Below are 113955 nucleotides of genomic sequence, written 5' to 3' on the forward strand. Positions count from 1 at the left end.
CCGGCTCCCAGCAGAGCAGTTGACACCTGCTACCGGCCTACGGCCAACCCGCACCGCCGTCAACCCAGACGACCACCGGATTTAACGAACTACCGGTAGGTCTGCCAGACTCGCCCACAGATGGCCACACTCTGTTCCGACGACAATCGAGATCGGCTCCCTCTCCACCCAGCCGCCACCCAATCGATCACCCACCGGCTAGTGGTGGGACGCGACCGGCACCTCCCTCACCACGCCGCAGCATGTGAATCATCCTCGCAGGTCAGCGCCTATTCCGTCGCGGCTTCAACGGCACATTCGGCAGTTCCGGCGCAGGCAACGGATCCCCGTCGTAACCCGCAACCTCGCCGAACCTCTGCCCTTCCATCCAGTCCCGACGCGCCTGCGCTATATCGTGGTGCGACCGTCCTATGAAGTTCCACCACATGACGATCTCCTCGCCGAACGGCGGTCCGCCCAGCACGATCAGGCGCGCCGTGGCGTCCGTCTCGTTGGTGAGGGTCAGCGTCGCGTCGCCCGGTGCGAGGTAGCCCAGTTCGGCGCGGGCCAGGGAGGTGCCGGAGAGCGTGACCGTGCCCTGGTCGACAAGGACGCCGTGCTCGAAGTCGCTGTCCACGTCGAGGGTGACGGTCGCGCGCGGGGCCAGGAGGAGTTCGGCGCCGAGGAGCGGGGTGAAGGTATGGACCGGGGAGACCACCCCGGCCAGGGAGCCGAGGAAGACCCGGGCCTCGGCGCCGTCGAGGTGGACGGGCTCGGGCGCGTAGTGCTGGAAGTCGCGCTCGGTGTGGCGGTGGCCGTCGGGCAGCGCCACCCACAGCTGGACGCCGTGCAGGACGGTCGTGTCCGGGGTGGAGACCTCGGAGTGGGCGATGCCGTGGCCGCCGGTCATGAGGTTCAGCTCGCCGGGGCGGACCATGGCGTGGTTGCCCATGCTGTCCCGGTGCTCGATCTCGCCGGTGAACAGCCAGCTCACCGTCTGCAGCCCGGTGTGGGGGTGCGGTGCGACGTCCATACCGCCGGTGCGCGCCACGTCGTCGGGGCCGTAGTGGTCGACGAAGCACCAGGCCCCGATCAGCGTGCGAGCCCGCTGCGGCAGCGTCCGCCGGACCGGCATGGCGCGCGGGCCGCCCAGCGGCACGTCCCGGGCGGTGAGCACCTCTACGGTGTCGCTCATCCCTGCCTCTCCTACCCCAAGTGTTCTCAAGTATTTTGAGTTTCAACAACTATGGATGATCATAAGGCCCAGCGCACCGCGAAGCGAGCCCGGCCGCGCAGAGGCCCCCTGACAGGAGACCGAGTTGAGCGACCGCAGCAGCAACAGTGACAGCGTCCGTGACGGACGTGTCTACGTCGACAAGCAGAGCCCCAAGGCGTATCACGCCCTCGTGCAGACCTCCGAGGCGGTCCGGGACACCGCCGCCGACGCCGGGCTCGACCGGGTTCTCGTCGAGCTGATCAATCTACGCGTCTCCCAGCTCAACGGCTGCGCCTACTGCCTCGACGTGCACACGCGGGCCGCGCTGCGGGCGGGCGCGACCACCCAGCGCCTCGGCACGCTCGCCGCGTGGCGCGACACCGAGCTGTTCACCGAGCGGGAGCGGGCCGCGCTCGCGCTCGCCGAGGCCACCACGCACCCCGCGGATGCGACCGCGCAGGAGGACGCCTACGCGGCGGCCCGCGCGTCCCTGACCGAGGACGAGATCTCCGCTGTCATATGGGTCGCCATCACCATCAACGCGTTCAACCGGGTCTCCGTCCTCAGCAGGCATCCCGTCCGCGCACCGAAGGCCTGACGCACCTCACGCCCACTCCGCCGCGCACCGCAGCAGCCGTCCGATCTCGGGGTGGAACACGCGGTGGTGCCCGCCCATGGGCACCTCGTCGCAGCGGATCACCTCGGAGACGTCCACGTTGAGGTAGGGCGCCTGCCGGCCGTCCCGCTCCGGCGCCTCCCGCACATCGACCGGCGCGGGCCCGTCGACCCCCTGGATGCCGTCGAAGCCGAGCGCGCCCCACTTGCGCGCGGTCGTGGCCAGTTCGCTGGAGTCGCCGATCATCTGGGCCGACAGCGGGTAGAGCACGCCGAGGTGGGAGTCGAGGTGCGAGAACGTGCAGAGCAGGGGGCCCTGGACGAGCCGGCGGCGGCTGAACAGCGCGCCGTGGCCCGACACCTGTTGCGGCAGGCTGTCGGCGAAGGAGAAGTGGGACATCTCGCCCTGGAGGAAGGTGAGCGAGGACAGAGCGACGGGGTCCGCGCCGCTCTCCTCCAGGCCGCGCAGCGCGAAACCGGCGAGGCGCGCGCCGAGCCCGTGCCCGACGAGGTGCAGACGCACGTCGGCGCCGCGCACCAGCATCGGCAGACAGGGGCCGAGGCCCGCCTGACCGATCAACCCGGCCCTGCGGCGCAGGACATGGCGGACGACCTGCCGGAAGAGTTCGCGGGCCCCCTTCCACAGTTCGGCGAAGTCCGCCGCGCGGGCCGTCTCCCCCACCGGGCCGCCCGCGGCTACCGTTCCGGCCCTGTTCACCCGGTCGCTGAGCGGGCGTGCCGGGCGCGGTCCCGCCACCCGGCTCTCCAGGAGCGTCCCCTCGTCGGACACCTCGGACGCGGTGGCGGCGCTCTCGTGGTGCGCGGGCTCGCCCGCCTCGAGCGCCAGGGCGCGGCTCAGGTCCCGCAGCGCGCCCGCGAACTCGGAGCACACCGTGCGGGTGTCCTCGAACAGCATGAGGGGGTCGGCCTGAGGCAGCACCTCGCCCTCCGTGTCGGAGGTGAACTCCGCGACCGGGTCCTGCAGCGGGACTTCCGCCAGGCGGCGCAGCGCGGAGCCGAAGTCGTCGAAGGCGGGCCCGCGTTCGGGCCGCTCGTTCAACAAGGTGATGAGTTCAATCAACGGGCCCTCGCTGGACGGAAGTTGGCGGTACAGGTCGTCCGCCGTGGCCTTGGAGACTCCGTCGTCGTCGCCCTCCGGCCGGGCGAGGCCGGGTGCGCCCTCATCCCGGAAACACAGCGACGGCCAGTGCACACCTAGGAACCCCACCTCATGTGCCCCGCCGCCCCACGCGTCGGCGAGCATGTGCCGGAACGCTCCGTCGGCCGCGGCACTCACCTCCTTGTCGTTGTGGGCCCCGTGGACCACCACGTACAAGTCACGCACTCCACTCCCCCGGACCTCCTCGCACACAGTTTCCACTTGAGCGGGCTCGAACTGCGCCCGGCTGCCGAAGGACATGGCTCCGAAGTCGTGCAACGCGGTGGGCTGCGACATGGCTCGCTCCCTGTGGGACCACCGCTTACGCGGCGGGTCGGGGCGGCGGGCCCTGCGCCCGTCGCACGAAGCACTCCACGTTCCCGCCGCGCCTGTGCACACGTGCCTCGCACCCCGATGTACGGCGTTTCTACGTCATGCAGTAGGCACTGTCCTAGACTCGGTCAATCATCAGGTCCTCAGCCTTGTCCGCTCATCACCGGACCAGTGAACCCAGGAGCTACTCGTGACGGATCCCAAGCCCGGTAACCCGAACGTCAAGGACCAGTACGCGGCCCAGGTCGCCGCCGACCTCGAGCGCAACGCGAAGGAACAGGAGGAGATCGGCACCGAACTGGAGACGCTGCAGAACAAGTTGCGGGCGCTCCAGGACGACCAGGCGATCCTGGTCAGCATGCAGCAGGCGCTCGGCACGAAGGAGGGCGCGGCGGTCACGCCGGACAAGGCCCAGCGCCGCAAGTCCGCTCCGGCCGCCGCGAGCGCGAAGAGCAGCGCGCCCAAGCAGGGCAAGCAGCCGCGCGCCGCGAAGACGACGTCCGGCAAGACGACGACCAGCAAGGCGACGTCCGGCAAGGCCGCGTCCGACAAGGCCACGTCCCCCTCGGCCCGCCCCGCCCGCAAGGCGTCGGCGAGTGCGCAGCCGACGCTGGTCACCCTCGTACAGGAGTACCTCAAGCAGCAGACGGAGCCGCGTTCGGCGGCCGAGCTGGCCGATGCGCTCACCGCGGCGCACCCGGACCGTACGTTCAAGAAGCCTGTCGTGCGGACCACGGTCGAGGGCCTGGTCGCCAGGGGTCTCGCCCAGCGCAGCAAGCAGGGTTCGTCGGTCTTCTACAGCACGCCGGAGCAGGCGAAGTCGCCGGAGCCCGCGGCCGAGTAGGGGCAGTTGTGCTCGGCGGCTGTCGGCAGTGCCCGCCCCACTACGCTGACAAGGTGCAGCCGGCGGCCGCCGGGCCGCTGAAGAAGCACCGAAGAAAGCGTGTGCGGGGACGGGTTTCACTGTGCGGGATCTTCTGGCCGGTCCGCACCGGGGCCGCCCAGGTCGGCACGATGACGGCCCACCGGCGCGGCCGGGGCCCGCTCACGGCACTGCGGTGCGCCCATGGTTCGACTGGTCGCCGAAGCCCTGGACCGGCTGCGCGCCGAGGGCCTCGCCCTCGCGCAGGCGCTCGCCGGCCCTCACCACCATCGGACTGCTTGGGGACCGTGTCATCCGCGAGCAGCACACGGTCGACGAGCAGTTGCACACTTGCCTGCGGACCCGTGCAACCAGGCTTTCGATGCACTGCGGCGGAACATCCACATCCAGGACCACCGGATCCTGCTCAACTACGTGGCCCGGGACCTCATCGAGAGCGGGCTGACGCCCGCCGTCGTCACATCGGAGTGAGCCAGACCGCCGCCAGCGGTGGAAGGCGCAGGGTGAGCGAGGCGGGGAAGCCGCCCAACGGCTCGGGCTCCGGGTCCAGCGGCTCGGCGTTGCGGACGTCGCTGCCGCCGTACCGTGTCGCGTCGGTGTTGAGGATCTCCCGCCACTGACCGGCGGCGGGCGGCACACCCAGGCGGTAGCCCTCGCGCACCACCGGGGAGAAGTTGACGACCGCGAGCAGCGGGCTGCCGTCGGCGGCGCGGCGGACGAACGCGAAGACGTTGTCCTCGGCGGCGTCGGCCGCACTCCACTGGAACCCCTCGGGGCGCGCGTCCTGTTCCCACAGCGCGGGGTGGGAGACGTACAGCCGGTTGAGGTCGCCCACGAGGCGCTGGACCCCGCGGTGGTCCCCGGCGGCGGGGTTGTTCTCGTCGAGGACCCACCACTGCGGCCCCTCGTCCGCGACCCATTCGGCGCCCTGCGCGAACTCCTGCCCCATGAAGAGGAGTTGTTTGCCGGGGTGGGCCCACATGTGGGCGAGGTAGGCGCGGTGGTTGGCGCGCCGCTGCCACCAGTCGCCCGGCATCTTCGACACCAGGGCCTGTTTGCCGTGCACGACCTCGTCGTGGGAGATCGGGAGCACGTAGTTCTCGCTGTAGGCGTACACCATCGAGAAGGTCATCTCGTTATGGTGGTACTTGCGGTGCACGGGTTCGTGCGCGACGTACTCGAGCGAGTCGTGCATCCAGCCCATGTTCCATTTGAGGCCGAAGCCGAGACCGCCGAAGCCGTCGGGGCCGATGTCGTGGGTGGCCCGGGTGACACCGTTCCAGGCGGTGGACTCCTCGGCGATGGTGACGACGCCGGGCACCCGCCGGTACAGGGTGGCGTTCATCTCCTGGAGGAAGGCGACCGCGTCGAGGTTCTCCCGGCCGCCGAACTCGTTCGGGGCCCACTGGCCGTCCTCGCGCGAGTAGTCGAGGTAGAGCATGGAGGCGACGGCGTCGACCCGCAGGCCGTCGATGTGGAACTCCTCGCACCAGTAGAGGGCGTTGGCCACGAGGAAGTTGCGGACCTCCTTGCGGCCGTAGTCGAAGACGAGGGTGCCCCAGTCGGGGTGGGCCGAGCGCCGCGGGTCCTCGTGCTCGTACAGGTGGCGGCCGTCGAACTCGGCGAGGGCCCACTCGTCGCGCGGGAAGTGCGCGGGTACCCAGTCGAGGATGACGCCGATACCGGCCTGGTGCAGGGTGTCGACGAGATACTTGAAGTCGTCGGGGCCGCCGAGGCGGGCGGTGGGCGCGTAGAACCCGGTGACCTGGTAGCCCCAGGAGCCGCCGAAGGGGTGCTCGGCGACCGGCATCAGCTCGACATGGGTGAAGCCGAGGGCCGACACGTACTCGGTGAGTTCGTGGGCGAGGCGGCGGTAGGTCGCCCCCGGCTTCCAGGAGGCGAGGTGCACCTCGTAGACGGACATGGGGGCGGTGTGGACCGGGCGGTCGGCGCGGTGGCGCAGCCAGGTGTCGTCGCCCCACTCGTAGTCGCTGCCGCACACGATGGACGCCGTCGCCGGGGGCACCTCCGTGCGCCGCGCCATCGGGTCGGCCCGCTCCAGGCGCTGCCCGTCGGGGCCGGTCAGTTCGTACTTGTACGTGGCGCCGGGGCCGATGCCGGGGACGAACAGCTCCCACACGCCCGAGGAGCCCAGGGAGCGCATGGGCAGCGCCGTGCCGTCCCAGTGGTTGAAGTCGCCACGGATACGGACGCCGCGCGCGTTCGGCGCCCAGACGGTGAAACGTGTGCCGAGCACGCCGCCGCGTTCGAGCACGTGTGAGCCGAGAGCCGTCCACAGCTCCTCGTGGCGCCCCTCGGAGATGAGGTGCAGGTCGAGGTCGCCGAGGGTCGGCGGGAAGCTGTACGGGTCCGCCGTCTCGACGGCGGAGTCGGGGTACGTGACGCGCAGCCGGTAGGGCGCGTGGCCCTGGCCGGGGATTCGGCCCGCGAAGAGGCCGTCGCCCTCGTCGTGCAGGTTCCACACACGTGTGCCGATGACGACGGACACCTGGGTCGCGTGCGGGCGCAGGCAGCGCACGGCGAGCCCGCCGCGCACCGGGTGGGCGCCGAGGACGGAGTGCGGGTCGTGGTGGGCGCCGGTCAGGAGCCGGGCGCGTACGTCGTCGTCCAGGGGGGCGAGCGGGGCGACGTCGGGCACGCGGTCCACCGGCTCGACGAGCGGTTCGACGAGCGGTTCGACAAGCGGCTCCGCTGTGGCCGGCGGCTGCGCGGTCTTCACCGGCTGTACCGGGTCCACCGGCTCTGGCGGGTCTGCAGGCTCCACCGCTACGGGGTCGGCGACGGACATGTCAGGCCTCCTGGGCGGGTAGCTGGTCGGACATGTGCGGGGCGCCGGTGCCCGCGGTGCCGCCCGCGCACAGGCGGGCCACCGCGTTCATCGGGACCGTGAGCAGTTCGGGGCGGTACACCGACTCGTAGACCACCTCGTAGACGGCGCGGTCCGCCTCGTGCGCGCGGAGCGCGGCGGGGACGGCGCGCGGGTCGAAGCCGCCGGACTCGCCGTATCCGGCGCAGAAGGCGTCCCGGCAGCGGTCGGCCCAGCGCGGGTGGAACTCCCCGCCGGAGCGGGCGGCGTAGTCGAAGGAGCGGAGCATGCCGGCGACGTCCGCGATCGGCGAGCGGTCGGCGCGGCGCTCGGGGACGGGTTTGGCCGGCTCCCCCTCGAAGTCGACGATGTGCCAGCGGCCGTGGGCGTGCATGACCTGGCCGAGGTGCAGGTCGCCGTGGGTGCGCTGGAGCGGGGCGTCGCCGCCCTCGGTGACGGCCGCGGCGTAGACGTCCTGGAGGTCCGGCACGAACGGGCGAAGCTCGGGGACGCTCGCGGCGGCGCGCAGCAGCCGGTGGGACATCGCGTCGGCGAGCCGCGCCGACTGGTCCGCGGGCCGCAGGCCGGTCGGGAACGCCTTGGCGAGGGCGACGTGCAACTCGCCTGTGGTGCGGCCGAGTTCGCGTGCCTCCTCGGTGAAGCCCGTGCGGCGGTGGCTGGACTCCAGGGCCAGCGTCCAGCCGTCCGTCGACTCGGTGAGGAACGGCTGCACCATGCCGAGCGTCGACCAGAACGGGGCCTCCGTCTGGAACCAGCCGATCGGCGCGGGGACCTGGGTGAATCCGTGCCGGGCGAGCGCTCCGGTGACCTCCAGGTCGGGGTTGATGCCGGGCTGGATGTGGCGGAACAGTTTCAGGATGAGTTCGTCGCCGTAGACGATCGAGGTGTTGGACTGCTCCACGTCCAGGACGCGCGGTGTGAGCCCGCACGGCACCGAGGTGCGCGGCAGCGACTCGAAGCGCAGGTGCCCGGCGGAGCCGCCCCTGCGCAGCCGTTCGAGGAGCACGATCGCGGCGCGGTGGTCGTGGACGGCGTCGTAGACCATGAGCCGTTCACCGGGCCGCGCCTCGACCTCGCCGATCATGTGGGGGCTCATCCGCGGCGGTACATGGGTGGCCACGCCGAGCAGGACCTGATAATGCGCGCCGTCCGACGAACCGCGCTGGTCGACGCGGACCAGGAGGTGGTAGCAGTCGGTCGTCAGCGCTGTCGCGGCGGCCACGGACACACCGGTGACGTCCCGGCCTTGCCCGGTGAACCATCGCTGGCGGGGGAGCCAGCGCGCCAGGAGCGCCGCGAGGGAGGAGGCGGGCACCTGAGCGGGACCGACGGCCGTATCGGACAGCAGAGGCGAAGTCATGGATTCAGGTCCAATCGTGGTGTGCCATGCGGGGCGTCATGCTGGTGCCCCGCAGCCGGAACCAGTAGAAGCCGTGTCCCGCCAGGGTCAGGAGATAGGGCAGCTCTCCGATCGCGGGAAAGCGGACGTTGCCGATGAGTTCGACCGGGTGGCGACCGTCGTAGGCCCGGAGGTCGAGCTCGGTGGGCTGCGCGAAGCGGGAGAAGTTGTGCACGCACAGCACCAGGTCGTCCTTGTACTCGCGCAGGAAGGCGAGTACGGCCGGGTTGGAGGAGGACAGTTCGGTGTAGGACCCCATGCCGAACGCCGGGTTCTGCCTGCGGATCTCGATCATGCGGCGGGTCCAGTGCAGGAGCGAGGACGGCGACGCCATCTGTGCCTCGACGTTGGTGACCTGGTATCCGTAGACCGGGTCCATGATCGTCGGCAGGGAGAGGCGGCCGGGGTCGCTGGAGGAGAAGCCCGCGTTGCGGTCGGGGGTCCACTGCATGGGTGTGCGTACGGAGTCGCGGTCGCCGAGCCAGATGTTGTCGCCCATGCCGATCTCGTCGCCGTAGTACAGGATCGGCGAGCCGGGCAGTGACATCAGCAGTGCGGTGAACAGCTCGATCTGGTTGCGGTCGTTGTCGAGGAGGGGCGCGAGGCGGCGGCGGATACCGATGTTGGCCCGCATCCGCGGCTCTTTCGCGTATTCCGCGTACATGTAGTCGCGCTCCTCGTCGCTGACCATCTCCAGGGTCAGCTCGTCGTGGTTGCGCAGGAAGATGCCCCACTGGCAGCCGGACGGGATGGCCGGGGTCTTCGCGAGGATCTCGGAGATCGGTTCGGCGGTCTCGCGGCGGACCGCCATGAAGATGCGCGGCATCACCGGGAAGTGGAACGCCATGTGGCATTCGTCGCCGCCCGAGGAGAAGTCACCGAAGTAGTCGACGACGTCCTCGGGCCACTGGTTGGCCTCCGCGAGGAGCACCACGTCGGGGTAGTTGGCGTCGATCTCCTTGCGGACCCGCTTGAGGAACGCGTGGGAGGCGGGCAGGTTCTCGCAGTTGGTGCCGTCCTCCGCGTAGAGGTAGGGCACGGCGTCGAGGCGGAAGCCGTCGATACCCAGGTCCAGCCAGAATCGGAGCGCGGCGATCATCTCGTCCTGGACCGCCGGGTTCTCGAAGTTGAGGTCCGGCTGGTGGGAGAAGAAGCGGTGCCAGAAGTACTGCTTGCGCACCGGGTCGAAGGTCCAGTTGGAGACCTCGGTGTCGACGAAGATGATGCGCGCGTCCTCGTACCTCGTGTCGTCGTCGGACCAGACGTAGTAGTCCCCGTACGGTCCCTGCGGGTCGGTGCGCGACTGCTGGAACCACTCGTGCTGATCGCTCGTGTGGTTCATGACGAAGTCGACGATGACGCGCATGCCCCGCTGGTGCGCCGCGTCCACGAACTCCACGAAGTCCGCGAGGTCGCCGAACTCGGGAAGCGTGACGATGTAGTTCGCCACGTCGTAGCCGCCGTCCCGCAGCGGGCTCGTGTAGAACGGCGGAAGCCACAGACAGTCCACGCCCAGCCATTGCAGATAGTCCAGCTTGGACGTGATGCCCTTCAGGTCACCGACGCCGTCGCCGTTGCTGTCGCAGAAGGAGCGGACGAGCACCTCGTAGAAGACGGCGCGCTTGAACCACTCGGGGTCGGGTGACTTGGTGGGCATGTACGAGGCCTGCGCAGCCTGCGCCATGTCGTCCGTGGTCATTCGAGTCTGCCTCCGAGGACGCGGATGAGGAGAGTGAGGGGGCGGTTCGGCCGGCGCGGTGTCAGCCGACGGTGAAGACGTGGGCCGGCGACTCCCCCGGCACGAGGCGCACGTAGTTGCTCGCTCCCCACGTGTAGGTGGCACCGGTCAGTTCGTCACGCACGGGGAACGACACGGGGAACGACACGGGGGCCGAGGCGTCGGAGCCGGCGTTCAGCTGCGCGAGGTCGAGACGGACCGTCGCCTCCTGAGCGTGGTGCGGATCGAGGTTGACCACCACCAGAACCGTGTTCGAGCCACTGCGTTTGGAGTACACGATCACGGCCTCGTTGTCGGCGTGATGGAAGTGCACTCCGCGCAGCCCGTGCAACGCCGGGTTACGGCGCCTGATGTCGTTCAGGGCGGTGATCAGAGGGGCGATGGTGCGCCCCTCGCGCTCGGCCGAAGCCCAGTCCCGCGGCCGCAGTTCGTACTTCTCGGAGTGCAGGTACTCCTCGCTGCCGGGGCGCAGCGGGGTGTTCTCGCACAGTTCGTATCCGCTGTAGACGCCCCAGGACGGGGAGAGGGTCGCGGCGAGGACGGCGCGGAGTTCGAAGGCGGGGCGGCCGCCGTGCTGGAGGAACTCGTGCAGGATGTCCGGGGTGTTGACGAAGAAGTTGGGCCGCATCGCCGCGGCCGACTCACCCGCCAGCTCCTGGACGTACCCCGTGAGCTCCGCTTTCGTGTTGCGCCAGGTGAAGTACGTGTACGACTGCTGGAAGCCCGCCTCGGCCAGCGAACGCATCATCGCCGGGCGGGTGAACGCCTCCGCCAGGAAGACGACGTCGGGGTCGGTGCGGCCGATCTCGGTGATGACCTGCTCCCAGAACGCGACCGGCTTCGTGTGCGGGTTGTCGACGCGGAAGATGCGGACGCCGTGCGCCATCCAGTGGCGCAGCACCCGTACCGTCTCCGCGATCAGGCCGGGCATGTCGCGGTCGAAGGCGATCGGGTAGATGTCCTGGTACTTCTTCGGCGGGTTCTCCGCGTAGGCGATCGTGCCGTCGGGGCGGTGGTGGAACCACTCCGGGTGCTTCTCCACCCAGGGGTGGTCCGGCGAGCACTGCAACGCGAAGTCGAGCGCGACCTCCAGGCCCTCGCCGCGGGCCCGCGCCACGAACGCGTCGAAGTCGTCCAGAGTGCCGAGGTCCGGGTGGATCGCGTCGTGCCCGCCCTCCGCGGAGCCGACCGCCCAGGGCACGCCGACATCGTGCGGGCCCGGCGTCAGGCTGTTGTCGGGCCCCTTGCGGTGGGTCGTGCCGATGGGGTGGACGGGCGGCAGGTAGACGACGTCGAAGCCCATCGCGGCGATCGCCGGCAGGCGGCGCGCGGCCGTGGTGAAGGTGCCGCTGACGGGCGCGGAACCCGGCTCGGCCACCGCGCCCTCAGAGCGCGGGAAGAACTCGTACCAGGCGCCGTACAGGGCTCGTTCCCGCTCGACGAGGAGGGGCAGCGGCGGGCTCTCGGTGAGCCGGTGAAGGAGCGGGTGGGCCGCGAGGACCTCGCACACCTCGGGCGCCGTGGCCGCCGCGAGCCGCTCCATGTCGTCCCGCGCGCCGTCCGTCAGGACGCGGATGGCCTCGAACAACGTACGCCTGGCCGCTTCGTCGGTGACCCGGCCGAGGGCGCGCTCCAGGTGCTCGGCGCCCTCTTCGAGGGTGATGTCGCTGTCCACGCCGGCCGGCACCTTTATGGCGGCGTCGCGCTGCCATGCGGCGACGGGGTCGACGTACGCCTGCACGCAGTAGCTCCACCGGCCGGTGGAGGTGGGGGTGGCCGCGGCGCTCCACCGGTCCTCGCCCGGGACCAGTTCGCGCATCGGGACGCAGTCGACGGTGCGTCCTTCCGGGTCACGCAGGACGGCGTGGGCCCGTACGACGGCCGACCCCTCGACGAACACCAGGGCCGTGACCGGGAACGCCTCACCGACGACGGCCTTCGCCATGCCGCGGCCGCCGTGCACCCGGGGACGCACGTCCTCGATCTGGACGGGAACCAGCTGTGCCCTACTCGTCATCGCTCTCACCTCCAGTGCTCTGGTCGACGGTCCGCCTGCTCGACGGTCGCCTGTTCGACGGTCGCCTGCTCGGCGGTCGGGCTCATACGGTCGGCCTCGTCGTCCGCCGTCCGTCCCCGCCCGCGGGGCCGACGGCGCGCACGTGGCGCTCGGCCGTGGACGCCGCCTCGCGGCCGCATCGCTCGCCGGTGGCGGCGCACAGCGCCGCGACGGCCAGCTCGAACCGCGCACGGACCCTCGCGTCTGTGGGAGCCGCCAGGAAACGCCGCTCCCACCACCGGTATCGCTTCAGCTGTCCCTCGATCTCCACGCCGACCTGTGATGCGTCCATGGCATCCGCCGACCTCCTGGAATCCGCGGAGTCATGGCTCCACGGGTTGCCGAACATGCACGCAGTGAGAGCGGACCGTCACACAGGGCCGCTCGTCACCATGGTGCGGGGTGATCGGCGATCCGTCCTGTTGAGCGCAGCGTCACGGGCCGGTCACTCTCGTGTTGCACCGATGGAGTATGCGGTCGACGCTGGTCATGACGCTCGAGCGAGCAGAGCTCACGCGACGTGCGCACGGCACTCCGTCGCGGCCAGGCGTGAGTCACGCGGTGAGGAGCACGAACCATGAACCGGACAGAGCCCCGCTACTACCACGTCGAGGTGGACTCCTCGTCGGAGCGCGTCACCCAGATGCAGCGCGTCGTCGCGGCCCATCTCCGCTACTGGGGGCTGCAGAAGCTGGTCACGTCGGCGACCCGCGGAGTCGGCCTGCTGCTGCACGCGGCCGCCGACGGGCCGGTCGAGCGCGTGGAGATCGAGACCTGGTGGACGGGCCAGCATCTGATCACCGCGGTGTCGCACCACGACGCCTCCGAGGCCGGGCGTCCTGACGACGAGCAGTCGCACCTGCTGGAGATAGCGACGCTGAGCGACGGCTGGGGCAGTTGCACCACGAACAGCCGGCGCATCATCTGGTTCTCCCTGCGCAAGTCCGACCACGACCGCGAGCCGCTCGCCGACAAGGATCCCGCGCCGTGGTCCAGCGAGGCGCTGACCCTGCCGCAGACCCCGGTGGCGCCCGGGAGCGCCGTGCACGAGATCGCGCGGGCCCTGGAGGGCGCGCCCGCCGGAACCGCCTCGTGACGGGCCTTTCGACGAACACCGGGGACGGGGGCGTCCAGGCCGGACGCCCCTACCCGCTCGGCGCCACCTTCGACGGTCACGGTACGAACTTCGCACTGTTCAGCGCTGTCGCCGACCAGGTCGACCTCATCCTCCTCGACCCGGACGGCAGCGAGCGCTCGGTGACGCTGCCTGAGGTCGACGGCTCCGTGTGGCACGGCTACCTGCCGGACGTCGGCCCGCGCCGGCGCTACGGCTACCGCGTCCACGGCCCCTGGGAGCCGAACTCCGGACACCGCTGCGACTCCTCGGCGTTCCTCCTCGACCCCTACGCCCTCGCGGTCCACGAGCGGCCGAAGCGCCAGGGCGAGTCGGGCCACGGACTGTGCGGGGTCGTCGTCGACCGCTCCTTCGACTGGGGCGCGGACAAGCCGCCGTCGTACTCGTACACCGACTCGGTCATCTACGAGGCACACGTACGGGGGCTCTCGCGCACCCATCCGGGTGTGCCGGAGGAACTGCGCGGCACCTACGCGGGGCTCGCGCACCCGGCCGTCGTCGAGCACCTGACGTCCCTGGGCGTGACCGCGGTCGAGCTGATGCCGGTGCACCAGTTCCTCCAGGACGGGTTCCTGCGCGACCAGGGCCTGTCCAACTACTGGGGCTACAACACGATCGGCTTCTTCGCGCCGCACCACGAGTACGCCGCCCGGGGCACGCTCGGCGAACAGGTCACCGAGTTCAAGCAGATGGTGAAGGACCTGCACGCCGCCGGGCTCGAGGTCATCCTCGACGTGGTCTACAACCACACGGCCGAGGGCAACGAGAACGGGCCGACGCTCTCCTTCCGCGGCATCGACAATGCCTCGTACTACCGCCTGTCCGACGAGGACTTCAGCCGCTACTACGACACCACGGGCACCGGCAACAGCCTCCTCGTGCGCCACCCCCACGTCCTCCAGCTGATCATGGACTCGCTGCGGTACTGGGTGACCGAGTGCCATGTCGACGGCTTCCGCTTCGACCTGGCGGCGACGCTGGCCCGCCAGTTCCACGAGGTGGACCGGCTCTCCGCGTTCTTCGACGTCATCCAGCAGGACCCGGTGATCAGCCGGGTGAAGCTGATCGCGGAGCCGTGGGACCTCGGCGACGGCGGCTACCAGGTCGGCAACTTCCCCCCGCTGTGGTCCGAGTGGAACGGCAAGTACCGCGACTGCGTACGCGACTTCTGGCGCGCCACCGACCACTCCCTGCCGGAGTTCGCCTCCCGCCTCACCGGCTCCGCCGACCTGTACGAGCACGAGGGGCGACGGCCGCGCGCGAGCGTCAACTTCGTCACCGCGCACGACGGGTTCACCCTGCGCGACCTGGTCTCGTACAACGACAAGCACAACGAGGCCAACGGCGAGGACAACAGGGACGGCGAGAGCCACAACCGGTCCTGGAACTGCGGCGCCGAAGGCCCCACGAAGGACCCGGCGGTACGGGAGCTGCGCGCACGCCAGCAGCGCAACTTCCTGACCACGCTGATGCTTTCGCAGGGCATCCCGATGCTGAGCCACGGCGACGAGCTGGGCCGTACCCAGGACGGCAACAACAACGCGTACTGCCAGGACAACGCGTTGAGCTGGATCGACTGGGACATCGGCGAGGAGCAGCGGGAGCTGCTCGACTTCACGCGTGAGCTGATCGCCCTGCGCATGGCCCATCCCGTCCTGCGCCGCCGCCACTTCTTCGAGGGCGTCCCGCGGGAGGACGGACAGTTGCCGGACCTGGTCTGGTTGCGGCCGGACGCCGCCGAGATGACCGCCAAGGACTGGGGCAGGCCGGACGCGCACGCGATCGGTGTCTTCCTGAACGGCGACGAGGTCCCGGCCCCTGCCTCCCGCAACCGTACGGCCAGGGACGACTCCTTCCTGATGCTGTTCAACTGCTTCTGGGAACCGATGGAGTTCGTGCTGCCGGGCCCCTGCTTCGGGACGCGCTGGACCACGCTCATCGACACGGCGGAGCCGAACGGCGCCGCCGACGAGCGTGAACACAAGGCGGGTGCCTCACTGCTCGTGGCGGAGCGGAGCCTGGTTGTGCTGGACCGCCCGCCGGGTGAGACCGAGGGCAGACGAAGACGCCGGTGACCCCACCTTCATCCGATGCCGTCACCTGGGCGCCCTCCCAGGTGACGGCATCGTTTTTGCAACGATGCATTGACGGAACGGCACCCGGGGAACAAAGATCGACAGGCACGTATGACAACGTTGTCGCACGAGAGGATCGCGATGCGAGCGTGGAAACGCCTGTCCACCGCCTTCTTGGTCATCGCCACCATGGCCACCGCCACCGCCACTACGACCGGCGTGGCGAACGCCCACGATCGGGGGCCGCAGTTCGCCAAGGACCCCACCACCCTGGTCGACACGTCGATCGGCAACAACGGTGACGGCACCACGTTCCCGGGCGCCACGACGCCGTTCGGCATGGTGCAGCTCAGCCCCGACACCCAGCTGAACAAGTACGCGTCCTACGACTACGCGCAGGACACCATCCTCGGCTTCAGCCACACGCACCTGTCGGGCGTCGGCTGCCAGACGATGGGCAACATCCGGTTCATGCCGACCACGGACGCGGTCACCTCGTCCGACCCGGCGCGGTACGGCGCCAGGTTCAGCCACGACAACGAGTCCCGGTCGCCCGGCTACTACGGCGTGACGTTCGACAACGGCATCGAGGCCGAGCTGAGCGCCACGCAGCGCACCGGCCAGCACCGCTACACGTTCCCGGGCGGATCGAGCACCCAGAACGTGCTCATCGAGGCCGGCGAGAGCAACGGCAGCACCTACGCCGGTGACATCAAGGTGGTCGGGAACGACACCGTCGAGGGCTGGGTCCAGGGCGGCAACTTCTGCGGGGAGACCGGCAAGGAGCGCTACCGGGTCTACTTCAGCGCCAAGTTCGACCGGAAGTTCAAGACGTTCGGTACGTGGACCGACTCCACGCTCACCCCGGGCCGGCGCGAGGCGGCACGCGGCAACGAGCGCGCCGGCGCCTGGCTGTCGTTCGACCCGGCCCAGGGCGACCGGGTCGGCTCCTCCGTGGGCGTCTCCTACACCTCGGTCGACGGAGCGAGGCTCAACCGCAAGGCGGAACAGCCCCGTTCGTTCGACAAGGCGCGGACAAGCGCGCACGACACGTGGCGGGACGAGCTGAACCGGATGCGGGTGGCCGGCGGCTCCACCGCCGACCGGCGCACGTACTACAGCGCGCTCTACCACTCGCTCCTGCACCCCTCGATAGGCTCCGACGTCGACAACCGCTACCGCGGCTTCGACGACAAGGTGCACAAGGCGGACGCGCCCTACTACCAGATGTTCTCCCTCTGGGACACCTACCGCTCGCAGAACCAGCTGGTGGCGCTGCTCGAACCGGACAAGGCCGCGGACATGGCCAAGTCGGTCCTGCGGATCTACGAGGACGGTGGCTGGCTGCCGCGCTGGGGGCTCGGCGGCGGCGAGACCAACGTGATGAGCGGCGACCCCGTCACCCCGTGGGTCGTCGACCTCTACAACCGCGGCCTGCTCGACAAGCGCACGTCGGCCAAGCTCTTCGACGCGCTCTGGAAGAACGCCAACGACGTCCCCGCCGACCAGTCGCTCTTCCGCGGCCGCGACGGCAACCCGACGTACGTGGAGAACGGCTTCGTCGGTTACCAGAACCTGCCGGGTTACAAGTACGGGGACAGCCGCCAGGCGGGCTCGGCGACTCTCGAGTACGCCCTGGCCGACTGCTCCCTGTCCACGATGGCGTCGGGCCTCGGCCACAAGGACAAGGCCGCGACGCTCGCCGCGCGCTGCGACAACTTCACCAAGCTGTGGGACACCTCCGTCACGTCGCAGGGCTACACCGGGTTCCCGGTCACGAAGAACGCCGACGGCACGGTCGCCGGTGACCCCGACCCGACCCGGTCCGGCGCCTTCCACGAGGGCACCGCGTGGCAGTACCAGTGGCTCGCGCAGCAGGACCCGGAGACGCTGTTCGGTCTGATGGGCGGCCAGAAGGGTGCCGAGCAGCGGCTCGACACCTTCTTCGACCTGCCGACCGTGCTCAGCGACCCGGCGAAGGCCGCCTCCGAGTCCTGGGTGACGGGCGCCTACGACTACCACAACAACTTCGCCTTCAACCCGAACAACGAGCCCGACTTCCACGCGCCGTGGATGTACGCGTGGACCGGATCGCCGTGGAAGACCTCGGCGGTGCTGCGCGCGCTGCGGACGCTCTACACGGACGACGCGTACGGCATGCCCGGCAATGACGACCTCGGCTCCACGTCGTCGCTGCTCGTCTTCGCCATGGCGGGCGTCTTCGAGGCGCAGCCCGGCTCGGCGAACTACATCTTCTCGGCGCCCATGTTCGACAAGGTCGAGATCCGGCCCGCGCACGGCCGCAGCATCACCGTCGAGGCGCCGGGCGCCGACGCCTCGAAGGCGCAGTACGTGTCCTCCGTGCGGACCGGGAAGGGGACGCTGAACCGGAGCTGGCTCTCCCACAAGGATCTGCTGCGCTCCGGCACCATCAAGGTCGAGCTCTCGGACAAGCCGACGAGCTGGGGCGCGGGCATGGCACCGCCCGCGCTGACCGCCGAGCACTGAGTGGAAGCGAGTGCGGCCCTCCCCTCGTGGGGCCGCACTCGCTGTCCGACGTCATGACGCCATGACGCCATGACGCCATGACACCATAACGGGGAGCACTCCCCGTTTCGGTGACGGACGATAGCATCCTCCGGGGAGCACTCCCCGGTTCCCTGTACCCGGCCTCACGGAGGACGACGATGACCCACGGCGCAGAGCGCGGAGCGGCCCCGCGCCGGCGCGACGCGCGCCGCAATCGCGAACTGCTGATCGAGGCGGCCCGCGAGGTCTTCCGTGAGCAGGGCCTGGAGGCTCCGCTCGATGTCATCGCGCGCCGGGCCGGGGTCGGCAACGCGACGCTCTACCGCCACTTCCCGGCCCGCGTCGCACTCGTCGACGCGGTCTTCCACGAGCCGCTGGCCGACACGATGACCGCGGGCGACGAGGCCCGGCGGGCCGACGACGCGTGGGCGGGCCTGACCGGATACCTCGACGCCGTCTTCACCGTCCTCGCCTCCGACCGCGGCACCAACGACCTCATGACCACACCGCTGCGGGGCATCGAGGCGCTGGAGGCCGTGCACGCGCACAACCGCCGCACCCTGGAACTCCTCCTCGAACGCGGCCGGGCACAAGGCACCGTGCGCGCCGATGTCGTACCCGAGGACGTCCTGTTCGCCCTGGCCGCGCTCGGCCGCGCCGTCCCGGCCCTGACGGCCGCGACCACCGCCGGCGCCTGGCGCCGCCCGCTCGCGCTGTTCCTCGACAGCCTGCGCGCCGCGCCGGTCACGTCACCTCTCCCCTCCCCGGCCCTCACTTCCGAACAACTCGGTGAGGTGCTCGGCGAGCTGGGACCGCACCGGGCTCAGGGCACCCCTGGCGCGTAGGCGAATTCCGGCCGCACTCCGCCCCGTACACAAGTCGGCGCGCCCGAAGCGTTGACGTGTCCCTGGCGAGTGCGTAGAAACTGCCCTTACAACGATGTAAGCAATCGCCGCACCACTTCCAGACCTTGGCACGCCTTCCCGGAACCACCCTGCCGCGCCCCGCGACACGAGGAGCTCCGATGCGCCGTCAGCCCGTCCCCCTCCGCTTACCCGTCCGCCGCAGACCGGCGCGCCACGCGCTCGGCATCCTGCTCTCCGCCCTGGCTCTGCTCCTGGGCGGGGCCACCGCTCTGGCCCCCGCCGCGCAGGCGGCGCCCACCGCCTGGACCCCGAAACCGGCGCCCATGACGACGCCGTGGACCGGTCAGGTCTCCCGCGACAACCCCCTCCCGGAGTATCCGAGACCCCAGCTGACCAGGCCCGACTGGGCCAACCTGAACGGCATCTGGGACTTCGCCGTCACCTCCGCGAGCGCCGGGCAGCCGGCCTCCTTCACCGAGCAGATCCGGGTGCCGTTCGTCGCGGAGTCCGCGCTCTCCGGCATCCAGCGCAAGATCACCCAGAACGACAAGCTCTGGTACAAGCGCACCTTCACCGTGCCGTCGAACTGGAACGGCCGCCGCGTCCAGCTCAACTTCGGCGCAAGCGACTGGCGTACGACGGTGTGGGTCAACGGACAGCAGGCGGGCGCCGTCCACAACGGCGGCTACGACGCCTTCGGGTACGACATCACGCCGCTGCTCAACGGCGGCACCAACACCGTCGTCGTATCCGTCTTCGACCCGACCCAGACCGGCGGGCAGGCCGTCGGCAAACAGCGCATCAACGACGTGACGCCGCACCCCGGCGGCGGCATCTTCTACACCGCCGCCTCCGGAATCTGGCAGACCGTGTGGCTGGAACCGACCGCTGTGGCCCACATCTCCCGCCTCGACATGGTGCCGAACCTGGCCGACTCGACCCTGCGCGTCACCGTCCGGGGCGACGGGACCAGCGGGCAGAGCGCGCGGATCACCGTCAGCTCCGGCGGCACGACGGTGGGCACGGCGACCGGCGCGGTGGGCTCGCAGGTGTCGGTGCGCATCGCCGACCCGCGGCTGTGGTCGCCCGACGATCCGTTCCTGTACGACGTCAGGGCCGAACTGGTCAGCGGATCCGCGGTCGTCGACACCGTCGGCTCGTACGCCGGTATGCGGTCGATCTCGCGCGGCAGCGTCGGCGGCAGACAACGGCTGCTGCTCAACGGCCAGTTCGTGTTCCAGACCGGCACCCTCGACCAGGGGTACTGGCCCGACGGCATCTACACGGCCCCGACCGACGACGCCCTCAAGTACGACCTGCAGAAGCACAAGGACCTCGGCTTCAACATGGTCCGCAAGCACATCAAGGTGGAGCCGCAGCGCTGGTTCTACTGGGCCGACCGGCTCGGGCTCCTCGTCTGGCAGGACATGCCCGCGATGGACACCCGCACCCCGGACGCCGCCGCCCGTACCCAGTGGGAGGCCGAGTTCGACCAGATCATCGACGAGCACCGCTCCTCGCCCTCGCTGGTGATGTGGGTCGACGAGAACGAGGGCTGGGGCCAGTACGACCAGGCCCGCATCGCCGACAAGGTGAAGGCGGCCGACCCCTCGCGCCTCGTCGACAACATGAGCGGCATCAACTGCTGCGGCGCCGTCGACGGCGGCAACGGTGACGTCATCGACCACCACAACTACGTAGGACCGGGTGTGACCCGTCCGTCGGCCACGCGGGCCGCCGTCCTCGGTGAGTTCGGCGGGCTCGGGCTGCGGGTGCCGGGGCACGAGTGGTCGCCGGGCAACGGGTTCTCGTACGAGGACCAGGCCGACGCCGCGCATCTGAACAACCGGTTCACCGGGCTCATCGACGCGCTGCGCCTCCAGCAGATGCCGGCCGGTCTGTCGGCCTCCGTCTACACGGAGATCACGGACGTCGAGAACGAGGTCAACGGCCTGCTGACGTACGACCGTCAGGTGACCAAGGTCGACCAGGCGCGGGTCAAGGCGGCGAACCAGGCGCTGATCAACGCATCGAGGAGCCCGGCGGCGCCGGTCACCCTGCCCACCGGGTACAGGTCGCTGCGGGCCACCACCCCCGGCTACACCGACCGCTACATCCGGCACAGGGACGCGCTCGCCTACACGGAGGTCGTGAACAGCGGCAGCAGCGCGCTGCTGAAGAACGACGCGACCTGGCGCGTCGTGCCCGGTCTCGCGGACAGCGCGTGCTACTCCTTCGAGTCCCGCAACTACCCGGGCGAGTACCTTCGCCACCGCGACTTCCGGGTGTACCGGGAGGCGGGTGACGGCTCGGCGCTGTTCCGCGCGGACGCCACCTTCTGCGCCGTCCAGGGGCAGGGCGGGGTGCGGCTGACGGCCCAGAACTTCCCCGGCCAGTACCTGCGCCACTACAACGCCGAGATCCACCTCGCCGTGCCCGGTGGATCGCGGGCCGCGGACAATCCGGGTTCGTTCACCGAGGACACGACGTGGGCGGTGGAGGCGCCCTGGGCGCCCTGACGCTCTGGCCTTCTGGCCTTCTGGCCTTCTGGCCTTCTGGCCTTCTGGCCTTCTGGCCTTCTGGCCTTCTGGCCTTCTGGCGGCCTCGCCCTTCACGGGCGGGGCCGTCGTCCCCCTTCTCAGCCGCGCGGTGCCGTCGGCGCCGCCAGGCCGTCGCTCAGCAGGCGGCTGTCGATCTCGTCCAGCGCCAGGCGCAGCCCGCCGAGGGCCACGCTCTCGTCGCCCAGCGTGGAGACGCGCAGCTCCGGCAGGCGCAGGCAGTGCTTGGTGAGTTCGCGGCGCAGCGGTTCGAGGACCACGTCGGCGGAGCGGGAGAACCCGCCACCGTAGACGACGACCTGCGGGTCGAGGGCGAGCACGAGCGCGGCGACGCCCACGGCCAGGTCGCGGGTGTAGCGCCGGACGGCGGTCCTGGCGTCCTTGTCGCCTTCGCGGGCGGCCTGGAACACCCAGGCCGCGGCCTCGCCCGCCGTCGCCGGAACGCCGGGGCAGGACTCCAGATGGTCGGGGGCGGTGAGCCAGCGGACCGCCTTCAGCGCGCCGATCTCGCCCGCCGCTCCGCCGTGGCCGCGGCGCAGGGTGCCGTCGAGGATGAGCCCGGCGCCGGTGCGCAGCCCCGCGAGGAGGAACACGATGTCGTCGGCGTCCTGGGCGACGCCCTTCCAGCGCTCGGCGACGGCGGCGAGCTTGCAGTCGTTCTCGACCTGGACCGGGCAGGTGAAGCGGGCCGCCAGGTGCGCGGCAGGGTCGGTGGTGTGCCAGCCGGGCAGCGGGCTGAACAGGGTGGTGCGGCCCGAGGCGTCGACCGGTCCGGTCACCCCGACCGTGACGGCCCAGATGTCGGACGGGGTCATGCCCGCGCCTTGCAGCACGTCGTCGATGACGGCGTCGACCGCCGCGAGCCGCGCCTCGGGCGCCGCCTCCGGGTCGACGGGGCGGCGCTCCGCCCGGACGATCTCGCCCTCCAGGTCGCTGACCATGACGAGGATCTTGTGGACGCCGATGTCGATGCCGAGCGCGTGGCCCGCGCTCGCCCGGAACCGGAAGCGCCGCGCGGGCCGCCCGACCACGCTGCTCGCCCCCGGCTCCTCGACCTCGGCCCAGCCGTCGGTGACGAGCCCCTGCACCAGCACGTCCACGGCGGGCCGGGAGAGACCGGCGCGACCTGCCAGCTCGGTGACGGTGGACGGCGGGTTGCCGCGCAGCGCCCACACGATCGACAGCTGGTTCATCTCGCGCATCCGGGACATGTCTGTTCCGGTCGTCGCCATGCTGGTGCTCCCTGGAGGGGTTGCGGGCCCGCTACTGAATATTGCTGGAGAGTTTACTAATGCGGGACGCCATGCTCGGTCGTATTCAGGCGATCGGGCGGCGTTGCTAGGCGATCGGGTAGCGCTGCTCCGTCTCCGGCACGACAGCGGGCGTGAAGTCGACCTCCCTTCCGTCGAGCGTGAAGCGGTAGCGGCCGAGTTTGCGGATCTCGGGCCGTCGCTCGAAGTAGGCGGTCATGGCCTGGAGCTCGTCGGGGCGCAGCCATCCCGGCGGGTCGGACACGGCACGGAATCCGCAGATGTCGGCGAGGTCGCGCAGCCAGCTCTGCTGCTGCTCCGTCAGCAGGTTGAGGCGGCTGCGGAAGTAGACGACGTCGGGGTCGACCTCGAGCAGCGGTGACTGCCAGAGGCGGTGCACCGTATTGACGACGGCGTTGCGGGCCAGGGCGTCCGACGGGTCCTGGGTCGCGTAGTGCTCCCACAGCGGTGCGACATCGGGGCCGCTGCGGATGCCGTCGACGAGTCCGAGCGACGGCAGCAGGGGCGCGCCGCTGCCGAGGAGGTAGGCGTCCGGGCCCGCCTCCTGACGGATGATGCGCAGGCCGAGCCGGTACGACTCCTCGCGGCCGAGCTCCGTCGCGCGTGCGCCGGGGGCGGTGCCGGCGCCGATGAAGTCGAGTTTGAGGTAGGTGAACCCCCATTCATGGACGACCCGGCGGATCGTCTCGCGCAGGTGGTCCTGGGCGGCGGGCAGGGTGAGGTCGAGGGTGTAGTAGCCGGTGCCCCAGTTGTGCCCGGCGATCACGGGTTCGCCGTCTGCGTCGCGCAGGAGCAGCTCCGGCCGCTCCCGCGCCGTACGGGATTCGGGCAGGGCGATGAACGGGGCGATCCAGAGCCCGGGCCGCAGCCCGGCCTCCTTGATGCGGTCGGCCAGCGCGCGCATTCCGGCCGGGAACTTGTCGTTGGCGTGCCAGTCGCCGACCATCCGCTCCCAGCCGTCGTCGACCTGGACGACGTCGAAGGGCAGGCCGCGCAGTGCGGTGATGTCCTTGGTGAGCTGTTCCTCGGTGATGTTCTCGTAGTACGCGTACCAGCTGCACCACACGTCGCCCGCGCGCTTGCGGCTGTGGCCGAGGCGGTCGGCGAGGTGGCGGGTGTAGGCGGCGAAGACCTCGTCCTCGGCGCCGTACGCGAGGAACCAGGGGGCGCCCTCGCGCTCGTACCAACCGGCAAGCGTGTCCTGGTCGGCGGTGAGGCGTGGGGTGTCGAGGCCGAGCGCGCCGAGCAGCAGGACCTGTCCGTCCGGGCCTTGCAGGGCGGCGACGGCGGACGAGTGGTGGCGGGCCGGGTCGTCCCACACGGTGTCGTCGGCGGTGGTGCGGCGCTCGGCGCTCTCGATGCGCAGTGGTCGCTCGGACAGGCGGCGCCAGCCGCACGGGCTCCAGGAGTTGTGTCCGTGCCGGTAGAACAGCGCGTCACCGAGGCCGTGCAGCAGGGCCACCCGGCCGGGCGGCAGCAGCAGCCCTCCGTCGACGGGCTCGGGCGGGGCGCCGCCCGCGAGCTCGACGGCGAACGTGCGCCCTCCGACGTCTACGACCTGGGGCATGGGTCTCCTTGTGTGTGTTTCCGTGTGTTTCCGCTGGACTGGATACGTGTGCGGGGTCATGGCTGGTCGAAGAGGCCGTTGACCTTGTCGTTGGCCGACTTCAGGGCCGAGGCGGGTGAGGTCTGGCCGAGGATCGCCGACTGGACGGCCTCCTGGACGATCGGGCCGATCTCGGTGCCGTGCTCGGTGACGGGCAGCTGGAACGTGATGTTCTTGTCCGCCACCGCGTCGGTGAAGACATGCACGTCGCGGCCGTTCGCCTTGTGCGTGGCGAGCGCCTTCTCGGTGGCGGACTTCAGCGCGGGGAAGACGACGGCGTGCTTGGCGACGAGGTTCTGGCAGTCGGGCGAGGCCAGGAACTTGACCCACTTCCAGGCCTGGTCCTTGTGCTCGGAGCCGGCCCAGATGGCGTCGGAGAGGCCGTTGATGGCGCTCTTGCGGCCGCTCGGTCCGGTCGGCAGCGGCGCGAAGGCGAGCTTCTGCTTGACCTTGGGGTCGGTGAAGGTGGGGATGGTCCACGAGCCCGCGACCATGATGGCGCCCTTGCCCGCGGTGAGCAGCTCGGAGTTGGCGACGGTGGACTGCTTGTCGAAGCGGGGCGCGTAGCCCTTGTCGATGAGGTGCTTGAACCAGCCGATGGTCTCGGCGAGTTTCGGGTCGTCGTAGCGGTACTTCGTGCCCCACGGGTTCTTGTCGAGGTAGGTGAACCCGTTGGCGGCGGCGAGGTCGCCCCAGCCGTTCTGGCCCTGGGAGCCGTCGGCCCACTCGGGCAGGAACCCGTACGTCTTGACCTTGTTCTTGTCGAAGCCGGGGTCGAGGCCGTCGCGGCCCTTGTCGTCGACGGTGGCCTTGGCTATCGCCTGCTCCAGGGTGCCGCCGTCGTCGGGGTTCCAGGTCAGGTCGTTCAGGGCGGCGGCGTCGACGCCCTGCTTCTTCAGCATGGTGGTGTTGTAGACGAGGGCCATGGTGTCCCAGTCCTTCGGCAGCCCGTAGCGCTTGCCGTCCTTGACCCAGGTGTCGGCGAGCCCCGCCTGGTAGGCGGAGAGGTCGAGCTTGTCCTTCTCGACGTAGGGCTGGAGGTCGAGGAGCTGGTTGCTGGTGGCGAACTGCGGATAGTAGGAGGCCTGGTTCGTCCAGACGTCGGGGGCTTCTCCCGAGGTCAGCTGGGTGGTGAGGTTCTGCCAGTACTGGGCCCAGGCGGTCTGGGTGATCTTGATGGTGATGTCGGGGTTGGCCTTGTGGAAGGCGGTGGCGCACTCCTGGTAGGCGGGGAGCTGCTTGTCGTCCCACAGCCAGTAGTCGATGGTCGCGCCCGAGCCGGCGCTGTCGCTCCCGCCCGAGCAGGAGACGAGGGTGGAGGTGGCGGCCAGGCAGAGCAGGGCCGCGCCGACGCGCAGGTGCCTGGTCTTCATCGTCTTTGTCATCGTGAGGGGCCTCTCGGGGCGTGGCATCTACTTGATGCCGGTGAAGTTGAGGGACTCGACCAGGCGGCGGCCGAGCAGGATCAGGAGGATGAGCACGGGCAGGACCGAGAGGGCGGAGCCCGCCATCAGGCCGGTCCAGTCGGGCTGGGTGTTCGGGGACTGCTGCTGGAAGATGCCGAGGGCGACGGTGAGGACGCGGGTCTCCTCGTCGCGGCCGGTCAGCAGCGGCCAGAGGTAGTCCTTCCAGGCCCACACGGTGGTGGTGAGCCCGATGGTGATGAGCGGGCCGCGGCTCATGGGGAGCACCACCTTCCAGAAGATGCCCCAGGAGCCGACGCCGTCGAGGACGGCCGCCTCCTCCACTTCTCGCGGGATCGAGAGGAAGAACTGGCGCAGGAAGAACACGGCGAACGGCGTCATGAGCACGCTGGGTGCGACCATCCCGGCGAACGTGTTCAGCCAGCCGAGGTTCTTCACCAGGACGAAGTTGGGCAGCACGGTGAAGATCGGCGGCACCATCAGCGCGGCGATCAGCACCCCGAAGACCACGTCCCGGCCGGGGAAGCGCAGGCGGGCGAAGGCGTAGCCCGCCATGGCGCAGAACATCGTCTGCAGCACGGCGATCAGGCCGCTGTAGACCACCGAGTTCAGCAGGTAGCGCAGGAAGTCCACCTGCGCGCCCGAGCCGCCGGCGGCCCGTGCCTCCTCCTCGCTGGTGAGCCCGAGGACCCGTAGGAAGTTGACCATGGTCGGGTGCTGCGGGACGAGGCCCGTGCCGTCGGAGTAGATGTCGGCCGCCGGGGTCAGCGCGGTGCGGATCATCCAGTAGAAGGGGAAGACGGTCAGGAGCAGGGCGACGGCGAGCGCGGCCCACGCGGCGATCCGGCCGGGCGACATCTTCCGGCGCGCGCTCCTGGTACGTACGCCATCACGTACGCCATTCCCCGTGCTCTTGATACGTGTGCGGTTCACGGTCCGTCCGTCTCCTCAGGCCAGGTCCGAGCGGGACGCGCGCAGCAGACGCATCTGCACGGCGGTCAGCACGCCGAGGACGACCGCGAGGACGACGGCCACCGCGGAGGCGTACCCCATGTGGAAATTGGTGAAGGCCTGTTCGTAGATGTAGAAGTAGATGACCCGGGTGGCACTGACGGGTCCCCCCTTGGTGGTCACCGCGATCGTGTCGAAGATCTGGAACGAGCCGATCAGTGACACGACGAGGACCAGGGCGAGTACGGGACGCAGCAGCGGCAGCGTGATCTTCGTGAACATGCGCCACTCGCCGGCGCCGTCCAGCGACGCGCTCTCGTAGAGGTGTTGCGGGACCTGCAGCATTCCGGCGTACAGGAGCAGTGCCGTGTATCCGGTGTAGGCCCAGGTGTTGACGGCGGCGACGGTCGGCATCGCGAGGCCGGGTGAGGTGAAGAAGCCGGTGGTGCCGAAGCCGAGGGCGTCGAGGAGGTGGTTGACGAAGCCGAGGTTGGCGTCCAGGAGCCACATCCACAGCAGTCCGACGGTGACGTTGGGCACCAGCCACGGCACGAGCAGCATCGCCCGCAGCGCGACCGACTTGGTCAGGCGGTGCATGAGCGTGGCGAGGAACAGGCCGAGGACGGTCTGGGAGCCGATGTTGAGGACGACGTAGTAGCCGGTGACCTTCAGCGCGTTCCAGAACTGGTCGTCGCCGATGAGCTTGGAGTAGTTGTCCGCGCCGGTGAAGTTCGGCGGGGAGAGCAGGTTGTAGTCGGTGAGCGAGTAGTAGATGCCGCGGATGGTCGGATACGCGTAGAAGAGCGCGAAGCCGATGAGCGCGGGCGCCAGGAACAGCCAGGCCGCTTTGCGGTCGTCGCGGGCCCTGCGCGGTTTGCCTGAGCGGGCGGTCCGGCCCGGGGCGGGTCCCGCGATCTCAGGTGGTGGCGCAAGTGCCGTGTCCGCGCCCATGGTTCGCCTCCGAGCGGATCTTCGCCGCACCTCTTGTCAGTGGGGCTCCATGGACACATATTGATGAGCAGCAGCGAAACTTTGTCAATGCTGGCGCATAAGAATTGATCAGCGCCGCCCGAACTCACAGCTTCGCCGCTGACCCGTTCAGGACTACAACTCCCCTACTAGGTACGGAGGTTGACCCGTGCACACCTTCGCCCGACGACGTGGCAGAAGACTGCTCGCCGCACTCGGTTCCTCGGCCATCGCACTCGCCCTGGCCGCACTACCGCTCACGGCAGAGGCCGCTCCGGCGGCCGGCCCGGCCGCGACCCCGGCCTCGGTCTCGGCTCAGGGCGCACCCGCCCGGCCGGCTCCGGGCCCGGCCCCCGACCCCTCGCTCCCGGCCCACGCGCTCACCCGCGCCGACGCGCCCGTCGACAATCCGCTCAAGGGCTTCGCCCGCTTCTACCAGCCGGGCGGTGACCAGAACACGGGCTATCCGCACTCGCTGACCTGGAGCTACTTCGGCCTCTCCGAGGTCATGAACGACGCCTCGGACTGCGGCCACTACGACTGGTCGGTGCTCGACAAGGCGCTGAACGAGACCGCCTCGTACGGCAACCAGGCCGCCATCCGCTTCTACATCGAGTATCCGGGCGGCAGCGGCGGCCACCCGGCGAACGCGATCCCGCCGTGCTTCGCCGGGCACGTCGACAACCGCGCGAACAGCTACTGGAACACCACGAGCCCCGACTACGACAGCCCGTACCTGCTCGACGCGCTCAAGAGGTTCATCGCCGCCTACGGCGCGCGCTACGACGGCGACCCCCGGATCGGCTTCATCCACATGGGTCTGGTCGGGCTCTGGGGCGAGTGGCACACCTGGCCCTACGACACCGACACCTCGGGCGACACGTATCCGGACTACATGCCCACCGACGCACACGGCGCCGAGATCGTCCGGGCCTACGACAGCGCCTTCAGCCGCACGAAGGTCGAGGTGCGCTACCCGGAGTCGGCCGGTGGCGCCGCCGACAGCCTGCCGGAGATCGGCTATCACGACGACTCGTTCTGCTTCCGTGAGGGCAGCCCGCTCGCCGGGGTCACGCTGCCCGTGTCGATGGGCGGAGCCTCGTACTCGCAGCTGCAGAAGTCCCTCGAACACGGGGTGGAGAACCGCTGGACCACCGCCTCCATGGGCGGTGAGGTGCGCCCCGAGATCCAGTCCACCGCCTTCGCCGACTGGCCCGGCGGCTCGGGCGCGGTGGACGACATGAAGGCGTGTCTTGAGCTGGAGCACACCACCTGGAAGATCAACGAGGGCAGTGCGAACTACTCCCCCTCCGACGCCGGGGTGGGCGCCGCCGTCCGGCTGATGGGCTACGACCTCAACGTCGACCACGCCTACTTCCACGACTCCGCACAGGGCAGCACGAAGGTCGGGGTGCGCATCAACAACAGCGGTGTCGCACCGTTCTACTACCCCTGGACGGTCAGCCTCGGCCTGAAGAACTCCGCCGGGGACGTGGTCAAGACCTGGGCCACACCCTGGGACCTGCGCAAGGTCATGCCGGGCAGGATACGTGCCTTCCCGGACTGGGGTGTCGGCTCCGACCCGGCCTACCTCGACTACGGGTACGCCCAGTACTTCGACACGACGGTCGACCTGTCGGGCGTCGCGTCAGGTGGTTACCAGCTCGTCATGAAGGTCAAGAACCCCCTGGAGGACGTCAGCGCCACCGCCAAGAAGCTGCGCTTCGCCAACTCCGGGCAGCACGCGGACGGCTGGCTCGACCTCGGCGCCATGACCGTCGGCCCCGGCTCGGGCACCACCGCGTCGTACGAGGCCGAGGCCGCGGGCAACACCCTCACCGGCACCGCCGTGGCCGCCGGCTGCGCGGGCTGCTCCGGCGGCCACAAGGTCGGCTACCTCGGCAACGGCGCGACTCTCACCTTCCGCGGGATCGACGGCGGCAGCGGCGGCACCCGCACGGTGACCCTGCACTACGCGACGGCGGAGCCCCGCTCCGCGACCGTACGGGCCAACAGCGCCGCCACCCGCACGCTCGCTTTCGCGCCCACCGCCGACTGGACGACGACCGGCACCACGACCGTGTCGGTCGGCCTGAACGCGGGTACCGGCAACACGCTCACCCTCGCCAACCCCTCGGGGTGGGCGCCCGACATCGACCGGATCACCGTGAGGTGAGGGCGGTGCGGCGGGTCCGCTGGCGCGGCGGACCCCCGCACCACAGGGTGGAGGCAGCAGCGGACCCAACGAGGAAAAGGGCGTGGACGCGGTGGCCGACGAAGGGATGCGTTGCCTGGTGACGGGCGCGAGCGGCTACATCGGTGGCCGGCTCGTGCCGGAGCTGCTCGACGCCGGCCACCGGGTGCGCTGCCTGGCCCGCACCCCCGCCAAGCTCCGCGACCACCCCTGGGCCGAGGACACGGAGATCGTGCGCGGTGACGTCATGGACGCCGCCTCCGTCCGCGAGGCGCTGACCGGCGTCGACGTCGCGTACTACCTGGTGCACGCCCTGGGCACCGGCGACTCCTTCGAGCAGACCGACCGCGAGGCCGCGCAGATCTTCGCCGACCAGGCCCGCGAGGCAGGCGTACGGCGCATCGTCTACCTCGGCGGGCTCACCCCGGCGGGCGTCCCGGAACACGAACTCTCCCCGCACCTGCGCTCCCGCGCCGAGGTCGGACACATCCTGCTCGACTCCGGGGTGGCGACGACCGTCCTGCGGGCCGCCGTCATCATCGGCTCGGGCTCGGCCTCGTTCGAGATGCTGCGCTACCTGACCGAACGGCTGCCGGTGATGGTCACGCCGAGCTGGGTGCGGACCCGCATCCAGCCGATCGCCGTGCGCGACGTGCTCCGTACGCTCGTCGGCAGCGCCACGATGCCCCCTGACGTCAACCGCGCCTTCGACATCGGCGGCCCCGACGTCCTCACCTACCGCGCCATGATGGTCCGGTACGCGGCCGAGGCCCGGCTGCCCAAGCGGCTGCTGCTGCCCGTGCCCATGCTCACGCCCGGCCTGTCCAGCCACTGGGTCGGCCTGGTGACGCCCGTCCCCGCGGCCATCGCCCGGCCGCTGTGCGAGTCGCTGCGCCACGAGGTGATCTGCAACGAGCACGACATCGCCCAGTACGTGCCCGACCCGCCGAACGGGCTCGTCGGCTTCGACGAGGCCGTGACGCTCGCGCTGCGCCGCGTCCAGCAGGCCGCGGTCTCCACCCGCTGGTCCTCGGCCTCCTACCCCGGCGCGCCCAGCGACCCGCTGCCCACCGACCCGGACTGGGCGGGCGGCTCCCTCTACACCGACGAGCGGGAGCGTGTCGTCAACGCGGACGCGCGGCGGCTCTGGGACGTCGTCGAGGGCATCGGCGGCGAGCACGGCTGGTACTCCCTGCCGGTGGCCTGGGCCGTGCGCGGCTGGCTCGACCGGGCGATGGGCGGCGTGGGACTGCGGCGCGGGCGGCGCGACGCGTCCCGGCTCCGGGTCGGTGACTCCCTGGACTTCTGGCGCGTCGAGGAGATCGACGCCGGCCGGCTGCTCCGGCTGCGCGCCGAGATGCGGCTGCCGGGACTCGCCTGGCTGGAGCTGGCCGTGGAGCCTCTCGGCGACGGCCGCTCCCGCTACCGGCAGCGTGCCTTGTTCCACCCGCACGGCCTGGCGGGACAGGCGTACTGGTGGAGCGTGGCACCCTTCCACGCCGTGGTCTTCGGCGGGATGGCCCGCAACATCGCCCGCGCCGCCGAGCGCGGTCCCGGGCGCTCCTGATACCAACCGCGGAAAAGATGTCGCCCTCCGGACCCATCCGCCCGCGCCCCGGCTCCGTATCACCACCGCACCCGTGATCCCACGGGGCGCACACCCGGAGCCCGGAGGTCCGCCAACGTGAAGGAAGCCGTCCACATCGAGCCACCACCAGGGGCGGGGCCCAGCCTCGAGGAGCTCATGGCCGATGTGGCGAAGGGAGACAAGGACGCCTTCTCCTCGGTGTACGAGGCCGTGGCCGGCTCCGTCCTGGGCGTCGTGCGCGGCGTCCTGCGCGACCGCGCCCAGTCGGAGGAGGTCGCCCAGGAGGTGCTCGTCGAGGTGTGGGGCAACGCGGCCCGCTACCGCACCGACCGAGGCACCGCCATCAACTGGGTGCTCACCCTCGCCCACCGCCGCGCCATCGACCGGGTCCGCTCGGTGGAGGCCGCCGCCGCCCGGGACCGCAAGGCGGCGCTGCTCGACCGCACCCCCGAGTTCGACGAGGTGACCGAGGCGGTGGAGGTGCGCCTGGAGGCGGAGCAGCTGCGGCGCTGTCTGCGGACGCTGACGGAACTCCAGCGCCAGTCCGTGTCGTTGGCGTACTACCGCGGCCTCACCTACAGCCAGGTCGCTGAACTCCTCTCCGTGCCGCTCGGCACGGTCAAGACTCGACTGCGCGACGGGTTGATCCGGCTGCGCGACTGCCTGGGGGTGAGTGCGTGAACACCGCCGATCTGCACACGCTGACCGGGGCGTACGCGCTGCACGCGCTCGACCCGGAGGAGCAGGCCGCGTTCGAGCGCCACCTCGACGCGTGCCCGGCCTGCGTCCAGGAGGTGCGGGAGCTGTCGGCGACGGCGGCCCGGCTCGGCCGCGCCGTCATGGTCGTACCGCCGGACGGGTTCAAGGAGTCGGTCCTGCGGCGGATCGACGGCGTGCGCCAGGAGCCGCCGCGCACCGCCGCGCCGGCGAGCGTCCCGGCGGCCCTGCGCGGCCGACGCCTCTCGCGGTGGGCGCTGGCCGCCTGTCTCGCGGCGGTCGCCGCGCTCGGCGGGACCACGGTGTGGCAGTACCAAAAGGCAGAGGACGCCCGGCAGGAGGCGCGCGCGGCGCAGCGGGCCACGGACCAGGTGGCCGATGTCCTGGCGGCGCCCGACGCCCGGACCCGTACGGCACGCCTCGCGGGCGGCGCGAGCGGCACCGTCGTCGTGTCGCAAGAGCGCGACAAGGCCGTGTTCGTGGCGGCTTCCATGGCGCGGCCGCCGGGCGGCAAGGTCTACCAGCTGTGGTTCGACGACGGCGGCACGATGCGCCCGGCCGGGCTCATGGACCCCGGACGCGGCGCGCAGAGCGTCCTGATGGCGGGTCCGGTCGGCAAGGCGACCGGTATGGGCATCACGGTGGAACCGGCGGGCGGTTCGCAGCGGCCGACATCGGCGCCGGTGGCGGTGGTGCCCCTGCCCGCCTGATCCGATCGGCCGGACGAACCAATCCGAGCGAGCCGCGGGGACGGATTCCGGGACATGAACGACACGGACGAGACCGACGACACCACACCACCACCGCTCTCCCGCCTCACACGTGTGTCACTGGGCGCGCTGAGCGGGCTGCTCGCCGGATACGCGGCGATCGCCGTCGCCGAACTGGTCGCGGCCGCCGTGCGGCCACAGGCCGGGCCGGTCGTCGCGGTCGGCGGCGCCGCGATCGACCGGACGCCGCCGGCGGTGAAGGGCTGGGCGATCCGCCAGTTCGGCACGGACGACAAACTGGTGCTGCAGCTCGGCATCCTCGCCGTGCTGACCCTCCTGGCCCTCGCCCTCGGTATCCTCGCCGCCCGGTGGCGGCGGGCGGGCGCGGCCGGGGTCCTGGTCTTCGGGGTCGTCGGCGCGCTGGCCGCGGTGGGCCGGCCGGACTCGACGAGCTTCACGGACGCGCTGCCGTCCGCCGTCGGGGCGGTCACCGGCGCCGCTCTCCTGTACTGGCTGGCCGGGCGCCTCACCGCGGCACATGAGGCGTCCGGTGACCCCGACGAGCCGGGCTGGGACCGCCGCGGTTTCCTCGTCGCCGCCACCGCCGCGGCCGTCGCGTCGACCGGTGCGGGAGGCGCGGGCCGGGCCCTCAGCGGGTCGCGGGGCAAGTCCGCCGCCGCCTCGCGCAGGAGTGTCGTCCTGCCCGCCCCGGCGTCGGGGGCCGCGCCCGTGCCCCGCGGTGCGGCGCTGCGGATCGGCGGCGTCAGCCCGTTCATCACCCCGAACGACGACTTCTACCGCGTCGACACCGCCCTCACCGTGCCGAAGGTCGACGCCGGCGGCTGGCGCCTGCGCATCCACGGCGAGGGCGTCACCCGTGAACGCACGCTGTCCTTCGCCGAGTTGCTGAAGATGCCGCTCGTCGAGCGTGACATCACCCTGACCTGTGTCTCGAACGAGGTCGGCGGCCCCTACGTGGGCAACGCCCGCTGGATCGGTGTCCGCCTGGCCGACGTGCTCAGGCGGTGCGGGGTGAAACCGCCGTCGGAGGGCGGCCCCGCCGACCAGCTCGTGGCGCGCTCCGTCGACGGCATGACCATCGGCAGCCCCGTCGACGACGTGATGGACGGCCGCGACGCGCTGCTCGCCGTCGGCATGAACGGGCAGCCCCTGCCGTTCGCCCACGGCTTCCCCGTCCGCATGGTCGTCCCCGGCCTCTACGGCTATGTGTCCGCCTGCAAGTGGATCCAGGACATCGAGCTGACCACGTTCGACGCCTACGACTCCTACTGGGTCCAGCGGGACTGGGCGCGGCGGGCGCCGGTCAAGACCGAGTCGCGCATCGACACGCCCAGGCCCTTCGCCCGGCCGGGGCCGGGCACCGTCATGGTGGCGGGGGTGGCGTGGGCCCAGCACCGCGGCATCGACAAGGTCGAGGTGCGTGTCGACGACGGGCCCTGGGAAGAGGCGCGCCTGGCCGCCGAGGACACCCGCGACACGTGGCGCCAGTGGTCGTACGCCTGGCAGGCCACCAAGGGCGGTCACACGCTGACGGTCAGGGCCACCGACCGCACCGGTGAGACGCAGACGGAGAAGCGCGCCCCGACGATCCCGGACGGCGCCTCCGGGTGGCACTCCGTCGTGGTCACCGTCGACTGACCACGGGACCCGTACACGCTCGTCGTCACTCGTTCGGGGAATCCGCGAAGATCCACCAATCCGCGTAGCGATCAGTTCCGGAATACCCACGACGAAGGCAGATCGCCTTTGCGAACCAGCTAGTTGCACCGACTCGTCGAGGAGTTGCCATGCGTACCGGAATCCGTCGTATCGCCGTAGCCGTCACCGTCAGCGCCGTCCTGCCCCTGGCCCTGACCGCGTGCTCCGACAGCGACTCCAAGGACAAGGCGTCCGACAGCGCCTCCGCGGACTCCTCCGAGGGAGCGGACGCGGGCTCGGACATGGCGAGCCCCTCCGACTCCATGGGGTCGATGTCCGAGCCGTTCGGCCCGGGCTGTTCGTCGGTGCCGAAGGACGGCGCCGGCTCCTTCGACGGCATGGCCGAGGACCCTGTCGCCACGGCCGCCTCGAACAACCCCGCGCTGTCGACGCTGGTCTCCGCCGTGAAGAAGGCGGGCCTCGTCGACACCCTCAACAACGCGAAGGACATCACCGTCTTCGCGCCCACCAACGACGCCTTCGCCAAGATCCCCAAGGCCGACCTGGACAAGGTCATGAACGACAAGGCCATGCTCACCAAGGTCCTGACCTACCATGTGGTGGGCCAGAAGCTGGCGCCGAAGGACCTGGAGAAGGGTTCGTTCGAGACGCTGGAGAAGTCGAGGCTGACCACGTCCGGCTCCGGCGAGTCCTACAAGGTCGACGACTCGGCGAACGTGGTCTGCGGCAACGTGAAAACCGCCAACGCCAACGTCTACATCATCGACTCCGTGCTCATGCCCAAGAGCTGAGTCCGTCAGTCGTCGTTCTTGCCCAGCACGTGGTGGACGGCCTGGCGCGCCTCGTAGAAATCGGTGTCCGAGACGTCCGGGTCGTCCTCCACCTCGCTCAGCCAGTCCTCCATGTCCTGCGGCTGCCACAGGTCGAGGCCCCGGGGGACTTCGAGCGTCGTCGTCCTCGCCCGCAGTTGCTCCACCGCGACGGCCTCCTGGACACTGCGCGTGCTCACCTCGGTCACCGCGCCACTCCTTCCGGTCTGCAAAGGGCAACGGACGGGCGACCTTGCCAGACACACCCCGGGCCTGTCCAAAACGGCACGCGTCCGCTACGGCGTGAGAACGCTCACCCGCCCCCTCAGCTCGGCCGAGAACACGTCGGCGGCCTGCTCCAGGGCCGCGGCGGACGCGGGTGCGATGACCGTGCGGTCGCCCTCGACGGTGATGTCCTTGTCCAGGGTGAACCAGCCGGGCACGATGTGCGCCGCCCCCATGGAGGTCAGGACGGGGCGCAGCGCGTAGTCGATGGCCAGCACGTGCGCGACGCTGCCGCCGGTGGCGAGCGGAAGGACCGTCTTCCCCGCGAGGGCGTACTGCGGGAGCAGGTCGAGCAGCGCCTTGAGCAGCCCGCTGTACGCGGCCTTGTAGACGGGTGTGCCGATGACGATGCCGTCGGCGCGGGCGAACCGCTCCGCCGCGTCGGTGATCGCCGGGTGGCCGAAGTCGGCCCGGAGCAGCGCGTCGGCGGGCAGGTCGCGGACGTCGAGCACGCTCACGTCGTGGCCGCTCCCGACGAGCCGGGCGTCGATGTGACGGAGGAGGCGGCCGGTGCGTGAGGTGGCTGACGGACTGCCGGAGACGGAGAGGACTGCGGCCATGGGAGAACCTTTCGGGTCCGGTGAGGCGTGCGGTTGACCGGTGGCGCGGGGCGGGACCTACCAGGCGCTCGCCCGTACGGTGACGATCGGCGTCAGACCGCCTCCGTCCGCCGCTCGCAGCGTCTCCAGGAACGTGACGATCTCGGCGGCCACCGAGCGGTGCTGCTGGTCGTTGAGGACGTCGTGCCGTGCGCCGCGCACGACGGCGAGGCGGGCACGCGGCAGCGTTCTGGTGAGCGCGGTGAGGGCGTCGTGGTCGGCGAGCGGGTCGCCGTCGCCGACGAGCAGCAGGCGGGGCAAGGGGGAGGCGCCGGCGTGGGCCGCCTCCAGGAGCGCGTCCGGCACGGGCGCGTCCAGGGCACCGCGCCGCACCTGTGTGTCGTCGGTGAGGAGACCGCGGTGCGTGGGGCACGTCGTCCGTACGTCGAGTTCCTCGTCCCAGGTGGTGCCGGTGGCGGCGGCGCCGTTCCCGGGCAGGCCGGCGAGGACGAGGGCGTCGGGCCGTAGACCCGGGACGCCTTCCTCGCGGCCGAACAGCGCGGCGAGCGCGGCGGCGCCCGTGTCGGAGCCGATGAGGACGAGGGGGCGCGCGGTGTCGTCCTCGGGGACGGCCGCGGCGGTCCGTGCGCCGAGGGCGTCCAGCGCCGCGGGCAGGTCATCGGCGGCGTCGAACTCCGCCGCGTCGACGACCCGGACCCGGTAGGCGTCGGCGGCGAGGCGCTCGCCGAGCCGGCGGTAGGCGCCCCGGGTCTCGCCCCGGCCCGGCACCACGACGACGGTGCCGCGGGTCAGCAGCCCCTCGGGCGCGTGGTGGTCGGTGTACGAGGCGGGCGCGGCGGACGTCTGGTGGCTCATGCGGTCTCTCCCACGGTGGCGGTGTGGCGGTTGGCCGGGATCGGCAGGCCGAGGTTGCCGCGCAGGGTGTCGGCCTCGTACGCGGTGCGGAACAGGTCGCGCTTCTGGAGGATCGGGACGACGCCGTCGACGAAGAGCTCCAGCTCCTCCTCGGTGCGGAAGGCGAGGTTGATGCCGTCGAAGGTGCCGGCGTCGAACCACTCCTCGATGCGGTCGGCGACGGTCTCCGGCGCTCCGACGAACGGCGAGCGACGGAACTCGGCGAGCGTCTGCGCCACCTGCCGCAGCGTCAGCCCTTCCGCCTTCGCCCGCTCGATGATCTTCGCGGCTCCCGTGCGTCCGCCCTTCTCGGCGAGGTGCGCGACGTCCGGGAAGGGCGCGTCCAGGTCGTGCGCGCTGAAGTCGTACGCGCCGAAGGAGCGGCCGAGCAGCGCGAGGTGCCGGTCGAAGTCGTTGTCCTCCTCGAAGATCTCGCGCTCGCGGCGGTGTGCTGCCTCGTCCGTCGACGCCACGACCGGGCCGCCGTGGATGAAGATCTTGATGTGCTCGGGGTCGCGGCCGTACGCGGCGGTGCGGCGCTTGATGTCGGCGTAGTACTCCCGCGCCTGCTGGAGCGGCCCGCCCGGTGCGTAGATGCCCTCGGCGACGCGCGCGGCGAGGTCGCGGCCTTCCTCGGAGACACCGGCCTGGAAGATCACCGGCTGGCCCTGCGGCGAGCGCGAGAGGTTCAGCGGCCCGGCGACCTTGAAGTGCTCGCCCTCGTGGTCGAGCGCGTGCAGCTTGGCCGGGTCGAGGAAGACGTTGCGGTCGACGTCGGCGGGGAACGCGTCGTCCTCGTACGAGTCCCACAGCCCCTGCGCGACCCGCACGAACTCCAGGGCGCGCCCGTAGCGCGTCGCGTAGTCGAGGTGTTCGTCGAGGCCGTAGTTCTTCGAGGTCCCGGTGTCGAAGCTGGTGACGACGTTCCAGCCGGCGCGGCCACCGCTGATGTGGTCGAGGGAGGCGAAGCGGCGGGCGAGGTTGAACGGCGAGTTGTAGGTGGAACTGGCCGTGCCGACGAGGCCGATGTGCCGGGTGTGCGTGGCAACGGCAGACAGGAGGGTGAGGGGTTCGAGCCGGTTGAGGTAGTGCGAGGGGTAGGTCGCGTTGATGAACTGGCTGTCGACGATGAACAGGGCGTCGAACAGCGCGTGTTCGGCCGCCTGCGCCTGCCGTATGTAGTAGTCGATGTCGATGCTGGCGTTCTTGGCGACGCGCGGGTCCTTCCACAGACCGTGCTGGCCGGGGCCGCCGACGCCGTACGGATGCAGCGCGAGGTGGATCTTCTTGCGGGACATGGGGTTCCTGTCTGTGGGAGGGGCTACGTGTGCAGCAGGGCGCGCAGCGCGTCGCGTTCCGCGCGGTCGGCCGGGGCGCCGCGCAGGGTCGGGGCGGAGCCGAGCAGGAGTCGGGTGTACGGGTGCCGGGGCTCGCTGACGAGGCGGTGGGCCGCGCCCGTCTCGACGAGTTCGCCCCGGTACAGGACGGCGATGCGGTCGGCGACCCCGGCGACGGAGCCGAGGTCGTGCGAGATGAGGAGGAGCGCCGTGCCCTCGGCGCGCAGCTCCTTGAGGATCTCCAGGATCTGGACGCGGTTGGCGGAGTCGAGGGCGCTGACGGGTTCGTCGAGGATGACGACGCGGGGAGCGGTGACCAACGCCCGTGCCACGGCGACGCGTTGGCGCTGGCCGCCGGAGAGTTCGCCCGGCAGCCGCCCGAGCAGGTCCTCGGTGAGGCGGACCCGGTCGAGGAAGCTGCGGACGCGGGCGGCCGCCTCGGCGCGGGCCACGCCCTGCACGAGGAGGGGTTCGCTCAGCGAGTCCTCGACGGTGAGGTCCGGGTCGAGGCTGCGCAGCGGGTCCTGGAACACGTACTGCACGGTCCCGCTCCTGCGCAGCTCGCGCCACTGACGGCGGCCGTAGGAGGTGACGTCCGCTCCCCCGACGGTGATGGAGCCGCTCGCCGCCGGGACCAGACCGAGGACGGTACGGGCGAGGGTGGACTTGCCGGAGCCGGTCTCGCCGATGAGGCCGACGGTCTCGCCCGGCGCGACGCTCAGCGAGACGCCGCGCAGGGCTTGGCGGCGCCGTCGGCGGGCCCCGTAGTGCACGTCGAGGCCGGTGATCCGCAGCACCGGGTCCCGGCCCGCCTCGTCGGCGCTCACACGTCGTCCTTCGTACGGAACTTGTCGAGGCCGTAGCTCTCGTGCTCGGCGATCAGCAGCCGGGTGTACGCGTGGCGCGGCTCGTGCAGGACCGTGCGGGTCGGCCCGTGTTCGACGACCTCGCCGTGGCGCATGACGAGCACCTCGTCGCAGAGCTGGGCGACGACGGCGAGGTCGTGGGAGACGACGACGAGCGCGAGCCCGTCCTGTGCGCGCAGATCGGCGAGGAGGTCGAGGATCTCCGCCTGCACGGTGACGTCGAGGGCGGTGGTGGCCTCGTCGGCGATGAGGACGCGCGGCCGGGCCGCGATGGCGGCGGCGATGAGGACGCGTTGCAGCATGCCGCCGGAGAGCTCGTACGGGTACTGGTTGTGGACGAGTTCGGGGTCGCGCAGGTGGACCGCGCGCAGCAGCTCGACGGCGCGCTCGCGGGCCTCGCGGCGCTTGAGCCCCAGCTTCACACGCAGCACTTCGGCGAGTTGTGCGCCGACGCGGATCGAGGGGTTGAGGTAGGAGGCGGGGTCCTGGAAGACCGCGCTGATGGTGGTGGCCCGCAGCTCGGTCCACTCGCTCCGCGTCAGGGTGGTGATGTCGGTGCCCGCGATCTCGACCGAGCCGCCGGTGATCTCGAAGTGCGGGGGCAGGATGCCGAGGGCGGCGCGGCAGGTGAGGGTCTTCCCGCTGCCGGACTCGCCGACGATGCCGACCGTCCTGCCCGGGGTCAGCTCGAAGCTCACCCCGTGCACGATCTCCCGGTCACCGGCGAGGTCGCTGATGCGCAGGTCGCGGACGCAGAGCACGGGCGGCGGCGGGTCGGAGGGCTCTCGTGGGGGCGCGACGATCGGCTCCGCGAGCGTCTTCTGGGTCATCGGGCACCTCCTGCGGTGACAGGTTCCGTCGGGTCAGGTCGGTGGGCGCGGGCCTTGCGCCGGTTGACGAGGGCGCGTCCCGCCTCGCCGGAGACGTCCCGGACGGCGTCGGCGAGCAGATTGGCGGCCCAGACCGTCACCATGATCAGCAGGGCGGGGGCGACCGGCGCCCACGGCTGGTGGCTGAGGTAGGCGAGGTCGGAGGCGAGCAGTCCGCCCCAGGTCGGGGCGGGTGGCTGGACGCCGATGCCGAGGAAGGTCAGCGAGGAGACGATGACGAAGCCGACGCCGATGGTCTGCGCGAGGGCGACCGCGAGCGGTGGCAGCACCTTCGCCCATACGTGGCGGCGGACGATCCAGCCGAGGGAGGCGCCGGAGACGAGCGCCGCCTCGACGTACTGGGAGCGGGCGACGGTGAGGGTCGCGGCACGGGCCACCCGGTAGAACAGTGGCGAGACGAGGACGCCGGTGACGAGCATGGCCTGCGTGATGCCGTTGCCGAGCAGGGCGATCACCGCGACGGCGAACAGCAGGAACGGCAGCGCCACGAGTGTGTCCGTCAGGCGAAGGGTGGCCCATTCGAAGGCGCGGCCGAGGTAGACCGACAGGATGCCGGGGACCGCGCCCACCACCAGGGCGGTGACGGCGACTTCGAGGGAGCCGAGGACGCTGACGCGGGAGCCGTCGAGAAGGCGGCTGAACGTGTCGCGGCCGAGGTAGTCGGTGCCGAGCCAGTGCGCCGACGAGGCGTCCGCGAGGGTGTGGGTGCTGGTGGCGAGCGGATCCTGCGGGGCGAGCAGCGGCCCGGAGATCGCGAGCAGGGCGATGACGGCGAGGACAGTGACGGCGATCCGTCCGGAGGTCAGGCTGAGGACGCGGCGCACCACGGTTCACACTCCCCTCTGCGAGGCCGGTGTCACACGGGCCAGGACGAGGTTGACGAGCAGGTTGAACGTGACGACCAGGACGATCGACACGACGAGGACGCCTTGCACGGCGGGTACGTCGCCGGACTGGGCGGCGTCGTTGGCGAACCGCCCGAACCCTTGCAGGCCGAAGATCCACTCGGTGACGACAGAGGCGCCGACCAGTGCGGGGAACTTGAGGCCGAGCGTGGCGAGCGTCGGGCCGAGCCCGTTGCGCAGGACGTGGCCGAAGAAGATCCGGCGGGGGCCGAGGCCCCGGACGACGGCGCCGGTCACGTAGTTCTCGCTGTACGCGGCGATGAGGCTGGTGCGCAACTGCCGTGCCACGTCCGCGATGACGTCGAAGCTCAGGGCGAGCGCGGGCAGCGTGATGTGGGCGAGCCACGGTCCGACGCCCTGTGCGGCGGGCACGTACCCGGCCGACGGGAACAGGCCGAGCCCGACGGCGAACACGGCGACCAGGACGATGCCGACGACGAACGCGGGCATCACCGATATGACGGTGACGAAGCCGGTGACGGCCCGGTCGGTCCAGGTGGTGCGGCGCAGCGCGGCGAGCGTGCCGAGGACGAAGCCGGCCACGACGCCGATCAGGAGCGCGAACGTCGCGATGGACAGGCTGACGCCGAGTCCGACACCGATGAGGGTGGAGATGTCGGCGCCGTTGGTCCAGCTGGTGCCGAGATCGCCGTGCAGGATGCCCCTGAACCAGTCCCCGTACTGGACGAGGAAGGGCCGGTCGAGCCCCCACTCCGCCTCGACGCGGGCGACGGCCTCCGGGGTCGCCTCCTCGCCCAGCTGGATGCGCGCCGGGCTGAGCCCGCTGAGCGAGCGCAGCGCGAACGTCACGAACGTGGCGACCAGGAAGACGGGGACGAAGAGGGCGACCGACCGGCCGAGGGAGACGGCGACGCGGCCCAGGGCGTGGCGGGTACGGGAGCGCGCGGCCGTCACTTCGCGCCGCCGATGGTGACGCCGGTCCAGTCGATGTGGGCCGGGTTGGCGGGCAGCTTCGAGATCGACTTGCTCTTGGCGATGAGGTTGGGCTGGGAGTACGTGAAGACGAGCGCCTTGCTCTCCAGTCCGGCCCGCGTCGCCGCCTGCAAGGTCTCGGCGTACCCGGCCGAGTCGAGCGGGGTCTGGCGGACCTTGGCGATGGCGGACTCGAAGCCGTCGGGCTCGTAGGGCGAGGAGAGGTTGAGCGGGCCGTTCGGGCCGAAGTGGGCGGTGAGCGTCTGCGCGGCGGAGTCACGGCCGGTCGTGGAGTAGAGGGAGAAGGTGAGGTCCTTGGCGAAGAACGGCGTCGCCCAGTTCTTGTCGATCTTGATGTCGACGGTGATGCCGACCTTGGCGAGCTGCGACTGGACGATCTCGGCCTGCGGGTCCTCGGCGGGTATGACGAGCTTCAGCTTGAGGTCGCCCGCCTTGTATCCCGCTTCGGCGAGCAGCTTCTTCGCCTTCGCCACGTTGTGCGGGTAGGCGTTCTCGGACTGCGGGTCGTAGGCGACGTAGCCCTTGGGGAACGGCTGGTCGGTGGTCTCGCCGTAGCCGAAGGTGAGCTTGTCGACGAACTCCTGGCGGTCGACCGCGTAGCGGACGGCGTCGACGACCTTGTCGTTGTCGAACGGCTTCTTGTTGATGTTGAGGCTGATGTTGGAGGCGTTGAAGCCGGGCTGCACGAAGACGTCGAGACCGGCCTTCTTGGCGGCGGACGCCTGACTCGGTTCGATGTCGGCGAAGTTGTAGACGCTGGTCTGCAGACCGGAGATGACGGTGGCGGCGTCGGGCGCCGAGGTCAGTTCGACGTTGTCGATGTGGATGTTGTCGGCGTCCCAGTAGTCCGGGTTCTTCTTCAGGACCGCCTTGGTGCCGGGGACGATCTGGGTGACGGTGAAGGGTCCGGCGCCGACCGGGTTCTGGTCCAGCTTCGCCGGGGACTTCGCCGCCCTGGGGCTGGCGATCTGCAGGACGCGCTGCCCGAACAACTGCGGTATCTGGTAGTCGACCTGGTTCAGGTGGACGACCGCGTCCAACCCCTTCGCCTCCACCGACCCGATCGAGGTCAGGTCGCCGAAGAGGGCGGAGTTCCGCTGCTTCTTGGCCCGCTCGATCGCGGCCTTCACCGCGGCGCCGTCCACCGGCTCGCCGTCGCTGAACTTCAGTCCGGAGCGCAGGTGGAAGGTGATCTGGTCGCCCTCGGCGTTGTACTCCCAGCTCTTGGCGAGGTCGGGTACCGCGTCGCCCTTCTCGTCGGTGCGTGTCAACGAGGCGTACACGAGGGCGAGTTCGCGGAACTGGGCGCCGCTTCCGCCGACGACGGGGTCCCAGTGGGCCGGAAAGTAGGAGGACGTCCACTTCAGGGCGGAGCCCCCGCCCGCCCCCGCGGCATCGCCGCCGCAGGCGCTGAGAGCCGGTACGAGGAGGGCGGCCAGGCCGGTCACGAGACCTGCGGTACGCAGCCGGGCGGCGGGGCGGACAGGGCCGGCGGGGCGACGGGGCGTGCGGCGTCCGGACATGGTTCTCTTTCGTCGAGGGCCCACGGGGGCACGGGCGAGCGGCGGCACCCCGGGGACCGGCGCGGACGCGGGCCGGCGTGCACGGGCATGCGGGCACGACGGAGCGGGGCCTGAGCGTCAGCGGGTCACGGGGTGGACCGGAAAACGGGGCAGCACTGCGGAGAGGGAAGACGGCGGCGCGAAGAGAGGTGCGCTCGGCCGGTGAGTCGCGCGGGCAGCGCGGAGACGGTGGACTGTGCCGGTCAGCGACAGAGGGCGCTACAGGTGCGCCGCAGATCCACGTAGCGGCAGACCACACCGGGGTGCGTCGTAAGCATGTGCCACATCCTGGGGCCGGTCATCGGCCCATGTCAATGGACACCAAAAGGTGTCTCATTCGGCGGACGGTTCTTCTTCGCTGGTCAGCGGCGCGCAGACAGGGGGCCTGTGCTGCGGTCGGGACCACAGCGGACCGCCCGCCGTGTCGTACCGCAGCGCCCCGGGCGGCGGCCACGGGCCGGTCGTCAGCACGGCGGCCTCGGGTCCGGTGAGGGTCATGTAGCGGCGCAGCGCCTCGGCCGCGGGCAGCCTCGGCGTGGCCTCCGGCAGCAGACCGGGGCAGAGTTCCCCGACGGCCGCCGCGTACTCCTCGTAGGGGCGCCAGCCGGGGACGACCCGGCGAGCGTCCGGCGTACGGAACAGCAACGTGGGCAGCGCGTACCGGAGTTGGCCGTCCTGGGTCTCCTTGGCGGCGCCCGGGTGCGGCGAGTCGGAGTCGGCCCGCAGCGCCTCGGGGACCGGCCCGCGCGTCTCGGCGCAGTCGGCCCGCACGCGTTCGCGAACGGCGTCGGACCCGGCGTCGGCCCGCAGCCGGTCCGCGTCGAGGCCGGGCAGCGTCCGCACGGCGGACAGGGCGCTGTCGAGGGTGGCGGGAGGGTGGCCGTGCAGGAACATCACCTCGCGCAGCCGCCGCAGCACCCGGTCGGCGACGTCACTCCCCTGCTCCTCGGCCGCCTTGGCGACGAAGGACGCCTCCCAGGAACTCTCCGGGACCCGGAACATCACGGCCGGACGCGGCGCCTTCGTGTGGGCGCTGATCCGCTCGATGTACCCGTTGTACCAGCGGATCTCCGCCATCGGGTCGGGCGGCTGGTCATCGTCGTCGTCGAACAGGATGCCGTGGACGCGGCGCCAGCGGGTCCGGCCGTCGAGCGCCGCCCGCAACTGGCGGAAGGTCGGCTCCGAACCCCACGCCCAGGGGCAGAACGGGTCGGTGTACTCGACGACTTCGAGGTCCGGCGGGCCGCCCCCGGACGTCATGCGGCGCTCCTGTCCGGCTGCGGCTCACGGGCCTCGGCCGGCAGCAGAGAGGCGAGGGTGACCCCGGCCAGGACCGCCGACGCGTCGGCCTCGATGCGGCGGTACACGTCGGGCAGCCCGGAGGCGGCGCCCGGGTAGTCCAGGCCGTCCAGCGGCGCGCCGCGCAGGGTGAGCAGGTCACCGTCGACGGCGCGCGCGACATCGAGGAGGGTGATCTCCCCGGCACGGCGGCCCAGCCAGTAGCCGCCCTCGCAGCCGCGCTGGCTGCGCACCAGACCGGCCTTGCGCAACTCGCCCACGACGGACTTCAGGAAGCGGAACGGGACCCCTTGCGAGGAGGCGATGGCCTCACACGTCAGCGGGTGTTCGGGAGCGCGGGCCAGCTCCAGGAGCGCCCGCGTGGCGTAGTCCGCCTTCGCGGAGATATGCATGCGCCCATCATGCCTGAACCGTCGCTCCGACAACGCGCTGCGCACTCCCCCACCGCTTTGTTGCGGGAACATTGCCGCAGGTGAGAGCCAATGGACACCTCTTGACATCCTTTTCGCGGGCGCTTTAGCGTCCCGGCCATGAGCGATCCGCTGACCACCCCCGGCGAAGGTTTCCACCCCCACCTCCATGACGCCCCGGACGCCTCGGCGGCCCCGCTGCGGAGCCGTCTGCACCACATCCGCGCCGACGCCCTGGACGGTGACACCGCGCAGACGGGCGGCATGCGCAGGTTCGCCGCCGTCAGCGGGCGGGCCGTCGGCTCGGAGAAGCTGTGGATGGGCCAGACCCATGTCGCCCCGGCGACCTCCTCCTCCGATCACCACCACGGCGAGTCCGAGACCGCCATCTACGTGGTCGGCGGGCACCCCGAGTTCGTGTTCCTGGAGAACACGGAGGAAGGCGAGCGGGAGATCCGGCTGCGCACCTCGCCGGGCGACTACATCTTCGTACCGCCGTACGTACCGCACCGCGAGGAGAACCCGGACCCGGCCGACGAGGCCGTGGTCGTCATCGCGCGCAGCACGCAGGAGGCGATCGTGGTGAACCTGCCGAAGCTGCACGCGCTGCCGCCGCGGTCCCAGGACGCCTGAGGCGCGGCCGACGGGGCACGGATCTTCACCCCTTCGGCCCCGCATCGCCGCCCCCGGCAGGCGCCCGTACCCCGTACGGCCGAGGCTCTCCTTACGACACGAGTGTTCTCGACGTAGGTGAGGGTGGTGGCGATGGCGATGCGCACGCGGGCGTTGGCGTCGGAGTTCCTCGGGACTCTGCTTCTGGTCTTCTTCGCCGTGGGCTGCGCGGTCCTGGGGGTCGAGTTCATCGGCACCCTCGGCATCGCGCTCGCCTTCGGCTTCGTGCTGCTCGCCCTCGCCTACGCGCTCGGGCCGATCTCCGGATGCCACGTCAATCCGGCGGTGACGCTCGGCATGCTGTGCGCCCGCCGCATCGACGTGGCCACGGCGATCGGCTACTGGATCGCGCAGTTCGTCGGCGGCATCGCCGGGGCGGCGCTCCTCTTCCTGCTCGCCAAGCAGGTGCCCGGCTTCCAGGCCGACGGCGCCTTCGGCAGCAACGGCTACGGGGACCGGTCCGCGGTGCACATCAACACCGGCGGCGCGTTCCTCGCCGAGGTCGTCCTCACCTTCCTCCTCGTGTTCGTGGTGCTCGGGGTGACGCACCGGGTCGCGGTCGTCGGCTTCGACGGGCTGCCGATCGGTATCGCCCTCGCCGTCATCCACCTCATCGGCATTCCGCTGACCGGCACGTCGGTGAACCCGGCGCGCAGCCTCGGCCCGGCCCTGTTCGCCGGTGGTTCCGCGCTGTCGCAGCTGTGGCTGTTCATCGTCGCGCCGCTGGTCGGCGGCCTGCTCGCGGCGCTCGTCCACCACGTGACGCATCCGGCGGGCGAGGACCGCATGATCGCCGACGAGGTGGCGGCGACCTGAGTCAGGCGCGTCACTCGATCAGGCCGGCGACCATCTCGGCGAACTCGTCCGGGGTGGCGAGACGGACACCGAGCGACTCGGCCTTGGCGCGCTTGGAGCCCGCGCCCTCGCCCGCGACGACGAGGCTGGTGTTCTTCGAGACGCTGCCCGAGGACTTGCCGCCCGCCCGCTCGATCAGCTCGTTCATCTGGTTGCGGGAGAGGTCCGCGAGCGGGCCGGTCATCGCGCCGGTGACCACGACCTTCATCCCGGCCAGCGGGCCTGCGTCGGCATCGTCCTGCGCCTCACCGGGCGGCGGGGGCGGGGTGGCGCCCGGCTCGGTCATGGAGAGCCCGGCCGCCGCGAGCCGGTCGATCTGCTCGCTCAGCTCGGCGAGTTCGGCGACGATGACCGGGGCCTTCTCCGCGCCGATGCCGTCGACCCGCTGCATCGCCTCCGCGTCGGCGGCTCTGATGAGGTCCATCGTGGCGAAGTGCCGGGCGATGCGGCGGGACATGGAGCGTCCGGTGCCACGGATGCCGAGCGCGCACAGGACCCGGGAGAGCGGCTGCCGCTTGGCGGCCTCCAGGGCGGCCATCAGCTTGTCGGTGCTGGTCTCCCCCATACGGTCCAGGGCGAGCAGCTGCTCGCGCGTCAGGCGGTCGAAGAGGTCGGGCAGGCTCTCCACGAGGCCCGCCTCGACCAGTTGCACCACCCGGGTGTGGCCCAGGCCCTCGATGTCGAGCTGGTCGCGCCCGGCCGCGTAGCTGACCGAGGCGACGAGGTAGCAGTTGCGGCCGCGCTCGCACCGCCACCGCTGCTCGCTGGTGTCGATGCCGGAGCCGCACTGCGGGCACTCGGCCGGGAAGGCGATCTCCTGCTCCTCGCCGGTGCGCAGATGGGCGACGGGGGCCTCGATGCGGGGGATGATGTCGCCCGCCTTGTAGACCATGACATGGTCGCCGAGGCGCAGGTCGCGGCGGGTGATGTCGGCCGGGTTGTGCAGGGTGGCGTAGGTGACGGTGGAGCCGTCGATCTCCACGGGCTCCAGGACCGCGCGCGGGGCGATGATGCCGGTACGCCCCACGTTCCACTCCACGCCGACCAGCTTGGTGATCTTCTCGACGGCCGGGAGCTTGAAGGCGACGGCCCAGCGCGGGGCCCGTGTGCCGGTGCCGGCCGCCTGCTGGTCGGCGGCGAGGTCGGCCTTGACGACGATGCCGTCGATGCCGAAGGGCAGCTCGGCGCGGAGCCCGGCGATCTCCTTCACGCGCGCGAGGACCTCCTCGGCCGTGGGGACGACGACGCCCGCGACGCGCGTACTGGCGGGCGTGTTGATGCCGTACCCGGCCGCGTGGTCCATGAGCGCGCCGTGCGCCGCCCCGGTCAGCTCCGTGGTGAGCGCCTCGCCGGTGCTGGGCAGCGGGAGCAGTCCGTAGCAGAAGAACGTCATCCGGACCGTGTACGCGCGGTCCTTGGCGCGCAGGGTGCCCGCCGCCGCGTTGCGCGGGTTGGCGAACGGCTCGCCGCCGTGCTCGGTGCGCGCCTGGTTGGCGTACTCGAACTGGGCGGTCGTCATCAGCACTTCGCCGCGCACCTCGACCGTGACCGGTTCGGGGAGTCCGGCGGGCAGGCCCTCGATGGTGCCGATGGCGTGCGAGACGTCCTCGCCCGCGGTGCCGTCGCCCCGGGTGATCAGCCGGGTCAGGCGGCCGTCCTCGTAGCGGGCGGCGATCGCGAGCCCGTCGAGCTTGGGCTGCACGTTCCAGGACGCCACCTCGCGGCCGATGCGCCGCTCGACGGACGCTGTCCAGGTGGTGAACTCCTCGTCCGAGAACACGTTGTCCAGGCTCAGCATGGGCACCGTGTGCGGCACGTCCCCCTCCACCGCGCCGCCCGCGACCTTCCCGGACGGCGAGTGCGGAAGCACCTGGTCCGGGTGGGCGTCCTCGTACGCGGTGATCGCGCGCACCAGCCGGTCGTACGCGTCGTCGTCGAGGCGCGAGGTGCCGCCCTCGTAGTACGCGGCGGCGGCCGTCGTGGCCTCCTCGACGGCCTGGGCGTAGGCGGCGGCGTCCGAGAGTGCCGGGGGTGCGGGCAGCGCGGAAGGAGCGGCAGAAGTCGTCGTCATGCCCTCCATCCTGCCGCCCACCACTGACAATCCCCCTCGGACGCTACGGTGACGGGCGCCCCGCACACGATCACGACAGGAACGGACGCCACCTCAGATGCACGAGATCACCGTCACGCGCGATGTTCCCTGCACCGGCACCGCCGACGGTCCGCGTCAGCACCTCGACGTCTACGCGCCCTCCGCCGACGGGCCGGTCCCGGTGGTGCTGCTGTGGCACGGGCTCGGTCCGGACGAGAAGGACGTCATGGGCGCGCTCGCGGAGCGGATCGCGCGCGAGGGGCTGCTCGTGCTCGTGCCCGACTGGCGCTCCGACGCACCTGACAGCGGCCGCTCCCACCTGCTCGCGTCCCTCGCCCACGCGCGTGAGCACGCTGCCGCCCTGGGCGGTGACCCGGAGCGCCTCGTCCTGGCCGGGTGGTCGGCCGGGGCCGGGGCGGCCGTCGGCGTCGCGCTCCGCCCCGACGTGGTCGCGGGGTGGCGGCCCACGGCCGTGGTCGCCGTGGCGGGCCGCTACGACGTGCCCGCCCGCACCGCTGGACGTGCTGCCGGGCACCGACCACGCGGGCGTCATCATGTCCGCGTACGACCCCGGCCTCGGGAAATGCCGCCCTTCCCACTCCCCCGCCGCCACGCGCGCGGGGCACCACGTGGCGGCCCTCTGCGCGAATACTTTCCGGAGTTCGGATCGGCTGGTGTGACGACGATCGAACGGGGGTAGGACGGAGCAGGGCGCAATCCCGATCTTGGGAGCGCGGCCTGACCATTCAAGCTCGCCCGAGTCGGGCGTGAGAAGAAGGACAGCAGTATGGCCAGCGGCACCGTGAAGTGGTTCAACTCCGAAAAGGGCTTCGGCTTCATCGAGCAGAGCGGGGGCGGCCCCGACGTGTTCGCCCACTACAGCAACATCGCCGGCAACGGCTACCGTGAGCTCGTCGAGGGTGAAGCGGTCACCTTCGACATCACGCAGGGCCAGAAGGGCCCGCAGGCGGAGAACATCGTCCGCGGCAGCTGAGCCATCACGGCATGACATGCCCGGCGGGGCGGGGACGGCTTCGGCCGTCCCCGCCCCGCCGGTCGTTCACTCCCCTACACCGGTCGTCGCCTCACACCGGTCGTCGCCTCACACCGCGAGGACGCGGAGCGAGGGGTGCCGGGCGGTGTTCAGGTAGAGCTTCTCGCGGGTGTGCTCCTGCTCCAGCTCCAGGACCAGGCGGTAGCGGTACAGGCCGGGCCTGGCGGTGCTCAGGATGGTGCCGGCCCAGTAGTAGTACACCGGGGTGAACTTGTCGCGCATGCGGTCCGGTGCTCCATAGATCTTCAGCTCGGTGAATATCTTGCGCTCGGCCACGTCCTCCTCGTCCCCGGACTCCGTGTCGAGCAGAACGATGCTGTTGATCTTCGGCATGGGCGGCCAGGTGTTGTCGAGCCGCTTCTCCATGTCGATGGGGCGGATGATCCAGTTGAGGACCTGCCCCTGCTTGCAGACCGTCTGCAGATGGTTGGTGCCCTGGCCGTCGCCGCCGATGCTGTTGTCCACCATCCACATCGAATCGTCGAGCGAGCCGGTCGCCGTCGCCCGTTCCATGTCGATCAGAGTGACGATGTTGAGCTGGACCGAGTTGAGCTGGCCCGGGTTCTGCTTCTGCTCGAGACCGGTGGTGCGCGGGGCTGTGCTCGTACTCATCGTTCCTCCTGGGCTAGCCGACGAGGCTCGGGGAGAGCGGGGTGGTGAGCGGCTCGTCCCGGGAACCGACCTTGAACTTGATCTGGTAGGGGACCGGGACCGTGGTGTCCCTCTTCACCGTCCCGATCCAGTACGCGACGTCCGTACCGGGGTAGACCCGGCGCTCGGGTACGACCAGCTCGGGGTCGACGATGATGCCGTCGATGGCCAGGTAGGCCTCGCACTCCAGGGCGAGCACGCCCCACAGCAGCTGGTCGCCGGCGCGGACGCGGGTGCGCAGCTCCTCGGTGCCGAACCCGGTGGAGCCGGCGGCCTTGTTGGTGTCGTAGAAGTACAGGTTGCCGTGGAGGGTGCCGGTGGCGAGGGCGCCCACGGCGTCCACCACCGCGGTGATCGAGACGGGGCGCCGGCCGACGTTGGTCTCCAGCCTTTTCCTGGTGGTCATCTGCCGCTCCTCGGCTAGGCGGTGGTTTCCCGCGGAGCGTCCCCGTGCGGGGTCGCGGATCCACGGGCGGACGTGGGGATGGGCAGCAGGCCGAGGCCCGCCCCCGTGAAGCCGTTGATCTTGGGCTCGCTGGTGACCTTGAGCTTGGACTCGCAGGTCAGGTTCACCGGCTCCCAGAGCGACTCGCTGCCCCGCAGCACCAGCTTGTGGAGCTGGATGCGCATCATGTAGGAGTACGTGCCGGGCCGGGAGGAGTCGACGGTCGCGGACCAGTACCAGCCGTCGGTGACCAGGTCCGGGGAGCCGTACTCGGCCGGATACATGATCTTCTCGTCGACGGCCTGGCCGTAGATGTCGGTGATCACCGGCCCCGGGTAGCTGTACGCGCCCGCGGTGGCGTCGGTGACGACCTCACCGGTGACGTCGAGGACCTTCTGGTTCGAGAGGCGGCCTTTGGTGCGCCGGGTCGTCTTGACCCGGGTGCCGACGGTCTGGCGGATCTTGCGCAGGTCGGCCGCGGGGTCCGAGCTGAGCGCGCCGGGTTTGGCCGTGATCTCGTCCAGCTCCTCCAGGGCCTGGGCGTCGCTCTGCCGGGCCCGGTTCGCCTCGTAGCCGCGCGGCACGGTCGGCGGGATCGAACCCAGGCTGTAGGGCAGCCAGTTGAGCACCTGCTCGGTGGCCTGGGAGCCGTCGCGCCAGTAGGCACCGTGGATGGCGGTGACGAGATCGCCGGTGCCCTGTCCCTCCGAGCCGTGCAGTTTCATGTTGTCGAACAGGTAGGTGTTGCCCTGCAGGGTGTTGGCCTCCAGGGCGTTGCCGATGTCCACGAGCACGATGATCGCGAGCTGTTGTGCCATGCTTCACCTCGTCGTTCTGGTCGGTCGCCGGTCGGTTCCGAGCCGCTCGCCCCGCTCACGCGCCCATCAGGGCCGGTGAGTCGATGTGGAGCACGCTGTGCGCGCCTTCGTACATCTGCAGTTCCAGTCGGTACTTGTGCGGCGTGCCCGGGGTCAGGTCGGGCGGGACCATGCCCGCCCAGTGCGCCAGGTCGAGCGCGTCGCCGTCACTGTCGGAGGACAGGCGCTCGCCCGGCACCGCCTCGTCGCCGTTCTGGCCGAGGAAGGTGATGTTCTTGATCTCGACCGGCGTCTGCAGGTCGACGGCGAGAACGGTCCACTGGACGACCTGGCCGGGGCGCACGGAGGTGCACAGGTGCGGCGTCCCCTGGCCGCTGCTGTCGTCGCTGCTGTTGTCCATCATGCAGAGGTTGCCGTTGAGCAGGGTCCCTCCGGAGAGGGCGCCCATGACATCGACCACGGCGATGATGTTGACCTGCGGTTGGTAAGCCACTCGTTCCTCCTGCGGGTTGTCCGGATTGCATGCGGAGACGGAACTCTCAGGTGTGGTCGCGGACCAGCGGCACCTTGCCGACCGCCGTGCGCTGGATGTCGGGCGAGTGGCGGGGCACGAACCTGATCTGCAGCCGGTAGCCGGTCTTCGCGATCGAGGCGGGGTTGGCCTCGCCGTCGTTGAACAGGGACAGGGAGCGCGGCAGAGCGGTGACGAGCACCTTGTGCAGCCCTTTCGCGCCGAGCAGGGAGTCGACGCGGTAGGTCGGGCCGAGCACGTCGTCCACGGCCGCGTACAGGGTGAGCGTCCGGTTCTCGCGGTGGTTGGCGAACTGGATCTCGTGGGCCGACTGGTCCAGGTCCACGACGCCGGCCGCCTTCAGCTCGTCGCGCAGCGCGCTGTACGCGCGGACCGCGGAGTACTGGCTGTCGTTGAGGTGCAGGACGTCCCCGGTCCGGCCGGCGAACTCGAACTGCAGCGCCTTGGGCCCCGTCGCTCCGTCCAGGCGCGGCCTGCGGATCATGCGGTCGCCGAGCTTCAGCCGCAGCAGGGGCGCCTCGTGGGCGTGCAGCCGGGTGACGACCAGCTCGCCCTCCTCGCCCTCGGGGACCCAGTACCCGGCCTCGTCGACGATCTCGATCAGGTGCAGGCCCGGTACGGCGGTCAGGGCGGGGCTCTCCTCGTCCAGCTGGAGTCCGACGGTCTCGGCCTGCGTTGCGGCGAAGTAGCTGAGGATCGCCAGGTTCGGGTAGAGCGCCTTGAGTTCGGCCCGGTTGCGCTGGGCGAGGACCCCGCTGCCGTAGAGCGCGACGCGGAAGCTCTCCCTGGCCTGTCGGCTCATGCCCGCGCCCAGTTCGGCGAGGATGGCGATGCCCGCCGAGATGCCCATGAGCGCCTTCGGGCCGCGGTAGGAGAAGAGGTGCTCCAGGACGGGGGCGGTGACGGGTCCCGCGCCGATGTAGTTGACGCCCGGCACGCTCTGCAGCACCCCGCCGACCATGGTGCCGCTGCTCCACATCTGGTAGTCGGCCAGCGTGGTGAGGAGCCACTTGGGGTCGCCGCCCGCGAGGTGGTCGGCGAGCTGGTAGGCGCCCAGGAAGCGGCCGGCCACCTCATAGGTGTCGCGCAGCTCGCGCAGCGAGTACACGGTCTCCAGCGGTTTGCCGGTGGTGGTGCCGCCGCTGGCGACGACCTCGAACCCGCCGCCGCCGTGCGGGACGACGAGCCCCTCCCTGTTCCCCATGAAGAGGTCGCGCTGGGTCTCCTTGTCGGAGAGCGGGATGTGCTGCCACTCCTTGTAGCTCTCCGGCGGCCTGATCACCCCGGCGGCGTCGAGGCGGGCGCGCCAGAGCGGGTTGAGCCGGATGGTGTGGATCATCTGCTGCAGCCGGCGCAGCACCAGGGCGTCCTGGATCTGGTGGGGGATTTCGCTGTAGGGCTGCCCGCAGATCCGTTCGCACTCGCGCATCTTCTCGGCGAAGGGCGGAAGGCGCGTCACCGCTTCCGTGCTGTGCGGCGTCAGTTCGGCGTCCGGGATGAGCCAGTCGACCATGGCCTGGACGTCGGCGGGTGGCGTCGTGGCCGTATACGTGTCCGTCACTGTGCCTTTCCTGCCTTCCGTATCTCGTCGAGCAACATATGGAAGTGCCCGGTGGTGATCTGGTGGTTCATCATGACCACGCGGAGGGCGGCCACTCCGTCGATATCGACTTTGGAGATAAAAAATTGCCCGCGATGTTTGATCCGGTCCCTTATCTGTACCTGGAAATCGGCCACCTCTTTTTCGCCGATCCATTCCGGCCGGTAACGGAAGCAGAGAATATTCGCCTCGGGCCGGTGCACGGTCTCGAAGTCCGGCTGTTCTTCGAGGATCGCGTGGACGTACCTCGTCAACCGGCAGAGATATTCGATCTTCTCGGCGAAGAGGGCCGGCCCGTACATGGCCCAGAGCACCCACAGACCCATGATCATGGGACGCTTCGTGCATTCGAAGTTCTTGTCGCCGCTGTCGAGCTCGGTGTACACGGAGGGCTGTGCGTCGAACACATAGCTCGCGGTCTGCCGGAACGCGTCCCGGCTGTGGTCCCGGTCCCGGTAGAAAAGCAGGGTGCACGGTGCGGGCACGAACATCATCTTGTGCGCGTCCCAGGCGAGGGAGTCGGCCTGGTCGATTCCGCGCAGTTTGTGGCGCAGGTCGTCCGAGACGAGCAGACTCGCGCCGTGGGCACCGTCCACGTGCAGCCACAGATCGCGTTCGCGGGCGACGGCGCCGAGTTCGTCGAGCGGGTCGAAGGCGCCGACCGACGTCGTGCCCGCGGACGCGACCAGGCAGAACACGTGCAGGCCCTGCCGGGCGGCCTCGTCCAGTGCGGGGCGGACCCGGGCGGCGTCGATGCGGCGCGCCGCGTCGAGCGGGAGCCGCACGATGCGGTCCTCGCCGATGCCGAGGATGCCGGCGGCGCGCGCCACGCTGTAGTGGGTGTCGGCGCCGACCGCGATCGCGGGTCTGGCCGGGCCCGCGAGCTCCGAGCTGCCCCGCGCCCAGACCCCGGGAAACGCCTTGTTCCGGGCCGTGAGCAGGGCGGTCAGGCTGGCGAGGGAGCCGCCGGACGTGGTCACCATGGCGAAGGTGCCGGGTTCGAAGCCGATGAACTTGTTCAGCTCGTCGGCCATGATCCGTTCGACGACGTTGGGCAGCTGGCCCGCCTCGTAGAAGGAGGAGGGCTGGTTCACGACCGAGCTGACGAAGTCGATGACGCCGGAGAGCGGGACGACGCCGGAGAACTGGCGGCCCATGTAGCCCGGCGAGTGCACCTGGATGCCGGTCCTGAGGTAGAGGTCGACGATCTCCGAGAGCCGCGCCTCGTCGAACGCGGCGGGCCGCTCGCGCTCCTTGGTCATCAGCGCCTTCGCCGCCCGGGTGAGCTGGGCGGGCTCGATCAGTTCCAGGCCCCGGATGGAGAGATCGGCCAGGTGCTTCTCCAGTTTGGCGAGAACGGATTCGGCACTTTCCCGGAACAGCTGTACATCGAATGCCTCGATCAACAATCCACTCTGCAGCGATTCCGTCACAGGGGCCTCCCTCGCACATTCCCTACCGTCCGCCCGATGGTTCAGGACGCAACGAAACCAGTCGATCTGGAAGCAGTGGAGCGGCACCACCGTAGATCCCCGTGACACGGAAATATACAATTTGCCTTCTACTAACTTGATTTGGCCCGATCGCCCCGCAACGGTGGCGGACGCTCCTGTCATGAACGCGCTCGCACCGGGCGTCGTATTCAGGCAAGGAGAATTACCGATTCCGCCGCATATGACAGTGGAATCCGCAGGCGGTCACGGGGGCACCGGTCGCAAGCCGCATCCGCAAGGCGGCGTTTCCTGCCAGCCCGCGGAAGGCAGGCTGTCGGCTTCCGGACGCATCCCCGCGATCGCGGACCGTCTTTCGCGACGCGCTTTCCGGCCATGAACAGGCGCCACCTAGGACATTTGTTCGAATTTCAAGCGCTTGCATAAGGAAGGGCCCCGGCGAAGTGCGCCGGGGCCCATGCTGACATAAAGTCAGCCTTTGGCCTAAGCGTGTCCCGCATCTGTCGCTGCCGCAAAGTCGGGGCGACCCAGCGGTGTCTTGTTGCGGACGGCACCGACCCATTCGGCGGTCGAGGCCACGAAAGCGAAGAACGACTGCAGGACCACGAGAACGGCGTGGTGGATCTGCGCGGCCGACAGGGTTCCCGTCCGGTTGGACAGCGGCAGGGCGCCGGTGGCGTCCGCGAGCACCTCGACGCGGTAGCCGCGGTGCACGGCGTCGCGGGCGGTGGACTCGTCGCAGGTCTGGGTCATGTAGCCGACGATGGTGAGCGTGTCGACGCCCTCGCGCCGCAGCCACGCGTCGAGGTCGGTGCCGGCGAACGACGACGGCAGGGTCTTCTCCACGAGGTGGTCGTGCGGCCGGGCCGCCACCACGTCGTGCAGGGCGAATCCGTGGGAGCCGCGCGCGAACATGGGCGAGCCCGCCGGGGCCGCGTGCTGCACGACCACGACCGGGACGCCCTCCTGGACGGCGGTGTCGATGGCCACGGCGATGTTCCCGAGGCTCTCGGGGAGCGCCGGGTAGGCGATGGGCAGGGCGCCCGTGACGTACTCGTTCTGAACGTCGATGACCACGAGGGCACGTTTCATGGTGAGGTCTTCCTTCCGGCAGTCGGTGCTTTCTGCGTCGTCTCTGTCGTCCGGCTCGTCCGTGCTGTGCGTGTCGTCACCGGGGCACCCCCGTCGCCCGCACGAACGCCTCGAACAGCGCCTGCTGGGCCGGGTCGTGCACGGCCGTGTGTTCCGGGTGCCATTGCACACCCGCGAACCAGGCCCGCCGGTGCGGGAGTTCGAGCGCCTCGCGGGTGCCGTCGGCCGCCTGCGCGCTGACCTTCAGGCCCGCGCCCACCCGGTCCACCCGGCGATGGTGCAGGCAGGAGGCGGTCACCACCTGGGCGCCCATGCTCAGTTCGAGGAGGGTGGCAGGCTCGACGGTGACCTGGTGGACGAGGTTGTGGTGCTCGCGCCGCCAGCCCGCGAGGTGTTCCTGCAGTGTGCCGCCGAGCGCCACGTTGACGGCCTGGAGGCCGCGGCAGATCGCGAGGAGCGGCAGTTCGGTGCGGAGCACGTGGTGGACCAGGGCCAGGTCGAATCCGTCCTGCTCGGCGTCGGCGTCGTACGTGGTGCCGTACACCGGCGCGGACCCGTAGCGGCCCGTGGCCAGTTCACCGCCGCCCGGCAGCAGGACGCCGTCGAAGCGCGTCAAGCGGTCGGCGACGAGCGCGGGGTCGCAACTGCCGTTCGGTGCGTGCGGATGGAGGGTCACGGGCTCGCCGCCCGCCCGCCAGACGGCTTCGACCAACGCGCGCCCGACGACCTCGGCGGCGTGGCGCAGCGCGGACGTGGAGACGGCGAAACGAGCGGGAATCGCGATGAGGGGGCGGGCAGGGGGGGCGGGACGGGTCACAGGCATTCCTCGGGGAGTTCGGTGCAGGGGGGTCAGGTCAAGGGCGGGTCCTCCGGGTGGGCGGAGCGCGCGGGCGTGGGCGTGGGCGTGACCGGGCGGAGAAGGTGGGCGACGGCGCCCAGGAGCCAGACCGCGGGGACGGCCAGCGCGAGCCAGGTGGCGGTGGTGCGGTCACCACCGATGAGGGTGGTGAGGTTGTCCAGGACGAGCCAGATCGCCCCGGCGACACCGAGGGCGCCCAGGGCGGGCGCGAGGGCGGTGTGCCACAGGCGCCGGTCCAGGCGGGCGCGGCGGAAGAAGACGACGACGGAGACGGAGGTCAGGAAGTACAGGAGCATGATCGCGAGGACGGCGACGCCGCTGAACCAGGAGAACAGCGTCACGACCGGGTCCTTGTGCGCCAGCGCGAACGGGACGACGAGGCACACGGCGACGGCCGTCTGGACGACGCCCGCGGCCCACGGCGCGCCGCGCCGGTTCAGGCCGCTCAGCGCGCGCGGGAGACGGCGCTCGCGGCCCAGGGCGAAGAGGTAGCGGTTGGCGGAGTTGTGGAAGGCGAGGATGCCCGCGAAGAGGGAGGTGGCGAGCAGGACGGGCAGCAGGTCGCCCGCCCAGGAGCCGAAGAGGTCCTCGATGGGCTGGAAGACGAACGCCGAGGAGTCGCCGCTCTCCAGGGCGCTGCCCGCGGCCTCGGCGGCGTGCGAGGCGCCGTGGGCGGAGATCACCATCCAGGAGGTGAGGGCGAAGAACGCGGTGATCAGCGTGATGGACAGATAGGTGGCGCGGGGCACGGTCCGGTGCGGTTCGCGGGCCTCCTCGCCGTAGATGGCGGTGGCCTCGAAGCCGAACATCGAGGCGACGGCGAACATCATGGCCACCCCGGGCGCGCCGTCGAGGGCGGCTCCCGGCGAGAAGCTGTCGGCGACGCCGAGCCCTTCGGGGCCGCCGCCGCGTACCAGCGTGACCAGGGCGAACGCCAGCAGGATGCTGGTCTCGGCGACCACGAACACGGCGAGGACGCGGGCGCCCATGTCGATCCCGGCGATCCCGAGCACCTGCACGACCGCCATGGTGAGCAGGGCCCACACCCACCACGGCCACTCCAATGCCGTGTGCGCGTCCATGAGCTGGGCGACGGTCGCGCCGTACAGGCCGTACATCGCCGCCTGGATGGTGCAGTACGCGAAGAGGGCGACGGCGGCGCTGCCCGTGCCCGCGGCCCGGCCGAGCCCCGTGCCGATGTACGTGTAGAACGCGCCGGGATCGACCACGTGGCGGCTCATCGCGACGAAGCCGACGGAGAACAGCAGGACGACCGCGCCCGCGGCGGCATAGGCGGCCGGGACGCCCGGTCCGTTGCCGAGCGCGACGGAGAGCGGCACGGCGCCCGCGATCCCGGTCAGCGGGGCCTGGGCGGACAGGACGAGGAAGAGGACGCCGACGACACCGAGCGCGTTGGGCCGCAGACGGCGTTCGGCGGCGGGGTGTTGCGGGGTCTGGGCCGACATCCCGGCTCCTCGGTGGTCGGTGGGGCACCGGACACGACCGGAAGTTCGTTTGGTGTCAAACAACGTAGGTGAGCCGTCCGGTGGGGTCAATCCCCGCCGTTCCGCGCCGAGTTGCGCCGTGGGGCTTGCCGGGAGGCCGCGGAATTCCTACGGTCGACATACCGTTTGGAACCAAACAAGCGGCGGCCGAGGAGGCAGTGGTGAGCGCACACGACCCGACGCAGCTCCGCCGGCACACCGAGCGGCTCCTGGAGGCGGGCATCGACGTGGTCCGGGTCGTCTACCCCGACCTGCTCGGCACGGACCGCGCCCGCGACGTGCTGCTCGACCATCTGCCGACGGCCTGCGCGCACGGGCTCGCCTTCTGCCGCGCCGTCTACCACACCACCCCGCGCGGCGACGTGGTGCCGGTCGCCGGCGGCCTGGACGCGGGCCTGCCCGACATGCTGGTACGGCCCGACCTCGAAACCCTGGTCCCGCTGCCGTGGGAGCCCGGGGTCGCCTCCTGTCTGGGCGACGTCACCGACGCCCGTACGGGGGCGCCCGCCGCGGAGTCACCGCGCGATCTGCTGCGCACGGTGCTCGCGCGCTGTGCGGAGCACCGTCTCGCCCCGGTGGCCGGGCCCGAGCTGGAGTACTTCCTGTGTGATCCCGAGCCCGGCGCCGCGGGCGGCTGGCGCCGCTACTCCACGGCCACCGGCACCGTCTACACCGCCGGGCTGCGCGCCGACCCGGACAACCATCTGCTGCGCGTTTTGCGCCCGCTGCGCGATCTCGGCATCGGCATCACCACCGGGAACCACGAGTTCGACGGGGCGCAGTTCGAGATCAACCTGCGCCATTCCGAGGCCCTCGACGCCGCCGACCGGGCGTTCCGCCTCAAGTCCGCCGTCAAGGAGCTGGCCCGCAAGGAGGGCAGGCTCGCCACCTTCATGGCCAAGCCGTTCAACGACGCGGGCGGGTCCGGCTTCCACCTCCACCTGTCGTCCGCCGACGGCGACGGCGGCAACACCTTCGACGACCCGGCAGACGCGTACGGCCTCTCGGACACCGCACGCCACGCCGTCGCCGGGCTCCTCGCGCACGCCCCGGCGCTCGCCGCGCTGCTCAACCCCACGGTCAACTCCTACAAGCGGTTCGGCCCCGACACGCTCGCGCCCTGGCTGATCGACTGGGGTCTGGACAACCGCAGCGCGATGGTGCGTGTGCCGCCCGAGCGCGGTGCGGGCGCCCGGCTCGAACTGCGGCTCGGGGACGCCTCCGCCAACCCGTACCTGCTGGTCGCGGGCGCGTGCGCGGCGGCGCTGCTCGGCGTCGTCGACGCGGCCGAACCGCCCGCGCCCCTGGAGGGGTACGGGTACGACACCGCGCGGGCGGCGCTCCTTCCGATGAGCCTGCCCGCCGCGCTCGACGCGCTGGAGGCGGACACGGACCTCACCCACCTCCTCGGCAAGGACTTCACCGCCGCCTACCTCACGTACAAGCGCGACGAGGTGGCCCGCTTCCACAGCCACGTCACCGACTGGGAGTTCGCCGAGTACGCCGACCACCTGTGATCCCGGAGATCTAGGAGCCTCGATGACGGCATCCGCCCAGGCCGAGCCGCTGTCCCTCGACGCGGTCGACCTCACCGACCTCGACCGCTTCACCGACGGCAGCGAGCCCTGGCGCATGTTCCACACCCTGCGCCACGAGGACCCGGTGCACTGGCAGCCCGAGGAAGCGCCGAACTCCGGCTTCTGGGCGGTGACCCGGCACGCGGACATCGTCGCCGTCGACCGGGACCCGGAGACGTTCACCTCGACGCGGTTCGTCAACCTCGAAGAGGTCGACGACGACCAGATCGCCAAGCGCGCCTCGATCCTGGAGCTCGACGGCGGCCGCCACCGCGCCCTGCGCTCCCTGCTGCAACGGCAGTTCGGGCACAGCGTCATCAGCCGCTACACCGACTTCCTGCGCGGTCTGACCGCCCGCACCCTGGACGCGGCGCTCCCCCTGAAGGACTTCGACTTCGTCACGCACGTCGCGGCGGACTTCCCCATCAACGTCCTCGCCCGACTCCTCGACGTACCGCCCGAGGACAACCGGCAGCTCATCGACTGGGGCAACCGGCTCATCGGCAACACCGACCCCGACTACGCCGACGTGCTCCTGTCCGACCCGGACAGCGAGCGCTACCGCGACCTCCCCTTCCGCTCCCCCGCCGCGACCGAGGTCTTCGCCTACGGGCGTGAACTCGCCCGGGAGCGCCACGGCAAGGACGGCGACGACCTCGTCTCCCGGCTCGTCAACCAGACCCCGCGCGACGGTGTGCCGCTCTCCGCGCAGGACTTCGACAACTACTTCCTGCTCCTGGTCGTCGCGGGCAACGAGACGACGCGCCACGCCATCAGCCACACCATGCTGGCCCTCACCGAACACCCCGGCCAGCTCGACCTGCTGCGCCGCGAGCCCGCCCTGATCCCGGGCGCCGTCGAGGAGTTCCTGCGCTGGGCCTCCCCCGTCTACCACTTCCGCCGCACCGCGACCCGCGACACCGAACTCGGCGGCACCCGTATCAAGGAGGGCGACAAGGTCGTCATGTGGTACGCCTCCGGCAACCGTGACGAGGACGTGTTCCCCGACCCCTACGCCTTCGACGTGCGGCGCACCCCGAACGACCATGTCACCTTCGGCAAGACGAGCCCGCACCTGTGCCTGGGCAACCTCCTCGCCCGTACCGAGATCCGCATCATGTTCGAGGAGCTGATCCCGCGCCTCGCCGACGTGCGCCTCAGCGGCCCGGTCCGCCGGGTGCGCTCCAACTTCGTCAACGGCGTCAAAGAGCTGCCTGTCACGGTGACGCTCACCTAGCCGCCCCGGATGCGCGGCCCGTGACGGGGGCGGGCCGCGCGGGCACACCCCCGTATGATGCGGTGCCCGACGAACTGACTTGCGGAGGAGCGCCCCTTGCCCAGCCAGCGGTCCATCAGCCAGGCGGAGCGGCTCGCCGAGGCGAAACTCGGCGGCATCCCCGTCCGGCGGGAACAGATGGCGGCCGTGGCCAACATCTACCGCGCCGCGTCCGCCGTCCGACAGCACCTGGAGAACTCGGTGCTGCGCGGCTCGGACCTGACCTGGACCGGGTTCGTGGTCCTGTGGGTCGTCTGGGTGTGGGGCGAGTCCGAGACCCGGCACGTCGCCGAGGAGGCCGGCATCTCCAAGGGCACGCTGACCGGCGTCTCGCGCACCCTCGAATCACGCGGGCTGCTGCGGCGCACCGGGCACCCCAGCGACGGGCGGCTCGTGCTGCTCGGCCTCACGCAGGAGGGCGAGGAGTTCATGCGCGAGGTGTTCCCCGCGTTCAACGAGGAGGAGGCCTTCGTCACCTCCCGGCTGAGCGACGCCGAGTGCCGCGGTCTCGCCGACGGCCTGCGGCGCGTGGTGCAGCAGGTCGAGGAGGAGGGCGAGGACCGGCGCCGCACCCTGCTCAACGGCGCCGCCCCCACCCCGCGCCGCAGCGGCCGCCGCGCGCGGGGCTGACTCAGCAGTTCACGTCGGCCTCGCGCAGGTAGCCCAGGCGCCGCCCGGCGTCGTTGGAGACGTGCCGCATCTCCGGGTTGCAGGGCGGCGGGCAGGGGCGGCAAGGAGGGCGGTTCGGCCCGGACGTGCGCGCTTCATGGGTTCTCCTCGGTCAAGAGTCGAGTGCCGAGTGTCGAGCCCCGGGTACGGCGGCGGGGCCGTCGGACCCGACACCGCCACATGGCGCAGGCCGACTGGCCGCCCGCGCCTGCCGCGCCGATCGTGTTCGACACCGCCACTGCCGCCCGTACGTCAACGAGGACCCCGCCCCCACGCCACCACAGACCCCACCCGTACAGAAGGCACCGCACCCATGGACGCAGCCACTTCCAGACGCGACGTGCGCGCACGCCTGGAGCTGCGGGCGGTCCACGCCCTGCTCGACTCCCAGCGGCGGCGCATCCGGGCCTACACCGAACTGCAACGGCCTTCCGCGCGGCTCAGCGACGGCGTCCCCGCCCCGCCGGTGGACCCGTCCACGCCCTCCGGGCAGGAGGTGCTCGACGCGGTGCCGCTGCCCGCGCTGCTCGTCGCGCCCGTCGTCGGTCCCGACGGCGGGCTCCGTGACGCCTTCTACCTGGGGCAGAACAAGGCGTCCCGCGCCTACGGGGCGGACCGCCTCCCGGACGCGAGGCTGCCGCGCTGGTCGGGCCCGCTCTCGCTGTTCGAGCACTTTCCCGCGCTCGCGGACACGGCCGTTCCCGCGATGCTGGCCCGCGCCCACCGCGACCGCGCGCCGCAGGGGCCCGAGACGGTGGAGTGGCTGGTCACCACGGCCGCGGGCCCCGTACGCCTGAACGACGAGGTGCGGGTGGCCCCGTGCGGCGACCACCTGCTGCTCACGTGGGAGCGCGGGCACCGCCTGCGGATGGCCGACGCCGCCCAGCAACTGGTGCGGACCTGCTGGGCGGAGTGGAACCTAGGCGATCTGCACGTCGAGCCGTCCCACGGCTTCCGCGACGTCCTCGGGCTCACCGACCGCACCTCGGTACCGACCCTCTACGACCTGGCCGGAACCGTCACCCCGCACAGCCTGCCCCGGCTCTACCAGACGCTGTACGACGTCATCCTGCGCAAGCGGAAGACGGAGTGCGAGCTGCGGTTCGCCGGGGCGGGGGCGCGGGTGTTCCGGATGGTCGCCGAGCCGGTGCGGATCGCGCCCGGGAGTCTGGTGTGGGCGCTGCGGGCGGTGCTCATCGACGTCACCGCCGAACGACGGCGGCGCGAGAGCGCGGAGAGCGCCGCGCGCGAGGCCCACCGGCAGCTCGAACACGCGGAGGCCGTCACGGAGGTCGCCGACGTCCTGCGCGACGCGGTCCTGCCGCACTTCCAGGACGAACTCGCCGCGTTCGGGCTCGACGCGGCGGCCGTGTACCGGCCCGACGCGCGCGAGGCAGGCGTCGGCGGCGACTGGTACAAGGCCCGCAAGACGCCCGACGGGCATCCGCTGATCGCGCTCGGCGACGCGCGCGGGCACGGCCTGGAGGCGGCCACGCTCATGGCCAAACTCCGTTACGCGCTCGCCGGGCTCGCCTACACCGAACAGCCCGTGGAGCGCCTCACGCACTGGCTGAACGAGGTGGCCTGCGCCGACGGCACCGAGTCGACCGCCACCGCGATCATCGCCCGGTACCACCCCGAGGACGCCCTGTTGCGCTGGACGTGCGCCGGCCACCCGCGCCCCGTCCTGCTGCGGGACGGCCGCGCCGCGCAGTTGCCGGACCCCGACGGCGGTCCGGGGCTCACGCTCGGCGTCCTGTGCGACACGGAGTACACCGCCGCGACCGCCACCTTGCGGATCGGCGACATCGTGCTGATGTACTCGGACGGGCTGACCGAGCGCCGGGGCTCCGACCCCGGCCTGGACACCCGGCGCTTCCTCGACGCCGCTCAGGAGTGTCTGGCCGAGGCACCGCCCGCCACCGGGCACGCCGCGCTCCAGGACTTCGCGGAGCGGCTCGTCACGCGCCTCGACGGGCCGCACCGCACGGACGACGCGACGCTGCTCGCCCTGCGCAGGATCGACACGGGCTGAATCACTGGGCCGGGCCGCCGCCGCTGGGCGCCCGGCTCAGGTCGACGACGCAGAAGACGTTGTCGTCGGGGTCGGCGAGGACGACGAAGTCGGGGTCGGCCGGATAGTCCCAGTCGACCACGCGGGCGCCGAGCCCGACGAGCCGCTCGGTCTCCGCCCGCTGCTCGTCCTCCGACTCCGTGAAGAGGTCGAGGTGGAGCCGGGGACGGGGTTCGGCGGGCGAGGCGCTGACCATGAGGCCCAGGGCGCGTCCTGAACCGTCGGCGTGGTGCAGGGTCCGCCAGGTGTCGCTCGCCCACTCCCCGGTGTCGACCAGGGGCAGCGCCCGCGTCCAGAAGTCCACCGCGCGGGTCAGGTCCGTGACGCCGATGACGGGATATCCGAGTCGCAGCATGCGGGGAGCCTACGGGAGCGCGGGCCGTCACCGGGCGTCGGGCTGCGGCGAGTCCAGGGAGTCGTTGCGGGTCTCGTAGATGGCGGTCACCTGCACCAGCTGCTCCTCGCTCAGGCCGCGCAGGAGGTCCTTGTCGGTGAGGAGCTCCTCCCGTTCGGCGACGAGTTGCGCCAGCCGCTCCGGGTCGGGGGCGGCGGCGTCGCGCTGCCGCTCGATCCGCTGTGCGTAGCGCGCCAGCAGACTGTCCAGCGCGCTCTCGGCCCGCACGAGGGGAGCCGGCAGCTCTTCTTCGTAGGTCACATCCATGTGATCCATCATCACCGGCCGGGCGGCGGAAGGCCGCGCACGTCCGACATGCGGCGTATGCGGCGAGCCGGTTCAATGAGGTGCGTGCGTGCCGTCCGTACAGCTGTGCGAGCTGCGGCGTGCTGTCCCCCCACCCACCCGCCTACCGGCGAGGAGAACATCGTGCCCATCTGCAGGACCCGTGACGGTGTGGAGATCTTCTACAAGGACTGGGGAAGCGGCCGCCCGGTCGTGTTCATCCACGGCTGGCCGCTCAACGGCGACGCCTGGCAGGACCAGCTCAAGGCGGTCGCCGACGCCGGTTTCCGCGCCATCGCGCACGACCGCCGGGGCCACGGGCGATCGACGCCGGTCTTCGACGGCTACGACTTCGACACCTTCGCCGACGACCTGAACGACCTCCTCACCGGCCTCGACCTGCGCGACGTCACCCTGGTCGCGCACTCGATGGGCGGTGGCGAACTCGCCCGCTACATCGGGCGCCACGGCACGTCCCGGATCAGATCCGCGGTGCTGCTGTCCGCGATCCCGCCGCTCATGGTCCAGGGCCCGGACAACCCGGAGGGCGTCCCGCGGAGCGTCTTCGACGACCTCAAGGCCGGGATCCTGAACGAACGCTCGCAGTTCTGGAAGGACACCGCCGTCGGCTTCTTCTCCGCCGACCGGCCGGACAACAAGGTCACCGAGGGCAACAAGGACGCCTTCTGGTACATGGCGATGGCCGAGACCATCGAGGGCGGGGTGGCCTGCGTGGACGCCTTCGCGTACACCGACTTCCACGACGATCTGCGGAAGTTCGACATCCCGCTCCTGGTGGTGCACGGCGACGACGACCAGGTCGTCCCCATCGACGCCACCGGCCGCAAGACCGCCGAGCTGGTGCCCGGTGCCCAGCTCAAGGTCTACGAAGGCGGCTCCCACGGCATCGCGCTCGTGCCCGGCGACAAGGAGAGGTTCAACAAGGACCTGATCGAGTTCCTCGGGTCCTGAACCGCGCTCCCCTCAACCGGCGTGCGCCTTCTGCCGGTTCCTGCGGCGCGCCTTCAGCAGGGCGGCGCGTTCGGTCTCCGACGTGCCGCCCCAGACCCCGGACGTCTGCTTCGTGTCCAGGGACCACTCCAGGCACTGGGACATCACCGGGCACCGGTGGCAGACCTTCTTCGCGTCGTGCTCGTCCTGGAGGGCGGGCCCCGAGCCTCCTACCGGGAAGAACAGCTCCGGGTCCTCCCAGACGCACGCCGCCCTGTTCAGCCACTCCATCTCGTCCATCTCGCGCCTCCTCATGGGTGTCGGAAGCAGCGCGGGTACCCACAACCTCAGGAACAACAACCGTTCGCGCGCCCCGGATCCGACGCCCCGTCGCCGAAGGAGACCTCGTCGCCCCGGACGATCCGCGCGCCCATGTTCCTGCGCATCATCTCGAGGGCGGCGTCGGCCAGTTCGGGGTGGATGTGGGCGACGGCGTCGGAGACCACGGTCACGTCCAGGTGCCGGATATGGGCGTCGAGCGCCGAGTACAGCACACATTGCTCGGTGACCTGCCCGGTGAGGACGGTCCGGCGCACACCCAGCTCCCACAGCAGATACGTCAGCGGGGTCTCGTAGAAGATCGAGTGCCGGGCCTTCACGACGAACAGGGCGTCGTCGTCCGGCCGGATCGGGTCCACCAGATCCGCGTGCGGTCCCGCGAGCGCCGCGTCGACGAGGGCGCCCTGATGGGAGCGCCACTGCCCGAAGTTGTCGTTCACGTAGACCACGGGCACGTCGTGCTCGCGCGCCGAGCGGATCAGCTCGGCCACCACCGGCACGATCTTGCGGGCCGAGGGCAGGAGCGCGTCCGCGTCCGGATGGTCGTACGTGTTGATCATGTCGATGACGATCAGCGCGCACGGCCACTGTTCCCTCGCTTGCGCGGTCATGGCACGAAACCCTCTTTCCTCGCACAGCGGCCCCCACCAGGCTGGACACGCATGTGACGTTCCCGCCACACGGCCACCGGAGCCGACGATCGCCCCGGGTACCCCGGTGGCGCCCGCGCGATGCATGCGGGCGCGCACCGCATGCGCGGGCCATCGACGCAGGTCACGATGGAGAAGCGCGGGAAAAGGGTGAGTGCCGGTGACATGTCTGGGAACGCGGGGAGTGCGGGCCCCGCTGAACGGCCCGAGGGGCCGAGCCCTCGGACCGGCACCCCGCGACCGCATCCGCCCGCCGACACGGTTCTGGAGCACTCGATGACTACGGCCGACCACGACGCCCCGGTCCTGACCGCCGACGAACTGCGCGAGGTGGACGCCCACTGGCGTGCCGCGAACTACCTGGCGGTGGGCCAGATCTATCTGATGTCCAACCCGCTGCTGCGCGAGCCGCTGCGCCCCGAGCACGTGAAGCCGCGCCTGCTCGGCCACTGGGGCACTTCCCCCGGTCTCAACCTCGTGTACACCCATCTGAACCGGGTGATCAAGAAGCGTGACCTCGAGGCGCTGTGCGTGTGGGGTCCGGGGCACGGCGGCCCGGCCGTGCTCGCGGGCTCCTGGCTGGAGGGCAGCTACAGCGAGATCTACCCGGACGTGGCGCGCGACGAGCCGGGCATGGCCCGCCTCTTCAAGCAGTTCTCGTTCCCCGGCGGGGTCCCCAGCCACGTGGCGCCGGAGGTCCCGGGCTCGATCCACGAGGGCGGCGAGCTGGGCTACTCCCTCGCCCACGCCTACGGCGCCGCGTTCGACCACCCGAACCTGCTGGTCACCTGTGTCGTCGGCGACGGCGAGGCGGAGACGGGCCCCCTCGCCGCGTCCTGGCATTCGGGGCGGTTCCTCGACCCCGTGAACGACGGCGCCGTCCTGCCGATCCTGCACCTCAACGGCTACAAGATCGCCAACCCGACGGTCCTCGCCCGCATGCCGCACGACGAGCTCGACGCCCTGCTGCGCGGCTACGGCCACCTCCCGCTGTACGTGGAGGACGACGACCCGGAGCGGATCCACCAGGCTCTGGCGGGCGCCCTCGACCGGGCGCTCGACCTCATCACCGACCACCAGCGCGCGGCCAGAACCGGTGAAGCGGCCGCGCCCGTCCGCTGGCCCATGATCGTGCTGCGCACCCCCAAGGGCTGGACGGGCCCCGTCGAGGTCGACGGCAAGCCCGTGGAGAACACCTGGCGCGCCCACCAGGTCCCGCTCCCCGAGGTCCGCGAGAACCCGGACCACCTCGCGCAGCTGGAGAGCTGGCTGCGCTCGTACCGGCCCGAGGAACTCTTCGACGCCGACGGCCGCCCCAGCGACGCGGTGCTCGCCTGCGTGCCCGAGGGCACGCGGCGCCTCGGCTCGACGACGTACGCCAACGGCGGCCTCCGCCTGCGCGCCCTGCCGCTGGCGCCGCTCGACGACTTCGCCGTGCCCGTCGAGAAGCCCGGAGCCACGCTGCACTCCCCCACCGGGCTCCTGGGCGAGTATCTGGAGCGCCTCATGGCGGACACGGCGCGGGAACGGAACTTCCGGCTCGTCGGGCCGGACGAGACGGCCTCCAACCGGTTGCAGGCGGTCTACGGGGCGAGCGGCAAGACCTGGCAGGAGACTCTGCTGCCGGTCGACGAGAACCTCGACCGGCACGGACGTGTCATGGAGGTGCTCTCCGAGCACATGTGCCAGGGCTGGCTGGAGGGGTATCTCCTCACCGGCCGGCACGGCCTCTTCTCCTGCTACGAGGCGTTCGTCCACATCGTCGACTCGATGGTCAACCAGCACATCAAGTGGCTGAAGACCTCCCGCGAGCTGCCCTGGCGGGCCCCCGTCGCCTCGCTCAACTACCTGCTCAGCTCACACGTGTGGCGCCAGGACCACAACGGTTTCTCGCACCAGGACCCGGGCTTCATCGACCACGTGCTCAACAAGAGCCCGCGGGTCGTCCAGGTGTTCCTGCCGCCGGACGCCAACACCCTGCTCACGGTGGCCGAGGCCGCGCTGACCAGCCGCGACCACGTCAACGTCATCGTCGCGGGCAAGAACCCGGGACCCGACTGGCTCCCCCTGGACCAGGCACGCGCCCACGTCGCGCGCGGCGCCGGGGTGTGGGACTGGGCGGGCACCGAGAGCGGCGAGGGCCCCGACGTGGTGCTCGCCTGCGCGGGCGACGTCCCCACGCAGGAGATCCTGGCCGCGGCCGGACTGCTCCGCCGCCACCTGCCCGAACTGGCCGTACGGGTCGTCAACATCGTCGACATGACCACACTGCTGCCGTCCACGGAGCACCCGAACGGCATGCGCGAGGCGGAGTACGAGGGCCTGTTCACCGCCGACAAGCCGGTCATCTTCGGCTACCACGGCTATCCGTGGCTCATCCACCGCCTCACCTACAAGCGGGCGGGCCACGACAACCTCCACGTCCGCGGCTACAAGGAGTCCGGCACCACGACCACGCCGTTCGACATGGTCGTCCGCAACGACCTGGACCGGTTCCGGCTGGTCATGGATGTGATCGACCGGGTGCCCGGGCTCGCCGTCAGGGCGGCCGCGACCCGGCAGAAGATGGCCGACGCCCGCACCCGGCACCACCGCTGGATCCGCGAGCACGGCACGGACATGCCCGAGATCACGGAGTGGCAGTGGCCGGGCTGAGCGGCGGAGCCGCGGCCGGTCGACAGCGCGGGCGGACGGAGACGGTCGAGGAGCGGGCCGACCGGCAGTGGGTGGAGCTGATACAGGAGCTGCGCGTCGCCCTGACGGGCGTGCAGATCCTCTTCGGGTTCCTGCTCACCGTGGTGTTCACGCCGCGCTTCCCCGGCCTGTCCGACACCGACCGCGCCATCTACATCGCCACGGTGATCCTCGGGTCCGCCGCGACGGGCGCGCTGATCGGCCCCGTCGCCGTCCACCGGCAGGTCGCGGGCCGCCGGATCAAACCGCAGGCGGTGATCTGGGCCTCCCGGCTGACCTTCGTCGGCCTCGTCCTGCTGCTGTGCACGCTGACGTCGGCGCTGCTCCTGATCCTCCGGGTGGCCATGCACGACGCGCTCGTCCCGGCGCTCGTGGCGGTGGTCCTCGGCTGGTACCTGCTGTGCTGGTTCGTCCTGCCGGCCTGGGTCCGCAGATGCCACACCGAAGAAGACCACACCGAAGAAGAGCACCTGTAGAAGACCATCTGTAGAAGACCACCTGCAGAAGACGCACCGGGCCACAAGACAGACCGGGCCCACCGTGAAAGACCCCACTCGACATGGAGGTGACCACCGTGCAGATCGGCTACACGATGATGACCGAACAGGCCGGTCCCCGGGACCTGGTACGGCACGTCGTGGCCGCGGAGGAGGCGGGTTTCGACTTCTCCGTCACGTCCGACCACTACTCCCCCTGGCTGGCCGAACAGGGGCACTCCCCGTACGCCTGGGCCGTGCTCGGCGCCGCCGCGCAGGCGACCTCGCGGATCCCGCTCATGACGTACGTGACCTGCCCGACCACCCGCTACCACCCGGCGGTGATCGCGCAGAAGGCCGCCACGCTGCAGCTGCTGTCCGAGGGCCGGTTCCGGCTCGGGCTCGGCTCGGGCGAGAACCTCAACGAGCACGTCGTGGGCGGCGGCTGGCCGGCGCCGGGCGTCCGCCTGGAGAAGTTCGAGGAGGCCGTCGGCATCATCCGGGCGCTGTTCGACGGCAAGGAACTCACGCTTCGCGGGCGCCACTTCGAGGTCGACCGGGCCCGTCTGTGGGACCTGCCCGACACCCCGCCCCCGATCGGTGTCGCCGTGTCGGGGCCGGTCTCCTGCGCGCTCGCGGGCCGCGTCGCGGACCTGGTCATCGCGACCGAGCCGCGCGGCGACCTGCTCGACGCCTTCGACCGCGCGGGCGGCGCCGGGAAGCCCCGCGTCGGCCAGCTCCCGGTCTGCTACGACCCCGACCGGGACGCCGCCGTGAAGCGGGCCCACGAGCAGTTCCGCTGGTTCGCGGGCGGCTGGCGGGTCAACGCGGAGCTGCCGCACCCGGTCTCGTTCGCCGGGGCCACCGAGCTCGTCTCCCCCGAGGACGTCGCCAAGTCGATCCCGTGCGGCAATGACGTCCCGGAGTTCGTCGAGGCGCTACGGCCCTTCGCCGACGCGGGGTTCACCGAGGTCGCCCTCGTCCAGATCGGCGGCGACCACCAGGACTCCTTCTTCCCCTGGGCACAGAACGAACTGCTTCCCGCGCTGCGGGCAGCCCTGTGACCCGACCCCTCACACAGATTCAGATCCAGACACAGGAGATGTGCATGACCGACGCCGACCACACCCTCGTCACCGTGAACCTGAGCGACTGCGCGGAGCGGGACGCCCGGCGCGTCCTCTCCTACCTCGGTTCTGTCTTCCCCGACCGCGCGCCCACCGGCAGCGGGTCCGACTCCGGCGCCGAGCCGACCACGGTGTGGACCGCCCAGCTCGACGTGAGCGCGGGCGACTCGTCCTCCGGCAGCAGCGGAGAGGCGATCGAGGGCGACGTCTCCGTCAACGCCCAGGGTGTGCCGCACGAGGTGGACTCCGTCCGCAAGGCGCTGGCCGAGGCCTACGACGTGCAGGACGCGGGGTCCGCCTCCGGCGACCAGGAGCTCGACAGCCAGTTCACCCTCTCGCCGCGCTGACGCACACGGTCACACGGTCATCGGGCCCGCCGCTCACGCTCCTCCAGGCGTGCGCGCTGCGGGCCCACCGTGTACTTGGGGTCCTCGGCCGAGGCGACGCCCGCCTGGAAGATGCCGAAACGGGTGCAGGCCGAGCCCGCGAGCAGGGCGAGGCCCGAGGCGATCGCGGCCGGTCGGCCGCGTCCCAGGAGGGCCGCGCCTGCCGCGCCCGTGAGCGTGAGCGCCTGCGCGGTGCGCAGCAGCGTGCCCGCCTTGCCCTGCCGGCAGGTCTCGGCGACCGGGCCGAGCCGGCGTTCGGCCGCCTTCATGGCCACGGTGTCCGCGAGCGCCGCGACGGCGGCCGCGCACCGTGCGGGCGCGTTCTCGTGCGGGGGCGCGACGACGAGCGCCATGCCGGAGGCCGCCGCCGTCGCCGACGCCGTGAAGAGGTAGGGCAGTTCGCGGTGGGCCCCGTGCCAGGCGGGCACGGCGGTGTCGGCCGCGAGGACCGCGGTGTACGAGGCGACCATCGGCCCGAGGAGCGCGGCCGCGCCGGTGGCCACGGCGCCCGCCCTGGGCAGGCGCCCGGTGACGGCGCAGGCCGCGGCGGCTCCGGCGGCGGGCCCGTAGGCGCTGAGCAGCCAGGAGCCCATGCTCATGGGCGAGGTCGGCTTGAAGACACGGAGCATGTTCACGAACCGGGCCGGGCGGCCCAGGTCGTGGACGAGGGCCACGACCGAGACGGAGATCGCGCCGAGCGAGGAGACCTTCAGCGCGGTCTCCATGCGCGTACGGCCCGTGTACTGGGCTGCCGCCGCGAGAACCGAGCCCGCCCCGGCGAGGCCGCCGAAGAAGAAGTACCCGGCGATGTCGCGCGCCTCCCACGACGGCGGCTTGATGACGGGGCGCCCGTAGTACGAGTCGAACTCGGCCTTCGCCACCATGAGCTGCTCGCCCTTGCGGCCCTTACGGCCTTTGCGGCGCGGGCCTGCCGTGCTTCGGTCCTGCGTCGTCATCGCTGCCTCCTGGCCGCCATCGCGAAGGACGCCGCGACTCCGCCGAGCAGGGCGAGCGCCGCCCCGCCCGCGTGCTTCCACATCGCGGGCAGGTCCCGGGTGGTGACGACGGGGTCCGGTGGCAGTCCGTACACCTCGGGGCGGTCCAGGAGCAGGAAGAACGCTCCGTCGCCGCCCACCCCGTCGTCGGGGTCGTTGCCGTACAGGTGTGCTTCCGCGACACCCGCCTTCTGCAGTTCGTCGACGCGGAGCGCCGCCCGCTCGCGCAGTTCGTCGAGCGGGCCGAACTGGATGGAGTCCGTCGGGCACGCCTTGGCGCACGCCGGTTCCTGGCCCGCGCCGAGCCGGTCGTAGCACATGGTGCACTTGAAGACGCGGCCGTCGGTGGGGCGCTGCTCGATGACGCCGTAGGGGCAGGCGGGCACGCAGTAGCCGCAGCCGTTGCAGATGTCCTCCTGGACCACGACGGTCCCGAACTCGGTGCGGAACAACGCGCCCGTCGGACACACGTCGAGGCAGGCGGCATGGGTGCAGTGTTTGCAGACGTCGGAGGACATCAGCCAGCGCATGTCGGAGCCGGTCTTCTGCTGCCCCGAGGCGGGTGACCCGTCCTCCACCAGCGGCAGTTGCGTCCGGCCTTCCGGCGCCGGCTGTGCGGGCTGTGCGGGCTGTGCGGGCTGTGCGGGCTGTGCGGGCTGTGCGGGCTGTTCGATGAACGCGACGTGGCGCCAGGTGGAGGCGCCGAGCGCCTGCGTGTTGTCGTACGACATGCCTGTCAGCGACAGGCCGTCCTCCGGGATGGCGTTCCACTCCTTGCACGCCACTTCGCACGCTTTGCAGCCGATGCACACGGAGGTGTCGGTGAAGAACCCGACCCGCTCCTGCTGCCCCGTGTCCTGACCCGTCTCCTGGCTCGTGTCCTGGCTCATGCGCGGGTCTCCGTCCCGGTGGTGTCCGTGATGCCCGCACGGCGCCGGTACGCGGCGACCAGGCGCGGCAGTTCGGGTCCGCGGGGGCGGCGGCCCGGCCGGATGTCGGCGGTGAGCGCCTTGTCCTCCTGGATGTGGGCGTTGGGGTCGAGGGTGATGGCCATGAGTTCGTTGGCGGCGTCACCGGTGACCACTCCGTTGGGCCCCCAGTGGAAGGGCAGGCCGATCTGGTGGATGGTGCGGCCCTGCACGGTCAGCGGTCTGATGCGGTCCGTGACCATGACGCGTGCCTCGATGGCGTTGCGCGCGGTGACGATGGTGGCCCAGCCGCCGTGCTCCAGGGAGCGTTCGGCGGCGAGCTGCGGGGACAGTTCGCAGAACAGCTCGGGCTGCAGCTCGGACAGGTACGGGGACCAGCGGCTCATGCCGCCCGCCGTGAAGTGCTCGGTGAGCCGGTGGGTGGTGAGGATGTACGGGTAGACGTCGGCGCCGGGCTCGTCGCCGCTCGGGTGGTAGCGGTTGCCCTCGCGCGGCATCGCCTTGCGGACCGGCGAGCGCGGGGTGCTCGGGTAGAGCGCGTTGGTGAAGGGCGAGTCCTGCGGTTCGTAGTGCGCGGGCAGCGGGCCGTCCTCCAGGCCCGCGGGCGCGTACAGCCAGCCCTTGCCGTCGGCCTGCATGATGAACGGGTCGTCACCACGCAGCGCGTCGGGACCGCTCGCGTCGTCCTCGGGTACGTAGGTGGGGGCGCGGTCGGGCACGAAGTCGGGGATGTCGTAGCCGGTCCAGCGGCCCGCGTCGGCGTCCCACCACACGTGTGCCTTGCGTTCGCTCCACGGGGTGCCGTCGGGGGCGGCGGAGGCCCGGTTGTAGAGGATGCGCCGGTTGGCCGGCCAGGCCCAGGCCCACTCGGCGGCCACCCAGTCCTGTTCCTGGTGCGGCTTCTTGCGGGCGGCCTGGTTGACGCCGTCGGCGTAGACGCCGCAGTAGATCCAGCAGCCGCAGCTCGTCGAGCCGTCGTCCTTCAGCTCCGTGTACGCGGTGAGCGGGGCGCCGTCGGGGCCGTGGCCGTTGATCTCGGCGAGCACGGTCGCGGCGACGGGCTCCTGGAGCGGGCCGTCGACGGGGTAGTCCCAGGCGAGGTCGCGCACGGGCCGGTCCATCGGGTCGGTGGAGTGGGCGAGGCGCTCCTTGATGCGTCGCCCCAGGTGGTACATGAACCACAGGTCGCTGCGGGCGTCGCCCGTGGGTTCGACGGCCGCGTGGTGCCACTGGACCCAGCGGTTGGTGTTGGTGAAGGAGCCGGACTTCTCGGTGTGCGCGGCGGCGGGGAAGAAGAAGACCTCGGTGCCGATGTCCTCGGTGCGCAGCTCCCCGGTCTCGATCTCGGGGCCGTCCTGCCACCAGGTGGCGGACTCGATCAGCGAGAAGTCCCGTACGACGAGCCAGTCGAGGTTCGCCATGCCCAGGCGTTGCAGACGGGTGTTGGCCGAACCGACGGCGGGGTTCTCGCCCATCAGGAAGTAGCCCTTGCACTCGCCGTCGAGCTGCGACATCACCGTCTCGTAGGTGGCGTGCGAGCCGGTGAGCCGCGGCAGGTGGTCGAAGCAGAAGTCGTTGTCCTCGGTCGCCGCGTCCCCGTAGTACGACTTCAGCAGGCTCACGAAGTAGGACCGCATCTCGGCCCAGAAGCCCTTCTCGGTGCGGGACGTCCTGATGAAGTTCTCCAGGCTCATCTCCTTGTGCGCGTGCGGCATCGGGAGGTAGCCCGGGAGCAGGTTGTACAGGGTGGGGATGTCGCTGGAGCCCTGGATGGAGGCGTGGCCGCGCAGCGCCTGGATGCCGCCGCCGGGGCGGCCGATGTTGCCGAGGAGGAGCTGGAGGATGGAGGCCGCGCGGATGTTCTGCGAGCCGGTGGAGTGCTGGGTCCAGCCGACCGCGTAGACCAGGCAACTGGTGCGCTCCCGGCCGGAGTTGGCGGTGAGCGCGTCGCACACGCGCAGGAACGTGTCGCGCGGCACGCCGCACACCTCCTCGACCATCTCGGGTGTGTAGCGGGCGAAGTGCCGCTTCAGTACCTGATACACGCAGCGCGGGTTCCGCAGTGTCGGGTCGCTGGGCGCGTCGGGCCTCGTGCGGGCGCCGCCGGAGCCGTGGGTCTCGGAGCGGCCCGCGGACCCGATGCGGTCCTCGTACTGCCGGTCGACGTCGCCGGTCGGCTGCTGGACCTGGGCGCCCTCGTACTGCCAGCTGTGCGGGTCGTACTGGGGCATGTCCTCGTCGAGTCCGGAGAAGACGCCGTCGAGGTCCTCGGTGTCCTTGAAGTCCTCGCTGACCAGCGTCGCCGCGTTGGTGTAGTTGAGGACGTACTCGCGGAAGTCCTTCTCCTCGGTCAGGACGTGGTTGATGATCCCGCCGATGAAGGCGATGTCGGTGCCCGCCCGCAGCGGTACGTGGAGGTCGGCGAGGGCGCTCGTACGGGTGAAGCGGGGGTCCACGTGGATGACGGTCGCGCCGCGCGCCTTGGCCTCCATCACCCACTGGAAGCCGACGGGGTGGGCCTCGGCGTAGTTCGACCCCTGGATGACGATGCAGTCGGAGTGCTGCTGGTCCTGCATGAACGTGGTGGCGCCGCCGCGGCCGAACGAGGTGCCGAGCCCGGAGACGGTGGAGCTGTGGCAGACGCGCGCCTGGTTCTCCACCTGGACGACGCCGAGGCCCGTCAGCAACTTCTTGATCAGGTAGTTCTCTTCGTTGTCGAGCGTGGCGCCGCCGAGGCTGGCGATGCCCATGGTGCGGTTGGTGCGGGCGCCGTCCTTCTCCCACTCCCAGGTCTCGCGCCGGGTGCGGATCACCCGTTCGGCCACCATGTCCATGGCGGTCTCGAGGTCGAGCGGTTCCCAGTCGGTGCCGTGGGGGCGCCGGTAGAGCACCTGGTGGTGGCGGGCCGGGCCGGTGGTCAGCTGCAGCGTCGCGGAGCCCTTCGGGCAGAGCCGGCCGCGGCTGACCGGGGAGGCGGGGTCGCCCTCGATCTGGACGACCTTCTCGTCCTTGACGTACACCTGCTGGCCGCAGCCGACGGCGCAGTACGGGCAGATCGACTGCGTCACCCGGTCGGCGCTGTCGGTGCGCGGCCGCAGGTTCGCCGTGTACGTCGACTTGGCGGCGCTCCCCCGGCCGAGTGGGTCGTCACCGGTCAACTGCCGGTAGACGGGCCAGCTGCGGAATCGGTCGGTGACACCCATGCGGACTCCTAGCCGGGGGCGGGATCAGGCCGGTGACTCGTCGGGGTCCGGGTGCTCCGGATGCACGGTGTCCGATCCTTCGGCTCCGCGCCGCCGTGTGCCCGCCTCGTCCGTGTCGGGGACGTCATCGCCGCGCTCCTCGGGCAGGTCGAGCCCGTCGGTCGCTTCTTCCTCGCCGGCCTGCTGGTCGGGCATGTCCCTGGGGACGGGTGCCTCGTTCCGGTCGTCGAGCCGATGATCAGTCACAGCAGCCTCCATTGTTCGTCACCCGGCACGGGTCCGCACGCGCAGCGCGGACGCGCACCGGGTACCTGCCGGTGCGCGGCCGAAACGTCTCAAGATCCGTCACGCGATGCCAAGGTCTCCCGGGCGGGTCAGCCGCGCAACGTCTTCACCTCCAGGTGGGGGTCGGCCGCGATCTCCGCCGCCGTGAACCGTTCGGTGACCCACCGCTTCCGGCTGAAGAGGCGGGTCTGGTCCGCGTAGTGGGGGGAGGCGGGGTTCGCGGACTGGCCGTAGGTGAGGAGGGTGCGGGCGCGCGGACCGTCCGGGGTGAGTTCGACGGCCATCAGGAAGCTGGAGCCGAACGCGCCGGCCGTCGGGGTGCCGGTGCCGGACTCCGGGCTCGCCTCCAGGACGTTGAAGCAGCCCTTGCCGCCGTCGCAGCCGGGCAGCGGGACACCCGCCCACTTCTGCAGGGTGCCGAGCTTCGTGTCGACGGGCAGTCCTTCGGCGGCGAAGTCCCGCACGGCGTCGGCGAGGGCACGCCCCTGTCCGGTCTCGTCCGGGGAGCGCGACTCCATGAGGTGGTCGTAGTAGGTGCCCCAGAGCGCGGCGCCCCGGCTGTCGGTGTCGGCGCGGGTGTCCCAGCGGGCGAGGACCGCACAGGCCCGCCGCACATCGGTCGCCCTGCCGTCGGTCGCCTCCAGGACCGGGTGGGCCCGGCACAGGGCGACCAGGTCGTCGCGGCCCGTCTCGGCGGACAGCACACGGTTGCCGAACATGGTGGCGCGCAGGGTGCCCGCGGTGAAGCCGGGGGCACCGAGCCCGTCGCTGCCGTCGCGGCGCTCCGCGATCATGCGCAGGCCCAGCTCGGCGCGGAGCCCGAGCCGGTCACCGGTGTCGTACGTGCCGGGGAACCCGGTGAGGGGCGCGTCCCGGTTGGTGTACCGGGGCCCGTTGTTGGAGTTGGCGACGTAGTCGGCGCGGGTCAGTTCGGGCTGGTGGGAGGGGCCGTAGAGGCCGGGCACGAGGGCGTCGGGGTCACTGCCCCAGGCGCAGGCCGAGGTCGAGCCGTCGAGCGCGTCCGGTTCGGCGGGACCCCCCGGAAGGGTGCAGCGTTCGAGTTGGGCGTCGGTGAGGTGCGGCACCGCGGATGCGTCGGTGAAATACGTGTCGCCGCTGGTGTCGGCGGCGAGTGTGTACGTCCACGGGTTGCCCTGCGAGGTGTCCTGGGCGGTCCGCAGTTCGTCGAGGTTGCTCGCCCGGCCCATGGCGAGCCATGTGTTCATGGAACGCAGGTTGTCGGCGTTCGCGTCGCGGTAGGTGTACGCGGTCTTCGTCGTCCAGCCGGTCGACAGGACGGGACCGAAGCGCGAGGTGTACAGGGTGCGTTCGACCGTCGTCAGGCGGCCGTCGGCGCCGCGCACGGTGACCGGGACCGTACGGCGCCCCATGCGCTCGGTCCTGCCGTCGACGACATAGCTGGTCGGGTCGCCCGCCGCGAGTTCCAGCGCGTACATGGAGCCGTGTTCGGCGTCGCTCGCGGTGTGGGTCCAGGCGACGTCCTTGTTGTGGCCGATGAGGACGAGGGGCGTGCCGTAGAGACCCGCGCCGGAGACGTCGAGGGTGCCGGGGATCGTCAGGTGCACCTGGTAGAAGCGCAGGGCGCCGTCGGCCCAGGGCAGGTGCGGGTTGGCGAGGACCATCGCGTTGCCGCCGCGGGTGGCGTCGCGGCCGAGCGCCCAGCCGTTGCTGCCGAAGTCGGCGGAGCGGGCCGGGCCCGGGACGCGGGAGACGCTCGTAGCGGTGTCCGTGCCCGGCGGCCGCGCGTCGCCGATCTCCGGCACCAGCTGCCGTGTGCCGGAGACGCGGTTGACGTCGTGGATGACGCTCCACAGGTCGAGGGCGGTGATCGGGCGGGCCCAGGGCTTGCCCTTGCAGCGCGGGTCCGGCAGGTGGGCGACGCCTGTCTCGCGCAGATAGCGGTTGTAGCCGTCGGCGTACCCCTGGACCATGCGCCGCAGTTCCGGGGTGGGCCCGAGGGGGGCCTCGCGAGCGAGGAGTCTCTCGACCGTGCCCGCGCGGCGCTGCCCCGTGTAATACGCGTCGCTGGCCAGGTTGACGCCCTCGCCGTCGTTCCCGTCGGGGCCGAACCAGCGGGAGCGCTCACCCCGCTGGGTCACCACTTGGTCGGCCAGCTCGCACACGTTGTCCTGCGCGAAGGCGTACCCGTATCCGCGGCCGAGCCCGTCGAAGTCGCGGGCGAGGATGTGCGGGACACCGTACGCGGTCCGGCTGATCCGCACCTCGGAACCCGGGTCGGCGGAGGCGGGCCCCGGCAGGACGGCCGCGAGACCGAGCGCGGCGGTCGCGACGGCCAAACCGCGTCGTGAGAAACGCTGGTGACGTTCTGTCAGTTTCCTGGAATCACCCATGCGCCTCACCCTTCTCGGTGCGGCGACCGGGGGCATCCGCCCCCCGGCGGACTTTTCCGGCCCCCGCTTCCCTCCCGGGTACTACGCCCGCCGATAGACTCCGGGCGTGTCAGCCATGGACGAGATCCGTCGCAGCAAGTACATCAGCCTCACCACGTACCGGAAGGACGGGACGCCGGTCCCGACACCTGTCTGGCACGTGGTGCGTGACGAGCACACGTTGCTCGTGATCACACCCGCCGAATCCTGGAAGGTCAAGCGGCTGCGCAACAACGACGCGGTGACGGTGACCGTGTGCGACGTCCGCGGCCGGACCGCCGCGGACGCCACCCCTGTCACCGGGACCGCCCGGCTGCTAGACGAGGCCGGTACGGAGGCCGCTCAGGCGCTGATCGCCAAGAGATATGTGCTCTCCCGGATCGGCAACGGGTTCCTCAAGCTCCTGCGCGTCCGCAAGAAGCCGAACATCGGCATCTCCGTGACGGTATAGACGCGGGGACCTACTGGCCGACCCTGCCGTCGACGCACTCGCGCAGCAGGTCGGCGTGGCCGCAGTGGCGGGCGTACTCCTCGATGCGGTGGACGAGGAGGCTGCGGACCGAGATCCCGTCCTTGCCGAGGCGTTCGCCGAGGTCGGGGTGGGCGGCAAGGGCGGCGTCGGTCGTCGCCTGCTCCCTCTCCAGATCGGCGAAGGCGGCGTCGACGGCGGCCTGTTCGGGGACGACGTCGTCGAAGTCCGCGTCCTTGCGGCCGTACAGCTTCGGGAGCGGGTCGCCGTCGGTGATCCAGTTGCGCCAGTCGCGCTCCACCTCGGCGAGATGGCGGACCATGCCGAGCAGCGACATCGAGGAGGGCGGTACCGAGCGGCGGGCCAGTTGCTCCGCGTCCAGGCCGTCGCACTTCATACGGAGGGTCGCGCGGTAGCCGGACAGATAGTCCTCGAGGGTGGCGAGTTCGCCTTCGGGTTCGGGCCCGTCGCTGTCGCGGGGGTCGTCGTCCGGGTCGACCCACATGTCGGGGTAGGTGGTCGCGCGGGTCCATCGTGCGGGTTGGTCGGTCATGCGGGCCATGATCGGACGTGAGGCCCCGGCCCGCCACCTCTTTACCCGGACTCCTGGACTTCGCCGCCGGCGTGGACAGCGGGGCGTCGGACACGCCGGCGACGAAGGTTTCAGGAGGGGGCCGGGATCAGCCCTGCTTGATCCGGGATCAGCCTTGCTTGATCCGGGATCAAGCCTTGCTCGATCCGGTAGCAGCCCTGCTCGATCCGGTATCAGCCCTGCTTGACGACGAACTGCGAGCCGGGCTCGGTCAGGATGTCGCCCTGTGCCGAGTTGCTGATGGTCACGTTCTCGAGCGTGGCGCTGCCGCGCGCACCGGACATGGCCAGGATGCCGGAGCCGTTGTTCGATCTGTCGATGGTCACGTTCGTGACCCGCACATCGGGCATCTCACCACCTCCTGTCTTGAACTGGATGCCGTCATACGTGGAGTCGTGGATGTCGGTGTCGCGGATCGTGACACCCGGGATCGGCTGGCCCTGCGCGAACAGGGTGATCGCGCCGAACTCCTGGTCCTCGTTCCAGAAGGCCCCGCCGGCGCGGTACAGGCCGTTGTTGGCGATCAGGGTCGTCCCGGTGAACGGCAGCGGGTCGTGGTCGGTGGCGAGCATGATCCCGGGGTAGTTCATGGTGTCCGAGATCAGGTTGTTCTCGATCGTGTTGCCGTAGCCGCCGTAGATCGCGACGCCGTTGGCCCGCCAGGGCAGCTGGACGGTGTTGTTGCGGAAGTGGTTGTCGTGGCCGACGTCGACGGACGTGTCCTTCACGTACTTGTTGGCCCAGACGGCCATCGCGTCGTCGCCGGTGTTGCGGAAGGTGGAGTTGTAGACGGTCGAGTTGCGGGTGCCGTTGGAGAAGTTGACGCCGTCGGCATACGTGTCGCGGATGCGGACGCCGTTGAACTCGACGCCGTCGCCGGGGTTCCACAGCTCCGGGATGTTGGAGTAGTCGCGGCCGACCCAGGCGGCCACGTTGGCGTGCTCGATCCACACGTTGGTGATCTTGGTGTTCTTGCCGAAGCGGCCGTTGAGCGCGACGCCGCCCTCCGCGTTGCCGTCACCGCCCCGGATGGTGCCCGAGCCGAAGATGGCGATGTCGGAGATCTTGGTGTTGTCGTCGATGTCGAAGCCGAAATTGCCCTCGTGCGGGTGGTTGATGCCGCCCGCGTCCTGCGGTGCGATGAGGGAGTACAGCTGCGAGTGCCACATGCCGGCGCCCTTGACGGTGACGTCGCGGATGCCGACCTGGTTGTACTGGCCGCGGTTCTGCGGGTCGTCGGTCAGGATCTTCTTCTCCTGGCGCCACTGGCCGGCCGGGATCCACACGCACGGGATCTGTCCGGCCTGGTCGGCGGTGACGGCGCGCTGGATGGCGTCGGCGTCGTCGATGCCGTCATTGGGCACGGCGCCGTACTGGGCGATGGAGACGCAGTCGGCGGGCTTGGCGGCCGGGGCGGCGACCTGCTCCAGGTCGATCAGGTCGACGACGTAGAAGGCGGCCGTGTCACCGCTGTCGCGCTGGAGGCGGAACGTGGTGCCCTCGGGGTAGGTGTCGGTGAGCAGCGCGTGAGCCTCGTCGAACAGCCGCCGCGCGTCGCCGCCGGGCCGGTTGGTGAGCCCCTCGGGGTCGTCGGTGGTACCGTAGAGCCAGCTGTGCTTGGACGACAGGTTGAGCTTGCGGACGAAGGTGCCGTTGGCGTAGAGGCTGAGGGTCGCCTCCTGTCCGCCGCCCGCCGCGGCGTCGGGGATGGAGTTGCGGACGACGACGGAGTTCGTCGGCGTCGTGGAGGTGAACTCGACGTACTGACCGGTCGAGTTGAGCCGGACCGACTTGCGGCCCGATGACTCGGTGGCGAAGTTGGTGTGGCCGAAGGTGCGCTTGGCATCCGTCGTCAGGACGGTGCCGTTGGTCCTGCCGTCCTCCGCCTCGTACTCGGTGTAGGGCACGGCGGCACCGCGTCCGACGACGAGAGTGCGGGCGTAGGTGTTGTTGTTCTCGTTGGTCTCGGTCAGCCTGTTCGTCGCGTCGGCGGTGGCGGTGAGCGCGGCGCCGCCGTTGGCGGCGGTCCAGGTGCCGCTGATGGCGACGGTGGTGGAGGCGCCCGCGGCGATGGCGTCGGCCGTGCCGGTCAGGGTGGTGCCGCCGACGGTGAGCCGGGTGACGGTCCCGGCGGCTGCCTGGCTCGTGCCCCGGTTGTGCACGGTGACGCCGAAGGAGACCTTCGAGCCGACGGCGGGGTTGGCCGGGTTGGTGGTGACGCCGGTGACCTCGAGGTCCGGGCCGGGCGCCTGGGCGACGACCAGCTTGGAGTCGGCGTTGCGGCTGTTGTTGGTGTTGTCCAGTTCGGCGACGGCGTCCGTCGGGTCCACGACGGCGGAGACGGTGTAGCTGCCCGTCGGGTGGGTGCCGGCCTTGACGGGCACCTGCACCGACGCGCCCGCGGCGAGCGCGCCGACGGAGGCGCTTGCGGCGACGGTGCCTTCGAGGCTGACGTCGACCGTGGTGGCGGGGGCCGCGGCCGTTCCGGCGTTGCGGACGGTCGCCTCGACGGTGACGGGGTCGGCCTCGGAGGGCGAGCTGGGCGACCAGGTCAGCCCGGTGACGGTCAGGTCGGGGGCGGGTGCCGCCGCGCCGACGACCTCGAACTCGGCTACCTGACCGCCGCCCGCCCCGGTGTTGCCGGAGAACTGCAGGCGTACGTCGGCGTAGCGGCCGGTGACGGGGATCGTGACGGTGTTCTTGCCGGAGGCCGGGTCGAAGGTGTACTGGGCGCCGGCCTTCAGCGTCGTGAAGTCGGTGGCGCCCGCCTTGCGGCCGAGGACCTGGAGGGTCTGGGTGCGGGTGCTCCAGGCGGCGTTCGGGTTGAGCTTGAGGACGACGCCGCTCAGGTCCGCGTCGGCGCCGAGCTTCACGGTCAGCGATGAGGACTGGCCGCTCGCCTCCCAGTACGTGTCGGTGCTACCGTCGTTGGCGTTGGGCGCGAGGTAGTTCTGCGTCGTCGAGGTCGCCTCGATCGGCTTGCGCAGGGCGAGGTTGGTCCCGGCGGGCGGTTCCTGCGGCTCCTCGCCGTCGGGTGCGCCGACGACCTCGACCTCGGACAACTGGGCGGCGTTCCAGCCGGTGTTGTCGCTGACCTGCACCCGCACGTAGCGGGTCTCGGCGGTGACACCGACGGACACGCTGTTGCCGGAGCCGGGTGCGAAGTTCCGCTTCGCCGCCGCCGACAGGGTGCTGAAGGCGCTGCCGTCGGCGCTGCCCTGGACCGCGACGGTCTCGGTGCGGGCCTCCCAGGACGCGGGGAGCTTCAGCACGACGCCGCTGACGTCGACCGTGCGGCCGAGGTCGATCTGCACCCACTGCGGGAACGAACCGGTGGGCCCCTCCCAGTACGTGGCCTGGCTGCCGTCGGTCACGTTCGCGGCGGGGTAGCCGTCATGGACGCCACCGGTCGTGACCGGCCTGCCCAATGCCACGTTCTCGTCGGCCGCCGCGGCGTGGGCCGCGACCGGCACGAGACCGACGGTCAGCAGCCCCGCCGTCACCGTGCCGGCGAGCCATCGCCATCTATGACGTGCCCCTGACATATGCACCATGACGCTCCCGTCGTCCAAGTATTGAGTTGCTCTGTCAATTTTTTGCGTTCAATCGGTGGACAGATTCGCGTCACGAGTCAGGGCTGTCAACGGTTACGACAGATTTTGCTGACACGCGGCCCCTAGAGGCTCGGCGCCCGGGAGACAAGGAGAACAAGGTCACACCCGCTCCACCTGCTGCGCGCCTGTCGGTCTGCCCTAGCATCCCGACCATGACGGTCCTGCCTGACGACGGGCTTTCCCTCGCAGCCGAGTTCCCTGACGCGACGCATGAGCAGTGGCAGCACCTGGTCGCGGGTGTGCTGCGCAAGTCGGGCAAGGAAGTCACGGCCGACGAGGCGGAAGACGCCCTGTCCACCGCATTGGAGGACGGGCTGCGCGCCCGCCCCTTGTACACGTCCGACGACACCGCCGCCCCCGCCGGGCTGCCCGGGTTCGCCCCCTTCGTACGGGGCGGCCGGGCCGAGGGCAACACCGTCGGCGGCTGGGACGTACGCCAGCGGCACACGGTCGCCGACTCCGGCCAGCTCCTCGCGGACCTGGAGAACGGTGTCACCTCCCTGTGGCTCACGACGGGCGAAGACACCCTCTTCCCCGTCTCCGCGCTGCCCGCCGCCCTCGACGGCGTCCTGCTCGACCTGGCCCCCGTCGTGCTCGACGCGGGCGCCGAAGTTGACGCCGCCGCACGGGCGTTGCTCGCGCTGTACGAGGAGAGGGGCGTCGCCCCCGACGCGGTCCGGGGCAACCTGGGCGCGGACCCGCTCGGCCACGAGGCCCGCACCGGCGAGTCGTACGGCACCGCGCCCGTACGGGACCTCGCCCGGCTGTGCGCGGAGCGGTACCCGGGGCTTCGCGCACTGACCGTGGACGCGCTGCCCTACCACGAGGCCGGCGCCTCGGCCGCGCAGGAGCTGGGCTCCTCCCTCGCCACCGGCGTCGCCTATCTGCGCGAGCTGACCGACGCGGGCCTGAGCGTCGAACAGGCCCTCGGCCAGGTGGAGTTCCGCTACGCGGCGGGCGCCGACCAGTTCCTCACCATCGCCACCTTCCGCGCCGCGCGCCGCCTCTGGGCCCGCGTCGCCGAGGCGTGCGGGGCGCCCCGGTCGGGCGCGCAGCTCCAGCACGCCGTGACCTCGCCGGTGATGATGACGCGCCGCGACCCGTGGGTGAACATGCTGCGCACGACGATCGCGACGCTCGCCGCGGGTGTGGGCGGCGCCGACTCGGTGACGGTGCTCCCCTTCGACCACGCGCTCGGCCTGCCCGACGCGTTCGCCCGGCGCATCGCCCGCAACACCTCCGGCATCCTCATCGAGGAGTCGCACCTCGCCCGCGTCATCGACCCGGCGGGCGGCTCCTGGTACGTGGAGCGGCTGACCGACGAACTCGCCCATGCCGGCTGGGAGTTCTTCCAGGAGATCGAGCGCGCGGGCGGCCAGGCCGCCGCCCTGCGCTCCGGCCTGGTCCACGACCGGCTCGCCGCCACCTGGGCCGCGCGGAGCAAGAAGCTCGCCACACGCCGCGAACCGGTCACCGGCGTCAGCGAGTTCCCGCACCTGGCCGAGAAGCCGGTGCACCGCGAGCCGGTGCCCGCGCCGCCGCCCGGGGGCCTGCCCCGGGTGCGCAGGGACGAGGCGTTCGAGGAGTTGCGGGCCCGCTCCGACACATATCTCGCGAAGACCGGGGCGCGGCCGCGGGTGTACCTCGCCGCGCTCGGCTCCGCCTCCGCCCACACCGCCCGCCTCACCTTCGCGGCCAACCTGTTCCAGGCGGGCGGTGTCGAAGCCGTCACCGAGGGCGGGTTCGCGGAGAGCGGCGCCCAGGACGTGTGCCTGTGCTCCAGCGACGCGGTCTACGGGGAACAGGCCGAGGCCGCCGTGCGGGAGCTGCGGGCCGCCGGTGCCCGGCACGTGTTCCTCGCGGGCCGCCCGCACACGTATGCCGGCGTCGACACCTACGTATACGCAGGCTGTGACGCCGTGGCCGTGCTCACCGCCACGCTCGACCGTTTGGGAGTCTCCTCATGACCGGCCCCCGCATCCCCGACTTCTCCGCGATCGACCTCGGCACCCCGGCGCCCGACACCGGGACCGAGGAGTGGCGCGCCGCCGTGAAGGGCGCCGCCGACGGCGCCGACCTGCAGTGGGAGACCCCCGAGGGCATCCCGGTCAAGCCGCTCTACACCGGGCAGGACCTGGAGGGCCTCGACTTCCTGCACACCTATCCGGGCACGGCCCCGTACCTGCGCGGCCCGTACCCGACGATGTACGTGAACCAGCCCTGGACGATCCGGCAGTACGCGGGATTCTCCACGGCCGAGGAGTCCAACGCCTTCTACCGGCGCAACCTCGCGGCGGGCCAGAAGGGCCTGTCGGTCGCCTTCGACCTGCCCACACACCGGGGTTACGACAGCGACCACCCCCGTGTGACCGGTGACGTCGGCATGGCGGGTGTCGCCATCGACTCCATCTACGACATGCGCCAGCTCTTCGACGGCATCCCGCTGGACCGGATGTCGGTGTCGATGACGATGAACGGCGCCGTGCTGCCCGTGCTCGCGCTGTACATCGTGGCGGCGGAGGAGCAGGGCGTACCGCCCGAGAAGCTGGCCGGGACCATCCAGAACGACATCCTCAAGGAGTTCATGGTCCGCAACACGTACATCTATCCGCCGAAGCCGTCGATGCGGATCATCTCCGACATCTTCGCCTACACCTCGCAGCGGATGCCGCGCTACAACTCCATCTCCATCTCCGGCTACCACATCCAGGAGGCGGGCGCGACGGCCGACCTGGAGCTGGCCTACACGCTGGCCGACGGGGTCGAGTACATCCGCGCGGGGCGCGAGGCAGGCCTCGACGTGGACGCGTTCGCGCCGCGCCTGTCGTTCTTCTGGGCGATCGGCATGAACTTCTTCATGGAGATCGCCAAGCTGCGCGCGGCGCGGCTCCTGTGGGCGAAGCTGGTCAAGCAGTTCGAGCCGCAGAACGCCAAGTCGCTGTCGCTGCGCACCCATTCGCAGACGTCGGGCTGGTCGCTGACCGCGCAGGACGTGTTCAACAACGTCACACGTACGTGTGTGGAGGCGATGGCGGCGACCCAGGGCCACACCCAGTCGCTGCACACCAACGCGCTCGACGAGGCGCTCGCCCTGCCCACCGACTTCTCCGCGCGGATCGCCCGCAACACGCAGCTGCTGCTCCAGCAGGAGTCCGGCACGGCACGGGTGATCGACCCGTGGGGCGGCAGCGCGTACGTGGAGAAGCTGACGTACGACCTCGCGCGCCGGGCCTGGCAGCACATCCAGGAGGTCGAGCAGGCGGGCGGGATGGCCAAGGCCATCGACGCGGGCATCCCCAAGCTCCGCATCGAGGAGGCCGCGGCCCGCACCCAGGCGCGTATCGACTCCGGACGGCAGCCGGTCATCGGCGTCAACAAGTACCGGGTCGACTCCGACGAGCAGATCGACGTGCTCAAGGTCGACAACTCCTCCGTGCGCGCCCAGCAGATCGCCAAGTTGCGGCGCTTGCGCGAGGAACGCGACGAGACCGTCTGCCAGGACGCGCTCGCCGCCCTCACCCGCGCCGCGGACGGCGACGGCAACCTTCTCGAACTCGCCGTGCACGCCGCGCGCGCGAAGGCGACCGTCGGGGAGATCTCCGACGCCCTGGAGAAGGTGTACGGGCGCCACGCCGGGCAGATCCGTACGATCTCCGGCGTGTACCGCAACGAAGCAGGTGAGTCCGGGGCAGTGGAGCGCACACGTACCCGCGTCGAGGAGTTCGCCGAGGCGGAGGGGCGCCGGCCGCGCATCCTCGTCGCCAAGATGGGTCAGGACGGACACGACCGCGGGCAGAAGGTGATCGCGACGGCCTTCGCCGACCTGGGCTTCGACGTCGACGTCGGCCCGCTGTTCCAGACCCCGGGCGAGGTGGCGCGGCAGGCCGTCGAGGCGGACGTGCACATCGTCGGGGTGTCCTCGCTCGCCGCCGGGCACCTCACCCTCGTACCGGCGCTGCGCGAGGCGCTCGCCGAGGAGGGGCGCGAGGACATCATGGTCGTGGTGGGCGGGGTGATCCCGCCACAGGACGTGGCGACGCTCCTGGAGATGGGCGCCGCCGCGGTCTTCCCGCCCGGCACCGTGATCCCGGACGCCGCCCACGACCTGGTGGAGCGCCTCGCGGCCGGTCTCGGGCACGACGAGCACGACGCCCTGTGAGCCGGTGACTCGATGGCCATCGACCTCGACACGTATGTCAAAGGTGTGCTCGACGGGAAGCGGGCGGTCGTCGCCCGCGCGATCACTCTCGTCGAGTCCACCCGGCCCCGGCACCGGGCGCTGGCGCAGCAGTTGCTCACCGAACTCCTTCCGCACAGCGGGCGGGCGCGGCGCATCGGTGTGAGCGGTGTCCCGGGTGTCGGCAAATCGACGTTCATCGACGCCTTCGGCACGATGCTCACCGGGCTCGGGCACCGGGTGGCGGTGCTCGCCGTCGACCCGTCGTCCAGCAGGACCGGCGGGTCGATCCTCGGCGACAAGACGCGGATGGAGCGGCTCGCCGTCGACCCGGCGGCGTTCGTGCGCCCCTCCCCCACCGCCGGGACGCTCGGCGGTGTCGCCAAGGCCACGCGCGAGTCGATCGTCGTCATGGAGGCCGCCGGCTACGACGTGGTGCTCGTGGAGACGGTGGGCGTCGGGCAGTCCGAGACGGCCGTCGCCGACATGGTCGACTCGTTCCTGCTGCTGACGCTGGCGCGGACCGGCGACCAGTTGCAGGGCATCAAGAAGGGCGTCCTCGAGCTGGCCGACGTGGTCAGCGTCAACAAGGCCGACGGTCCGCACGAGCGCGACGCACGGGCTGCCGCGCGGGAGCTTTCGGGCGCCCTGCGCCTCATGCACGGCAAGGACGCGTTCTGGACGCCGCCCGTGCTCAGTTGCAGCGCCCGCGAGTCGACCGGCCTGGACGCGGTGTGGGAGCGGCTCGAACAGCACCGGACGCTGCTCGACTCCTCGGGCCGGCTCGCGGAGCGCCGGCGGGAGCAGCAGGTCGGCTGGGCCTGGACGATGGTCCGCGACGAGCTCCTGGAGAGCCTGCGGGCGGATCCGGGGGTGCGGTCGCTCGCGCCCGGGCTGGAGCGGCAACTGCGGGACGGTGAACTCACCGCCACGCTGGCCGCCGAGCGGATCCTGGACGCCTTCAGGGGCCGCTGACCGCGGGTCGCTCTGTGTTACTGTCAGCCGTTTGTGCGGTCGACCGGGCCTTCCCCAGACGTTCCGGTACGTTCCGGTACGTTCCCCTGACGGAAGGCTCCCCATGAACGTCTCCTTCGCCGACCTCGGCCTGCCCGGGGAGGTGCTGCGCACCCTCGGCGAGCAGGGGGTGAGCGAGCCGTTCCCGATCCAGGCGGCCACGGTGCCCGACGCGCTCGCCGGACGCGACGTCCTGGGGCGCGGGCGCACCGGCTCCGGCAAGACCCTCGCGTTCGGCCTGCCGCTGCTCGTGCGGACGGCCGGGCGGCGTGCGGAGGCGAAGCAGCCCCTCGCGCTGGTCCTCGTACCGACGCGGGAGCTGGCGCAGCAGGTGACCGAGGCGCTCGCGCCGTACGCGCGGGCGCTCGGGCTGCGGACGGCCACCGTCGTGGGCGGCATGTCGATCGGTCGGCAGATCTCCGAGCTGCGGGACGGGGTCGAGGTCGTCGTCGCCACCCCGGGCCGGCTGCACGACCTGATCGAACGCAAGGCGTGCCGTCTCGGCCGGGTCCGGATCACCGTCCTCGACGAGGCGGACCAGATGTGCGACATGGGGTTCCTGCCGCAGGTGACCGAGGCGCTCGACCAGGTGCACGCCGACGGTCAGCGCATGCTGTTCTCGGCGACCCTGGAGCGCGACGTCGAGCAGCTGGTCGGCAGCTACCTGCACTCCCCCGTCGTGCACAGCGCCGATCCGGCGACGAGCGCGGTCACGACAATGGATCATCACGTGTTCGTCGTCCACGGGCCCGACCGGTGGGCCGTCACCACCGAGATCGCCGCGCGTGACGGCCGTGTCCTGCTGTTTCTGGACACCAAGCACGGCGTCGACCAGCTGACCCGGCATCTGCGGGCCAGCGGCGTGGACGCGGCCGGGCTGCACAGCGGCAAGTCGCAGCCGCAGCGGACGCGGACCCTGGCGCAGTTCAAGAGCGGCAAGGTCCCCGTCCTCGTGGCGACCAATGTCGCGGCGCGCGGACTGCACGTCGACGACCTCGACCTCGTGGTGAACGTCGACCCGCCCACCGACCCCAAGGACTATCTGCACCGCGCGGGGCGCACGGCACGCGCCGGGGAGTCCGGGCGGGTCGTCACCCTGGTCCTCTCCGGGCAGCGCCGGGAGCTGAGCAAGGTCATGGCCGACGCCGGGATCGAGGCGAAGGTCTCCAAGGTCCGCTCGGGCGAGGCCGAGCTGAGCCGCGTCACCGGGGCGAAGGCGCCCTCGGGCAAGCCGCTCGACGGCGGACCGGCGGCCGCGCCCGCCAACCCGAACAAGCCGTTCCGCGGCATCGGCACCAGCAAGGACACCTCGTCGCGCGGCACGTCCCGCAAGTCCGCCGAGGCCCGCAAGCTCGCCGAGGCACGGCAGGCGGCCCGGGTACGGCGCGGGCGCTGAGGCCCGCGCCGACGGCAGCGGGTCAGCTCTGCTCCGACACGGCCGGGGTCTCACCCGCCTTGTCGACCACCGCCTGGGCGAGCACGGCCTCGCCGGACATGAGCGTTCCGGCCTCGCCGTACCGCGTGTCCCTGATCAGGTAGGTGCGGGAGCCCAGAAGGTGCAGGTCCTTCTTGTCGAAGACCCATTCGGTGCGGGTGCCGAAGGTCGTGTCGTCGCGGGAGATTCCGACGCCCTTGCGGCCGATGGCGTCCTGGGCGTCGGGCGCCTCGCTCACGCCGGGGATCCGGGCCGCCGCCCGGTGGAGCGCGGCGGCCGTCCCGGGCGGCATCACCGTGCCGACCAGCGAGCCGATCTCCTCGAAGACCGCCTGGTCCCGCTCCTGCCCCTCCTCCCCGGACTTCGGCGTCCTCGCGTACAGGTACGTGAGCAGCTTGTCGGGGTCGGTGGGCAGTGACGCCAGCCAGTTGTACGTGGGGCGGCCGAGGCCGGCGGGCGTGCCCTTGTCGTCGCCCGGTTCGGCGTCCTGTCCGAGACGTTCCTGACCGCCTGGCGGGCGAGGGAACGCCTGCACGACGACGGAGGGTCCCTGCGCCCCTGGCTCCTCGGCATGGCCACGCACAAGGCCGAGAACGCCCGGCGCGGCCTGCGCCGCCGCATCGCCTACCTGGCCCGCCATCGGGAGCCGGAGGTGATCGCCGAGTTCGCGCCCGAGGTCGCCGGACGCGTCGACGACGCCCGCCGCCTGCGCGCCGTCTCTGTGTCCCTCACAGTGATGACCTCTCCGCCGCCCCGGCGGAGTTCCTGTGATCTGTGCCATACCCGCACGCCGTGCGTCGCGCGATCAACGTACTACGCTGTTTCGACCTTGAGGCAGCACGCCGGACCCGACCACCCCGGAGGCAGCTCGTGACCCAGGAGAAGACGCCGGAGAAGGCGCTGGAGAAGTCCCAGCGGGACAGCCAGGCACCGCATTCGGCCCGGATCTGGAACTACTGGCTCGGCGGCAAGGACTGTTACGAGGTCGATCGCGAGGTCGGCGACGCCATCCAGGCGGTCAACCCGGAGATCGTGCACGTGGCGCGTGCGCAGCGGGCGTTCCTCGCGCGGGCGGTCTCCCACCTCGTCCAGGACGCGGGCATCCTGCAGTTCCTCGACATCGGTACGGGGCTCCCCACCATCGACAACACGCACGACGTCGCCCAGCGCCACGACCCGGGCGCCCGGATCGTCTACGTGGACCACGATCCGGTCGTCCTGCGCCACGCGGAGGCGCTGCTCACGAGTACGCCGCAGGGGGCGACGGACTACATCGAGGCGGATCTGCGCGACCCGGCGAGCATCCTGCGCCAGGCGGCCCACACCCTGGATTTCGACAAGCCGGTCGCGCTGATGCTGCTCGGCGTCGTCGCCCATGTCACCGACGACCACGCCTACACCCTCGTCGAGGAGCTCAAGTCGGCGCTGCCCGGCGGCAGTCACCTCGTCCTGTGCGACAGCACGGCGGAGTACCACCCGGAGGCGACGCGGGCGATGGTCGAGCAGTGGAACAACACCAGTGACAACCCGCGGGTCAATCGCAGCCCGGCGCAGATCGCCCGGTTCTTCGACGGTCTCGAACTGGCCGAGCCCGGACTGACCTCGGTGTCGCGGTGGCGGCCCGCGGTGACCGGCGCCGGGGTGCCGGCGCCGGTCAGCAGCTACGGCGGCGTCGGCCGCAAGCCGTGAGCCGCCTCAGCCGCGTACCCCGAGCCCCCGGAGCAGCATCGGCAGCGAGGCGTGCAGCTCCCGCTGCCAGTAAGCCCAGGTGTGTGTGCCCGCCCCGTAGAAGTGGGTGGTCAGACGGCGGGCGCCAAGGCGGTGGAGTTCGTCGGCGAGCGCGTGGTTCTGCCGGTCGAAGTCCGCTTCGAGGGCGTCGGTGGCGCCCGGCTGGTCCAGCGGGCCCGCGGTGCCGTCGCCGCACGAGAGGTAGACGGGCAGAGCCGTGAGGCGCCGGGCCAGGTGGTACGGGTCGTGGGCGGCCCAGACGGCGCGCTGCGCGACGGGGTCGCCCCAGACCTTGCGCGGGTCGTCGCCCTGGCCCGCGAAGAAACCCATGATCCGGTCGACGGACTCGTCGTTCAGGAGCGGGTGCGCGGAGCCGGAGTAGGCCGCGGCGGCCCTGAACATGCCCGGGTGCCGGGCGGCGTACATGAGGGCGCCCTGGCCGCCCATGGACAGACCCGCGACGACGCGGCGGCCGCCCGCGCCCCAGTCGCTCTCCAGGAGCCCGCGCAACTCCTCGGTATGGAAGGTCTCCCAGGCCGGGGCGCCGCCCTCGCCGTAGTTCCACCAGTCGCTGTACCAGCCGTTCCAGCCCGCCTCCGGCATGACGACGAGGACGTTCCGCAGGTCCTCGGTCCCGGCGACGTCGGTCCTGCTCGTCCAGGACGTGTAGTCACCGCAGCAGCCGTGCAGCAGCCAGAGCGTCGGCCAGTGCCGCTTGCGGTCCTTCGGGTTCCAGCCGTCGGGCGTCAGGAGGCGGACCTTGACCGTGCGATCGCCGAGCGCGGAGGACCGTACGGACAGATCCACCTGGCGCTCGGCGACCTGGGTGACACCGACGACCTCGGCGCCGCCCCGGCCCTCGGCGGCGACGGCGGGGGTGTGGGGCAGGAGAGTGAAGAGCAGCGCGGCGACGACGAGCAGCAGACGTCTCGCGCGGATGCGGCGGTACGGGGTGGCGGTCATGGCGGCTCCCGTCGAAGGTCACATGGATCGGCCGAAGGTCGCATGGGTCGGCCGGGGGTGATCAGCAGGGCGTCACCCGCGGGGCGTTCACCCGTCGCGTCGGACGGGTCGTTGATGACCTGTTCACGAACCCCCCACGGGACACCGCTCGACGGACGACGAGCAAGGATTACGGGCGCGGGAGCCCCCGCAGCACGGGCGCGGGAGCCCCCGCAAACGGTGCGGCTGGTCGAGACCACCCGTCAAGGCATGTACACGCAATTCATCCGGCCGTCGCGCGCCGCTCCCCGCGCGGCCGTCTACGCCGAAGGCGGCGCCGTGCTCTTGCGTACGACCAGGCTCGTCGCCAGTTCGAGCCGCGTCGTCACCGGTTCCCGCACGCGGAGCCGCATCAGCATCTGCACCGCCTCCTCGGCCATCTGCCGCAGCGGCTGGTGCACCGTGGTCAGGGCCGGGCTCGACCACTGGGCCAGGGGCACGTCGTCGTAGCCGACGATCGACAGGTCCTCCGGGACGCGCAGGCCACGCAGGCGGGCGGCCTCCAGGGCGCCGAGCGCCTGGAGGTCGCTGCCCGCGAAGATCGCGGTCGGCGGGTCGTCCCGGTCGAGCAGGTCCACGGCGCGCTCGCGGCCGCCCTCGACGTGGAAGTCGCCGTACCGCACGAGCGCGGGGTCGGCGGGGAGGCCGGCCATGCTCAGCGCGGAGCGGTAACCGTCCAGGCGGGCCAGGGAACAGAGCATGTCGCCGGGCCCGGTGATGATGCCGATGCGCCGGTGGCCGAGTTCGATCAGGTGCCGGGTGGCGACGAGGCCGCCGTTCCAGTTGGCCGAGCCGACCGAGGGCACGTCCGGGTCGGGGTCGCCCGCCGGGTCGATGATGACGAACGGGATGGAGCGCGAGCGCAGCCGCTGCTTGACCTCGGTGGGCAGCGCCGAGAAGACCAGGACGACACCGCGCGGCCTGCGCTGGAGCACGCCCTCGATCCACTCGGGGCCCGGCGCCTGCCGCGTACCGCTCTCGGTCAGGACCACGCTCGCCTGGTGCGCCTTGGCGACCTTCTCCACACCACGGATCAGCTCCAGGGCCCACACGCTCTCCAGCTCGTGGAAGACCAGCTCGATGAGCGGGGCCTCCCGGGCGGCGCGGGTCGTGCGCCGGTAGGCGTGCTCCTCCAGGAGGCGCTCCACCTTCACACGTGTCCGCCCGGCGACGTCCTGACGCCCGTTCAGCACTTTCGAAACTGTCGAAATGGAGACCCCCGCCTCCTGAGCCACTTGCGCCAGGGTGATGCGGCCCAGTTCCTCGTCCTCTCGCATGGTGAGGAGCATAAGGCACCGCCAACTTTCCCCGCCTCGTAACGCTTTGATAACTCGCTGACGCGGGGTTGACCCCTCTACGGGCGACACCTAGCGTCCCGGCGTGTGAACTTTCGGCACATTGACCGAAAGAGTTTCGAAAGGCGAAACCATGACTCCACGCGTACGGTTGCCGAGAACTGTCGTCGCCGGCGGTGCCGTTCTGACCCTGCTGCTCACTCTCGCCGGGTGCGGCGGCTCCGACTCGGTCGGTGACGGTGACGGGAAGATTCACGTCCTGGTGTACGGGGACTCGGCCAACAAGGTCGAGAAGCAGCTGATCGCCGACTTCAACAAGAAGTCCGACGTCAAGGCGGTCCTGGACACCATCCCCGGCGCCGAGTACCAGGCGAAGCTGCAGACGATCATCAGCAGCAAGCAGGCCCCGGACGTCTTCTACAACTGGGGCGGCGGCTCCATCAAGCCGTTCGTCGACGCCGGTCTGCTGCTCCCCCTGGACGACTTCATCGCCAAGGACCCGAAGCTCAAGTCCAACTTCCTGCCGTCGGTGTTCAACAGCGCCACGGTCGACGGCAAGCCGTACGGCATACCCATGCGCGGCACCCAGCCGGTGCTCCTCTTCCACAACAAGAAGGTCCTCGACGAGGCGGGTGTCACCCCGCCCGCGACCTGGGACGAACTGCTCGCCGCGGTCAAGAAGCTGAAGGCCGGGGGCGTCACGCCGATCGCGCTCGGCGGCGGCGACCAGTGGCCGACGCTCATGTGGTTCGAGTACCTCTACGACCGCATCGCGGGCCCCGGCCTGTTCGACAAGGCGCTCAAGGGCGACAAGTCGGCGTGGGAGAGCGCCGACAGCAAGAAGGCGCTCTCGATGATCCGCGAGCTGGTCGACGCCGGGGCGTTCGGCAAGAACTACGACTCCGTGAAGTTCACCGACCAGGGCTCGCCCACCCTGCTCGCCACCGGGAAGGCCGCCTTCGAGCTGATGGGCTCGTGGGAGTACTCGACCCAGCAGGAGGCGCACCCCGAGTTCGCGAAGAAGGACTTCGGGTACACCGCGTTCCCGACCGTCTCCGGCGGCAAGGGTGAGCAGGACAACCTCGTCGGCAACACCAACAACTTCTACTCGGTGCTGAAGAAGACGAAGCACCCCGAGGCCGTCGCCGAGTTCCTGAAGATGCAGTACTCGGACGCGTTCGTGAAGGCCCACCTCGGCATCGGCAACCTGCCGACCACGACCAACACGGCGGACCACCTGGACGAGGCGGCCAGCCCCGACTACGCCAAGTTCCAGTACGACCTCGTGAAGAAGGCGCCCTCCTTCCAGCTGTCGTGGGACCAGGCCTATCCGCAGTCCGCGTCGACCGCCATGCACCAGGCCGTGCAGCAGTTCTTCAACGGCTCCATCGACGAGGACGGCTTCGTCAAGGCGATGCAGGCCCTGCCCACGTCATGACCAGCGACCTCATCACCGAGCGGCGCCCGGCCGGGAAACGTGAGGGCGTCCCCGCGGCGCCCCCGCGCCGGAAGAACAAGGAGTACGGCGCCGGGGTGGGCCGCCCCGGCGTCGGCTGGGCCGTCCCCGCCGCGGTCTTCTTCGGCCTGTTCGCGCTCGTCCCGCTCATCCTGGTCGCCGTCCTGTCCTTCGCGAGCTGGAACGGACTGACCGACCCGGAGTTCGTCGGCCTCGACAACTGGCGCAAGATCTTCGACGACCCGGTGCTGCTCCAGAGCCTCTGGCTCAGCGTGCTCCTCACCGTGCTCGGCGTCGTCGTACAGACACCGCTCAGTCTCCTGCTCGGCGTCTGGGCGGCGGGCCACCAGCGCAACCGGGCCATCCTGTCCGCCATCTACTTCGTGCCGCTGCTGCTGTCCGCCGCCGCCGTGTCCGTCCTGTGGCGGGCCGTCCTCGACCCGAACTTCGGCGTACCGGCACAGGCCACCTGGCTGTTCGGCGACGGCAACCTCTTCGGCCACCAGGCCAGCGCCATCGGCGTCCTGGTCTTCGTCAGCACCTGGCAGTTCACACCCCTGCACACGCTGATCTACCAGGGCGCGGCCCGCGCGGTGCCGCCGGTGCTCTACCAGGCGGCGCAGATCGACGGCGCGGGCACGGTCCGCCAGTTCTTCCACATCACCCTGCCGCAGCTGCGCAACTCCATCATCACCTCGGGAATCCTGATGGTGGTCGGCGGCCTCACGACGTTCGACACGGTGCTGATCCTCACCCAGGGCGGCCCCGGCACGGACACCACCATCAGCGCGTACTACATGTACCAGAAGGCGTTCAAGAGCTTCGACTACGGCTCGGCCTCCGCGGTCGGCCTCCTCCTCGTCCTCGTCGCCACGATCGTCTCGCTCGTCATGGTGCGGCTGTCCGGCTACGACAAGATGCGCAGCCAGATGGAGGGCCTGTGAGCATCGCCAAAACCACGGCGGGCCGTCGTCAGCGACCCAACTACCTCGCCGGCTTCTCCTCGCTGATCTGGCTGTTCCTGGTCGGGCTCCCGCTGTACGTGATGCTGGTGGCCACGTTCCAGTCGCGCGCCGACTACGGGGCGAGCGGTCCGCTCTCCCTCCCCCACCACTTCACACTCGACAACTACACCGCCAATTTCAACAGCGGCTTCGGCCAGTACTTCTTCAACACGTTCGTCGTCACGGTCTGCGTGGTCGGCATCGTGCTGCTGCTCGTGCCGCCGCTCGCGTACGCCATCGTGCGCGGTACGGGACGGCTGACCGGCGGGGTGTTCCGGCTGTTCCTGCTCGGACTCGCGATCCCCGCGCAGGCCGTCATCGTGCCGATGTTCTACGTGATCAGCGAGGCAGGGCTCTACGACAACCTCATCGGCGTCATCCTGCCGACGGCCGCCTTCGCCATGCCCGTGTGCACCCTCATCCTGACGGGCGCCATGCGGGACATCACGTCCGAGCTGTACGAGGCCATGACCATGGACGGCGCGACCCCGTGGCGGATCTTCTTCCGCCTGGTCCTTCCGCTGTCCCGCAGCGGCCTGTCGACCATCACCGTCTACTCCGCGCTCCAGGCGTGGAACGGCTTCCTCTTCCCGCTCGTCCTGACGCAGTCCGCGGACACCAAGGTCATCACCATGGGTCTCTTCGACTTCCAGACCGAGCACGGTGTCGACATCCCCGGCCTGCTCTCCGCGGTCGTGCTGTCCATGCTCCCCATCCTGATCGTCTACCTGTTCGCCCGTCGCGCCCTGGTCCAGGGGCTGATGGGAGTCGGAGGAAAGTGACCGACCACATGACCCGAGCGGCCCAGGAACCCGGCCCGTCCGCCACCCCGCTGTGGCGCGACCCGGGCGCCTCCCCCGGCGACCGGGCCGACGCCCTGCTCGCCGCGATGTCCCTCGACGAGAAGATCGCCCAGCTCTACGGCGTCTGGGTGGGCGCCTCCGCGGAGGGCGGCGACGTCGCCCCCTACCAGCACGACATGGAGGAGGCGGTCGACCTCGACGAGCTGCTTCCGCAAGGGCTCGGCCAGCTGACCCGGCCGTTCGGGTCCGCGCCCGTCGACCCGGCCCTCGGCGCCCTCTCCCTCGCCCGCACCCAGCGCCGGATCGCGGCGGCGAACCGGTTCGGCATCCCGGCGCTCGCGCACGAGGAGTGCCTCTCCGGGTTCGCCGCCTGGGGCGCGACCGCGTACCCGGTGCCGCTGTCCTGGGGCGCCACCTTCGATCCGGACCTCGTGCGGGAGATGGCGGCGGCGATCGGCCGCGACCTGCGCGCGGTCGGCGTCCACCAGGGCCTCGCCCCGGTCCTGGACGTCGTGAGGGACATGCGCTGGGGCCGCGTCGAGGAGACGATCGGCGAGGACCCCTACCTCGTCGGCACCGTCGCCACCGCCTACGTCCAGGGCCTGGAGTCGGCGGGCGTCGTCGCCACGCTGAAGCACTTCGCCGGCTATTCGGCGTCGCGGGCCGGGCGCAATCTGGCGCCGGTCTCCATGGGGCCGCGCGAGTTCGCCGACGTGGTGCTCGCACCGTTCGAGATGGCGATCCGGGAGAGCGGTGTGCGGTCGGTGATGCACGCCTACACCGACACGGACGGCATGCCCTCCGCCGCCGACGAGCGGCTCCTGACCGGGCTGCTGCGCGACACGTGGGGCTTTGCCGGGACGGTCGTCGCCGACTACTTCGCCGTCGCGTTCCTCCAGACCCTGCACGGGGTGGCGGGCTCGCTCGGCGATGCGGCCGGTACGGCGCTCGCGGCCGGCGTCGACGTGGAGCTTCCGACGGTCAAGGCGTTCGGCGAGCCCCTGCGCAAGGCGATCGCGGACGGGCTCGTCCCCGAGGACCTGGTGGACCGCGCGGCTCGCCGGGTCCTCGCGCAGAAGGCCGAGCTGGGTCTGCTCGACCCCGACTGGGACCCCGCCCCGGCGGCCCTCGCGGGCGTGGATACGGAAGACGCGCGCGGGACGGTCGACCTGGACCCGGCGGGCAACCGTGACCTGGCCCGCCGGGTCGCGGAGGAGGCGGTGGTCCTGGTGACCAACGACGGGACGCTTCCCCTCGCCCCGGCGCCTCGCATCGCCGTGATCGGCCCGCTCGCGGACGTCCCCACGGCGGTCCTGGGCTGCTATTCGTTCCCCGTGCACGTCGGCAGCCGTACGCCCGGCACGCCGGACGGCATCGAACTGCCCACGCTGCACGAGGCGTTGGCGGCGGAGTTCCCGGGGAGTGAGATCGTCACGGCCCCGGGGCTCGACGCGGTGGACGCCGAGCGCGGGGACGGCTTCGCGGCCGCCGTCGAACTCGCGCGGGGCGCCGACATCGTCGTAGCCGTACTCGGCGACCGGGCCGGGCTGTTCGGGCGCGGCACCAGCGGCGAGGGCTGCGACGTCGCCTCGCTCACCCTGCCCGGGGCGCAGCAGGAGCTGCTCGACGCGCTTCTGGACACGGGCACACCTGTGGTCCTGACGCTGCTGGCGGGACGCCCCTACGTCCTCGGCCGCGCGGTCGAGGAGGCCGCCGCCGTCGTGCAGACCTTCTTCCCCGGCGAGGAGGGCACGCGCGCGGTGGCCGGCGTCCTCAGCGGCCGGGTACGTCCCTCGGGCCGGCTCCCGGTCGGTGTGCCCCGGCAGTCCGGGGCGCAGCCCGCGACGTATCTCGCGGCGCGCCTCGGGCACGCCTCCGAGGTGTCGAACCTGGACCCGGGCCCGGCGTTCGGCTTCGGGCACGGTCTGGCGTACACGACGTTCGAGTGGACGGACCTGGAGGTGCCCGCTCAAGTGGCGCCCACCGACGGGCATTTCGAGCTGGCGTGCACGGTGCGCAACACCGGCACGCGGCCCGGCACCGAGGTCGTGCAGCTCTACCTGCACGATCCGGTCGCCTCGGTCGTCCAGCCCGTGCAGCGGCTCGTCGGTTACGTACGCCTCGACGAACTGGCGCCGGGCGAGGCGGTCCGGGTCCGCGCGCGGGTCCCCGCCGACCTGGCCTCCTTCACCGGCCGCGCGGGGCGGCGCGTCGTCGAACCCGGCGATCTGGAGCTGCGCCTGAGCGCGTCGAGCACGCGTCCGCTGCTGACGGCGCGGGTGACGCTGACCGGGGCGGTGCGGGAGGTCGACCACGGGCGGGCCCTGCATGCCCGGTTCACGGCGGAGAGGGTGCCCGGCGCCTGAGCGCCTGCACGTGCCCCAGCCACGTGTGCCCCGGCCCGGAACAGGCTGGGGCACACGTGTGATCCTCAGACCGCGCCCTCCACGTACCGGGCCAGTTTCGCCAGCGCCATACGGGTGCCCGTCTCGTTGTCCGCGGCGGGAACGGCGTCCGGGACGCCCGTATGGACGAGGAGCACGTCGGTGCCGCCCTCGGCCGGGGTGAGTGTGGTGGTCATGGTCATGGTGGTGCGCAGCGCCGGGTCGTCGGTCTCGAAAGCCAGCTCCTCGGCGACCAGTTCGTCCACGACCAGCCGGACGAACGTGCCGGAGTACGTGTCGGTGTGCGCGTCCGACTTCCCGGTGGCGGTGGGGGTGTCGTAGGCGAGCGAGACGCGGAACCGGCCGCCCTCGCGCGCCTCGAAGGTGTGGACGTGGCCGCGCATCCCGTCCGGTGTCCGCCACGCGGCGACCGCGTCCGCGTCGAGGAGCGCACGGTAGACGGCGGCGGGCGGGGCGGCGACATGCCGGGACATCCGTGTCTCGTACATGGCGCAAGGCTAGCCGCGTCAGTAGCGGTCCGCCGCGCCCAGATACTGCTCGGCGAACGCGGCGGCGGCGTGCCGTGAGGTGAACAGGCGGCGCAGCCGGGCCAGTGTGGTGCCCGTGCGGAACGGGTCGCCCGTGGCCGTGCCGTGGTAGAGCTCCGAGAGCCACTGCGAGAACTCCTGGTAGTCCCAGACGCGGCGCAGGCATGCCTGCGAGTACCCCCGCAACAGACCCTCGGCGTCCGGCGCTCCATGGACGTGGGCCGTGAGGGCGTCGCCGAGGAGGAACGCGTCGTGCAGAGCGAGGTTCATGCCCTTGGCGGCGATGGGGGCGACGAGGTGTGCGGCGTCCCCGGCCAGGAAGAGGCGGCCGTGGCGCATCGGCTCGACGACGTAGTCGTGCATGTCGAGGACGCGTTTCTCGATGAGCGGGCCCTGGACGAGGGGCGCGGCGCCGTCCGCCGCGAGGCGCCGGCGGAGCTGGTCCCAGACGCGCTCATCGGACCAGCCGTCCGGGTCGTCGCCGGGCGGGCACTGGAGGTAGTAGCGGGTGACGTCGGGGCTGCGCGGCATCTGGCCCGCGAACCCGTCGGGGTGCATGCCGAACAGCACGCGGTCCGCCGAGGGCGGCGCCTGTGCGAGCAGCGCCAGCCAGCCGATGCCGTAGTCGTGGCGCGCGACGCGGATCCGGTCGGCGGGCAGCGCGGCCCGAATCGCTCCGCGCGCGCCGTCGCACCCGGCCACGAAGTCGCACCGCAGGATCTCGCGGCGGCCGGTGCCGGGGCAGGTGTACGAGACCGAGGGGTGGTCCGTGTCGATGTCGTGCGGCTGTACGTCGCGGACGGCGAAGCGGATGTCACCGCCGCGCACCTCGGCGTACTCGCGCACGAGGTCGGTGACCAGGAGCGGCTGGGGGTAGACGAAGTGGTGACTGCCCGTCAGTTCGCCGTACGGGAACGGGTGCCGCTCGCCCTCGAAGCGGAACTCGCACGCGGTGTGGCGCTCCGCGCGCGCGAGGAGGTGCTTGGCGAGGCCGCGCCGGTCCAGGCCGCGTACCGCCCACTCCTCGATCACGCCCGCGCGCGGCCGCTGCTCGATGAAGGCTCGGGTCTCGCACTCCAGGATCACGCAGTGGATCCCGCCGGCGCGCAGGATGTTGCCGAGGGTGAGCCCGGCGGGTCCTGCTCCCACGATCACGACCGGGACGTGGTTCCCATGGTTCCCGCGATTCTCGGAGGGGGTCACGCGGCCATTATGGCGACGGTCCCGGTCCGCGCCAGGCCCTCGGTCCACGGAGTGCTCACGGGGTGTCGCCCTGCCAGACGAAGCGGCGCCCGTCGGTGTCCAGGGGCCCGTACACGGCGCGGCCTCCCGGTCCGAACGCGGCCAGTTCGGTCGGCAGGGCGACGGCGGTGGACGCCCGCTCGGCGGGCCGGTCCGTGACGTCCAGGAGGAGCCCGTCCAGCGGACCGCCGATCAACTGCGCGTAGGCACGACCGGGGCGCGGACCCGCGTCCTCGTGGTCCGCGCCGTACACCCTGCCGCGCATGAGCTCCTGTTCGTCCATGCCCCCACCCTCGCAGCCGCCACTGACAACGGCCGATGAGGCAGACTCCCCGCATGAGTGACGGCATGAGTGACGGCATGAGCGAGACCGGACAGAAGACTGACCTGCTCCTCTATCTGCAGCAGGCCCGTGACGCCTTGCTGTGGAAGCTCGAAGGGCTGTCGGAGTACGACGTCCGGCGCCCGCTGACACCGACGGGGACCAACCTGCTCGGCCTGGTCAAGCACGCGACCATGGTGGAGCTGGGCTACCTCTGCGACGTGTTCGGCAGGCCGCACGACGTGCCGATGCCGGACCCGGACGAGGACCTGTACGCCACCGCCGACGAGTCGCGCGAACTGGTCGTGGACTGTTACCGGCGGGCCTGGGCGCACGCCGACGCCTCGGTGCGTGAGCTGCCGCTCGGCACGGTCGGCTCGGTGCCGTGGTGGCAGGAGGGCAAGCGGGAGACGACGCTGCACCACCTCCTGGTCCGGGTGCTCGGCGACACGCAGCGCCACGCCGGGCACGCCGACATTCTGCGGGAGGGCCTGGACGGGGCGGTGGGCTGGCGCGCGGACAACGACAGCCTGCCCTCGCGGGATCCGGCGTACTGGCGGGGATACCACGACCGGCTCCAGAGCCTGGCCGAGCAGGTCAGGGACGCGTAGGGCCCGGTCAGCCTTGGCGGTGGCGGAGCAGCAGCATCGCCGCGTCGTCGTGCAGCGGCCCCTTCGCGTGGTCCACGAGGTCGGTGCGCAGTCGCTCGATGGCGGCCTCCGCGTCGGGGTCCTTGAGCAGGGCCACGCGGTCGGCGAGGGGGTAGAAGTCCCCGGCGCCGTCGCGCGCCTCGCTCACCCCGTCCGTGTAGAGGAGGAGCTGGTCGCCGGGGGCGAAGTCGACGGAGTACGGGGCGGGCTGCTCCCCGCCCTCCACGCCGATGCCGAGCGGCAGCGCGTACGCGGGCGGTTCCGGGAAGAGGGTGGAGCCGTCGGCGCGGACGATGAGCGGCGCCGGGTGGCCGAAGTTGAGGAACCTGACGTGCCGGCCGCCCGCCGGGACCTCGACGAGCAGGGCGCTGACGAACCGCTCGCCCTCCAGCTCCCGGTCGACCGCGCGGGCCAACCGGCGCCCCAGTCCGGCCAGTTCGGGTTCGTCGTGGGCGGCTTCACGGAAGGCGCCGAGGACGAGCGCCGCCGTCTCCACCGCTTCGAGGCCCTTGCCCTGTACGTCGCCGATGAGGGCCCGCGTCGCACCGGCGGCGACCACGACCTCGTACAGGTCGCCGCCGATACGGGCCTGTGCGACGGCGGAGGTGTAGGAGACGGCGACGCGCAGTTCGCCCGCGACGCGGGGCACGGGCCGCAGCAGGACGCGCTGGGCGACCTCGGCGATGGAGCGGACGCTGGCCAGTTCGGCGTCGCGCCGCTGCCGTAACGCGACGGCGAGCAGGCCCGCCGCGGTGACGCCCGCGATGCTGATCGACGCGATGTAGACGCGCCGTCTGCCCAGTTCGCCCTCGCAGGCGGCGAGCATGACGCAGAGCAGGACGGCGAGGGCGCCGATGCGGGCGGTGCGCCGCTTGCTGCCGACGAGGCCCGCGAAGGCGGGGCCGAGCGACATCAGGGGCATGAGGCCGAATCCCGAGGGCGTGGCCAGTTCGACGACGGCGACGAGCGCCATCACGTAGTACGGCAGGGCGGGCAGCACCCGCCCGTCACGGCTTGTCGGCACGTTCATCGCATCGCTCCCCCGCCCGGACGCCTGGTCAGTCGCTTCCGTCGGTTCCTGAGCGTATGCGTGTTTTCTTGGGGCTTCATGAGTCTGGAGCGATGTCGTTACCCGATCGCAGTGCGGGGTGCCTTTTCGGCCGCCGACGGCGCTGATCGAGGGCGTACCCGTGAGCAGGGGCACACCCGTCAAGGCCGTACCCGCTCCGACGGCGGCCTGACGGCGCGGGCCGCCGAGTGCAGCGACTTCAGCGCGACGAGCAGGATCCCGATGTCGTCGAGGTAGATGGGGTCGGGAAGCAGGTCGACCGGGGAGATCGTGTACACCACGGCGGTCCAGAACAGGGCCTTGCTGCGCATCGGGATCCCCGCGTCGACCAGCAGCTTCCGCGCCTGGAAGACGCGTACGAGGAGGTAGAGCGCGGCGATCAGCATCACCACGGCCGCCACCGCCGCGAGGACGAACCACGTATTGCCGTCCATCAGTCGTCCACCCCTGTCCCGGTACCGCTCCGGACACCCGCGCTCACGGCAGGATGGAGTCCACGTACCCGCCGTCGACCCGGACCGCACCTCCGGTGGTCGCCGAAGCCTGGTCGGAGCTGAGATAGACGACCATGTTGGCGATCTCCTCCGGCTCGATCAGGCGCTGGAGCAGGGACTGCGGGCGGTGCTCGCGCATGAAGGCGCGCTGCGCCTCGTCCCAGGGCAGATTTCGGTCGACAAGTTCGTACACGAAGTCCTCGACGCCGCCGGTGTGGGTGGGGCCCGCGAGCACCGAGTTCACCGTGACCCCCGTGCCCGCGGCCCGCTTGGCGAAGCCGCGGCTCACGGAGAGCAGGGCCGTCTTGGACATGCCGTAGTGGATCATCTCGGCGGGGACCACGACCGCCGAGTCGCTGGCGATGTACTGCACCCGGCCCCAGCCGCGCTCCATCATGCCGGGCAGGAACAGGCGGGTGAGGCGGACGCCCGCGAGGACGTTGACCTCGAAGTAGCGCCGCCACTCGTCGTCGCTGATCTCCAGCGGTTCGGCGGAGCCGAAGATGCCGAGGTTGTTGACCAGGATGTCGACCTCGGGAAGCGCCTCGGCGGCGCTGCGGGCGCCTTCCTCGGTGGCGACGTCCGCGACCACCGGCACCAGCTCCGCGCCGGGCGTCCGCGCGGCCAGCTCCGCGATCGCCTCCTCCACCCGGCCGGCCGAACGTCCGTTGACGCCGACGCGCGCCCCGGCCCGCGCCAGACCCGTGGCGATGGCCGCGCCGATCCCCTGCGTGGAGCCGGTGACCAGGGCGTTACGCCCCTTCAGATCGATCCGCATGTTCCGTCTCCTTTGTTCCGTGTCCTCTGCGTGGCGGGGGGTGCTGCGGCGGGCGAGGATGTGGACCGAGAGGGGGGCGCAACCGATCCGAGGAGGCCGACGCCGTGCTCATCATCGCCGCGATGGTCCTGGGAGCGCTCAGCGTGGTCTGCGTGGGCGTCATCGTCCGCCGGTGCGCGACGGACGACATCACCCTCGGCCCGCCGGTCCTCGCGCTCCTGGCGGCCTTCACCTCGGTCGCCCTGATGCTGACGGCGACCGCGTACGGGCGCTGAGCGCTCCGCGGGAAGGGCCGCGACAGGTGTGCGGCCGACCCGCTCAGAGCCGGCCGGGGCTCTCGGCGTCCTCGGCGTCCTCGTCGACCACGTGCACCGCGGCCTCCTCCGCCGACGCGGCACCGCCGTCGATACCGACGTCCTCGGCCAGCATGTCCTTCTCGGCGTCCTCGTGGGCGCCCTCGTCCGGGGCCAGGAGGCGGCCCGCGCGGTCCTCGCCGACCTCGTCGTCGAGCGGTTCGCCCTCGCCGCCCTCCAGGTCGCCGATCTCGTCGTCGTCCTCGTCGCCGGACTCCAGGGCCTCGTACTCGTCCACGACGGGGTCCGGGCGCTCCTCGGCGAGGCGCTCGTCCAGGGTCTCGCCGTCGCGCTGCTCGGCGGACGTGGTGCCCTTGTGATCCACGCCCAGCGGCCGCTCCGGCGGCGAGTAGCCCTCGTCGTGCGGGTCGACGCCACGGTCCGTCAGGGTGTCCTCCGCCTCCAGGACGCCTTCGTCGTCACGCGCCTCCGGCTCGTCGCTCGGCTGGTAGACCTCGTCGCCCATGAGCGCGTCGTCGTTCCCGTCGGTCATGCCGTGTCACCTCGTCTCTTTCCGCCCCGTAGGACTCCGTCCCCGTTCCGTCACGTAACCAGCCTGCGCCAGGTCACGCATGTCGGCCGCTTATCCGCTCATCCGGGGCGCAATCACCTCACGTCAGATGAGGCTCGGACGGGTGCGGCACCACGACTATCTGCACGTCGTCCTCGTAGACGACGCGGCCGGGGTCGGCCGAGACCGCCCGGCGCCAGGCGACGCCGTGCGCGTCGAGGATCTCCAGGTAGCCGGGGAGCCGCTCGAAGAGATGCGTGGCCGTCGGTTTGAACCAGGCCGCGGCGTCCGGGTTGACCGCGGGGTCGTAGACCGTCGGGTCGACGGTGGAGGGGTCGGTGTACGCGGCGTCGTACCAGGAGTTGTTCCCGCGCCGGAACCGCTCCTGCTCCGGGGTGAGCCGGCCGGCCCGGCCGAGGTTGTTGACCAGGCCGAACACCCCCTTGTGGCGGCCGTGTTCATCGGGCGTGGCCGCTTCGTAGCGCGCGTACTCGATCGTCATCGGGAGATCTTTTCACGTCCAGCTCATTGACAGGCTCATGCGGCATGGAGAAATTGGCTGAGCCAATCGACCAATCGGAGTTCGCCGATGTCCGCAGAGCTGCTCTCCATCCTCGTCCTGGCCGTCATCTTCGTCATAGCCACCACCCGCTCCGTCAACATGGGCGCCCTCGCCTTCGCCGCCGCGTTCGCCGTGGGCGGGCTCGCCGCCGACCTCGACGCGGACGCCGTGTTCGCCGGGTTCCCCGGGGACCTGTTCGTCGTCCTCGCCGGGGTCACGTACCTCTTCGCCATCGCCCGCGCCAACGGCACGACCGAGTGGCTGGTGCACGCCTCGGTCCGCATGGTGGGCGGCCGGGTCGCGCTCATCCCGTGGGTCATGTTCGCCGTCACCGCGGCGCTCACCGCGATCGGCGCCGTCAGCCCGGGGGCGGTGGCGATCGTGGCGCCGCTCGCGCTCGGCTTCGCCGCGCAGTACGGGATCAGCCCGCTGCTCATGGGGATCATGGTGGTGCACGGGGCGCAGGCGGGCGGTTTCTCCCCGACCAGCGTCTACGGCTCGACGGTCAACAGCATCGTCGACCGCGAGCACCTGCCGGGCAACGAGGGCGCCCTCTTCCTCGCGAGCCTCGTCGTGAACACGGTCGTGGCGGGGATCGTGTACGTGGTTCTGATGCGGCGCGGCGGTGTTCCCGCCCGGGTGCCGGAGCGTGCCGCGGTGGCGGTGGGCGGTTCCGGTGGCGGCACCGGCAGTCCCGGAAATTTCGGCAGTCCTGGCAGTCCCGGCAGCCCGGAAGAGGTCGGACCGGCCGATCCGGGTCTGCCCCGGGAACTCCGGGAACCCCGGGAATTCCGGGAACCCCGGGAACCCCGGGAACTGCCGGACGTCCCGCGCCTGGACGGCCCCCGCATCGCCACCCTCACGGGCTTGGTCGCGCTGGTCGTCGGCGCGCTCGTCCTCGACCTCGACGTAGGTCTGACGGCCATCACCATCGCGGTGGTCCTCAGCGTCGTATGGCCGGCGACCAGCAAGACCGCGGTCGCCGACATCTCCTGGACCACCGTCTTCCTGATCTGCGGTGTCCTCACCTACGTCGGCGTCCTGGACGAGATGGGCACGATCAAGTGGGCCGGCGAGGGCGTGAGCGACATCGGGGTCCCGCTGCTCGCGGCGCTGCTGCTCTGCTACATCGGCGCAATCGTCTCGGCGTTCGCCTCGTCCGTCGGCATCATGGGCGCGCTGATCCCGCTGGCGGTGCCGTTCCTCGCGGCGGGCGAGGTCGGCGCGGTGGGCATGGTGGCGGCGCTCGCCGTCTCGGCGACGGTGGTCGACGTCAGCCCGTTCTCCACCAACGGGGCGCTGGTCCTGGCCAACGCGGAGGACGTCGACCGGGACCGGTTCTTCCGGAAGCTGATGCTCTACGGCGCGGGGGTCGTGATCGTCGCCCCGGCGGCGGTGTGGCTGGCGTTCGTGGTGCCGGGGTTCGGCTGAGACCTGCCACCGCGATGAGCAGCAGCACGGTCTCGACGGGCAGGGCGCCGTGCGTCGAGACCGTGTCGGCGAGCGAGGGCCCCGGCACGTACGCGGTGACGAGCCAGGGGTGCTCCCTGATCAGGTGTGGGCGCCCGCCCCCAGTTCGACATCGTGGCGCACCGTTCCCGACGGGCCCGCCACGGTGACCAGTTCGGCGCGCGGCGTGTGCCGGGAGCCGGAGATCACCAGGGTGTGCGTGCCCGGCGGCAGGGCTTCCACCACGTAACGTCCGCCGGTGACCGGCGACTTGGCGAGGCGCTTGCCGCGGGCGCTGATGACCGTCACCCAGGCGGGGCAGCCGTCGGGGTGCGCCGCGCAGTGGACGCTGCCCTCGACGCGGGCGGCGCCGGTGCGGGCGGGCTCGCGGTGCCGCGGTTCGTTCCAGGCGGCCACGAGGGAGCGGGTGCGCCGCTGCATCGGGGTGGCAAGGGCCTGCGCGGTGCGGCCTTCGGCGGCGACGGGGAGGCCGGCCTGTTCGGCGTAGGCGGCGAGGGTCTCGTCGAGGGCGTCGAGCTCGCGCAGCGCGGTGGCCAGGCGGCGGGCGCGGGGTCCGGGTGCGGCGGGGGCGAGTTCGGCCTCCAGCTCACGGACGAGCGGACTGATGCGACGCCAGGCGCCGGGGCCGGTGCCGGGGCCAGTGCCGGTACGGGTAGCCGTACCCGTATCCGTACCGCTACCGGCCTCCGCCCCCTCCTGTTCGCCGCCGCTCGCGAAGAACCGGTCCAGCTCCTTGAGCGACGCGGTGAGGGTCGTGGTGATCAGCCGCGCGCGCTCGGCCAGGCGGGGTGCCAGGTCCACGTCGATGTCGGCGGCGACGGCGAGCGCCCTGGCGTGGCCGGTCGCGGTGGCGAGGAGCGCCGCGCGGTGCTCGGCGGCGGGTCCGCGCACGCCGAGCGGCATCCGCACGAGGGGCCGTACGACGCTCTGCACCTGGCTGAGGGCGGCGTCCACCGCGCGGGCGGCGCCGCGCAGGCGGACCGGCTCGTCCGGCCGGGACCAGCGCTGCTCCACCTGCGCGATCACCTGGGCGAGCGCGTCGACGTAGCCGCGTTCGGCCTCCTTGACGACGGTGCGGCGCGACAGCGGGAAGATCAGGGCGGCGCAGGCGGTGGCGACGAGTACGCCGATGCCGTTGTCGAGGAGCCGCTCGCCGAGCAGGTGGTTCATGCCGCTGTCTGGCGTGGTCAGGGCGTAGAGCTGGACGAGGGCTACGACCAGGCCGACGACCCAGCAGGCGTAGGCGCGCTGCATGCCCCAGGCGCCGAAGGCGAGCCCGGCGACGATGACGGCGAGGGTGGCGTAGACGTGGTCGCGGCCGATGAGGTGCAGGACGACGATGCCGAGGACCGCGCCGATGACGGTGCCGACCATGCGGTGGCCGAACTTGCGCAGGCGTTCGTGGGTGGTGTTGGTGCCGAACAGCGTGATCATGACGCCGACCAGGCCCCAGTAGAAACGGTGCGGGTCGATGGCGTCGGCGATCGGGCAGACGACGGCCGCGGCGACGGCGGCGTGCGCGGGGACGCGGACGAACGGGATGGCGCGGCGCCAGCCGGTCTCCGAGCCCGCGGCGAGGACGCGCCGGGCGGGGCCCGCCGAGCCGGGCAGCCGGTTGTTCTCCAGGGCGACGGTGGGCTGGAAGGGGACGTCGGCTGCGCTGGTGGAGGTGGTGTGGCCGACGGTGAGCCAGTTGCGCAGGGAGTCGGCGAGCGACTCCAGGAGGTGGCCGATGCGGCGGGCGAGGACGGCGGCCTCGACGTCGTCGGCCGGGGCGGCGGCGTCCCGCAGGATCGCCTCGGCGCCGTCCTGGATCCGGGCCGCGACCGGGCGGAGCCCTTCGGCCTGGCCGAGCGGGGTGTCGCGGGCCAGGACGAGGCCGACGGCGAGCGCTTCGCGCAGGGGTCCGGGGACGGGGCGGCGGGTCAGTTCGGTGGTGGCCTGGCCGATGCCGCGCAGGGCGAGTTCGGCGTCGAAGAGGTGGCGGTGCAGGAGTTCCGCGGCGGCCGGGTCGGCGGCGATCTCGGGCTGGGCGAGGCGGCCGTCGATGGTGACGGTGGTGATGTTCAGGCGGCGCAGGGAGCGGTCCATGCGGCGCACCGCGCGCTCGGGGTCGGCGTCGGGGTCGAGCGCGTCGACGGCGGCGTCGGCCACCCGCCGCGCCTCCACGACGAAGGCCCGCTGCGTACGGAGCAGGTCCTCGCGGGGCATCGGGTAGCACAGCAGCAGGCGGGTGGCGAGGACGGCGGCGGCGGAGACCAGGGCGACGGCGAACGCCTTGCCGACGAGCGCGGCGGGGATGCCCGCGAGCATGCCGACCATCAGGCCGTTGAACAGCATCATGCCGGTGATCAGGGCCAGCGGCCCGAACCTGGCGAGGAAGAACGTCAGCGCGAGCGCGCTGATCATCAGGACCATCTGCGTGGTGCGGTGCCCGTTCAGGCTCGCGCACAGCCACAGTACGGCGGTGTACGGGAACGGCATCCACAGGATGGCGCGGGCGAGCCGGTCCCAGGTGTTCTCGGCGACGGCGAACGCGCTCATCAGGCCCATCATCCCGGCGACCATCATGCCGATCATGTCGGGGATGTGGAGCGCCTCGGCCATGGCGTAGCCGACGGCGAGCGAGGTGACCATGGCGACGAGGGACCGCCAGCCGGCCTGGAGCTGGCCGAGCCCCGGGTCGGCCGCGAGCACCCAGTCCCACCATCTGCGTGGGCCCGCGACCCGGTGGGGGGCGAGGTCCGCGGCGGCGACCGGGTGCGGGGTCGCGGTGTCCGGCAGTGTGTCCGGGGTGGTCAACTGGCCTCCGATTCCATGGAACGGACGAGTACGGCGATGGCTTCGCGCGCGGTGCGGACCGCGCGCTCGGAGTCGTCGATGCCGCCGTCGAGGGTGCCTTCGAGGGCGGTGAGCAGGGCCGTGGCCATCCGCTGGCGGCCGCGTTCGAGCAGGTCGCGGCCGTCGGTCGTGAGCGACGTCCGTACCGCGCGCCGGTCGTCGGGGCAGCGGTGGCGCTCCACCAGACCGGCCTCCGCGAGTTTCTGCAGGATCACGGTGACCCGCGGCTGCGCCATGCCGGTGGCGGCGGCCAGCTCGGTCACGCGGCGCGGGCCCGCCTCGAGCGCGTCGAGGAGGGCGACCTGGCTGCGGGTGAGCCCGTAGTCACCGGCCCGGAAGAGGGCCTGGGTCAGCTCTCCGATCCCGCGGAGCAGGCCCCGGGCGGCGCCTTCGATGCGCAGCGCCCCGGCGGACCCCTCAGCGGGCGCTTCGGCAAGCGCCTCAGCGGACTCCGAGGATAGATGCATATGGAAATTATATACATGCGATATACAAACACTTGACCGGGGCCCATCGGCCCTCCCCCGGCCGCCCCCGCGGTGGGAGAATCCGAGCGTGGACGGAGGGATCCTCGAGCGGGATCTCGAACTGGACCGGCTGGCGCGCGCCGTACGGGAGGCCACGGCCGGTGCGGGCTCCGTCGTGCTCGTGCTCGGCGAGGCGGGGATCGGCAAGTCGTCCCTGGTGCGAGCGGTGCCAGGGGTACTGCCGCCCGGCGCCAGATTCCTGGTCGGGCAGTGCGACGACCTGGCCACGGGCCGCCCCCTCGGACCCCTGCGCGACCTGGTCGGCAGCGTCGGCACCGAGCTGGCGCGGGCGCTGCGCGACGCCGGCGACCGGCACCGGGTGCACGAGGCGCTCCGCGCCGAGCTGGCCGGCGCCCCGCACCCCGCCGTCCTGGTCGTCGAGGACGTGCACTGGGCCGACGAGGCGTCGCTCGACGCCCTGCGTTATCTCGTGCGCCGCGTCGAGAAGCTGCCCGCCGTGCTCGTCCTCACCTACCGCGACGACCAGCTGGGCCGCGGCCACCCGCTCCGGCAGCTCCTCGGGCTCGTGTCGGGCGCGGCCCGGGTGCACCGGCTGCCGCTGGCCCCGCTCTCGCCCGACGCCGTACGCGTCCTGAGCGCGGCGGCGGAGCTCGATCCGGCACACGTCTACACGGTGACCTCGGGCAATCCGTTCTTCGTCGCCGAGGTGATCGCGGCGGGCGACACGGGCGACGTGCCGCCGACCGTCGTCGACGCCGTACTGGCTCGGCTGCGCGGCCTCACCGACGCCACCAGGGACGCCCTCGAACAGCTGGCCGTGGTGCCGTCGGCGGTGGAGCGGCCGCTCGTGGACACCCTCCTTCCCCGGGGCGACGACGCGCTCGCGGCGGCCGAGCGGGCCGGGCTGCTCGTCGTGGCCGTGGACCGGGTGACGTTCCGGCACGAGATCATCCGGCGCGCGATCATCGACTCGCTGCCCACCGCGCGCCGCATCGCGCTCGACCGGGCCGTGCTCGCCGCGCTGGCCGCGACCGCGGGCGCCGACCCGTCCCGGATCGTGCACCACGCTGCGGCGGCCGGGGACGCCGGGGCGGTGGCGCGGTTCGGCCCCGGGGCCGCTCAGGACGCCACGCGGGCGGGCGCGCACCGGGAGGCCGCCGCCCATCTGCGGCTCGTCCTGCGCCACCGGCACCACTTCGGCGCGGCCGAACGCGCTGACCTGCTCGAGCGGTTCGCGGTGGAGAGCTACACCATCGGGGACTCGGAGGCCGCCGTCTCCGCACAGCGCGACGCCGTCGCGCTCCGCCGCGAACAGGGTGATCTGCGCGCGCTCGGCGCGGACCTGCGCTGGCTGTCGCGCATCCACTGGTGGGCGGGGGACGCGGCCGAGGCGGAGTCCGCCGCGCGCGAGGCGCTCGATGTGCTGGAACAGGCCGGTGACAAGCGGCTGTTGGCGCTCGCGCTGAGCAACACCGCCCAGCTGCGCATGCTGGCCGACGAGTACGCGCAGGCCGTCGACTACGGCGAGCGGGCGATGGCGCTCGCCCGCTCGGTCGACGACAAGCCGATCCTCACGCACGCGCTCAACAACGTCGGCAGCGCCCGCTGGCGCTCGGGCGACCCGTCCGGGCAGCGGCAGCTGGAGGAGAGCCTGCGGGTGGCGCTCGGCGCCGGTGAGGTGGACCACGCGTGCCGCGCCTACGCCAACATCGTCTGGTTCCTCCTCGACGACCTGCGCCTCACCGACGCCGACCGGTTCCTGACACCCGCGATCGACCTCGCGGACCGCGCCGAGCATCTGGGGTTCCTCACCTACTTCGAGGTCGAGCGGGCGCTGCACCGGTTCGCCGCGGGCGACTGGGCGGCGGCCGAACGGTTCGCGCTGCTCGGCACCGACGTGTTCCCGCCCGCCCGCTGCCCCGCGCTCACCGTCCTCGCCCGCATCCGCATCCGGCGCGGCACGCCCGGCGGCGACGACCTGCTCGACAAGGCGTGGCGGATCGCCGTCGGCACCCGGGAGCTCCAGCGCACCGCGCC

Annotated in this window: 98 protein-coding genes and 1 pseudogene (1 of these 99 only partly in view); 42 read left to right on the forward strand and 57 right to left on the reverse strand. The window is 71.3% G+C overall.

The window, feature by feature from the left end; translation table 11 throughout:
* Positions 1-262: 262 nt before the first annotated feature.
* Positions 263-1174, reverse strand: coding sequence for a pirin family protein (locus ACH4RC_RS24780; RefSeq protein WP_398204705.1), 912 nt, complete (start codon positions 1172-1174; stop codon positions 263-265).
* Between the two features lie 124 nt (positions 1175-1298).
* Here ACH4RC_RS24780 and ACH4RC_RS24785 point away from each other — a divergent pair, with 124 nt between their 5' ends.
* Complete coding sequence (locus ACH4RC_RS24785; protein ID WP_398204708.1) at positions 1299-1793, forward strand: carboxymuconolactone decarboxylase family protein; 495 nt, start codon at positions 1299-1301, stop codon at positions 1791-1793.
* A gap of 6 nt (positions 1794-1799) precedes the next feature.
* Here ACH4RC_RS24785 and ACH4RC_RS24790 read toward each other — a convergent pair whose 3' ends face one another.
* Positions 1800-3266 (reverse strand): hypothetical protein, encoded by a 1467-nt coding sequence (locus ACH4RC_RS24790; RefSeq protein WP_398204710.1) that lies wholly within the window; start codon positions 3264-3266, stop codon positions 1800-1802.
* 226 nt (positions 3267-3492) lie between these two features.
* Here ACH4RC_RS24790 and ACH4RC_RS24795 point away from each other — a divergent pair, with 226 nt between their 5' ends.
* Together ACH4RC_RS24795 and ACH4RC_RS24800 are read left to right on the forward strand one after the other, a co-directional pair.
* Positions 3493-4146 (forward strand): hypothetical protein, encoded by a 654-nt coding sequence (locus ACH4RC_RS24795; RefSeq protein WP_398204713.1) that lies wholly within the window; start codon positions 3493-3495, stop codon positions 4144-4146.
* Between the two features lie 369 nt (positions 4147-4515).
* The gene (locus ACH4RC_RS24800) at positions 4516-4656 is read left to right on the forward strand and encodes a hypothetical protein (RefSeq protein ID WP_398204716.1); all 141 of its coding nucleotides are present in this window, start codon (positions 4516-4518) and stop codon (positions 4654-4656) included.
* Here ACH4RC_RS24800 and glgB read toward each other — a convergent pair.
* From glgB to ACH4RC_RS24825, 5 genes are all read right to left on the reverse strand, one after another.
* A complete protein-coding gene (glgB, locus tag ACH4RC_RS24805; RefSeq protein ID WP_398204719.1) occupies positions 4643-6994 on the reverse strand; it encodes a 1,4-alpha-glucan branching enzyme in 2352 nt (783 codons plus the stop codon). The genes ACH4RC_RS24800 and glgB overlap by 14 nt on opposite strands.
* Before the next feature lies 1 nt (position 6995).
* Positions 6996-8393 carry a maltokinase gene (locus ACH4RC_RS24810; protein WP_398204722.1) on the reverse strand — a complete coding sequence of 466 codons (1398 nt, stop codon included), beginning with the start codon at positions 8391-8393 and terminating at the stop codon, positions 6996-6998.
* Between the two features lie 4 nt (positions 8394-8397).
* Positions 8398-10131 carry a maltose alpha-D-glucosyltransferase gene (gene treS, locus ACH4RC_RS24815; RefSeq protein ID WP_398204725.1) on the reverse strand — a complete coding sequence of 578 codons (1734 nt, stop codon included), beginning with the start codon at positions 10129-10131 and terminating at the stop codon, positions 8398-8400.
* 61 nt (positions 10132-10192) lie between these two features.
* Complete coding sequence (locus ACH4RC_RS24820; RefSeq protein WP_398204727.1) at positions 10193-12187, reverse strand: maltotransferase domain-containing protein; 1995 nt, start codon at positions 12185-12187, stop codon at positions 10193-10195.
* Positions 12188-12269: 82 nt separating this feature from the next.
* Positions 12270-12518, reverse strand: coding sequence for a DUF5133 domain-containing protein (locus tag ACH4RC_RS24825; RefSeq protein ID WP_398204730.1), 249 nt, complete (start codon positions 12516-12518; stop codon positions 12270-12272).
* 285 nt (positions 12519-12803) lie between these two features.
* On the opposite strand from ACH4RC_RS24825, the gene ACH4RC_RS24830 reads away from it, so the two are divergent.
* From ACH4RC_RS24830 to ACH4RC_RS24850, 5 genes are all read left to right on the forward strand, one after another.
* Positions 12804-13322 carry a pep a2 gene (locus tag ACH4RC_RS24830; RefSeq protein WP_398204733.1) on the forward strand — a complete coding sequence of 173 codons (519 nt, stop codon included), beginning with the start codon at positions 12804-12806 and terminating at the stop codon, positions 13320-13322.
* Positions 13319-15436: a glycogen debranching protein GlgX gene (gene glgX, locus ACH4RC_RS24835; protein ID WP_398204735.1), complete on the forward strand. Its 2118-nt coding sequence runs from the start codon at positions 13319-13321 to the stop codon at positions 15434-15436. The genes ACH4RC_RS24830 and glgX overlap by 4 nt, the downstream gene beginning before the upstream one ends.
* Before the next feature lie 141 nt (positions 15437-15577).
* On the forward strand, positions 15578-17944 hold the full coding sequence (locus ACH4RC_RS24840; protein ID WP_398204737.1) for a GH92 family glycosyl hydrolase: 2367 nt from the start codon (positions 15578-15580) through the stop codon (positions 17942-17944).
* A 179-nt stretch (positions 17945-18123) separates the two neighbouring features.
* Positions 18124-18810, forward strand: coding sequence for a TetR/AcrR family transcriptional regulator (locus tag ACH4RC_RS24845; protein ID WP_398204740.1), 687 nt, complete (start codon positions 18124-18126; stop codon positions 18808-18810).
* 179 nt (positions 18811-18989) lie between these two features.
* Positions 18990-21350: an AbfB domain-containing protein gene (locus tag ACH4RC_RS24850; protein ID WP_398204742.1), complete on the forward strand. Its 2361-nt coding sequence runs from the start codon at positions 18990-18992 to the stop codon at positions 21348-21350.
* Between the two features lie 119 nt (positions 21351-21469).
* Here the strand turns inward: ACH4RC_RS24850 and ACH4RC_RS24855 are convergent, their stop codons facing one another.
* The 5 genes from ACH4RC_RS24855 to ACH4RC_RS24875 form a co-directional block, all read right to left on the reverse strand.
* Complete coding sequence (locus tag ACH4RC_RS24855) at positions 21470-22621, reverse strand: ROK family transcriptional regulator (protein WP_398204745.1); 1152 nt, start codon at positions 22619-22621, stop codon at positions 21470-21472.
* Positions 22622-22727: 106 nt separating this feature from the next.
* Complete coding sequence (locus tag ACH4RC_RS24860; protein WP_398204747.1) at positions 22728-24227, reverse strand: glycoside hydrolase family 36 protein; 1500 nt, start codon at positions 24225-24227, stop codon at positions 22728-22730.
* Between the two features lie 56 nt (positions 24228-24283).
* Positions 24284-25639: an ABC transporter substrate-binding protein gene (locus tag ACH4RC_RS24865; protein WP_398204750.1), complete on the reverse strand. Its 1356-nt coding sequence runs from the start codon at positions 25637-25639 to the stop codon at positions 24284-24286.
* A 39-nt stretch (positions 25640-25678) separates the two neighbouring features.
* Positions 25679-26548, reverse strand: a complete 870-nt coding sequence (locus ACH4RC_RS24870; protein ID WP_398204752.1) for a carbohydrate ABC transporter permease — start codon at positions 26546-26548, stop codon at positions 25679-25681.
* Between the two features lie 90 nt (positions 26549-26638).
* On the reverse strand, positions 26639-27592 hold the full coding sequence (locus ACH4RC_RS24875; protein ID WP_398204755.1) for a carbohydrate ABC transporter permease: 954 nt from the start codon (positions 27590-27592) through the stop codon (positions 26639-26641).
* A 187-nt stretch (positions 27593-27779) separates the two neighbouring features.
* On the opposite strand from ACH4RC_RS24875, the gene ACH4RC_RS24880 reads away from it, so the two are divergent.
* The 6 genes from ACH4RC_RS24880 to ACH4RC_RS24905 all read left to right on the forward strand — a co-directional run bounded on the left by ACH4RC_RS24880 (position 27780) and on the right by ACH4RC_RS24905 (position 35290).
* Positions 27780-29786, forward strand: a complete 2007-nt coding sequence (locus tag ACH4RC_RS24880; RefSeq protein ID WP_398204757.1) for a DUF4832 domain-containing protein — start codon at positions 27780-27782, stop codon at positions 29784-29786.
* 106 nt (positions 29787-29892) lie between these two features.
* Entirely contained in the window at positions 29893-31371 is a 1479-nt protein-coding gene (locus tag ACH4RC_RS24885; RefSeq protein ID WP_398205156.1) for an SDR family oxidoreductase, read from the forward strand.
* A gap of 117 nt (positions 31372-31488) precedes the next feature.
* Positions 31489-32073 (forward strand): ECF RNA polymerase sigma factor SigK, encoded by a 585-nt coding sequence (gene sigK / locus ACH4RC_RS24890; RefSeq protein WP_398204760.1) that lies wholly within the window; start codon positions 31489-31491, stop codon positions 32071-32073.
* Positions 32070-32819: an anti-sigma factor domain-containing protein gene (locus ACH4RC_RS24895; protein WP_398204763.1), complete on the forward strand. Its 750-nt coding sequence runs from the start codon at positions 32070-32072 to the stop codon at positions 32817-32819. Before sigK ends, ACH4RC_RS24895 begins: the two co-directional genes overlap by 4 nt.
* Positions 32820-32873: 54 nt before the next feature.
* A complete protein-coding gene (locus ACH4RC_RS24900) occupies positions 32874-34478 on the forward strand; it encodes a sulfite oxidase (protein ID WP_398204764.1) in 1605 nt (534 codons plus the stop codon).
* Between the two features lie 149 nt (positions 34479-34627).
* Positions 34628-35290 carry a fasciclin domain-containing protein gene (locus ACH4RC_RS24905; RefSeq protein WP_398204767.1) on the forward strand — a complete coding sequence of 221 codons (663 nt, stop codon included), beginning with the start codon at positions 34628-34630 and terminating at the stop codon, positions 35288-35290.
* A gap of 5 nt (positions 35291-35295) precedes the next feature.
* On the opposite strand, the gene ACH4RC_RS24910 is transcribed toward ACH4RC_RS24905, so the two are convergent.
* The 11 genes from ACH4RC_RS24910 to ACH4RC_RS24960 form a co-directional block, all read right to left on the reverse strand.
* Positions 35296-35517: a hypothetical protein gene (locus ACH4RC_RS24910; RefSeq protein WP_398204769.1), complete on the reverse strand. Its 222-nt coding sequence runs from the start codon at positions 35515-35517 to the stop codon at positions 35296-35298.
* Between the two features lie 87 nt (positions 35518-35604).
* Entirely contained in the window at positions 35605-36153 is a 549-nt protein-coding gene (gene ssuE, locus ACH4RC_RS24915; RefSeq protein WP_398204772.1) for an NADPH-dependent FMN reductase, read from the reverse strand.
* Between the two features lie 57 nt (positions 36154-36210).
* The gene (locus ACH4RC_RS24920; RefSeq protein ID WP_398204774.1) at positions 36211-37008 is read right to left on the reverse strand and encodes an alpha/beta hydrolase; all 798 of its coding nucleotides are present in this window, start codon (positions 37006-37008) and stop codon (positions 36211-36213) included.
* Complete coding sequence (locus ACH4RC_RS24925) at positions 37005-38345, reverse strand: LLM class flavin-dependent oxidoreductase (RefSeq protein ID WP_398204777.1); 1341 nt, start codon at positions 38343-38345, stop codon at positions 37005-37007. The genes ACH4RC_RS24920 and ACH4RC_RS24925 overlap by 4 nt, the downstream gene beginning before the upstream one ends.
* A 23-nt stretch (positions 38346-38368) precedes the next feature.
* Complete coding sequence (locus ACH4RC_RS24930; protein WP_398204780.1) at positions 38369-39211, reverse strand: ABC transporter ATP-binding protein; 843 nt, start codon at positions 39209-39211, stop codon at positions 38369-38371.
* Positions 39208-40080, reverse strand: coding sequence for an ABC transporter ATP-binding protein (locus ACH4RC_RS24935; RefSeq protein WP_398204782.1), 873 nt, complete (start codon positions 40078-40080; stop codon positions 39208-39210). Before ACH4RC_RS24935 ends, ACH4RC_RS24930 begins: the two co-directional genes overlap by 4 nt.
* Positions 40077-40967 (reverse strand): ABC transporter permease, encoded by an 891-nt coding sequence (locus tag ACH4RC_RS24940; RefSeq protein WP_398204785.1) that lies wholly within the window; start codon positions 40965-40967, stop codon positions 40077-40079. The genes ACH4RC_RS24935 and ACH4RC_RS24940 overlap by 4 nt, the downstream gene beginning before the upstream one ends.
* Positions 40968-40970: 3 nt before the next feature.
* Entirely contained in the window at positions 40971-41960 is a 990-nt protein-coding gene (locus ACH4RC_RS24945; protein WP_398204788.1) for an ABC transporter permease, read from the reverse strand.
* The gene (locus ACH4RC_RS24950; RefSeq protein ID WP_398204790.1) at positions 41957-43522 is read right to left on the reverse strand and encodes an ABC transporter substrate-binding protein; all 1566 of its coding nucleotides are present in this window, start codon (positions 43520-43522) and stop codon (positions 41957-41959) included. Before ACH4RC_RS24950 ends, ACH4RC_RS24945 begins: the two co-directional genes overlap by 4 nt.
* A gap of 372 nt (positions 43523-43894) precedes the next feature.
* Positions 43895-44821, reverse strand: coding sequence for a DsbA family protein (locus tag ACH4RC_RS24955; RefSeq protein WP_398204792.1), 927 nt, complete (start codon positions 44819-44821; stop codon positions 43895-43897).
* The gene (locus ACH4RC_RS24960) at positions 44818-45252 is read right to left on the reverse strand and encodes an RrF2 family transcriptional regulator (RefSeq protein WP_398204794.1); all 435 of its coding nucleotides are present in this window, start codon (positions 45250-45252) and stop codon (positions 44818-44820) included. Before ACH4RC_RS24960 ends, ACH4RC_RS24955 begins: the two co-directional genes overlap by 4 nt.
* Before the next feature lie 138 nt (positions 45253-45390).
* Here ACH4RC_RS24960 and ACH4RC_RS24965 point away from each other — a divergent pair, with 138 nt between their 5' ends.
* Both ACH4RC_RS24965 and ACH4RC_RS24970 read left to right on the forward strand, forming a co-directional pair.
* Positions 45391-45903 carry a cupin domain-containing protein gene (locus tag ACH4RC_RS24965; RefSeq protein ID WP_398204796.1) on the forward strand — a complete coding sequence of 171 codons (513 nt, stop codon included), beginning with the start codon at positions 45391-45393 and terminating at the stop codon, positions 45901-45903.
* 138 nt (positions 45904-46041) lie between these two features.
* Positions 46042-46758 carry an MIP family channel protein gene (locus tag ACH4RC_RS24970; protein ID WP_398205158.1) on the forward strand — a complete coding sequence of 239 codons (717 nt, stop codon included), beginning with the start codon at positions 46042-46044 and terminating at the stop codon, positions 46756-46758.
* Between the two features lie 10 nt (positions 46759-46768).
* Here ACH4RC_RS24970 and ligA read toward each other — a convergent pair whose 3' ends face one another.
* Entirely contained in the window at positions 46769-48868 is a 2100-nt protein-coding gene (ligA, locus tag ACH4RC_RS24975; protein WP_398204799.1) for an NAD-dependent DNA ligase LigA, read from the reverse strand.
* A 97-nt stretch (positions 48869-48965) separates the two neighbouring features.
* Between ligA and ACH4RC_RS24980 the strand changes: the two genes are divergently transcribed.
* Positions 48966-49589: an alpha/beta hydrolase family protein gene (locus tag ACH4RC_RS24980; RefSeq protein ID WP_398204801.1), complete on the forward strand. Its 624-nt coding sequence runs from the start codon at positions 48966-48968 to the stop codon at positions 49587-49589.
* An 87-nt stretch (positions 49590-49676) separates the two neighbouring features.
* The gene (locus ACH4RC_RS24985) at positions 49677-49883 is read left to right on the forward strand and encodes a cold-shock protein (RefSeq protein WP_398204803.1); all 207 of its coding nucleotides are present in this window, start codon (positions 49677-49679) and stop codon (positions 49881-49883) included.
* A 108-nt stretch (positions 49884-49991) separates the two neighbouring features.
* Here the strand turns inward: ACH4RC_RS24985 and ACH4RC_RS24990 are convergent, their stop codons facing one another.
* The 9 genes from ACH4RC_RS24990 to ACH4RC_RS25030 all read right to left on the reverse strand — a co-directional run bounded on the left by ACH4RC_RS24990 (position 49992) and on the right by ACH4RC_RS25030 (position 58857).
* Positions 49992-50555: a hypothetical protein gene (locus ACH4RC_RS24990; protein ID WP_398204805.1), complete on the reverse strand. Its 564-nt coding sequence runs from the start codon at positions 50553-50555 to the stop codon at positions 49992-49994.
* Between the two features lie 13 nt (positions 50556-50568).
* Positions 50569-51000, reverse strand: coding sequence for a hypothetical protein (locus ACH4RC_RS24995; RefSeq protein ID WP_398204808.1), 432 nt, complete (start codon positions 50998-51000; stop codon positions 50569-50571).
* Between the two features lie 14 nt (positions 51001-51014).
* Positions 51015-51857 (reverse strand): hypothetical protein, encoded by an 843-nt coding sequence (locus ACH4RC_RS25000; RefSeq protein ID WP_398204809.1) that lies wholly within the window; start codon positions 51855-51857, stop codon positions 51015-51017.
* 55 nt (positions 51858-51912) lie between these two features.
* Positions 51913-52350 (reverse strand): hypothetical protein, encoded by a 438-nt coding sequence (locus tag ACH4RC_RS25005; protein ID WP_398204810.1) that lies wholly within the window; start codon positions 52348-52350, stop codon positions 51913-51915.
* Positions 52351-52396: 46 nt separating this feature from the next.
* On the reverse strand, positions 52397-53950 hold the full coding sequence (locus ACH4RC_RS25010) for a hypothetical protein (RefSeq protein ID WP_398204813.1): 1554 nt from the start codon (positions 53948-53950) through the stop codon (positions 52397-52399).
* The gene (locus ACH4RC_RS25015; RefSeq protein WP_398204815.1) at positions 53947-55422 is read right to left on the reverse strand and encodes a pyridoxal phosphate-dependent decarboxylase family protein; all 1476 of its coding nucleotides are present in this window, start codon (positions 55420-55422) and stop codon (positions 53947-53949) included. Before ACH4RC_RS25015 ends, ACH4RC_RS25010 begins: the two co-directional genes overlap by 4 nt.
* Before the next feature lie 501 nt (positions 55423-55923).
* The gene (locus ACH4RC_RS25020) at positions 55924-56532 is read right to left on the reverse strand and encodes a cysteine hydrolase family protein (protein WP_398204818.1); all 609 of its coding nucleotides are present in this window, start codon (positions 56530-56532) and stop codon (positions 55924-55926) included.
* Positions 56533-56608: 76 nt separating this feature from the next.
* Entirely contained in the window at positions 56609-57349 is a 741-nt protein-coding gene (locus ACH4RC_RS25025) for a gamma-glutamyl-gamma-aminobutyrate hydrolase family protein (protein WP_398204820.1), read from the reverse strand.
* Positions 57350-57381: 32 nt separating this feature from the next.
* Positions 57382-58857 (reverse strand): APC family permease, encoded by a 1476-nt coding sequence (locus ACH4RC_RS25030; protein ID WP_398204823.1) that lies wholly within the window; start codon positions 58855-58857, stop codon positions 57382-57384.
* A 200-nt stretch (positions 58858-59057) separates the two neighbouring features.
* Here ACH4RC_RS25030 and ACH4RC_RS25035 point away from each other — a divergent pair, with 200 nt between their 5' ends.
* From ACH4RC_RS25035 to ACH4RC_RS25050, 4 genes are all read left to right on the forward strand, one after another.
* A complete protein-coding gene (locus ACH4RC_RS25035; RefSeq protein ID WP_398204826.1) occupies positions 59058-60413 on the forward strand; it encodes a glutamine synthetase family protein in 1356 nt (451 codons plus the stop codon).
* Between the two features lie 22 nt (positions 60414-60435).
* Complete coding sequence (locus ACH4RC_RS25040; RefSeq protein ID WP_398204828.1) at positions 60436-61710, forward strand: cytochrome P450; 1275 nt, start codon at positions 60436-60438, stop codon at positions 61708-61710.
* A 96-nt stretch (positions 61711-61806) separates the two neighbouring features.
* The gene (locus tag ACH4RC_RS25045) at positions 61807-62379 is read left to right on the forward strand and encodes a MarR family winged helix-turn-helix transcriptional regulator (protein ID WP_398204832.1); all 573 of its coding nucleotides are present in this window, start codon (positions 61807-61809) and stop codon (positions 62377-62379) included.
* Between the two features lie 352 nt (positions 62380-62731).
* On the forward strand, positions 62732-64453 hold the full coding sequence (locus tag ACH4RC_RS25050) for a PP2C family protein-serine/threonine phosphatase (RefSeq protein ID WP_398204835.1): 1722 nt from the start codon (positions 62732-62734) through the stop codon (positions 64451-64453).
* A 1-nt stretch (position 64454) separates the two neighbouring features.
* On the opposite strand, the gene ACH4RC_RS25055 is transcribed toward ACH4RC_RS25050, so the two are convergent.
* Both ACH4RC_RS25055 and ACH4RC_RS25060 read right to left on the reverse strand, forming a co-directional pair.
* Positions 64455-64847, reverse strand: a complete 393-nt coding sequence (locus ACH4RC_RS25055) for a VOC family protein (protein ID WP_398204838.1) — start codon at positions 64845-64847, stop codon at positions 64455-64457.
* Positions 64848-64874: 27 nt separating this feature from the next.
* Positions 64875-65153, reverse strand: coding sequence for a hypothetical protein (locus tag ACH4RC_RS25060; protein ID WP_398204840.1), 279 nt, complete (start codon positions 65151-65153; stop codon positions 64875-64877).
* 162 nt (positions 65154-65315) lie between these two features.
* Here ACH4RC_RS25060 and ACH4RC_RS25065 point away from each other — a divergent pair, with 162 nt between their 5' ends.
* The gene (locus tag ACH4RC_RS25065) at positions 65316-66143 is read left to right on the forward strand and encodes an alpha/beta fold hydrolase (RefSeq protein ID WP_398204842.1); all 828 of its coding nucleotides are present in this window, start codon (positions 65316-65318) and stop codon (positions 66141-66143) included.
* A gap of 12 nt (positions 66144-66155) precedes the next feature.
* On the opposite strand, the gene ACH4RC_RS25070 is transcribed toward ACH4RC_RS25065, so the two are convergent.
* Positions 66156-66413, reverse strand: a complete 258-nt coding sequence (locus tag ACH4RC_RS25070; RefSeq protein ID WP_398205160.1) for a WhiB family transcriptional regulator — start codon at positions 66411-66413, stop codon at positions 66156-66158.
* Positions 66414-66469: 56 nt separating this feature from the next.
* Positions 66470-67072: a cysteine hydrolase family protein gene (locus ACH4RC_RS25075; RefSeq protein WP_398204844.1), complete on the reverse strand. Its 603-nt coding sequence runs from the start codon at positions 67070-67072 to the stop codon at positions 66470-66472.
* A 315-nt stretch (positions 67073-67387) separates the two neighbouring features.
* On the opposite strand from ACH4RC_RS25075, the gene ACH4RC_RS25080 reads away from it, so the two are divergent.
* From ACH4RC_RS25080 to ACH4RC_RS25095, 4 genes are all read left to right on the forward strand, one after another.
* Positions 67388-69766: a phosphoketolase gene (locus ACH4RC_RS25080; RefSeq protein ID WP_398204847.1), complete on the forward strand. Its 2379-nt coding sequence runs from the start codon at positions 67388-67390 to the stop codon at positions 69764-69766.
* Positions 69748-70281: a DUF6328 family protein gene (locus ACH4RC_RS25085; protein ID WP_398204849.1), complete on the forward strand. Its 534-nt coding sequence runs from the start codon at positions 69748-69750 to the stop codon at positions 70279-70281. Before ACH4RC_RS25080 ends, ACH4RC_RS25085 begins: the two co-directional genes overlap by 19 nt.
* An 83-nt stretch (positions 70282-70364) precedes the next feature.
* Complete coding sequence (locus ACH4RC_RS25090; RefSeq protein WP_398204852.1) at positions 70365-71345, forward strand: LLM class F420-dependent oxidoreductase; 981 nt, start codon at positions 70365-70367, stop codon at positions 71343-71345.
* A 44-nt stretch (positions 71346-71389) separates the two neighbouring features.
* Complete coding sequence (locus ACH4RC_RS25095; protein ID WP_398204854.1) at positions 71390-71755, forward strand: hypothetical protein; 366 nt, start codon at positions 71390-71392, stop codon at positions 71753-71755.
* A 17-nt stretch (positions 71756-71772) separates the two neighbouring features.
* On the opposite strand, the gene nrfD is transcribed toward ACH4RC_RS25095, so the two are convergent.
* The 5 genes from nrfD to ACH4RC_RS25120 all read right to left on the reverse strand — a co-directional run bounded on the left by nrfD (position 71773) and on the right by ACH4RC_RS25120 (position 79524).
* On the reverse strand, positions 71773-72678 hold the full coding sequence (nrfD, locus tag ACH4RC_RS25100; protein ID WP_398205162.1) for an NrfD/PsrC family molybdoenzyme membrane anchor subunit: 906 nt from the start codon (positions 72676-72678) through the stop codon (positions 71773-71775).
* A 68-nt stretch (positions 72679-72746) separates the two neighbouring features.
* Positions 72747-73679, reverse strand: coding sequence for a 4Fe-4S dicluster domain-containing protein (locus ACH4RC_RS25105; RefSeq protein WP_398204856.1), 933 nt, complete (start codon positions 73677-73679; stop codon positions 72747-72749).
* Positions 73676-76921: a formate dehydrogenase gene (gene fdh, locus ACH4RC_RS25110; protein WP_398204859.1), complete on the reverse strand. Its 3246-nt coding sequence runs from the start codon at positions 76919-76921 to the stop codon at positions 73676-73678. The genes ACH4RC_RS25105 and fdh overlap by 4 nt, the downstream gene beginning before the upstream one ends.
* 24 nt (positions 76922-76945) lie before the next feature.
* Positions 76946-77167 carry a hypothetical protein gene (locus tag ACH4RC_RS25115; RefSeq protein WP_398204861.1) on the reverse strand — a complete coding sequence of 74 codons (222 nt, stop codon included), beginning with the start codon at positions 77165-77167 and terminating at the stop codon, positions 76946-76948.
* A 128-nt stretch (positions 77168-77295) separates the two neighbouring features.
* On the reverse strand, positions 77296-79524 hold the full coding sequence (locus ACH4RC_RS25120) for a penicillin acylase family protein (protein ID WP_398204863.1): 2229 nt from the start codon (positions 79522-79524) through the stop codon (positions 77296-77298).
* A 169-nt stretch (positions 79525-79693) separates the two neighbouring features.
* Between ACH4RC_RS25120 and ACH4RC_RS25125 the strand changes: the two genes are divergently transcribed.
* A complete protein-coding gene (locus tag ACH4RC_RS25125; RefSeq protein WP_398205163.1) occupies positions 79694-80068 on the forward strand; it encodes a PPOX class F420-dependent oxidoreductase in 375 nt (124 codons plus the stop codon).
* A gap of 10 nt (positions 80069-80078) precedes the next feature.
* Here ACH4RC_RS25125 and ACH4RC_RS25130 read toward each other — a convergent pair whose 3' ends face one another.
* On the reverse strand, positions 80079-80648 hold the full coding sequence (locus ACH4RC_RS25130) for a DinB family protein (protein WP_398204866.1): 570 nt from the start codon (positions 80646-80648) through the stop codon (positions 80079-80081).
* A gap of 203 nt (positions 80649-80851) precedes the next feature.
* Complete coding sequence (locus ACH4RC_RS25135; RefSeq protein WP_398205165.1) at positions 80852-84223, reverse strand: CARDB domain-containing protein; 3372 nt, start codon at positions 84221-84223, stop codon at positions 80852-80854.
* A 221-nt stretch (positions 84224-84444) separates the two neighbouring features.
* Here ACH4RC_RS25135 and ACH4RC_RS25140 point away from each other — a divergent pair, with 221 nt between their 5' ends.
* From ACH4RC_RS25140 to ACH4RC_RS25155, 4 genes are all read left to right on the forward strand, one after another.
* Positions 84445-86259: a methylmalonyl-CoA mutase family protein gene (locus ACH4RC_RS25140; protein ID WP_398204869.1), complete on the forward strand. Its 1815-nt coding sequence runs from the start codon at positions 84445-84447 to the stop codon at positions 86257-86259.
* The gene (scpA, locus tag ACH4RC_RS25145; RefSeq protein ID WP_398204871.1) at positions 86256-88451 is read left to right on the forward strand and encodes a methylmalonyl-CoA mutase; all 2196 of its coding nucleotides are present in this window, start codon (positions 86256-86258) and stop codon (positions 88449-88451) included. Before ACH4RC_RS25140 ends, scpA begins: the two co-directional genes overlap by 4 nt.
* A 12-nt stretch (positions 88452-88463) precedes the next feature.
* Positions 88464-89444, forward strand: a complete 981-nt coding sequence (meaB, locus tag ACH4RC_RS25150; protein ID WP_398204873.1) for a methylmalonyl Co-A mutase-associated GTPase MeaB — start codon at positions 88464-88466, stop codon at positions 89442-89444.
* Positions 89445-89547: 103 nt separating this feature from the next.
* Positions 89548-90879, forward strand: a complete 1332-nt coding sequence (locus tag ACH4RC_RS25155) for a DEAD/DEAH box helicase (protein WP_398204875.1) — start codon at positions 89548-89550, stop codon at positions 90877-90879.
* A gap of 22 nt (positions 90880-90901) precedes the next feature.
* Here ACH4RC_RS25155 and ACH4RC_RS25160 read toward each other — a convergent pair whose 3' ends face one another.
* On the reverse strand, positions 90902-91453 hold the full coding sequence (locus ACH4RC_RS25160) for a CU044_5270 family protein (RefSeq protein ID WP_398204878.1): 552 nt from the start codon (positions 91451-91453) through the stop codon (positions 90902-90904).
* On the opposite strand from ACH4RC_RS25160, the pseudogene ACH4RC_RS25165 reads away from it, so the two are divergent.
* Positions 91406-91636, forward strand: a pseudogene (locus tag ACH4RC_RS25165) (sigma factor); the annotation flags it as partial. The gene ACH4RC_RS25160 and the pseudogene ACH4RC_RS25165 overlap by 48 nt on opposite strands.
* Positions 91637-91788: 152 nt before the next feature.
* Positions 91789-92607: an SAM-dependent methyltransferase gene (locus ACH4RC_RS25170; protein WP_398204880.1), complete on the forward strand. Its 819-nt coding sequence runs from the start codon at positions 91789-91791 to the stop codon at positions 92605-92607.
* Between the two features lie 6 nt (positions 92608-92613).
* Here the strand turns inward: ACH4RC_RS25170 and ACH4RC_RS25175 are convergent, their stop codons facing one another.
* Positions 92614-93609, reverse strand: coding sequence for an alpha/beta hydrolase (locus ACH4RC_RS25175; protein WP_398204883.1), 996 nt, complete (start codon positions 93607-93609; stop codon positions 92614-92616).
* A gap of 299 nt (positions 93610-93908) precedes the next feature.
* Positions 93909-94937, reverse strand: coding sequence for a LacI family DNA-binding transcriptional regulator (locus ACH4RC_RS25180; RefSeq protein ID WP_398204886.1), 1029 nt, complete (start codon positions 94935-94937; stop codon positions 93909-93911).
* A gap of 139 nt (positions 94938-95076) precedes the next feature.
* On the opposite strand from ACH4RC_RS25180, the gene ACH4RC_RS25185 reads away from it, so the two are divergent.
* Genes ACH4RC_RS25185 through ACH4RC_RS25200 form a run of 4 tightly spaced genes read left to right on the forward strand, consistent with a single transcriptional unit; the run spans position 95077 to position 100572 of the window.
* The gene (locus tag ACH4RC_RS25185; RefSeq protein WP_398204888.1) at positions 95077-96381 is read left to right on the forward strand and encodes an ABC transporter substrate-binding protein; all 1305 of its coding nucleotides are present in this window, start codon (positions 95077-95079) and stop codon (positions 96379-96381) included.
* Positions 96378-97343 carry a carbohydrate ABC transporter permease gene (locus ACH4RC_RS25190; protein WP_398204891.1) on the forward strand — a complete coding sequence of 322 codons (966 nt, stop codon included), beginning with the start codon at positions 96378-96380 and terminating at the stop codon, positions 97341-97343. The genes ACH4RC_RS25185 and ACH4RC_RS25190 overlap by 4 nt, the downstream gene beginning before the upstream one ends.
* Positions 97344-97345: 2 nt before the next feature.
* A complete protein-coding gene (locus ACH4RC_RS25195; RefSeq protein ID WP_398205167.1) occupies positions 97346-98185 on the forward strand; it encodes a carbohydrate ABC transporter permease in 840 nt (279 codons plus the stop codon).
* A gap of 8 nt (positions 98186-98193) precedes the next feature.
* On the forward strand, positions 98194-100572 hold the full coding sequence (locus ACH4RC_RS25200; protein WP_398204894.1) for a beta-glucosidase: 2379 nt from the start codon (positions 98194-98196) through the stop codon (positions 100570-100572).
* A 65-nt stretch (positions 100573-100637) separates the two neighbouring features.
* Here ACH4RC_RS25200 and ACH4RC_RS25205 read toward each other — a convergent pair whose 3' ends face one another.
* Genes ACH4RC_RS25205 through ACH4RC_RS25215 form a run of 3 tightly spaced genes read right to left on the reverse strand, consistent with a single transcriptional unit; the run spans position 100638 to position 102663 of the window.
* Positions 100638-101099 carry an SRPBCC domain-containing protein gene (locus tag ACH4RC_RS25205; RefSeq protein WP_398204897.1) on the reverse strand — a complete coding sequence of 154 codons (462 nt, stop codon included), beginning with the start codon at positions 101097-101099 and terminating at the stop codon, positions 100638-100640.
* A gap of 18 nt (positions 101100-101117) precedes the next feature.
* The gene (locus ACH4RC_RS25210) at positions 101118-102341 is read right to left on the reverse strand and encodes a 4-hydroxybenzoate 3-monooxygenase (protein ID WP_398204900.1); all 1224 of its coding nucleotides are present in this window, start codon (positions 102339-102341) and stop codon (positions 101118-101120) included.
* Between the two features lie 55 nt (positions 102342-102396).
* Positions 102397-102663 (reverse strand): hypothetical protein, encoded by a 267-nt coding sequence (locus tag ACH4RC_RS25215; protein ID WP_398204903.1) that lies wholly within the window; start codon positions 102661-102663, stop codon positions 102397-102399.
* 77 nt (positions 102664-102740) lie between these two features.
* Between ACH4RC_RS25215 and ACH4RC_RS25220 the strand changes: the two genes are divergently transcribed.
* On the forward strand, positions 102741-103313 hold the full coding sequence (locus tag ACH4RC_RS25220) for a DinB family protein (protein WP_398205168.1): 573 nt from the start codon (positions 102741-102743) through the stop codon (positions 103311-103313).
* A 7-nt stretch (positions 103314-103320) separates the two neighbouring features.
* Here the strand turns inward: ACH4RC_RS25220 and ACH4RC_RS25225 are convergent, their stop codons facing one another.
* From ACH4RC_RS25225 to ACH4RC_RS25235, 3 genes are all read right to left on the reverse strand, one after another.
* A complete protein-coding gene (locus ACH4RC_RS25225; protein ID WP_398204905.1) occupies positions 103321-104382 on the reverse strand; it encodes a PP2C family protein-serine/threonine phosphatase in 1062 nt (353 codons plus the stop codon).
* 179 nt (positions 104383-104561) lie between these two features.
* Positions 104562-104855 (reverse strand): YkvA family protein, encoded by a 294-nt coding sequence (locus ACH4RC_RS25230; RefSeq protein WP_398204908.1) that lies wholly within the window; start codon positions 104853-104855, stop codon positions 104562-104564.
* A 43-nt stretch (positions 104856-104898) separates the two neighbouring features.
* Positions 104899-105693, reverse strand: a complete 795-nt coding sequence (locus tag ACH4RC_RS25235) for an SDR family NAD(P)-dependent oxidoreductase (protein WP_398204911.1) — start codon at positions 105691-105693, stop codon at positions 104899-104901.
* A gap of 104 nt (positions 105694-105797) precedes the next feature.
* Between ACH4RC_RS25235 and ACH4RC_RS25240 the strand changes: the two genes are divergently transcribed.
* Positions 105798-105968 (forward strand): hypothetical protein, encoded by a 171-nt coding sequence (locus ACH4RC_RS25240; RefSeq protein WP_398204914.1) that lies wholly within the window; start codon positions 105798-105800, stop codon positions 105966-105968.
* Between the two features lie 43 nt (positions 105969-106011).
* Here ACH4RC_RS25240 and ACH4RC_RS25245 read toward each other — a convergent pair whose 3' ends face one another.
* Positions 106012-106539 carry a DUF5709 domain-containing protein gene (locus ACH4RC_RS25245; protein WP_398204917.1) on the reverse strand — a complete coding sequence of 176 codons (528 nt, stop codon included), beginning with the start codon at positions 106537-106539 and terminating at the stop codon, positions 106012-106014.
* A gap of 118 nt (positions 106540-106657) precedes the next feature.
* Positions 106658-107059, reverse strand: a complete 402-nt coding sequence (locus ACH4RC_RS25250) for a hypothetical protein (protein ID WP_398204920.1) — start codon at positions 107057-107059, stop codon at positions 106658-106660.
* Positions 107060-107146: 87 nt separating this feature from the next.
* Here ACH4RC_RS25250 and ACH4RC_RS25255 point away from each other — a divergent pair, with 87 nt between their 5' ends.
* Positions 107147-108550, forward strand: coding sequence for an SLC13 family permease (locus tag ACH4RC_RS25255; protein WP_398204923.1), 1404 nt, complete (start codon positions 107147-107149; stop codon positions 108548-108550).
* Positions 108551-108670: 120 nt separating this feature from the next.
* On the opposite strand, the gene ACH4RC_RS25260 is transcribed toward ACH4RC_RS25255, so the two are convergent.
* Both ACH4RC_RS25260 and ACH4RC_RS25265 read right to left on the reverse strand, forming a co-directional pair.
* A complete protein-coding gene (locus tag ACH4RC_RS25260) occupies positions 108671-111391 on the reverse strand; it encodes an FUSC family protein (protein ID WP_398204925.1) in 2721 nt (906 codons plus the stop codon).
* Complete coding sequence (locus tag ACH4RC_RS25265; RefSeq protein ID WP_398204927.1) at positions 111388-111897, reverse strand: MarR family winged helix-turn-helix transcriptional regulator; 510 nt, start codon at positions 111895-111897, stop codon at positions 111388-111390. The genes ACH4RC_RS25260 and ACH4RC_RS25265 overlap by 4 nt, the downstream gene beginning before the upstream one ends.
* An 88-nt stretch (positions 111898-111985) precedes the next feature.
* On the opposite strand from ACH4RC_RS25265, the gene ACH4RC_RS25270 reads away from it, so the two are divergent.
* Positions 111986-113955 carry the 5' portion of an ATP-binding protein gene (locus ACH4RC_RS25270; protein ID WP_398204928.1) on the forward strand. It continues 631 nt past the right edge of the window, so the window shows 1970 of its 2601 coding nt (coding positions 1-1970); it begins with the start codon at positions 111986-111988; its stop codon lies beyond the right edge, outside the window.

Source organism: Streptomyces sp. NPDC016845, assembly GCF_044332585.1.
Classification (GTDB): domain Bacteria; phylum Actinomycetota; class Actinomycetes; order Streptomycetales; family Streptomycetaceae; genus Streptomyces.

What these genes read in the sequence shown, in the direction of transcription:
- ACH4RC_RS24780 (WP_398204705.1), bottom strand. Translation starts at nt 1,174, where the DNA reads ATGAGCGACACCGTAGAGGTGCTCACCGCCCGGGACGTGCCGCTGGGC.
- ACH4RC_RS24790 (WP_398204710.1), bottom strand. Translation starts at nt 3,266, where the DNA reads ATGTCGCAGCCCACCGCGTTGCACGACTTCGGAGCCATGTCCTTCGGC.
- glgB (WP_398204719.1), bottom strand. Translation starts at nt 6,994, where the DNA reads ATGTCCGTCGCCGACCCCGTAGCGGTGGAGCCTGCAGACCCGCCAGAG.
- ACH4RC_RS24810 (WP_398204722.1), bottom strand. Translation starts at nt 8,393, where the DNA reads ATGACTTCGCCTCTGCTGTCCGATACGGCCGTCGGTCCCGCTCAGGTG.
- treS (WP_398204725.1), bottom strand. Translation starts at nt 10,131, where the DNA reads ATGACCACGGACGACATGGCGCAGGCTGCGCAGGCCTCGTACATGCCC.
- ACH4RC_RS24820 (WP_398204727.1), bottom strand. Translation starts at nt 12,187, where the DNA reads ATGACGAGTAGGGCACAGCTGGTTCCCGTCCAGATCGAGGACGTGCGT.
- ACH4RC_RS24825 (WP_398204730.1), bottom strand. Translation starts at nt 12,518, where the DNA reads ATGGACGCATCACAGGTCGGCGTGGAGATCGAGGGACAGCTGAAGCGA.
- ACH4RC_RS24830 (WP_398204733.1), top strand. Translation starts at nt 12,804, where the DNA reads ATGAACCGGACAGAGCCCCGCTACTACCACGTCGAGGTGGACTCCTCG.
- ACH4RC_RS24840 (WP_398204737.1), top strand. Translation starts at nt 15,578, where the DNA reads ATGCGAGCGTGGAAACGCCTGTCCACCGCCTTCTTGGTCATCGCCACC.
- ACH4RC_RS24845 (WP_398204740.1), top strand. Translation starts at nt 18,124, where the DNA reads ATGACCCACGGCGCAGAGCGCGGAGCGGCCCCGCGCCGGCGCGACGCG.
- ACH4RC_RS24850 (WP_398204742.1), top strand. Translation starts at nt 18,990, where the DNA reads ATGCGCCGTCAGCCCGTCCCCCTCCGCTTACCCGTCCGCCGCAGACCG.
- ACH4RC_RS24855 (WP_398204745.1), bottom strand. Translation starts at nt 22,621, where the DNA reads ATGGCGACGACCGGAACAGACATGTCCCGGATGCGCGAGATGAACCAG.
- ACH4RC_RS24860 (WP_398204747.1), bottom strand. Translation starts at nt 24,227, where the DNA reads ATGCCCCAGGTCGTAGACGTCGGAGGGCGCACGTTCGCCGTCGAGCTC.
- ACH4RC_RS24865 (WP_398204750.1), bottom strand. Translation starts at nt 25,639, where the DNA reads ATGAAGACCAGGCACCTGCGCGTCGGCGCGGCCCTGCTCTGCCTGGCC.
- ACH4RC_RS24870 (WP_398204752.1), bottom strand. Translation starts at nt 26,548, where the DNA reads ATGTCGCCCGGCCGGATCGCCGCGTGGGCCGCGCTCGCCGTCGCCCTG.
- ACH4RC_RS24875 (WP_398204755.1), bottom strand. Translation starts at nt 27,592, where the DNA reads ATGGGCGCGGACACGGCACTTGCGCCACCACCTGAGATCGCGGGACCC.
- ACH4RC_RS24885 (WP_398205156.1), top strand. Translation starts at nt 29,893, where the DNA reads ATGCGTTGCCTGGTGACGGGCGCGAGCGGCTACATCGGTGGCCGGCTC.
- ACH4RC_RS24900 (WP_398204764.1), top strand. Translation starts at nt 32,874, where the DNA reads ATGAACGACACGGACGAGACCGACGACACCACACCACCACCGCTCTCC.
- ACH4RC_RS24905 (WP_398204767.1), top strand. Translation starts at nt 34,628, where the DNA reads ATGCGTACCGGAATCCGTCGTATCGCCGTAGCCGTCACCGTCAGCGCC.
- ssuE (WP_398204772.1), bottom strand. Translation starts at nt 36,153, where the DNA reads ATGGCCGCAGTCCTCTCCGTCTCCGGCAGTCCGTCAGCCACCTCACGC.
- ACH4RC_RS24920 (WP_398204774.1), bottom strand. Translation starts at nt 37,008, where the DNA reads ATGAGCCACCAGACGTCCGCCGCGCCCGCCTCGTACACCGACCACCAC.
- ACH4RC_RS24925 (WP_398204777.1), bottom strand. Translation starts at nt 38,345, where the DNA reads ATGTCCCGCAAGAAGATCCACCTCGCGCTGCATCCGTACGGCGTCGGC.
- ACH4RC_RS24935 (WP_398204782.1), bottom strand. Translation starts at nt 40,080, where the DNA reads ATGACCCAGAAGACGCTCGCGGAGCCGATCGTCGCGCCCCCACGAGAG.
- ACH4RC_RS24950 (WP_398204790.1), bottom strand. Translation starts at nt 43,522, where the DNA reads ATGTCCGGACGCCGCACGCCCCGTCGCCCCGCCGGCCCTGTCCGCCCC.
- ACH4RC_RS24955 (WP_398204792.1), bottom strand. Translation starts at nt 44,821, where the DNA reads ATGACGTCCGGGGGCGGCCCGCCGGACCTCGAAGTCGTCGAGTACACC.
- ACH4RC_RS24960 (WP_398204794.1), bottom strand. Translation starts at nt 45,252, where the DNA reads ATGCATATCTCCGCGAAGGCGGACTACGCCACGCGGGCGCTCCTGGAG.
- ACH4RC_RS24965 (WP_398204796.1), top strand. Translation starts at nt 45,391, where the DNA reads ATGAGCGATCCGCTGACCACCCCCGGCGAAGGTTTCCACCCCCACCTC.
- ACH4RC_RS24970 (WP_398205158.1), top strand. Translation starts at nt 46,042, where the DNA reads ATGCGCACGCGGGCGTTGGCGTCGGAGTTCCTCGGGACTCTGCTTCTG.
- ligA (WP_398204799.1), bottom strand. Translation starts at nt 48,868, where the DNA reads ATGACGACGACTTCTGCCGCTCCTTCCGCGCTGCCCGCACCCCCGGCA.
- ACH4RC_RS24980 (WP_398204801.1), top strand. Translation starts at nt 48,966, where the DNA reads ATGCACGAGATCACCGTCACGCGCGATGTTCCCTGCACCGGCACCGCC.
- ACH4RC_RS24985 (WP_398204803.1), top strand. Translation starts at nt 49,677, where the DNA reads ATGGCCAGCGGCACCGTGAAGTGGTTCAACTCCGAAAAGGGCTTCGGC.
- ACH4RC_RS24990 (WP_398204805.1), bottom strand. Translation starts at nt 50,555, where the DNA reads ATGAGTACGAGCACAGCCCCGCGCACCACCGGTCTCGAGCAGAAGCAG.
- ACH4RC_RS24995 (WP_398204808.1), bottom strand. Translation starts at nt 51,000, where the DNA reads ATGACCACCAGGAAAAGGCTGGAGACCAACGTCGGCCGGCGCCCCGTC.
- ACH4RC_RS25000 (WP_398204809.1), bottom strand. Translation starts at nt 51,857, where the DNA reads ATGGCACAACAGCTCGCGATCATCGTGCTCGTGGACATCGGCAACGCC.
- ACH4RC_RS25020 (WP_398204818.1), bottom strand. Translation starts at nt 56,532, where the DNA reads ATGAAACGTGCCCTCGTGGTCATCGACGTTCAGAACGAGTACGTCACG.
- ACH4RC_RS25030 (WP_398204823.1), bottom strand. Translation starts at nt 58,857, where the DNA reads ATGTCGGCCCAGACCCCGCAACACCCCGCCGCCGAACGCCGTCTGCGG.
- ACH4RC_RS25040 (WP_398204828.1), top strand. Translation starts at nt 60,436, where the DNA reads ATGACGGCATCCGCCCAGGCCGAGCCGCTGTCCCTCGACGCGGTCGAC.
- ACH4RC_RS25050 (WP_398204835.1), top strand. Translation starts at nt 62,732, where the DNA reads ATGGACGCAGCCACTTCCAGACGCGACGTGCGCGCACGCCTGGAGCTG.
- ACH4RC_RS25055 (WP_398204838.1), bottom strand. Translation starts at nt 64,847, where the DNA reads ATGCTGCGACTCGGATATCCCGTCATCGGCGTCACGGACCTGACCCGC.
- ACH4RC_RS25060 (WP_398204840.1), bottom strand. Translation starts at nt 65,153, where the DNA reads ATGGATGTGACCTACGAAGAAGAGCTGCCGGCTCCCCTCGTGCGGGCC.
- ACH4RC_RS25070 (WP_398205160.1), bottom strand. Translation starts at nt 66,413, where the DNA reads ATGGAGTGGCTGAACAGGGCGGCGTGCGTCTGGGAGGACCCGGAGCTG.
- ACH4RC_RS25075 (WP_398204844.1), bottom strand. Translation starts at nt 67,072, where the DNA reads ATGACCGCGCAAGCGAGGGAACAGTGGCCGTGCGCGCTGATCGTCATC.
- ACH4RC_RS25080 (WP_398204847.1), top strand. Translation starts at nt 67,388, where the DNA reads ATGACTACGGCCGACCACGACGCCCCGGTCCTGACCGCCGACGAACTG.
- ACH4RC_RS25090 (WP_398204852.1), top strand. Translation starts at nt 70,365, where the DNA reads ATGGAGGTGACCACCGTGCAGATCGGCTACACGATGATGACCGAACAG.
- ACH4RC_RS25095 (WP_398204854.1), top strand. Translation starts at nt 71,390, where the DNA reads ATGACCGACGCCGACCACACCCTCGTCACCGTGAACCTGAGCGACTGC.
- nrfD (WP_398205162.1), bottom strand. Translation starts at nt 72,678, where the DNA reads ATGGTGGCGAAGGCCGAGTTCGACTCGTACTACGGGCGCCCCGTCATC.
- ACH4RC_RS25105 (WP_398204856.1), bottom strand. Translation starts at nt 73,679, where the DNA reads ATGAGCCAGGACACGAGCCAGGAGACGGGTCAGGACACGGGGCAGCAG.
- fdh (WP_398204859.1), bottom strand. Translation starts at nt 76,921, where the DNA reads ATGGGTGTCACCGACCGATTCCGCAGCTGGCCCGTCTACCGGCAGTTG.
- ACH4RC_RS25125 (WP_398205163.1), top strand. Translation starts at nt 79,694, where the DNA reads ATGGACGAGATCCGTCGCAGCAAGTACATCAGCCTCACCACGTACCGG.
- ACH4RC_RS25130 (WP_398204866.1), bottom strand. Translation starts at nt 80,648, where the DNA reads ATGGCCCGCATGACCGACCAACCCGCACGATGGACCCGCGCGACCACC.
- ACH4RC_RS25135 (WP_398205165.1), bottom strand. Translation starts at nt 84,223, where the DNA reads ATGTCAGGGGCACGTCATAGATGGCGATGGCTCGCCGGCACGGTGACG.
- ACH4RC_RS25140 (WP_398204869.1), top strand. Translation starts at nt 84,445, where the DNA reads ATGACGGTCCTGCCTGACGACGGGCTTTCCCTCGCAGCCGAGTTCCCT.
- scpA (WP_398204871.1), top strand. Translation starts at nt 86,256, where the DNA reads ATGACCGGCCCCCGCATCCCCGACTTCTCCGCGATCGACCTCGGCACC.
- meaB (WP_398204873.1), top strand. Translation starts at nt 88,464, where the DNA reads ATGGCCATCGACCTCGACACGTATGTCAAAGGTGTGCTCGACGGGAAG.
- ACH4RC_RS25155 (WP_398204875.1), top strand. Translation starts at nt 89,548, where the DNA reads ATGAACGTCTCCTTCGCCGACCTCGGCCTGCCCGGGGAGGTGCTGCGC.
- ACH4RC_RS25175 (WP_398204883.1), bottom strand. Translation starts at nt 93,609, where the DNA reads ATGACCGCCACCCCGTACCGCCGCATCCGCGCGAGACGTCTGCTGCTC.
- ACH4RC_RS25180 (WP_398204886.1), bottom strand. Translation starts at nt 94,937, where the DNA reads ATGCTCCTCACCATGCGAGAGGACGAGGAACTGGGCCGCATCACCCTG.
- ACH4RC_RS25185 (WP_398204888.1), top strand. Translation starts at nt 95,077, where the DNA reads ATGACTCCACGCGTACGGTTGCCGAGAACTGTCGTCGCCGGCGGTGCC.
- ACH4RC_RS25190 (WP_398204891.1), top strand. Translation starts at nt 96,378, where the DNA reads ATGACCAGCGACCTCATCACCGAGCGGCGCCCGGCCGGGAAACGTGAG.
- ACH4RC_RS25200 (WP_398204894.1), top strand. Translation starts at nt 98,194, where the DNA reads ATGACCCGAGCGGCCCAGGAACCCGGCCCGTCCGCCACCCCGCTGTGG.
- ACH4RC_RS25205 (WP_398204897.1), bottom strand. Translation starts at nt 101,099, where the DNA reads ATGTACGAGACACGGATGTCCCGGCATGTCGCCGCCCCGCCCGCCGCC.
- ACH4RC_RS25215 (WP_398204903.1), bottom strand. Translation starts at nt 102,663, where the DNA reads ATGGACGAACAGGAGCTCATGCGCGGCAGGGTGTACGGCGCGGACCAC.
- ACH4RC_RS25220 (WP_398205168.1), top strand. Translation starts at nt 102,741, where the DNA reads ATGAGCGAGACCGGACAGAAGACTGACCTGCTCCTCTATCTGCAGCAG.
- ACH4RC_RS25225 (WP_398204905.1), bottom strand. Translation starts at nt 104,382, where the DNA reads ATGAACGTGCCGACAAGCCGTGACGGGCGGGTGCTGCCCGCCCTGCCG.
- ACH4RC_RS25230 (WP_398204908.1), bottom strand. Translation starts at nt 104,855, where the DNA reads ATGGACGGCAATACGTGGTTCGTCCTCGCGGCGGTGGCGGCCGTGGTG.
- ACH4RC_RS25235 (WP_398204911.1), bottom strand. Translation starts at nt 105,693, where the DNA reads ATGCGGATCGATCTGAAGGGGCGTAACGCCCTGGTCACCGGCTCCACG.
- ACH4RC_RS25245 (WP_398204917.1), bottom strand. Translation starts at nt 106,539, where the DNA reads ATGACCGACGGGAACGACGACGCGCTCATGGGCGACGAGGTCTACCAG.
- ACH4RC_RS25250 (WP_398204920.1), bottom strand. Translation starts at nt 107,059, where the DNA reads ATGACGATCGAGTACGCGCGCTACGAAGCGGCCACGCCCGATGAACAC.
- ACH4RC_RS25255 (WP_398204923.1), top strand. Translation starts at nt 107,147, where the DNA reads ATGTCCGCAGAGCTGCTCTCCATCCTCGTCCTGGCCGTCATCTTCGTC.
- ACH4RC_RS25265 (WP_398204927.1), bottom strand. Translation starts at nt 111,897, where the DNA reads ATGCATCTATCCTCGGAGTCCGCTGAGGCGCTTGCCGAAGCGCCCGCT.